We start from the raw sequence: 115343 nt of genomic DNA on the forward strand, positions 1-115343 counted from the left end.
GCGCACGACTCGAAATCGTGTGAGCCGTTAGCAGCGGCTCCGTGGGTTCGAATCCCACTCTCTCCGCCATTAAAAACAAGAAGCTCTGTCTTAAAAGGCAGAGCTTTTAACATGTACCCACGTCGCCCGGCTCCGGGGTTGCGAATACCCCTGCGGGGCACGCGTCCCACTCTCTCCGCCATTAAAAACAAGAAGCTCTATCTTAAAAGGCAGAGCTTTTAACATGTACCCGCGTTTTTATTTGCCTATCTTATCGATGATGGCCATGATTTCCTCCAGCTTTTCATCCGCGTCCCCGGCCATAATAGCGTATTTAACACAGTGCTGCAGATGGGCCTGGAGAATTTCTTTATTGACATTATGCAGGATGGCCTGAGTGGCCATAAGCTGGTTGGAGATATCTATGCAATAGCGGTCTTCCTCCACCATTTTAAGAATCCCGTCGAGCTGTCCCCGGGCGGTTTTTAACAGCCGGGTGACCCGGGTTTTATCTGCTTTCATGCGGCGCCTCCGAAAAATATATTTATTAACGCAATACTTCTTATCCGGCTTCGAAATACCCGGAAAATTCCCTGCAGAGCGCCTGACACAATCGACTGCGATGGCGCTGTACATAAAGTGCTTATTAAGCGGGGTTTTGCAAAACAACAAACAGATTCGCTTCTATCAACTCGCTGACATCTATTTAACTTCATACCCGGCTTGTTCTACAGCATCCTTGATCTGTTCGATTTTGACCTGATCCTGGTTAAAAACCACACTTACTTTTTTATCTGCAAGGTCTACATCCACATTGCCAACGCCATTCAAGGCAGACAGGGCCGATTTAACCGCGTGGACGCAGTGCATGCAGGACATGCCTTCGACATTCAGAACCGCTTTAGATTCACTGGCCATACATATTTACCCCCTTTCGCGATCAAATATCCCTGTAACTAAATGTTTTGATTCGGATTAAAGCGCCGCAGGCTTAACGAATTGGTGACCACGGATACTGAACTGAAGGCCATAGCTCCTCCGGCGATAATAGGATTCAGCATACCCAGGGCGGCAAAGGGAATACCGATAATATTATAGATAAAAGCCCAGAACAGGTTTTGCTTGATTTTCTTCATTGTCTGGCGGGACAAGCGAATAGAAGCGGGAATAGTCCTCAAATCGCCCCGCATTAAGGTTATATCGGCTGCTTCCATAGCCATATCGGAGCCGGTGCCCATGGCCATGCCGATGTCAGCCGCAGCCAGGCCGGGGCGTCATTAATGCCGTCTCCCACCATAGCTACGGTTTTCCCCATGGCCTGGAGTTTCATAACCTCCTCAGCCTTTTTTTCCGGCAGCACTTCGGCCAGCACCTTATTGATACCGGCTTGACGAGCTATGGCGGAGGCGGTGCGCTGGTTGTCGCCGGTTATCATGTATACTTCTATACCCATTTTCTGTAGTTCAGAAACAGCCTGGCGGGAACTTTCTTTAATAATGTCAGCCACGGCGATAATCGACTCCAGGTTACCGTTTACCGCCATAATCATAGCGGTTTTCCCTTCGTTTTCCAGGGCGGCCAGGCGCGGCTCGGCTGTTTCAGTATCAAACCCCTTCTCCAGCATCAGTTGTCTGGTGCCAATATATACCGTTTGTCCGTCTATTACCGCCCTGACTCCCCGGCCGGGAATGGCGGCAAAATCAGAGGGGCTGTCCAGGGCAGGCATTTTTGCCCGGCCTTTTTCATAGATAGCAACGCCCAGCGGATGCTCCGAACCCTTTTCCGCTATGCGGCTATACGCATAATAGCCTGCCGGTCTAATTGTCCCAGGCTGATTACATCGGTTACTTCCGGCTGACCCCGGGTAATGGTGCCGGTTTTATCCAGTACTACCGTATCTATTTTATAAGCGGTTTCCAGATGTTCACCGCCTTTAATCAGGATGCCGTTTTCCGCGCCCTTTCCCGTTCCGACCATAATAGCCGTGGGGGTAGCCAGGCCCATGGCGCAGGGACAAGCTATGACCAGCACCGCCACCGCGTTGGTCAAAGCCCGGTTGACTTCACTGCCGGTGAAATACCAGGCTAAAAAGGTGACTGCCGCAATCAGCAGGACCACCGGGACAAACACACCCGCCGCCAGGTCAGCTATCTTTTGAATAGGCGCTTTGGAGCCTGAGCATCCTCGACCATTTTGATGATCCGGGCCAGAGCGGTATCTTTACCTACCCGGGTAGCTTCGAATTTGAAAGCGCCGAACTTATTTATGGTAGCGCCATAGACCAGGTCGCCGGCTTTTTTATCAACGGGCAGGCTTTCCCCGGTCAACATGGATTCATCAAGTGAAGAGACGCCGTCTATAATTTTGCCGTCTACAGGTATCTTTTCACCCGGTCTTACTACGACCAGGTCTCCCGGTACGACTTTTTCAATAGGGATATCTTCTTCCCGGCCCTGCCTTTCGACTCTGGCGGTGCGAGGCTGAAGCTCAGCCAGTTTTTTAATGGCTTCCGAGGTTTTGCCTTTCGCCACGGCCTCTAAATATTTGCCTAAAAGGATTAATGTTATAATGGTACCCGAAGCCTCAAAATGCAGGCCGGTCATGGTTATCCCCGCGGCAGCCGGTTCAAACACAACCTTATACAGGCTATAGAAAAAAGCCGCCGAAGTTCCCAGGACGATCAGCACATCCATATTAGCCCCGCCTGATCGAACCGCATAATATGCGTTTTTATAAAACCGGGCCCCGATTATAAATTGAATGGGCGCAGCAGCAACAGTTGAAAATAGGGGTTATATATGATGTTTAAGGCATTGATACGCACCATGAATATACTGAAAAACATCGCTAAAATTAACGGAAAAGCTAGAATAGCAGAGGCGATAAACAAGGAACGCAGGGTTTTGATTTCCAGGTCGTCTTCCTCGTTTTTTCGGTAATTGCTGTTCTCTTTTATCAGGGCAGCATCATAGCCTAATCCCTGCACAGCTTTTATAAGGTCATCAGCTTTAATCTTTACCGGATCATATAAGACGGCAGCCTTTTGCGCGGCCAAATTAACCGCAGCCGAATTGACTCCGTCAAGGGAATTTAGTTTCTTCTCTATACGCGCGGAGCAAGCCGCACAGCTCATGCCCGAAAGCTTGAAGGATTCTTGACGCAGCATGGCCACAGCTCCTTTACACAGGTTTTGGTTTGATAATAAATTTGCCCCTAATCTTCTGGTTTTAATATGATTTATTAAAAAGGCCGCTCGCATACCCCCCCACCCCTGGGGGGTATTGTAATATTTGTACCGCCTTAACGAACTGCTGTCAACCAAAAATTTAGAAAAGTATCTGGTTCGCATGTTCCTGATGGGTTAACCACCGGCATCAGAACAGCGAATTATAAACATACGAATATATGCAAGATCAACAACTGTTTTTAAGCAGTCGTTTTTGTTTTTTATAGGCAATTTTATAGCAAATACAGGTCTAAATTTTGAGAAAAACAAAAAATAATACAGGAAAAATAGAGAAAATGTAGAAATTATTATAACAGATAATTTAAGGGGGTAATAATGTATGCGGGATATAGAGAAAAAATATCGCGGCAAGCTCGTTACACCGCAAGAGGCTGTAAAAGCAGTTAAGTCGTATGACATGGTGCAATATAATTCATATAACGGCGTGCCGCCAACCCTTGACCGGTGTCTGGCGGCCAGACGTGATGAACTGGAAGGAGTAATAATAAACACCAGTATAGCGCTTTTCCCGCTATATACAATAAGTTCAGACCCCAGCCAGAAGCATTTCCTTTATGATAACTGGCATGCTTCCAGCGCAGATCGCAAGCTTGCCGATGCCGGGAATTATTACTATGTGCCCTTCCTTTACTATGAAATGCCTGCCTTTTTAGAACGGGAAAAACCGATGGACATTGCCATGGTTCACGTTTCGCCCATGGACGAACGGGGAAATTTCAATTTTGGTCCCAATGTAGGACATGCCAAGGCTATAGTTGACAACGCCAAAACGGTAATTGTCGAGGTCAACCAAAACATGCCTGTGGTCTGCGGCGAAACCGGCCATGAAGTCAATATCGATGAGGTGGATATGGTGGTGGAAGGGGACAACTCGCCTTTATTTACTGTTTTGCCCGCTAAAGCCGATGAAACTGACCGGCAGATTGCCGATCTGGTTATGGAGCAGATTGAGGATGGGGCGTGTTTGCAGTTGGGCATCGGCGCAATGCCCAATACAGTTGGCGAATTGATTGCGGAATCCGACCTGAAGAATCTGGGTGTGCACACTGAAATGCTGGCTGATGCTTATGTAAGGATGGCAGAAGCCGGTCGCATTACGGGAATGAACAAGGTTACTGACCGGGGGAAAATGACGTTTACTTTTGCCATGGGGTCTCAACTTCTCTACGATTTTATTAACCAAAATCCTCAATGCATTTCACGGCCGGTATTAGAGGTAAACACCCCGCATCTCATCGCCCGCAATCCCAAGGTTATCGCCATTAACAACGCCATCGAAATTGATTTGTTTTCACAAATCAATTCTGAATCAGCAGGGACAAGACAGATATCGGGAACAGGCGGCCAGGTAGATTTTATGCTGGGAGCTTTTATGTCGCCGGGAGGTAAAGGCATTATCTGCATGACATCCACTTACAAGAACAAACAGGGCCAGGTTATTTCACGTATTCGTCCCACTTTATCCCCGGGGACCATTGTAACCGTTCCTCGCACCATTGCCTACTGGGTGATTACCGAATATGGAGCCGTCAACCTTAAAGGGCGCTCCACCTGGCAGCGGGCCGAGGCTCTTATCAGCATAGCTCACCCTGATTTCCGCGATGATTTGATTAAAGAGGCACAGAAGATGAACATCTGGCGTCGCAGCAGCCGGACAGTGTAATAAAAACCGGTATTCACCGCAGCAGCATTAGTTGAAACTTAAAATAAAATTATGCTGTAAAATGGTCAAACATGGTAAAATATATGGAAGATTCGACAGAATAGGTCGATGTTTTACCGGGTTGGACGCGAGGTTTACAGAATATGCTCGAAGTACAACGGTTTTTATACTTAATATTTCCTTATGTTTTCTGCACTACTATTTCAGCCTTAATCATCTGGAATGAAGATTGGCGGAAGAACGGCAAGCAGCTTCTGATATATTCGGTTTTAGCGGGAATAACCCAGACAATGAGTTACCAGATAAATAATGAAGCCATCCGTTTTCCCCTGGAGATAGTAAGCGGATTCCTTTGGATGTGGATTGTTTTTCGCCGTTCGTTTCCCTGGGTGGCCAAAATATTCACGACCTCCTATGTAACGGGCATACCAATGGTAATCTTATCTCTGATATTTTGCTCTTATATTTTGGGTTTGACCCCGAGTGAAGTCATTAATAACAGCAGGATGTGGCTGGGCGTTACCCTTCCGATTTTTGTTCTGGGAACTATATGCATTGCTCTGGTTAAAAGGCTGTGGGCACGGAAATGGAATATGACGTCTTTTGAGAATATTCAGGGCTGGGCTGTAGTGGCATCAGCTGCTTCTTCAATTGGCGGTCAGCATGGGCTTAATCTGGTCCCTGTCAGCGGTCAGGGAAAACAACTACTGGTTTATCATGGCCAGTATCGGCACCATCGTCATATTTACTATAAGCCTTCTCATTATGGTGACTTATATGAAATCTCTGCGCAAACAAGCTATAATCTCCACTCACGATGCTGTATCGGAAAATGTTTTGGAACTGTTGAACACGCTTAAGGCGCAGCAGCATGATTATATTAACCATCTTCAGGTACTCAGCGGATTGTCGCAGATGCGAAACCTGGAGGGACTCCAGGAATATCTTAATCAATTGATATTTGAAGTTCGAAGCCTGGATGAAACCACGCCAATTCGAAACCCGATTCTGAATGCCCTGGTTAATGCGAAAATTTCACAGGCGGAAGCTCGCGGCATCAAGTTGAACCTGGATATCCAGTCAGGGTTTGAGGGTATTGAATACGCGGCAATTGATTTGAGCCGGATTTTAGGCAACCTTATTAATAATGCCATGGATGCTGTAGAGGGCAGGCCCTACCGGCAGGAAGTTGACATTAATATGAGGGATAAGGGAAATGATTTCGTTTGCGAAGTGCAGAATCCATGGACAGGTGATTTCCCCGGGCAAAACAAACTTTTTTCTCCGGGTTTCAGTACCAAACAGGGTGAACACAGCGGGCTGGGTTTGTATATCTGCATGCAGCTGGCATACCGGCTGCGTGGTGAACTGGACTGCAGATACAATCCGCAGGAAGGCGTGGTGTTTACCATCAGCATTCCCCGGCTGGCGGATGCTGGGGCCGCAGAAAAAGAGCTGTAATAGACAGAAGTCTGGAATCCGCTGTGGTATAATAATTAACGATAAAAAGAGAAATGCAGCCAGGTTGGTTTGAACAAGCGGCTGCATTATTTTATGCGAGGTATTTATTATGAAGTCGCTGGTACTGGCTGAAAAACCCAGTGTGGGCCGGGAAATAGCCCGGGTATTGCAATGTAATCAAAAGGGTAAGGGTTATATGGAAGGACCGCGTTATGTGGTTACCTGGGCCCTGGGCCATCTGGTAACCCTGGCCGAGCCTGATGATTATGATCAGAGGTTAAAACAGTGGCGCATGGAGGATTTGCCCATGCTGCCGCCTAAAATGAAGCTCAAGGTTATCCGCCAGACTTCACAGCAATACCAGGTAGTCAAATCATTAATGAAACGTGACGATATTAAGGATTTGGTCATAGCCACCGATGCCGGGCGCGAAGGAGAACTGGTAGCCCGCTGGATCATGGAGATGGTCCGCTGGCAAAAGCCTTTTTATCGCCTGTGGATTTCCTCTCAGACTGATGACGCTATCCGCGAAGGATTTGCTCACCTGCAGCCTGGAACCAATTATAACAACCTTTATGACGCGGCTGTCTGCCGGGCCGAGGCCGACTGGTTAATCGGGCTCAATGTTACCCGCACCCTGACCTGCAAATATAATGCCCAGTTAAACGCGGGCCGGGTGCAGACCCCTACCCTGGCCATGATAGTACAGCGGGAAAATGAAATCAACAAGTTTGTGCCGGTCGACTACTGGACCCTGCGGGCAGATTTCGGCGATTATTCCGGGGACTGGCGGGGCAAGGACGGGGCGCGTCTCTACCAGCTGGCTCAGGCTGAGGAAATAATAGCCAGAGTTAAAAACCAGGCCGGAGTAATTAAGAATATTAAGACCGAGGCCAAAAGCGAACCCCCGCCCCTGGCTTATGATCTTACCGAACTGCAAAGGGACGCCAACCGCCGCTACAACTGGCCGGCGCAAAAGACCCTGGCGGTTTTGCAGGATCTCTATGAACGGCACAAACTGGTTACCTACCCCCGCACTGATTCGCGATATATAAGCCAAGATATTGTGCCGACATTACCACTGCGCTTAAAGAGAATGGGGGTTGGACCCTATGCGGCTCTGGTGAAGCCATTGCTTAATAAGCCTTTGCATCCGGGCAAACGTTTTGTTGATGACAGCAAAGTAAGCGATCACCATGCTATTATCCCCACGGAACAGGCGCTTAATTTGGCCGCGCTGGATGAAGACGAGAAACGCCTTTATGACCTGGTGGCGCGCCGTTTTATAGCGGTGCTTTACCCGCCTACCGGTACGAGCAGACAACTATTATTACCGAAGTTAATGGCGAGAACTTCCATTCCCGGGGGAAAATCGTTGCGGACCCGGGATGGCGGGTCATCCAGGCCGCGATGCCGGACAAGGATGATAAGGATGAGGATGAACTGCCCGAACAGACCCTGCGCCGCCGCGAAAAAGGCGAAAAGGTGCAGGTAAAAGCATGCAAAAGCAGCAAACATAAAACCAAACCGCCTTCTCGTTATAATGAAGCCACCTTATTGACCGCCATGGAGAACTGCGGCAAGATGGTGGAAGACGAGGAACTGCGCGAAGCCATCAAGGCAGCGGGCTGGGGACCCCGGCGACCCGCGCCGAGATTATAGAAAAACTCATCCATACCAGTTATATCGAACGCAACGGTAAGGAACTGGTTCCCACCTCAAAAGGGATGCAGCTAATCGGCCTGGTACCCCCGGCTCTGAGGTCTCCCGAGCTAACTGCCCAATGGGAACAGCGGCTGGCGGATATTGCCAAAGGGCAGGGCAAGAAGAACGCTTTCATGACTGATATCCGCAAAGATGCCGCTGATATGGTGCAGACTGTGCGTCAGGGAGAGGCGGTATATAAGGCTGACAATGTTTCCAAGACCAAATGCCCTATGTGCGGGCGGTATATGCTGATTGTAAGCGGCAAGAAAGGCCGGATGCTGTCCTGCCCTGAACGCTCCTGCGGCTATCGTCAGCCGGAGAAGGGCGATGATTTTGGACGTCCCGGCAGCCGCGCTACCCAGCGGCTGATTGCCCAGTACAGCGATAATGAAGAGATCGGCACCAATGTAGGCGAACTGCTCAAGGCCGCGCTGGAAAAAAAGCATGCTTCAGAAGGGGATAAAGGCAAATCCGGGAAATAGAACATACTTAATGCGCATCCAGTATTCAGTCAGTCCAGAATGAAACAGTAATGGAAGAATGGAAGGTGAGCGGTCAAAGTAAACGCAACGCTTTCCTGCTGGCAGGGCCGCGTTTGCTTTGTCTGCTGAGGCCCAGTAATGGAAAAACATGAAAAGACGTCAGGGGACTTGCGGCAAAATCAATTTACGGGTAAAATATAAAAGCTGTGGTATGCAGAATGTTACAGCGACAGCCGGGAGTTCGGCTCCAATTTAATAGGTTAACACGGAGAGGTGGCTGAGTTTGGCTGAAGGCGCTCGATTGGAAATCGAGTAAGGGGTCAAAAGCTCCTTCGCGGGTTCGAATCCCGCCCTCTCCGCCATTTAAGAATTATCAAGGGGTTTCGGAATCGTATCCGAAACCCCTTTTCATATTTTTTACAATCGGGAGGACGGCCCGTCTTCATATAAATCCTCTATTTCTTCAACTATGCGCTTCATTTCAGCCTCTACATCAAAATTGGAGCGACCCAGGCTGAGAACGGGGCATTGGAGGTTATAATCCAATATTTTTTTTTGAAATCTCCTCTAAGCGATCCCGGATTTCGTTGCAGAACTCTTTCTTTTTTCGTTCATAACGGTTTATGGTCCAGCTGCCGGGTTTCTCACTAAGGACAACCTGGGTATACTTTTTGAAATATTCAACTTCTTTATTCAAATTGGCTCTTAATGTATCGATTTCCTTATATAATTGGATCCAGTACGGTACATAACCGGCGTCTTTAAGGATTTTATTAGCCATGTGCAAGTCACCCTGTTCAAAGGGGTTTATATCCAGATCAAGCGGCTTGCCGGCCCCCTCCAGATGGTCAAACTCTCCCTGTTCCACAGCTTTTTTCATTAATGATCCTACCAGGTCGTGCTGCCCAATCAAACGAAGGGTTCTTTGCATTTCAAAGGGGAAATCCTCCCTCCAGCTTTTATCAGATATCTTTTCGGCTATATTCTGTTTTCTTGAATTATTTTCATGCCAATCTTTGTTCATAGCTTGCTCCTTTCATATCTTAATGAGCAGATCACCATATCAGCGGAATCAAGCGGTAGGGTGTTTTGCGCAAATAGTCCTTATACCCCGGCAGGTCTTGTGCCAACAAACGCTCTTCTTTTATGATCCGGAAAATATTGACGGGAATAAACAAACAGGCGAAAATTAATGCCCAATACGAACCCAGGGCCAGAGGGGTAGACAATTCCATGATCAAAAGCCCCAGATACATGGGATGGCGGACAATGGCGTAGGGTCCGGTGGTAATAACCGGTTGTTCATGCTCAACCTGTATAATAGTCGAGGCATAGCTGTTTTCCTTAAATACTGCGATAATCAAAACATACCCCAGAAAAACCAGGATATTAGCTGCTATCACCAGCCAAACCGGAACGGCAGACCAGTGAAATCGAAAATCAAAACCGGGGATTAAATACGTCAGCATGGCCAAAAGCGATATAAATTTTATGATGACTGGCTGCGGTTCCTTTTCTTTGATATTCATTCGTCTTGATAACAGGCCGGGGTCTTTTTTCAGGAAATAGGCGGCAACAAAGAGGGTCAGTACAGCAAATATCGACCACCAGATCCATCCTTGCCAAAACCTTAACGAACCGGCGGGAAGAAACAGGACGAGTCCCAGGCCTATCATTATAATTAATGGCACCAGATAAGCCTTGGATAATGATACCTGTTCATTATCTGCCATTGGAATTACCTCCTCATTTAAAATATAAGCCTCACTATTATTCGTCGGATTGGAGAAATTTTTTAAAAAGCTCCTGGTACCTTAATTGAGCCGGCGACAAGACATTGGCCACCAGTTCTTGATAAAGGCCTCCCTGCGGTTTTTTTATGCCGGGATTAGTATACATCTCTTTTACCAGAGGCATGCTTTTAACGAGATCGGCCGACTCGCGAGCGAAGGCTTCAATGCGGGGATCATCCTCGCTGACCTGAAAAAGCTCTTCCCAGCGAGATCCGAATTGCAAAGCCAGTTGATAATGTTCCGGATGGGTTTTAAAATACTCGGCCAGTATGCGGGCACTCTCCTGATAATCCTCACCCCATTTTAAATCGTCCAGGATACCTGACAATTTACGGTGTTGGTCATATATTTCCGGGCAAGTCTGCGCATACCGCTCGGTTTGATCCTCTCCCAGTGTCCCGGTGATCATTTGGAACGATGGAGAATTGAATATATTCTCATCCAACAACAGATCATCATTGGCCAAAAGAGCATCTATTCGGGCCAGCCGTTCTTCCAGGATTTGTTTTTCCTTGACCGCTTCATGACGCAGGGACGATAAGACTTCCCTGCCCGAGGCAGGCTGGGGCAGATTGCCTAATATTTCTTTTATCTGATGGAGATTCAGCCCCAGGGATTTTAGGTGTTTGATAACACGCATGCGGTTCAATTCAGCTGCCCCGTATAAACGATACCCCCCGGCAGAACGCTCCGGTTCAGGCAGCAAGCCTATTTTATGATAATAATTTACGGTTTTTAACGTACTTCCGGTTAGTTTAATAAAATCACCGCTCTTAATCTTGTTCATGACGGATCACCTCACTGTCAGTATAAACCCGACCCCAAGGGTCGGGTCAACCATATTTATTATGGATAAGAGAAGGCCTTTGCTGGCTGAAAATAAAGGCGGCGGGGTTTTATTGAAGGCCATGCAGGAAATATTGACAGAAAAATAACCGGTCATTATAATAAATGCAATATGCAAAATGACGATGACAGGGAATAGTAGGCTGATCCTCGGGTTATAGAGAACCGCTGTCTGGTGCAAAGCGGTCGAAGAGGCAAGCAGAACTCACCCTGGAGCCGCCGACCGAAATCATTTTGAAAGTAGGCTCGGACGGAGCTTCCGCCGTTAAAAGGAAGGGGATATCGGATCAAACGATCCCGTATTCTGTCGGAGTGAACGGCAATTGCCGTTAATTTGAGTGGTACCGCGAAGCAAAGCCCTTCGTCTCATATATTGAGCGAAGGGTTTATTTTTCTATAAGCCCTTTAAAAATTAACAAGGAGTGAGCAGTTTGTTGTCGTACGCGGACGAATATCGTTCCAAATTGGTTAGTGCCGAAGAAGCCGTAAAGGTGGTGAAAAGCGGAGATTGGATAGATTGGGGGCAGATTCTTTCCAATCCCTATGCTTTGGACGCAGCCTTGGCAGCGCGTAAGGATGAACTTGACGATATCAAGATTCGTCTGGTTATGAGCGCCAAAACGCATGAAATATGGAAAGCGGATCCGGAAGGTGAAGTCTTCCATATGAATAACTGGCATTTCGGCGGAGCTGACCGGGCCCAGCATGACAGGGGCAATGCTTATCATATTCCTAATCTTTATCGCAATCATCCCCTTTTTTATAGGAAGAGTCTATATGACGATGTTGACGTAGCCATGCTTCGAGTCCCGCCTATGAACAAACACGGTTATTTTAATTTCAGCTGCAGTGTAGCCGTTCTGCGCGGCATATGCGATGTGGCCAAGAAAATCATTGTGGAGGTCTGTCCGGGACTGCCCTGGGCATGCGGAGGATTTGACGAATTACTGCATATTTCCGAAGTGGATTATATTGTGGAGGCTGATTCGCCGGTAGTGGAGATACCGCCTGCTCCGCCTACGGAGACCGATAAGAAAATCGCTGAGCATGTAATGAAAGAGATGGTCGATGGGGCTTGTATTCAGCTGGGTATTGGGGGGATGCCCAATGTGGTCGGTACGCTCCTGGCTGAATCTGATCTTAAGGATCTGGGCTGCCACAGCGAAATGTTGTGTGATGCCTATTATCATTTATTTGAAGCCGGAAAATTAACCAACAAACGCAAAACGCTCGACAGGGGCAAGACCACGTACGCTTTTGCCGCCGGCAGTAAATTTCTCTATGAATGGATAGACAATAATCCTGGATTGGCAGCCTATCCGACTATCTATACCAACGATCCTCATAATATAGCTATGAATGATAACGTGGTGTCGATAAACAACTGCATAGAGGTTGATCTATACGGGCAGATCTGCTCAGAGTCGTCGGGAACTCGTCATATCAGCGGCACAGGAGGGCAGCTGGATTTTGTTACCGGCGCGTATAGTTCCAGAGGCGGCAAAGCCATCATCTGCTGTACTTCCAGCTACAAGGATAAGCAGGGCGGCCTGCACTCGCGTATTGTACCCATGCTGCCTATGGGATCAGTGGTCAGCGTTCCCCGTACCCAGGCGCATATAATCATTACCGAATACGGCAAATGCGACCTCGCCGGCCGCAGCACCTGGGAACGCGCAGAGCGGATTATCAATATCGCCCATCCCGACCTGAGAGATGAACTGGTTAAGGCAGCGCAAGAAATGAAGATTTGGAGCAAGAGCAATAAGATATAGTGTTAATTGCCGCAGTGGCGGATAGTTGAACAAAGATAGGCTTTAAAAGTCCTGGCATGGCGATAGCGGCGGAAAGAAGCAGAAACACCGCTGCTCGCGCCTGCCGGCGGATCAGCTAATACCGGTACCTTCTGAGGGCGCGTCTTTTTTTCCGTTTGCGCCGAAGGTTTATGAGCCTGATTGAATACAGGATTAAGAAAATAACCAGAAATGCCTTGAGGATAAATTTTATTACCGCCAGGCAAGCCAGTTTCAAACGCGTGAGAAGGGGAGCCTTCCGCCCTACGGAGTTACAGGCGCGAAGGCTGACCTGACCCGCCTCGCGTCCGGCTATTATTATCTGGCACTTCCCGAGGATTTGATTTTTTTTCACCGGAGCCGCAACTTGATCCTTTGGACATATTTTATAGGAAACCCGTCCCGCCTCATGATCCGTAACCGCCATGACCAGATCTGTCTCAGGCCTGGCCTTGACTTTATCAGCCAGTCCGTTTATAACGGGGACTTCAACAGATAATTGCTGAGCCGGTTTAATTAATTTCTTGTGGTAGTTGTCAAAACCATAGTCAAACATCTGCGCCATGTCCTGGTAGGTAGAAGATGAATCCAGGGTTACCGCAATCAGCGTAAAGTCGCCTTTTTGTGCGGCCCCTACCAGACAGTTGCCCGATTTTGTAGTGTAACCGGTCTTAATTCCTATAGCGTAGTCATACTTCCAAAGCAGCTTATTGTGATTGATCAGCAGGCGATCATAATCATTGCCCGCCCAGGGTATATTGTAGGTCTTGGTGGAAACCACCTGGCGAAAAAGGCTGTTCTGCATGGCCTTGCGGCTAAGCACGCCCAGGTCATACGCCGATGTATAATGACCGCTGGCATCCAGACCGTGCGGGTTAATAAAATTGCTGTCTTTCATCCCCAGCTGCCCCGCCCGCCGGTTCATAAGCTTTACAAAATTATCTACACTGCCGGCCGTACTTTCGGCTAATGCCACTGCGGCATCATTGCCGGAATTCAGCATCAAAGCGTAGAGCAGCTGGAGGCGGGTCAGCTTTTCCCCCGCCTCCAGCCAGATCGAACTCTCGGGGGTGCCTGCAGCATTAGAACTTATCTTTACATTCTGGTTCAGGCTGCCTTTTTCAATCACCAGCAAAGCAGTCATGATCTTGGTAATACTAGCCGGAGGCAGATGATTGTGAATGTTTTTTCCATAGAGAACCCGCCCGGAAGAAGCGTCTATTAAGATGACCGCTTTCCCGGTGGTTTGAGGATATGCTCCAGGGTTGACTGTGTTTGCATTTCCCTGATCAGCGTACACAGGGATAATATGGCTCAAAAAAATTATCAGAAACAAGCAGCCTGATACGTATCTGCGATAAAGCATTAATTAGCTCCAGTAAATAGTACTTATAATCGAAAATCGATACCCCCCTAATCATACTTATTTTTTGGCCCTGAACCAATAGGTTATCGGAAAATATTTATATGATCTGATATGGCTGAGAAAACCTGGCAGGACTGTTTCGTTGCCCTCGCAAAGACATAATGCAGAACAATCTTTGCAACAACGATGCCGTCATGGCTGAGAATTTATGACCAGCCCTGTCGCATCTATAGAAACCCGTGAATTATGTTATAATCAATTACACGGCGGTACTTCTCCATTACAAGCCGTGCGGGCAGTCAGCTGAGCAAAACCGCGTAAAAACATATCTGTATAAACAGGAGTTAGATATCAGGGGGGCGGACCAGATTAACAATACATTCAAGGAATCATTACAGGACAAAAACACTTTTTCGGTTACATGGGAACTGGTTCCCGGCCGGGGGGCGCGAGAAAAGGCGCAGGAAGAGGTTATAGCTTTGGCCGAACAGGCCGCCCAGGATGGCAGGATACATGCCCTGACCATTACCGATAATCCCGGCGGGAGGCCGGCTATTTCCGCGACCAGCCTGGGGATGGAAATATTTAAGCTGGGGATTGAACCCCTGGTTCACTTTACCTGCAAAGATAAAAACCGCAACCAGATCGAAGCCGAGCTTTATGCTATGGATCGCAACCAGGTCAGGAACCTTTTGGTGATGACCGGCGATTATCCTGTCAGTGGTTTTAAGGGTCGTCCTAAACCGGTTTTTGATCTCGACCCGGTACATGTTCTAGAGCTGATAAGCGGTATGAATCAAGGCCTGGAAAACCATAAGCCGGGCGATTTCTTTGCCGGTGCGGTAGTGTCGCCCTTTAAAGCCGCCGAAGCCGAACTCATGGCGCAGTATTACAAGCTCAAGAAAAAGATCGACAAAGGCGCTAATTTTATTGTGACCCAGTTAGGGTATGACGCGCGTAAATTCCATGAGGTGCTGCAGTTTATTAAGAATTATAATCCCGAGGTATCTGTAATAGGGAATATTTACATCCTGCCGTTTGGCGCGGGAAAAATGATGAATTCCAACCAGCTGCCGGGCTGTGTGGTTACCGATAAACTGCTGGCCGAGCTGGACCACGAAAGGACGGCTGAAGATAAAGGCAAAGGAGCGCGTTTGCTGCGCGCCGCTAAAATGTATGCCTTTATGAAGGGCATGGGTTTTGATGGCGTTCACCTGGGGGGGCATAATATCAAATACGAAGATGTCAAATATATAATCGAAAAAGGGGAAGAACTCAGCGATGACTGGAGGCGGTTTATACCCGAATTTGATTATGCGCAGCCTGATGGGTTCTATTATTACGAAAAGGACTTGAACACGGGTCTAAATACCGGCAAGCCGGTTAACCGGACCAGTCTGCCGCCTGATTATCCCGTGGATTTCAATTACCGCCTGATGCGTTTTTTCCACGAAATATTTTTTACACCTGGCAAAAACCTGTATCCGGTGATGCAAAACATTTATTCCGGGGTAAAAGACCCGAGAAAGCACGGATTTGAGCACTTCCTCAAGGTTATAGGCAATGACTGCAAGGATTGCGGCGACTGCGCCCTGCTCGATCTGGCTTACCTGTGTCCCATGTCCCAATGCCCGAAAAACCAACGCAATGGCCCCTGCGGCGGGAGTTATGACGGCTGGTGTGAAGTCCGCCCCGGTGAAAAGAAATGCTTTTGGGTCAAGGTTTATGCAATGCTAAAAGCCTATAACGAGGAGAATCGGCTGGAGGACTTATATATTCCTCCGGTAAACTGGGATTTATATCAAACCTCGGCCTGGTACAATTACTACACCGGACGCGATCACTCGGCGGCCCAAAAACAAACCATTTAGAAAAGGTAAAACAAACGTTGGCGGGATACTTTAGTAAAACAGAAAAGGATATGATAAAAAATGCCTCCGAGGCAATCGGAGGTTATTTTTTATCCTGATGTCTATTAAAATCCCCTGGTGCAAATATTAAAACCATGCCAACCAGAGGTTATGTCGGTTTGCGTTTTTGGTTTATAGTATGAGAGAGCAAGTGTTAAAATAGATGTTAATTTAATTTTAAGCGGAGCAGTGAATTATGGATAAAGTTGAATTGATTGCTACCAGCAGTTTTGGGTTGGAAGCTATTGTAGCCCGGGAAGTCAAAAAATTAGGATATGAAGATGTGAAGGTTGAGAATGCCAGGGTCAGCTTTACGGCGGACCTTTCAGCCATATGCCGGGGTAATCTGTGGCTGCGCAGTGCCGACCGGCTTTTGATAAAGATGGGTGAATTTGAGGCCCGCTCATTTACGGAGCTGTTTGATAAAACCCGCGACCTGCCCTGGGCGGACTGGCTGCCCGTAAATGCTAATTTCCCGGTACAGGGCAAATCGATACGTTCGCAATTATTCAGTGTGCCCGACTGCCAGGCTATAGTTAAAAAAGCGGTAGTGGAGAGCTTGAAGGGCCGCTATCATAAACAATGGTTTGAGGAAAACGGTCCCCGTTACACCATTGAGGTAGGGATTCTCAAAGATGTGGCAACTATAACCCTGGACACCAGCGGAGCCGGGCTGCATAAGCGCGGTTACCGCAAGCTGTCAAGCGCCGCTCCTTTGAAGGAAACCCTGGCGGCGGCCATGATCGATCTCAGCCGCTGGCATCCTGACCGGTTATTGCTCGATCCCTTCTGCGGTTCGGGTACTATTCCCATTGAAGCGGCCATGACAGCCCTGAATCAAGCCCCGGGACTGAATCGGGAATTTGCGGCCGAAAACTGGCCGGTTATACCTAAAAAGTATTGGCTTGACGCGCGGACCGAGGCTAATGACCTCCTGAACCGCGAAATGCGGCTGAAAATCCGGGGCACAGACATAAACCCCGAGGCGCTGAGCCTGGCCCGTTATCACGCCCGCCAGGCCGGGTTGGAAAAACAGATTCATTTTCAGCAGATGCCGGTTGCACAGGTTCAAACCAAAGAAAAGTTCGGGTTTTTGATAACTAATCCCCCGTATGGGCAAAGGCTTCAAGACTTGCCATCGGTGGAAAAGCTCTACCGGGAGATGAGCGGTATTTTTAAGAAGAATCTGTCTACCTGGTCTTTTTATATAATAACCGCCCACAAGGAATTGGAAACCTTCTTCGGCCGCCGGGCTGATAAAAAACGCAAGTTATACAACGGCCGCATCGAGTGTCATTTCTACCAGTCTACGGCCCCAAGCCGCCGCGGCGGGAACAGAAAACGGAAATTAATAACGCAGACCTATAATCGGGCTATTCCAGGGCCAATCTGAGTTGGCCGGGATTTAATTCATTCATGTTAAAACGCACCATGAAGGTAGTCCCAGGCGAATTGTTTACCGGTTCAATAGATGCCTTATGCCGGGCGCAATACTGTAACATATTGCCAGACCCAGACCGGTGCCGTTGTCTTTGGTGGTTAAAAAGGGCGTACCCAGTTTTTGCAGGAGTTCAGGATCAATACCCCTGCCGTCATCACTAACGGCCAGCACGATTGTTTCAGCATCCTCCTGAAAGGTTCTGATAGTTACCCTGCCTTTGGCTCTGGTAGCTTCCAGACCGTTGCGGACCAGGTTAAGCAGCAGCTGGCGGATTTCCTTTTCGTCCAGCATCAGATCAGGAATTTCCTGCAATTCCAGGTAGACATGCTTGTCGGTTAATATGGCGTCAGCCACCAGCAGGGGATAAAGAGCGGTAATTATGGCATTCAGATTATGCGCCTCCAGGTCGACCCGTTTGTTTTTAGCCAGAGCCAGGAACTCGCTGATAATTTCATTAGCCCGCTCCAGTTCTTCCAGCATAATGTTAAAATAGGGCTGGTGATCCTTAAAATCATCGTGCAGCTTCATGATCTGCAGAAAACCTTTGACCGTTGTCATAGGATTTCTTATTTCATGCCCTATTCCAGCGGCCATTTCGCCGATGGTATGGAGTTGGCTCAGCCGGGCCATTTCCCGTTCCAGTTTGCGATGTTCGGATATGTCTTCCAGCAAAAGCATGACTCCGGTAATACTGCCATTTTCCATTATTGGCGAACTTTTTATCCGTACCAGGGCTTCGGTGCCGTTTTTGGTTAAAACCATGGTTTCGAAGGTTCCTGCCTCGCCTTCCAGCCGATTCTGTATTTGCAGGGTCATGGGACCATTTTCCGAATCTGCCAGGAATTCCATAATGTTGCGGCCGATTATTTCCTGAGGTTCATAACCCAGTACATTTTTGACGGAGCCGTTTACAAAGGCTATAGATTTCGTAAGATCATATATTATAAAGACCTCATTCATATTTTCTATAAGGTAATTGCGATAGTCGAGTTCCTTTTTTAAGGCCAGTTCAGCCAGTTTCTTCTCGGTAATATCCCGGGTGACCAAGAGCCCATCCCCGGCGTATTCATCATAATCAATGATTTTGCCGATCGTTTCCAGCCATATATAGGAGCCGTCTTTGGCGCGCCATCTGTATTGGGCGCTGGCGTGGCCGGTTTTTATGCCTGCATAGAGTTTATCCAGGAGCGGGTCAAGATCCTCCGGGTGAATATACTGAAAACCACTCTTTCCCAGTAATTCCTCTGCCGTATACCCGACTACTCTTTCGTACGAAGGGCTGAGGTATTTGTAAACAAAATTTTGCAGGTCAAGGAGGGCAATCATATCATAGGCGTTTTCAGCTATCAAACGGTATTTGGCTTCCGATTTTCTTAAGGCCTCTTCGGCAGCCGCCTGGGAGGTAATATCGGTAATTGAGCCGTAATAGAATTCTATATTGCCGGCCTCATCATACTTTATAAATATAGCCAAATCTAAAACGAGTTTTTTGCCTTCTTTGGTCATGAATTCTCCCGCAAACCGCTGATAACCTCCGCCATGGTTTATAGCTGCCGAAATTTTTTGGAAATAATAGTCCCATTCCGGCATTATTTGCCGCAAATTATGCAGCTCATCCCGGGAGAGGTGCATTAAATCACACAAAGCATCATTACAGCTTAGCAGTGAACCGTCAGGGCTGACGGCTAACATGGGCTGTACGGAGTTTTCCACCGTGTGTTTTAATAAAATGAAGTTTTCTCTTTCCCGGTTTTCTCTTTCAATAATCCGCAGCCAGTGTTCTGCCTCCCACCGGTCGGTATTCTTGGCTAGAAAAAGCTCATCCGGCATTATGGAAAAATTCTCGTAGAAGATACCGTTCTTAATAATAACCGGGTGGCTGATTATGGCATATTTCAAAAGGGTGGGATCGGTTTTCCAGCGATCATATTGACAAAGAGAGATAACCGGATAATGGGGAAATATTAAAGCATTTGAGCGGGAATTTGCTTCAACCAGGTTCCAGGCCGGTTCTATACCGGTTATAGAATATAGAGCTTCATTGGTCAGACGAACTGCCGGGTAGCCTTCCGCCAAACAGTATTTGATGAATTCAATGGCAAAGTCTTCGATTTGTTCAAGCCGGTCCTGGTTATTTGTTTCCGGCAAGTCCTCCGCGCTTAAAAATAATAACTGGCCGCTTGCTTCCAGGGAAACGGTGTCCTGGCCCGCATTCTGCAAGTAATCAATAATGGTCTGTTTGCGATGGTGATTTAAGGCATATATGCATTTATCCCCGCGTTGTAAGCCTTGAATCAGGAAAGGGATGACCGCTTCTTCCCATTCGGTTTCATTTTCATAGATTAAACAGGCGTGGTCATGAAGCTGCAGCCGATATACACTAAGGTTTTTCTTAGGGGCTTTCATTATGCAACAATCCTTTTAGCAGCTAATGGTTATTTTATGCAAAGTACTAATTCTACATAATGCAAACATTTCCTGCCTATGGGATTAATGGGTGAAAAATTTACTGTTGCAAAAGAAAAGGGTTCCGACCTGATCGGAACCCCGGGAGCCCAGGTAAAAACAGATTTTTATTATGCTTGAGATTGCAGAATAGTTCCCAGTTCGCCCACCGCGATGTAGGAGTTAATGTCAGCGGCGACACTATATAAGAAATTATCGGTAGCGGTATTTTGCACTATCCATTCTGTACCGTTAGTCGATATAGCCGCTTGACCCGGACTGCCAACAGCTATGAAAGTCCCCCGGCCATAGGTTACAGATTGCCACCACGGCGGGTATTCGCAGGTGCTGTGGTCTATCCAGCGTTTGGCATCGCTGGAGGTTAAAATAAGCCCCTGGTCGCCCACGGCCACATAGATGCCCTGGGCATAGGTGACCCCCTGGATCATATGCCAGCTTGAGCCTGCGTCTTGGCGAGTCCAGTTTATCCCGTCAGGAGATGTCAGATGGTGCTGTTGTCTCCAACGGCTGCGAACAAGCCCGCCCCAAACGTTACGCCAAAGAGGTCGCTGAAGACACCGGATTTCTGAATGGACCAATCTACGGCATCAGGAGAAGTCAGGATAATGCCTTTTTGTCCTACAGCCACAAATTGCCCTGCTCCATGGGTAACCGCAAAAAGGCGGTTGCTGGGCTCGATGTTTTGCTGGGTCCAGTTTACCTCATCAGGCGAGGTCAATATAACGCCGTTATCACCGACCGCCACAAAGGTTTTATTACCTAAGGCAATTCCCAGCAGGTTGGTTTCTATTCCCGAAACCCTCTGCACCCAGTCTCTGCCGTCCGGAGAACTGAGTATGGCGCCTGCTGCGCCCACGGTTATAAAGCCCTGGTTTCCACGGCCGCTAATGACCGACCGCAATTCATTGTAATACCCCTTCGAACGCATGGTCCAGACCCCAGCGTCAGGGGAAGTCATAATAATGCCCCCTTGGCCGATCGCAACGAACAGGCCGGGTCCAGCCAGGACTCCCAGCAGCAGTTTGTAATCTGCAGAAATATCTGCCGACCACTCCAGGCCATCCGGGGAAGTCAGCACCACTCCGGGATCCACATCATCGTGGCCTGCGGCCACGAAAAGTCCGTTGCCGTAAGTAACGCTTTCCAGACGGGCGAAGGTATTAGAATCACGGCTGGTCCAGTTCACCCCATCCGGTGAACTCAGGACGCTGCCTCCTGAACCTACAGCCACAAACAATCCATTACCATAGACTACGCTGTTTAAGCGGTATTGAATCTGAGCGCCTTGATCAACAATCCTTGGCATTGTCAGAGGTAAAAATATGACCGTCCGCCCCCACAGCCACAAACATGTTATTGCCGAAAGCCACACTGCTCAGCCAGTAGGCTTCTATACTGATATTACCCCAGTTTTCACCATCAGGAGAAACAAATATTTGACCATACTGTCCTACGGCCACAAACATGTCCTGACCATAACATATGCCGTCAATCCAGCATCGGTGCCGGAATCCTGCCGGGTCCAATTCTCACCATCGGCGGAAGTCAATATTGTGCCCAGCATGCCAACGGCGACGAACAGCCCCGCGCCAAAGGCTACCCCGGTAAGATAAATAGAAGTGCCGGAAAACTGTAGCGTCCAATTAATACCATCCAGGGAAGTCATAATAGTACCGTATTGTCCCACAGCCACATATTTTCCATTGCCATAGGCAGCTGAACGCAGGGTGTTTCCCTGCGGAAGAGGATTTCTCCATAGCCAGAGATCAAAGGGCATCACTTGACAAATCACCACTTTCCAATTATTTTCATTCAACCCCTGAAATGAGATGAGGGTTAAGCTGCTATTAATACACTTATGCAAAAGAGATGTATTTGTGAACATTTAATTGCTGCTTTCCGTAAAAATGTTTCACGTGAAACATTTCTGCTGGCTATGATGCAAATAATTTCAGTAAATGTGTTAACCTATGGTTAACTTTCTTAGGAGGCAGAGCGGTGCCGGATGGATGGCTGGTAACCAGTAAAGCTGATATGGAGAAACGCGGCTGGGATGATTTGGATGTCATCCTGGTAAGCGGGGATGCCTATGTGGACCATCCCGCTTTTGCTGCGGCTATTCTGGGGCGCTGGCTGGAACATAAGGGTTTTAGAGTTGGTGTTATCGCCCAACCCGGCTGGCAAAATACTGACGATATCTCAAGACTCGGCCGACCCCGGCTGATGTTTGCGGTTTCAGCCGGTAATATGGACAGTATGGTCAATCACTATACGTCTGAAAAGAAAAAACGCCGGCAAGACGCCTATTCTCCGGGAGGAAAGACCGGGCTTCGCCCCGACCGCGCCACGCTGGTGTATTGTAATTTGATACGCCAGGCATTTCCAGGGACGCCGCTGGTGATTGGCGGGGTGGAAGCCAGCCTGCGCCGGTTGGCCCATTATGATTACTGGAGTGATAAAGTAAGGCGTTCTATTCTGGTTGACAGCCGGGCTGATTTATTGGTGTATGGAATGGGGGAGGCCAACCTGGCGGCGATTGCCCATCGTATACAGGCTGGTCAGGATATAAGTTCTATCCGCGACCTGCGGGGAACCTGTTATATCAGCCGGGAAATACCTGGGGATGCCGCCCAATTGCCCGCTTATGAAGAAGCGGCTGCAGATAAACAGGCGTTTGCGTGTGCGACCCGTGTTATTTTGGAAGAAAACAACCCGTATAATGCGCGGGTACTGGCGCAAAAACACGCCCAACGCTGGGTGGTCCAGAACCCTCCGTGCCTGCCCCTGACATCCGATGAACTCGACGCTTATTATGAGCTGCCCTATATGCGCAGGTCACATCCGGATTATGACCAGGCTGGAGGAGTCCCGGCCCTGGAAACGGTAAAATTTTCACTGGTAACCCATCGCGGCTGTTTTGGGGGCTGTTCGTTTTGCGCTCTCAGTCTGCACCAGGGAAGATTTATCCAGTCCCGCAGCATAGAAAGCCTGGTGAAGGAAGCGCAGAGCCTTACCCGCCACCCTGACTTTCGCGGAACGATCAGTGATGTGGGCGGTCCGTCAGCTAATATGTACGGGTTTGATACCTGTAGTGAAAACTGCCGGGGCTGTAAACGTAATACCTGTTTGCATCCACGATTATGCAAGCAAAAAGGGGCGGATCACAGCCCCTCCCTTAAACTTTGGGAAGCATTGCGTCAGGTGCCGGGGGTTAAGCACCTGTTTGTAGCCTCCGGCCTGCGTTATGATCTGCTGCTTAAGGATTCCAGCGGGCGTTATATGGAGGAACTCTGCCGCTGCCATGTCAGCGGCCAACTGAAGGTGGCGCCTGAGCATGCAGCCGCGGAGGTGACTCGTTTAATGCGTAAGAGCGGGAAGGAAGATTATTTGCGGTTTTCGCAGCTTTATAAAGATCTGAACCAACGGCTGGGGCGCAAGCAGTATCTGGTACCCTATTTTATGATTGGCCATCCCGGCTGCGGGTTGCAAGAAAGCATTGAAATGGCTGAATTTGTACGCGATCATATGGAGCACTATCCCCGGCAGGTGCAGAATTTCATGCCTACGCCCATGACCTTATCCACATGTATGTACTATACCGGGCGGGATCCCTTCAGCGGCAAAGAAGTGTACGTTCCCCGTTCCGAGCAGGAACGATCTTGGCAGCGAGCCTTACTGCAATACAATCAGCCTGCCAATTGGCCTGCTGTCCGCGATGCCTTGCAGGCTGCCGGGCGCTCTGATTTGATAGGGAATAAACCCGGCTGCCTAGCGCCTCCCGTAAACAAGGGGCGTAAAAAATAAATATATCAGCACGGACCGGTGTGTTTGACCTGTTTCATCAAAGCGATGCGCCTTTGGGCCGCATCAGCACAATTCCGTTGTTCTTCGGTTTCTATTAACAATGGGGGGATTTCTGTGGGCCGTCCGTTGCGATCCAGGGCTACCATGAAAAAGTAGCCTTCGGAAACATGTTTGATAAGACCGCGCGTAAGGTCCTCGGCATCTACCCACACATGGACTTCCATCGAGGTCCTGCCGGTGTAATTCAATTCCGCATTACAAATAACCAGATCGCCGACAAAGATAGGTTCAATAAATGAGAGCTGCGTTACACTGGCTGTAACCACATTTTGCAGACAATGCCTAGCTGCGACCACACCTGCCGCCGAGTCCATAAGCTTCATTACTTCACCGCCGTGCATGTTCCCGGCTACGTTAGCGTGATAGGGAAGCACAATCTGGGTCATGGTAATTTTCGATTCCTGGCGAGATTTCGGGACCATAGCCTTCAACTCCTCATACAGTTATAAATCCTGTCCATAGCTTAACATAGATGTCAAGTGTCAAGGGGAGTGTCAAGGAGTGTCAAGGGGAGTGTCAAGGGGACGGTTCTCTTGACACTCTTGACGCCAATAGCTTGTGAATGTGGCGCCGGTAAACCACAATCCGGCAATGATGGCGGTTAAAGGAGCTACCATAATCAAGCCCAGACTGCCTACCATAGTATGCAGGATCTCTGCTGACACATATTTAAGATTAAGTATATTGATTACCGGAGTGCCTTGAGCCATAAAAACCATCAACAGAGCCATATATCCGCCCGAATAGGCTAAAAGCAAGGTGGTGGAAAACGATACGATTCCATACAATGCTTTAACCGGACGGCAGCGGCTACACGTTTTCATTTTTGCTTCCAGTCTATAACGGGATTGTAAAAATGCGTTAGCGAGTATTTAAATGCGGGGTTAAAAGTATTTAAAGGATGTTCTCGGGCAGAATCTAGAATTGCCTTCGCATCAAAACCAGCTACAATAATTTCCCGTAATTCATAATTCTTAAGAAATTATTAATAAATTTGTCTGCTTGTTATTAAGAACTTGCCCTTAGAGTGATACGAAAGGATTACAAATAAGGACTGCGTCAGGGGATGTATCCGGGAGGGATAATGTGCGAAAAGGATGGATGACAACTGAGCAATGGGCCGGAATATTCTTTACCGCTCCCAGCCTGACCGGGTTTTCCGTCTTTTTTCTCATTCCCTTCTTGTTTGTCATCTATTACAGCCTCATTAACAACCAATCTGCGGGCTGTTTTGTGGGCCTGGCCAATTATGTAAACTTACTGCGCAATCCCGTTTTTTTGAAAGCTGGGTTTAATACCCTGGTATTTGCGGTCGTCTCTGTCCCTTTAATCATGGCTGTGGCCCTGGGTTTGGCCCTCCTGCTAGACCGCCGACTGCCGGGGCGGGATTATTACCGGGCAGCTTTTATGCTGCCTTTAATAGTGCCGACAGCTTCGGTAGTCTTAATCTGGCAGGTGATATTCAATTTCCATGGTTCTTTAAATAATGTGGTAACCATGTTGGGATTAAATCCGGTCAACTGGATGAACAGCGGCTGGTCGCGGGTAATCGTGGTTTGTTTTTACTTATGGAAAACGCCGGTTTTAATATGATACTATTTTTGGCCGCATTACAAAACGTACCCAGGGAATTATACGAAGCCGCCTATATCGATGGGGCCGGTCCGGGACAGCGGTTTATCAATGTGACTCTGGTGCATATTGTTCCCACCGCGTTTTTTGTGTTTATCATTTCTATTATCAATTCGTTCAAGGTTTTCCGTGAGGTTTATTTAATTTCCGGCAGCTACCCCCATGAAAGCATTTATATGCTGCAGCACTATATGAACAACATGTTTATGGCTCTGGACTATCAGAAGCTGTCTGCTGCCGCAGTAATTACGGCTCTGGTTATAGCCTGATTGCCGGGCTGTTTTTTAACCTGGACAAAAATCTGCGAAAGGTTATGGAATGATGGGCAGGAGTTTGATAATCACCCGGGCAGGAATTTATCATACGGTTTTTTTAAGTGCGGCACTGGCTTTGCTTTTCGTTCTGCCGCTGCTTTTAACTGTCAGTAACTCTTTTATGTCCGAAGGAGAGATTAAAAATAATTACGGGGCCATTTTATCGGGAGCAGAAAGCCCCGGAGCTGCCGTTGATAGATATGCAAATCTCAAGTTTATTCCGGATATGGTGACGATAAAACAGTATTACCGTGTTTTGATTAAGGAATCACAATACCTGTTAATGTTTTGGAATTCAGTTTTTATGGTGGCAACTATCATGGCCGGGCAGATTCTGATAGCCAGCATGGCATCATTTGCCTTTGCCAAAATAGATTTCCCCTGGCGGGAGCAGCTTTTTTTCGTGTATATCCTGGTAATGCTGATGCCCTTTCAAGTAACCCTGGTGCCCAACTACCTGGTGGCCGACTGGCTGCAGCTCATCGATAAAGCGGGAAGCATTATATTTCCCGGTATATTCAGCGCCTTCGGGGTATTCCTTTTGCGGCAGTTCATGGTTTCCATACCCAACCAATATATTGAAGCGGCTCGCATTGACGGAGCCGGTTATTTCACAATATTCTGGCGCATCATTATGCCTATGTCCAAAAACGCCATAGCTGCACTAGCCATTCTGGTCTTCATGGACAACTGGAATATGGTGGAACAGCCGCTCATATTCTTGCAGACCGCTTCCAAGCAGCCCCTGTCCTTATTCTTATCCCAGGTCAATCTTATGGATATGGCATAGCCTTTGCGGCGGCGGCCATATATATGATCCCGGCCTTGTTGATCTTCTTTTATGCCGAGAATTACTTTGTGGAAGGCATACAACATTCCGGGTTAAAACAGTAAAGGGATGAGGAGAGAACCGATGAACACCAGTATCGACAGTGAACTGCAAAGCGGGGAACAAAAAAAGACCTTGAGTAAAAAGCTATTGATTATCTTCTTTGGGATCATGATATTGCTGACCTTCTTTTCCAATACCATTAACAACTTCACCCTGCCGCGGGTTAAGGTCGAGTATCCTTCCAGCGGCGCACTGGTGAAAGAGGTTTTCGCTTCCGGGGAGATCATACCCAAGGCCAGCCAGTCGGAATATACCGCCTTAAACACCGCGGTGGAAAAGGTGTATGTAAAGGCCGGCGAGACGGTAAAAAAAGGACAGTTGGTTATGAGTCTGGACAAAACCTCCGCTATGACTACTTACCGCCAGGAAGAGCTGAATCTGCAAAAGTTGAAACTGGACATGGAAACGGTTGGCGAGGCGGGCAGCGAGACAGGAAATCACAGCCTGGCGTTTAAGCGTGACGAAGCTCAACAAAAATATGATATGGCCTGCCATGATTTTGAACGGACCAAGGGCTTATTTGAGGCTGGGGCCGAATCGAGGCTGAACTATGAAAAGGCGGAAAACCAGATGAAAACCACTGCCAGAGAATATAAGCAGGCCTGTGAGGATTACAGCAAGGGAGTCAAAAAAGCCGCTTGTGATGTCATGGCTCAAGAGCTAAAAGTTGCGGGACTTAAACGGGAACTTGACACCAAATACGAACTGCATGCCCAATACGACGGTTTGGTTAAGGAAGTTAATTTTACCGAAGGGAGCCTTGCTAATAGTTCTAAGGCCCTGTTTGTGATTGCGGATCAGAGCCAGGGTTATGAATTCAAGATGAGCGTTGATGATGAACAGGCGTCATACCTGGCGCGGGGGGATGAGTTCACCGTCAGTTTGAAATCCATGCGCCGCAGTTTGAAAGGCGTTGTCTCCAGGATGGTAACCGGCACCCAGGGTAAAAAGACGTCTTTTGGATGTAGAAGCACAAGGTTTGGCGGGGGGAGAGGCCGGCCAGGCTTTTATAAGTAAAGATATTGGATTTTATGATTGCCTGGTGTCCAACAGCGCGGTGAACAAGAGTGAGGGAAGCGATTGCGTATGGCTTATCCAGGAAAAGCAGGGGGCTTTTAAAAACGAACTCTATGTAAAGAAGTTGAATGTTACTGTACTTAACTCTGACATCAATAAAAGCGCTCTGCAAAGAAGCGGTCTGGATCAGGATTCCAGGATTGTCTGTAAGGTCGACGGCGATCGCGGTCTGACTGACGGCGGCAGGGTACTCTTATGGGAATAGATCTAAATCGCAGGGGATGAGGAATTTGAACAATAAGACCTGGCGGGTTTTGCTGATAGGATGGGCAATTATGATACTATCCATCTGCCTGGAAGACGATGTTCTAATGCAGCTTAAGCGTGTCAACGGCCCTGGCGGGCTGGAGAAAACTGTTTTTACGGCCAGGCTGGGGTTAAACAGTGACAAGACTGGCAGCCTTGATATAGACGATATTGATTATCTGCGTAAAAAGCTGCCGGGAATAAACCTCTCCTATCTGGCCCGCCAGGAGGGCATGGCAGAGGGAAACCACAAAACGGCCGGGGTTAAAGTGTTGGGTATCAACTACCTGTGGCCGAGGTTCTATGCTCTTAATATAACCGCCGGCAGCATGTGGACGCCGCAGGCGGAGAACGAAGGCCAGCGGGTGGCGGTGATCAGTTCCGAACTGGCCATCAGGTTATATGGAACTATGGAAGTAATAAACACACAGATTAAGGTTCTGGGCAAGGATTACCTGATTGCAGGTATATATACACCGTCAGCCGGTATTTTAAAACACTTAACCGATGACGGGATACCGGAGGTTTATATACCGGGGGCGGCGTTTTTTGAAACAGTTCAGAACCCGTTTATACGGGAACTGCAGATAGATTCCGCCCCGGCAGGCAGCCTGGATTCAGCAAAAATGATACCGGCCCTTTTGCATCTGAGGGGCAAAGACATGACTGCATATACCGCAATCGACTATCATATGGCCCGGGTATTGATGGAGCAAGTACCGCAAATACAGGTTTTTATCATGGGTATTCTGCCTATACTGGTCATACTTAAGTTCTGGCTGAGCCGTATCCGCAATATAGCATGGGCGCTGCGCCGAGACAGCCGGGAAGATGATTTCAGAATAATTATGAAAAAGCGCAGGCGGGAAATCAGAAATTTCCTAGGGCTGACGGCTGGCCTGCTGGCCGTAATAGTTTTCATATGGAGCAGGATACATTTTAGCCCGTATATCCCGCCCCGCTTAATACCGGATGATCTTATAGATATTTCACATTATGCGGAGGTGGTTAAACAGGATATTAGCACCGGGCAGATAATGGCGGAGTACTGCAGGCCCGAAACGGAGGTTCAGCTGGGGGTATGCAAAATCATCAATCGTTTTCTCTACTACATTGCCTGGCCCCTGGGACTGGGACGGGCCTTATATGCCTGGTCCCAATATAAAAGGAAAGCGGGAGAGTGTAATGAGTAAAAAATGTCTGAGTATGTTTATAATTTGTATCCTGTTGGCTGCGGGTTTATTAGGCTGCGGGGGAAAAGAAAGCCCGGTATCATCTGAGCAGGGGAGTAAACAAGGCCCGTCGAAAACGTATCGCGAAAGTGAAATCAAACTGGACAAACTGCAGATGGTCATGAACCTGGCCCTGGATTCCCAGGATCGCCTGGTTATGTATGATGACGAAGACCGCGATTCCAAGTTTGTTATTCTGGATAAACAAGGCCGGGAGATAAAGCAAATACCTGTCCGGGAGATGCTCACCAAAACAGTTATAATAACGGTCGTATATTCGCACTGGACAGCAGAGGCAGAATATACCAGCTGCAGCAAATCAGCGTATATGATAAACCCCAATCGGAGGAACCCCGCGAATTAATAAAACGATTGCAGATATATAGTCCCGGAGGTCAAATAGAAAAGACGATCGAACTGGGGAGTATGACAGGCGAAAACAGCTTGAACCAGATGGACCGGGCTGTGGCCGTCGATGCAAAGGGAAGGATCTACATACTGCACCAGGATGGCAAAATTGAGGTTATAGAAGAAAACGGCCAGTCCCTGAAAACCATTCGCGGTGACAAATATTATGAAATGGATATAGATAAACAAGGCAACTTGATGGTGACAGGAAGAGACACAGAGGGGAATTTCCTGGCTGAGATCAGTACTTCGGGCAAGGTCATATGGAAACGGACGCTGGAAAATATTAAGATGGCGGTCTTGAGCTATAAATATAATATTCATGACGAATGTTCTTATATCGCTGATTATTCCGGGATAAAGAAATATGATCCCCGGGGCAATTTTGTGGAAGAGGTCTTAAATTATCGTGATACCAGTATTTTCGTCTCCGACGCTTTTGTCAACAGTATCGCTTTTGACGCCCAGAGTAATATATACATCAGCATAATGTATAATGGCGCTTCAGAATCCGGCCGGCAGTTCAGTGTGTATAAATATATCCCGGATAAAGCTGCAGCCAAGCCTCAGGGACCGCAAAAGACACTGAGCATTGCCGTGGCCAGCGGTGATCCTTTGATGATGGAGAAAGCGGCGCGATTGTTTGGAAAGAAACATCCCGGTGTCGTGGTTGAGGTCAAGGATTATTCAGGCCGGTCGCACCACGGCGACAGAGACGATTATGAAGACTATATAAAAAACATAAATACGGAAATACTCAGCGGCAAAGGCCCGGATATTATTTCGACTGAAGGGCTTCCGTACCGCAAGTATGCGGAAAAGGATGTTTTCCTAGATTTAAAAAGCTTGATGAACCAGGATAAAAGTTTCAAACGCCAGGATTATTATGCTAATATCCTGAAATCCTGTGAATCCCAAGGCAAGCTCTATGCCATGCCGGTAAGTTTTTGGATACCGGTGATGGTTGCTGATGGAGCCATGCTGCAAAAAGCCGGTGTTTCCATAGATGATTCCCGCTGGGTATGGTCTGATTTTTACGATGCCGCCAAAAAGATTTGCCAGGATAGCAATAACGATGGGAAACTCGAAACCTATGTGCTGCCCAAACTTCGCAATGACAGAATGCTTGATTACATGCTGGCCAGCGAGTACCGCAATTTTGTTAATGAAGATAAGAAAAAGGCGCATCTCGATTCCCCCGCTTTCATACGATTTTTAAATACTTATAAGGATTTGACCGGCAAATATACGAACAACAAAGTTGATGAAGAGGAATTGATTTTTTCGGGAAACCGGAGCAGTATCGCCTTCTTCCCCTATGATTCTTTTGGCGGGGATTTGACCATGGAAAGAAGCGCCATGGGGTCCCAGACCCGAATCCTGGCCATGCCGCACGGCAGCGGCCTGGGGGACCGGCCTTTCGATGCGGAAATGTATGCAATAAACAGCAATTCCAAGCTGAGAAAAGAAGCCTGGGAATTTCTCAAGTTTATAACCAGCAAAGAACAGCAGATATCTTTAAACTTCTATGGGGTGCACATAAACCGGCTGGCCCAGGACCATTTCTTTGCCGAAGCCGCTAAGCAAAAATCGTCCTGCGTGACGTTTGGCAATGAGGAACATGTTAAAACTGTTGACGTAGAGCCTTTGACACCTGAGCAGATCAAACAAAACCGGCAGTTAATAGCCGCCTTAAACCATTGCCATACCATAGACCCACAGATCAAAAAAATAATGGGAACGGAAATAGCTGTGTTTGTCAGAGGCGAAAGGTCAGCGGCACAAACCGCTAAGATTCTGCAGAATAAGGTTACACTCTACCTCAATGAATAAGGTGTCAAGGGGTGTCAAGGGGACGGTTCTCTTGACACCAAGTCCTAAAAACTAACTGGGTGTCAAGAGAACCGTCCCCTTGACGCTTGTCCCCTTGACGCTTGACACCCTGAAATGGCGGGAGAAGAATTATGGCGGGAATAGTCCTGGATGGAGTAAATAAAATCTACCCTAACGGTTTTCATGCCGTAAAAGATGCGGACTTTACATGCGCTGACCACGAATTCGTAATTCTGCTCGGCCCTTCGGGCTGCGGCAAAACCAGTATTCTCAGAATGATTGCCGGTTTGGAGGAAATCAGTTCAGGTCAAGTGTATATCGGGGAACGTCTGGTTAATGAGGTTGAAGCCAGGGACCGCGATGTAGCCATGGTGTTTCAGAATTATGCCCTGTACCCGCATATGACGGTTTTTGACAACCTGGCCTTCGCCTTGAAGCTGCGTAAAATGAGCAAACCCGATATAAAAATGAGGGTGCATGAGGCTGCCCGCATGCTTGATATAGAAGGACTCCTGCCCCTTAGGCCCCGGCAGCTATCCGGCGGGCAGATGCAGCGGGTGGCGCTGGGGCGGGCGATGGTCAGGCAGCCGCAGGTGTTTTTATTGGATGAACCTCTGTCTAACCTGGACATGCAGCTAAGGGTGCAGATGCGGTCCGAATTGATCCGCATGCATAAGCAACTGGGAACCACTTTTATATACGTTACCCATGACCAGATGGAGGCTATGACCATGGGCAGCATTATTGTAGTAATGAAAGACGGGGTATTGCAGCAAGCCGGATCGCCGCTCGATGTTTATGACAAACCCGTTAATATGTTTGTCGCTGGTTTCGTGGGCAGCCCGGCTATGAACTTCCTGCAAGGATGCCTGGGCGTAAATGGAGGCCAGGTAAGTATTAAAGGTACGGGTTTTTGTTTCCAAATACCAGAACACAAAATTACCGCCAGCCTGAAAGCCCATACAGGAAAACCTGTAATAATAGGTATCCGCCCCGAAGATATATGGTGTACAGATGTATACGGGGAAGAATCTGGCCCCGCCTCTCCTGTTGTCCAGGTTGATATTATTGAGCAGGTAGGGTACGAATACTATCTGCATTTGGACCTGGAAAAGCAGAGGTTGGTGGCCAGGACTTCACGAAGCTTATCCGCGCGGCCTGGAGACAGAATAAGAATAAGCCTTGATCTTAAACGATTACACCTTTTTGACTATGATAGTCAGGAGGCGCTTATATAACATGGGGTCCAGAGTTTATTAAGCCTTAAGATAGCCGCTATAATTCGGGATCGGACAGTTTAACCACCTGCTGCGGAGAGCGCAGGCCGTTGTTCGCAGCCGCAGCCACCGCCAGGGTCTTCACATCCAGGGATTCCACAATATCGCTGGGTACCACGATCAGAGTGTTCTGTTCGTTCTTCAGGGCCTCATACATTATCGTCATGGCTCCTAAACGTTTGTCAAGGGGACGGTTCTCTTGACACCAAGCCCTAAAAACCAACCAGGTGTCAAGAGAACCGTCCCCTTGACACCCTTGACACCTTGACACCTTTAATTAGCATTTGCCGTAATCTCCTGTTATAATTAAGCCGTATTTTTCCTCTTTATAAGGGCGATGCAGTTTAAGGAGTGAAAAAGCCATTGAAATACCGTATTATATCGATTGGCAAGATACGGGAGCCTTTTTTTCAGCAGGGGATTCAGGAATACCTAAAACGGCTGCAGCCCTATGCCAGCATTGAACTGGTTGATGGTCTGGAGGAAAAACTCAGTCCCCGCGCCGGGGATAAGGATATAGAAAAAGCCCTGCAGCGTGAGGGCGAACGCATCCTGGCGTTGATAAATGACAACGAATTGCTGATTGCTTTGGATATAAAAGGCCGGATGCTGTCCTCTGAAGCCCTGGCTCATACTATGGAAGCATGGAACCAATCCGGCAAATCGCGGGTAAACTTTGTCATTGGCTCCTCCTTTGGGCTCTCCCCAGCGGTGAAAACCCGTGCCGATCTGCGCCTCTGCCTGTCCCCCATGACCTTCCTGCACCAGATGTCGGGCTTAATCCTTGCCGAGCAGATTTACCGGGGGTTCAGGATAATCAAAGGTGAACCATACCATAAGTGAACGGGCATAATTCAGGGCATAGTACGAATTAAAGGCCAAAAGGCCGGAGAGGGAGTTATCATGTATTCAAATAATCAGACCTCACCCGGTAAAGTAAGATTCATAATCCTGGGCATCCTGTTTATTACGCTGATGATTGCCTATATCGACAGGGTGAACATATCCATCTTGATTGCCGACCCCGGTTTTATATCCGATATGAATCTTCAGGCTCAGGCTGCCCGGCAGGGGATGTTAATGACCTTATTTCTCATAGCCTACGCATTGGGGAATGTTATCCTCGGATATTTTGGGGATCGGCTGGGACCCCGTAAAGCGGTGTCTGTATCTATTGTGGTCTGGTCTTTCTGCCTCTTTGTTGCAGCTAAGGCCGGCAATCTGGTTACATTGCTCGGCGCCCGCGTTTTTATGGGTTTCGGTGAGGGTTTCCACTGGCCTATGCAGAGTACATATGTTAAGAACTGGTTTCCGCTGCACGAGCGGGCCAGAGCCAACTCGATCTGGGCGGTGGGACTGATGGTGGGGCCAGCTATTGCCGTGCCTTTGTGTTCAGCATTGTTGCAAAATGGGGTTGGTCCAGCTCTTTTTTAATTCTTGGCTTGACGGCTTTGGTAGTGCCTTTGCCTTTAATATGGTTTTTTACGGCGGACCATCCGCGGGAACATCGCTTTATCAGTGATGCAGAAGCTGGTTATATAGAACACGGGCAGGCGGATGAACAATCCGCCCTGGCCAAGGTTCAATCCGGGTCCTATCTGCAACTGCTGCGTTCCGGCAGCTTCTGGCTGGTAACCATAGGCTATATGGCAACAGCTTCAATCTGGTGGGGAACAATTACCTGGCTGCCCCAATATCTCAAGGTAGCCCGGCATTTTTCCTGGGCACAGATGGGTTTCTTTGCTTCACTGCCCTATATATTGGGAGCGATTTCCGTTTTAGGGGTAGCTTATCTCTCGGATAAACTGGGACGTCGAGGGATTTTCTACACGTTGGGCTTACTTGGTTCGGTGGTGTTTATTTATCTGGGTTCGACAACGGCCTCCAATTTAAACAGCGCGATTTATATCGCAGTCTCGATCTTCTTTTTGGGCTGGGTTACACCGGTAGCCTGGACCCTGCTGCAAGGCCTGGTAGCGCCGAATCTAGTCGGAGCGGCCGCCGGGCTGATGAACGGTATTTCCAACGGGTTTGCCGCCCTGGCGCCGCTGATTATGGGCTATCTTATCGGGCTAACCGGCAGTTACCTGGCGGGAATGTTCTATTTAATTGTGGTGGGCTTAATCGGCTCCGCTTGTACAGCTGTATTCGCTATCAGGAAATATTAAGGGCCAGGAGACGGTTCTATTGTTTTTAAATATTTACTTGGCGTTCTAATGTGCAATAGGATAGACTTATAGCAACCGTATAGAAAATTAAGGAAGCAGGGGGTGTGGCTAATGGCTCATGTATTACCGGATTTACCTTATGACTACAACGCATTGGAACCTTTTTGTGATGAGGCGACAGTAAGATTGCACCATGATATGCACCATAAAGCCTATGTGGATGGCCTGAACAATGCGGAGAGCAAGCTGGCCGAAGCTATCGAAAAGGGCGATTTTGCTTTGATCAAACATATCGAGCGGGAGTTGGCGTTCCATGGCGCAGGACACATTCTGCACACGATATTCTGGGAGAACATGAAACCGGGAGGCGGCGGCCCGGCAAATGGCGCGGTTGCCGCACTAATTGACCGTGACTTCGGGTCCTTTGATAACTTTAAGAAACTGTTCTCTGCTGCGGCTGCAGCCGTAGAAGGATCAGGATGGGCGATACTGGCCTGCAACCCGGTCTTTGAAAAACTGGTGGTCTTGCAGGCGGAAAAACACCAGGATCTGACTCAGTGGGGCGCGGTTCCGCTGCTGATAGTGGACGTATGGGAACATGCCTATTATCTCAAATACCAGAACAAACGCGCGGCCTGGATCGAAGCTTGGTGGAACCTGGTCAACTGGGATGATGTCAATCGACGGGTAGCATTGATGCAAAACCGTTAATCAAAGTGGGTCCGCATTCTAAGTATCTTAACTAAGAGGAGTGATAAAATGAATGCTGCCAAAAAGGTGTTGGATACCATGAAAAAGGAAGGCAAGCCTATGAGCGCCGGACAGATTGCGGAAGCGACAGGCCTGGATAAGAAGGAAGTGGACAAGGCCATGAAGCAGCTGAAACAGGAAGAGAAGATTGTTTCTCCCAAAAGATGCTACTGGGAACCCAAGTAAAGATAATATCAGATGTAAAAATGCCAGGACTTTAACCATTAAGGGTTACGTCCTGGCATTTTGTTTTGTATGGTTCATCAATCTTACATCCCGGCCATTAGATTGCATATGGCGTTGGAGAAGGATACCGGGTCCTCAATGGCCATGCCTTCTATCAGCAGGGCCTGGTTATACAAGAGCTCGCTGAAGGTCTTGAGCCTCTCTTTATCGTTTTCATATAAGCGGGAAAGCGAAGAGAACAAAGGATGATTGGCGTTTATTTCCAATATCCTGTCGGCTTTAATCTGGTGCTGGTGTTCTGACGGCATCGCATTCAATATTTTTTCCATTTCCAATGACAACGGCCCTTCTGTGCTCAGGCATACGGGATGGGTTTTTAAGCGGGACGAAAGGCGGACTTCTTTGACTCTGCCGGATAAGGACTCTTTCATGAAGCTGAACAGGTCTTTATAGTCCTCAGCTTGTTTCTCTGCGGTCTTCTTTTCTTCCTCGCTTTCTAACTCCAAATCGCCGCTGGAAACCGATTTAAACTCCTTGCCGTCATATTCCATCATAACCTGCAGGGTAAATTCATCCACATCATCAGTTAAATACAGGATTTCATAGCCTTTATCTTTAACCAGTTCGGTTTGCGGCAGGCGGTCGATCCTCTCGATGCTTTCGCCGCTGGCATAATAAATATACTTTTGGCCTTCCTGCATGCGTTCGATATATTCGGCAATAGTAACCAGTTTCTTTTCGTGGGAGGAATAAAACAGTATGAGATCTTTCAAGAGGTCCTTATGGGCCCCGAAATCAGCATAGGCTCCGAATTTTATCTGCAGGCCGAAGCTTTTGAAGAATTTTTCATATACTTCGCGTTCATTGTTTAACATGTCCATGAGTTCACTCTTGATCTTTTTCTCCAGGTTTTTAGCGATTAGTTTTAACTGGCGGTCATGCTGCAGCATTTCGCGGGATATATTAAGGGATAGATCCTGCGAATCCACCAGGCCGCGCACAAAGCTAAAATGATCGGGCAGGAGGTCGGCGCATTTTTCCATGATTAATACCCCGTTGGAATATAGCTGCAACCCCTTTTCATACTCTCTGGTGTAGTAGTTGTAAGGTGTGCGGGCCGGAATAAACAATAGGGCGTTATAGGTCGCTTTGCCTTCCGTGCTGCTGTGAATGACCCGCAGGGGATTTTCAAAATCAAAGAACTTGTCCTTATAAAAATAGAAATAGTCTTCATCGCTTAATTCATTCTTATTCTTGCGCTAGATGGGAATCATGCTGTTCAGGGTCTCGGTTTCCGCATAGCTTTCGTATTCGTTATCGCTGCCTTCCTTGGGACGCTGTTTCTGCATGTCCATTTTAATGGGATAACGGATATAATCAGAGTATTTCTTTACCAGGGAGCGGATTCTATACTCGCTCAGATACTCGTCATAGTTTTCCTCATCGCCATTGTCTTTCAAGGTAAGAATAACGTCGGTCCCCACTGTTTCCCTGCTTGCAGGGGTTATTAAATAACCATCCAATCCTTCAGATTCCCATTGGAAGGCCTTATCAGAACCGTAGGCCCTGGTAACTACGGTTAGTTTTTTACACACCATAAATGCCGAATAAAAGCCTACCCCAAAGCGGCCTATTATGTCAATGTCCTCCAGACCCTCGTTTTCTTTCATAAAGGCCAGCGAACCGCTGTTGGCGATAGTTCCCAGGTTGTTTTCTAATTCTTCTTCAGTCATGCCGATACCGGTATCCGATATGGTAAGTATGCGATTTCCCTTATCAACTGAGATTTTAATAAAGAAATCGTCTCGTTTCATGTCTACGTTCTGGTCGGTTAAAGAGCGGAAATAAAGCTTGTCAATAGCATCACTGGCATTGGAAATCAATTCCCGCAAAAAGATTTCCCGGTTGGTGTAAACAGAATTGATCATCAGGTCCAATAAACGCTTTGATTCAGTCTTGAATTGGATCTTTTCCACTACTCTCTCACCTCAGCACAAATATTTTCCTGATACTCCAGCCAGAGTATCAAAATAATATATAGCTCAATTCATTTTAAATTTCAAGGGGTTGTTGACTGAACCAGGGCCGGGCGTTTTTCGCCGAATAAAACGAACACGCTGGGGGGCTGTTTATAAATGGCTCCTTGACGCGGATGTGACTTGAACCCGCCTTTACCATTTAATGACAAGCTGTTGCGGCTGTGTTATTATATATAAAAAATCGGAGGTTGATTAAATGATAACTACAACTACGCCCAATATTGAAGGCCGGGTTATTACTGACTATCTGGGCCTGGTAACCGGAGAAGCGATCATGGGCGCCAACGTGGTGCGTGACATTTTTGCCAGCATCACGGATATTGTAGGCGGAAGATCAGGAGTATATGAGAGCAAACTTGGGGATGCGCGCCGCATAGCTATTGGGGAAATGGTAGAGAAGGCATCCAAGCTGGGTGCTGATGCGGTAGTGGGCATTGACCTCGATTACGAGGTTATCCGGGAAGGGATGCTGATGGTAGCCGCCAGCGGAACCGCGGTTAAACTGGGCTAAGAAGCCTTAAAATCTGGTTTAGCCAGGTAATATTTTAATAGTTTCACCTCATATTCATAGACTGTGCCGTTATGTTTATAAGATACTGCGCTTAAACCTATTGTGGGTATGAATTCGTGCTGTAATTTATAACCGACACCCCCATCGGTAACTGAATAAACAGGCAGGTCAGAAGGTATTTTTATGTTTATCCGGGAGTGTTCTTGACGGCTTACCAGCGAAATATACAGATCATCTTCACGGATGGCGGATAGAACGCCGAATCTTTGCCCAGCAAAGAGAGGAAATTCAAACAGCATTTCCATATTGCTGCACTCGATATAAAATTCCTTTTCCCGGGTAGCTTTGATAAAACGGGTCCTTTGTTCAGGCGGGATATAATAAAGCTTATTTGAATACAACAGCAGACAGTAGCGGTTTTGGGGGTCCAGATGAAAAGGGTCCCCTTGCATATCTGCCAGTATGTAGTTTGGACGGCGATATAATTTTTTCACCTGCATATGTATTTTAAAATCTTTATTATCAACTTCATTTGGTCCGACCGCTTCTTTTAATGAACAGTCATAATCCCAGTAACTGCCTGCATTCAGAGGGTAGTATTCGATTGCGTTAAATTTATCCAGGGGGTCTGTTTTAACAGGTTCAGTCTTTTGGTTGTAATGTTTAGGGATAACAATAAAAACTGAAACCAAGGTTAAAGCTAAAGCTAATCCCATGGCTCCAGTTATATATACCCATCGTTTGCCTGCCCAATTCAATTCCAATACCGCCTTAAGGTAATTTTCCTGTCAAATATACGCGCAATGGGTTTAATACTTACAGCCAGACAGGAATATTATAGAATATTTATATGCCTGAAACAGTAATACTTATCCTGGAGGCAGAGTTTGTTGTTTGTGCCATAAAGTGATTTAACAGGACGTCAAAAAGGGAGTAATCAATTGGCTAACGGCAAAACCTTATTTAAAGCGGCGGGATTTATGATGCTGGCCACCCTTCTGGCGCGGTTGCTGGGTATGGCCCGGGATATGGTGCTCTATACATTCTTTGGACCGGGAACGGTTACCGATGCTTACAATGCAGCCTTCTCGCTGCCCGATCTCATCTATATGCTTCTGGTGGGGGGAGCCCTCAGTTCTGCCTTTATTCCCGTTTTCGGCAGCTACCTGGCCCGGCAGGAAGAGGAGGAAGCCTGGAAAGTAGCCAGTATTGTTTTAAATACCCTCCTGGTATTGTTAATAGTCCTTATTATTGTGGCGGAAATATATACCCGGCCGTTGATGCTGCTGCTGGTGCCAGATCTTTCCCCGCAGGGAATCGATCTGGCGGTAACCCTGAGCCGGGTCATGTTTATCCAGACCTTTTTTATGGCTTTAAACGGCATTGCCTGGGTATTCTGAATTCCAAACAGCATTTCATTTCTCCCTCCATAGTCTATCCTGTACAATGTCGGAATAATCGGCGTAGGTGTGCTAATGGGGCGTGTATGGGGCATCATGGCTTTTTCTGTTGGCGTAGTAGCCGGATCGATTCTGAGTTTCGCTGTACAGGTGCCCAGCCTGGCAAAAGTAGGTTTCCGGTACTACCCCACGCTTAACCTGCGTCATCCCGGCTTCAAACGGATAATAGTTTTAACCCTGCCGGTAGTGATAGGTCTGTCCGTTACCCAGTTAAACCTCCTGGTCAACCAGTACCTGGCTTCGGGCCTGGCGGCAGGTTCAATCTCCACCTTACGCGTGGCACAGCGGATTATGCAGCTGCCGGTGGGGATATTCGGCGTAGCCATCGCTACAGCGGTCTTTCCCACTATGAACATACAAGCGGAGAAAAGAGAACTTAAAGACTTCAGGAGGACTTTTTCGCTGGGCATGCGGGCTATATTCCTGATTACGGTTCCTGCGGGCCTGGGGCTTATCGCTTTGCGCGAACCCATAATCCGATTGCTTTTTGAACAGGGCAGCTTTACAGCCACAGATACCATGTATACCGCGGGGGCGCTTCTGTTCTATTCCCTGGGGCTTTTTGCCTACAGCGGCTTGCAGCTTATGAACCGGGTTTTCTATTCCCTGAAGGATACCTTTACTCCCGTTATTATTGGAGTTGTTACCGTGGGAATAAACATAGTTTTTTCCATGTTATTGCTTCCCTATATGCAGGATAGGGGACTGGCCCTGGCCTATTCACTGGCCGGAGCCGTCAATCTGCTGCTCTTGCTCATAGTCCTCAAAAGGCGGCTGCGTACTGTAGACGGGTTTAAGATAATGAAAACCTTGATGATAGCGACGGCGGCTTCCGGCCTGATGTATGCTGCGGTCCGGTTTGCTGCCGGTTACCTGGCTGTGGCGCTGCATTTTGTTCCTAAAATTAACGAACTGATAATAGTATCTGCGGGAATAGCCCTTGGTATGGCGGTTTATGCGGGGATTGTAATGTTGTTCCGCCTGGAGGAGACCAAATTGATCCTGGGGATGATGCGGAATCGCCTGCCTTTTCTGAGATTTTTAGGTTAAGGAAGGCCAGGATAATTCGAGTCCCAGGATTGAAAACGTTTCCCGAAATGTTTCCCTCTAATTATAAAAACCATGCCATTTTCAGCTGCCGTTAAGTACCCGTAAGGATGTTTTATTATCCTTACGGGTTTGCAAACCGGCATAATCTATGTCAAAGGCGGGAGTGTGAGAATATAGCTGATACGGAATCAGGTTCCGGGTTCAGCCTTCTTATCGGTGCCTGGTCCTGGCGGAGGTCCCCCTGGGCCTCCCTGCCCTTGCCCTCCTGAAGGCATGGTCATGACCCGAACTTGTTCAACCTTGTTATCACCCGTGCTGCTGAAGGTTATTTCCACCATGTCGCCGGTCTTTATATCACTTAAAGCGATTTCTTTAGTGCTGTCTCTGAAACCGGAAAGGATTTTTGCAGTGCTGGGAATACTAATGGATTTGGTTTCGCTTGTAACTTGAGGAGAGCCTGGCTGCCCGGGATCTAATGTAGAATTTTTACCCTGATCCTGGGGCGGTTTCTGGTTGACAGAACCGGGCAAAGATGCGGCCTCTCCTCTTTGCGGCCTTTGGGCAACAGCCAGGGTTAGAGTGCTGTCGTTTATACTCAAAACCTTACCCATAAGGCGGGAACCATTGTTTTCTTTTCCTGTCGGAGGAACGTTTTTGCTGGCAGGAGTCTGTCCCTGTTTTTTGCTGGCAACATCTTGCTTAACATTAGCCGCAGATTTGGATGCGGATGCTTTGGTTTTTGTCTGAGCAAGGGCTTCTTTAGTTGTTTTGCTGCTGTTGTTGGTACAACCAGCGGCCGTTACTAAAAGGAATGTACATAACAAAATACTCACCAGGTTTTTTTTCCGCAAAATTAATCAACCCCCTATTTTAAATTTAGCACCATACTTTTAATGGAATTAATTAGACCAACACTCACCTCCCCCGCGAAAAGACCGATTTGCGCTAAGCATTTCCGGACTGTAAAAATATTAGCTGATTATTATTCAAAACGCAGGGCTTCAATGGGATCGGAGCTGGCTGCTTTGCGTGCCGGATAATAGCCGAAAAACAAACCTATCATCAGAGCAAAACCCATGGAAACAGCTATCAGCCATGGCGCAACCTTCATCTTCAAATCTGTCCAAATACTAAGTAATTGCGCGGTGCCGCACCCCAGGATTACGCCGATGGCACCCCCGATGAAACAGAGCAATAATGCTTCAATTAAGAACTGGGTTAGTATAGCCCGGGTCGTAGCGCCGATGGCCATACGAATTCCTATTTCCCTGGTGCGTTCCGTAACTGAAACCAGCATAATGTTCATAATGCCGATACCACCCACCAGCAGCGACACCGCTGCGATGCCGCCTAATAGGAAGCTCATCATTTTGGTCGTATCTTCGATGCTGGATAAAATTTCTTCCATGTCACGAATCTGAAAATCATCGTCAGCGGTGTCTGCCAACCGGTGGCGCTGGCGCAAAAGGGTGGTTATAAAATCCTGTAATGTGCTCAAGGCTTTTTGGCTGGTGGCCTGCACATTGATGCTGCGTACAGTTTGCGAACCTAACAGTTTTTGTTGGGCGGTTGTAATGGGTACGTAAATGATGTCATCCTGGTCTGACCCCGCGCTGTCGCCTTTTTCCTCCAGCACACCCACTACGGTGAAGTTTAAACCATTTATGCCGATGGTTTGGCCCAGCGGATTGGACCCATTAAACAGATTGGTTACTACGGTCTGTCCCAAAACCGCTACCGGTTTTAAGTTATTGACATCTTCCTGCGTAAAAAAGGAACCCTGGACAGCAGGCCAGTTCTTAATGGTTTGCAGTTCAGGCACCGTACCGTCTACGGTTGTACTCCAGGTATTACTGCCCAGAGTGATGGTGCAATTATTTGTGCTGGCTTCCGCAGCCACGTATTTTACCAGGGGCAGATCCTTTATGGCTTCTACGTCTCCCATAGTCAAAGTAGAACCGCCTGCGCCTCTCATAGTTCCGCTGAACCGGGCTGAGGAAATGGTCAGCAGATTTGCTCCCATGCTGGATAATCTGTCGGTAATCCCTGAGGCGGTTCCCTGGCTCAAAGACACCATTACGATTACGGCCCCGACGCCGATAATTACCCCCAGCATAGTAAGAAAAGACCGCATCTTATTAGCTAACAAGCTTTGCCAGGCCATTTTAAGACTTGACAGGATATCCATGAATTATCCCCCTTTATTGACTATACGGCTTGTATTTGGGCTTGGAGAGGTTTTAAAACCTGTTCTTCGGCCACGACCAAACCGTCACTTAATCGAATAATCCGCTGGCAGTGCTGAGCAATATCTGGTTCGTGTGTGACAATCACTACGGACAGACCCTGTTCGCGATGCAGATACTGTAATAAAGCCATAATTTCTTCGCTGGTCGCAGTATCCAGGGCCCCGGTGGGCTCGTCAGCCAGCAACAGTCCAGGTTGATTGATTAAAGCCCTTGCTATGGCTACTCGCTGCTGCTGTCCTCCGGATAGCTGCCGGGGCAGGTGATGCTCTCGGCCCTCCAGCCCCACCAGGCTCAGCATTTTGCGGCCTCGTTTATCCCTTTCCCGGGCAGAAACACCGGCATATACCAGGGGCAGACAAACATTATCTATGGCATTCAGCCGACCCAGCAGGTTGAAATTTTGAAATACGAATCCTATCAGTATATTGCGCAAGCGTGCCAACTGGATTTTGTCCAGGGACATAACGTCCTGCCCGGCAAATATATAACTGCCGGCGTCGGGTTTATCCAGGCATCCCAGGAGGTTCATCAGGGTGGATTTGCCAGAGCCGGAGGAACCCATGACAGCCAGCATTTCGCCGCTCTGCACATTTAAAGATACGGAACGCAGAGCATGAACCGGTTCACCGGCGCCGTAATAGGTTTTCTTAATGTTTTGCAAAGTGATTAGATTCTTGCTCATAACAAAATCCCCCGTTTAATACCAGAATAGATATACCTGTATTAATCCATTAAAATCCGCGTGCATTTTCGTTATAGGCTTTAGAAGCCTGGAGGCGGGCCTCCCATGCCCCCGCCGGGCCCGTTGTTATTGTTACGGGTGCGGCTATTTGATTTGGTGTTATTAGAAGACGCAGAACTGCTGGTATTACTGCTCTGGCTGACACCCACTACTACTTTGTCACCTTCACTTAAACCCTTGATAACTTCATAATTCGAGTTGTCACTTATACCCAATACTACAAAAACAGCTTCTGGCTTCTGGTTTTTTAATACCAATACCTTGGCTGGCCTGATGTTTTGTCCGCTGGAAACTGGTTGCCTCGCTGCGGACCTTTTAGTCCAGGATTTCTGGCTTGAAGATGATGCAAAACCAGGTTGGGTCTTTGTATTGGCAGCCTGGCTTTTCAGGTAGGTCTGAGCATACGTAACTGCCATCATAGGAACGGTTAAGACGTTGGTTTTTCTGGCCAGAATGATTTGGGCTGTAACTGTCATGCCGGAATGAAGCCGCTGCTGCGGGTCCTTACAGGATATGCGGACAGGATAATATTGTACATTGTTGACCGTTGAGGCTTCTGGAGTAATTCGCTCCACCTGGCCCTGAAATGTCTGACCGGGGTAAGCGCTGCTGGTAAACTCTACTTCCTGGCCGATTTTAATGCGCCCGATATCAGCCTCGTTGACCAGGGCATTGAGCTGCAGTTCTTCACTCATTACGGTTAATAGAGTGCTGGTGCTGCTGTTGATTCCGTTTATCTGACCTACCTGCCCGTTTACCGCCCCGATGATGCCGTCAAAGGGAGCGATTAAGGTTGCTTCGGTCAGGTCTGCTCGGGCCTGCTGCAGTTTGCTCTGGTCAGCAGCCAGCTTGGCTCGGGCGGCAGCCACATCCAATTCGCTTTTACGCAGGTCATCTTTGGCGGTGTCCATATCTGTTTGCGCCAGAGCTCCTGCTTCCAGCAGCTTCTTCTGCTGGGCAAAGGTGCGCTGTTTGGTTTCGTAGCTGAGAATCGAGCTCTGCAGATTTATTTCATCCTGGGCAGCAGTATTTTCGGCCTGCTCCAGGGCTGTTTTTAATGAGTTGGCGTCCTGTTCCGCCAGAATTTGGCCTTTAACCACTTTGTCACCGGGGTTAACATTAATGGATACAATATTGCCGTCATTTTTAAAGCCCATTTCTGATTTCCTGACCGGTTCAAGGGTTCCGGTAGCTTCAACCGAATTGGTGATGGTAGCCTTGCTAACGGTCATGGTCAGGCAGGAATTGTCCTGCTCGGCAATAAGGTATTTATACGCACCAAAAGCAGCTAACCCTAGCATTATAAGTACCGTGAATATGCCAAGCAGTTTTTTGGGCCTGGACGTGCCATTGATGCGGTTTTTGAGAACGGCTTCAACATTGCGATCATTCAGAAAGGTAAAATCAGGGCGCTCTGGAAAGGTCTCATTTACAGCTTCGAGGTTAGGGTTTTCCGGCATAAGCATACACTCCCGCATAACATTTTTATTTCCTTTAATGGCTGCTGCTAATATACACTGCATTTATTATCCAGGCAGAGGCTTAAACTACGCTGAATAAAAGCTGAATAAATAATAAAAATCTGCGGGACGGTTCCAAAGCTGTTTTCAAGCATGATTTCTTAAAACACTTTATAAATTTTCAGGTTTAATTCAGCCACTGTTCAGTTAAATAGGAGATAATATACTCAAAAATATGCAGGTGGTGAATCCTGGCATGCAATGGTTAAAGGGAATTAAGATATTGATAGTGGATGATGAACCGAATATAGTGCAGTTTCTGGAGTTAGGCCTGCAAAATGAAGGCTTTGATGTACAGACCGCTGCGGATGGGATGGCGGCTATGAATATCCTGCAGCAGTTTCATCCGCATATAGTTATACTGGATGTTATGATGCCGGGTATGGATGGGTTTGAAGTATGCCGAATGTTAAAACGGTCCGATAACGTAGCCGTTATTATGCTCACCGCCCGGGATGAAGTCGATGACCGGGTAAAAGGGTTAAACCTTGGAGCAGACGATTATATGGTCAAGCCTTTCAGTTTTGAAGAGCTTCTGGCGCGAATTAATGCCAGACTGCGCAATCAATTCCCCCATTTATTCGGGGAGGTCGTGATTGGACCTTTTGGCATAGATGACCGGCGTAAAGAAATCAAATACAATGATCGGGTCCTGGAACTTTCGCCGACTGAGTTTGAACTGTTAAAATTTATGGTTCTGAATCATGGTCTGGTCTTAAGCAAGGATTTGATCCTTGACAGGGTATGGGGTTATGATTTCTGCGGAGAAAAAAACATAGTCGAGGTTTATATTCGTTCGCTGCGAGACAAATTGAACGACAAGGAACATACTCTAATACGCACCCTGCGCGGAGCAGGGTACAGGGTTGATGTGTCATGATAAACCAGATTAAAACACGGCTCGGGTATTATCTATACCCCAATTCCCTGCGCATGCAATTATTGTCACGCCTATTGATAATTCTGGCTCTTTTGCTGGTGCTTATCGGGCTTTTTCAATACATCTTTATGCGTGATGTCGTATACAGAAACAAAGCCGCCAGTCTGCAAAGCCAGGTTATGTCCATTCCGCCCCCTGCCTGGGAGTTTTTTAATAATGACCAGGAAATGGTTTCGCCCGATCGGCCGCTGGTTTTTGTCCATGAAGCCGCGCTGGCTTTCATTGATGCAAACGGTCAATATTCATTATTATTAAGGGGAAGGGATGGGGTTAAACCTCCGCAATTGCAGCCCTATGAATATAAGGCTGCGCTCAATGAACAACCTGCTCCGCATTACCACGTGACAAGTACGGGCGGGGTTGAACAACTGGTGGTCTTGCGCCCGGTGCGTTCATTCACCGGAGAGGCTGCCGGTGTAATTGAAATCAGCACCCCGACTGGTCCCCTCAAGGAACTGCTGATTCATCAATTGCTGACCTTTTTATTCCTGGCCTTAAGCGCATGATATTTGGTTTACTGTGTTTTTTGCCGGTAATAAACAAAACCCTGGCGCCTTTATCGAGGATGGTAGATACTGCCGAACAGATTGACGCCGGTAATTTAGACCGTCGGTTTCCCACCCGACAGGGACAGGTGGAGATAGACAGCCTGGCGGATTCGTGCAACGGCATGCTGGAACGCTTGGAAGCGTCTTTTGCCGCCGAAATAGAAACCAAAGAGCAGATGCGGCGGTTTATTGCGGATGCCTCGCATGAACTCCGTACCCCATTAACATCGATTAATGGGTTCCTGGAAATCCTGCTGCGGGGGGCTGTAAACCAACCTGAACAACTGGATAAATCTCTGAAAAGCATGTACAGCGAATCGCAGCGTCTTACAAAATTGGTGCATGACCTGCTGCTTTTAACCAGGTTGGATCGCCAGCCTCATCCGGTATTAACCGAAGCAGCTCTTGACCGGGTTCTAAAAGATATGGAAGAGCAGCTTCGTATTTTGGCGGGAAAAAGAAAACTTGACCTGACAGTAGAAGAAAACGTGGCGGCTAAGATAGACACTGATCAAATAAAACAGGTCGTACTTAATTTATTCCAGAATGCGGTGCAGCATACGGACGCTTTCCAGGGGGAAATACAGGTATCTCTGGTTAAAAAAGACCAGGGAGCTGAATTGGCTGTAAGAGACAACGGGCCTGGCATTAGCGAGACCAACCTTCCGCATATATTCGAACGTTTTTATCGCAGCGATTCTTCCCGCACGCGCAAATATGGAGGCGCAGGTTTGGGGTTATCCATCACCAAATCGATTGTCGATTTACATGGGGGGCATATCTGGGTTGACAGCCGAGAGGGAGCCGGGAGTACTTTCCATGTCTGGCTGCCTGCCTGTTCGAAACGTTTAAATCCAGAATCAGGCACAAATATTGAATAGTGTATTGCTAAACGATAGATAGATATGGAGTAAAATACTACAAATAAAAACTTTGCCAACAGGGGTCTGGCCTCGTTTGAAGCCAGGCCCTTTTGCGCATATTGACAGATAATATATACCATATTTGCTTTTATCCATGGTTCATCAAACCAAAGGGAAGCTGTTTGAAATGTCCCTTCTTTCATTTTTTTTCAGCCTGCTTTCAGTCCCTGCTTCGAAAACCTTCAGTAAATTTTAAGAGATAATTCAGGATACGGGTTTACTATTGGATAGATATTCCTGCAAGGAGGAAGGGAATTGAAGCTGCTTTTAATCGCCCCGCTCAATAAAGAGAATAACCGTATGGTTAAAGCCCTCAAACAAAACCACTACAGCCTGGACTGGGCCGGCAGTGTTGTAAATGGTTTAGAAGCACTGGAGATAAACCGGTACGATGTAGTTATTTTAGAGTGGGATCTGGGAGGAGAAGACTGCCTAAGCGTTTTAACAGGTCTTCGCCAGCAAGGAAACACCAGCGATCCTTGTCCTCTCGCAGCGGGGGGATGTGCAAAGTCGGGTGCAAGCCCTGGACAACGGGGCTGATGATTACATGCCCAAACCGGTCGAAAACGAAGAACTAATGGCGCGTATAAGGGCTTTATATAGAAGAAATCCGGAGGTTTACAATACAAGTGAATTTATAATAGGTGCATTATCGTTCTATCCTGAGCAATGTCTTATTAAACAAGGCGGCAACCAGGTGGCGCTAACCTTAAAAGAATCCATGATTCTTGAACTGCTGACCAAAAATATAAACCAGGTGGTTACTAAAGAACAATTGCTGCAGCGAGTGTGGGGGTTTAACCATGATGTTGAAATTAATAATATTGAGGTTTATATATCTCACCTGAGAAAGAAGCTGAAGGCTTTTCAAGCGGATGGCTGCATTCAGACTGTCCGGGGAGTGGGGTATTGTTGCCTGGATATAAAGAACTGAAAATCATTTCTGGACCGGTAATAATCCCAAACTGAAAATTTACTGAATATGGCAAGTATTTAAGCTTGGTTTAAGTTTAATTCTCGATAGAATCTTCAAACCGGGAATGGCGATAGCAATGCTGTCCAACCTGCGGAGGTGATGCAACCCAATATTTTATGAAATGTTAGGCATTTCATCGTTAATTTATAATTATTAGTTCACAATTAATTGCTCGTGTTGATTATTTTAAGCAAATGCCTATTGCCATGACCCAATACCTATAGAAAGGAGTATAAGGTGATGAATACGATTAGCAGTTACCTATCAAGTATCAGTTGGTATTCACAAATGGGCAGCCTGTCTAACAGATTGGGACAGCAGGCAGCCTGCAGTCAGAAGCAACAGAGCGGCGACAGCGTGCAGATTTCAGCTCCAGCCCTGGCCATGAATAAATTTAATCAGTCGTCACTGTTGGACAAAGTCACCAGCATATTGGATAACCTGGTTAGTGACGGTACTATCAGCGAGGAGCAGGAGAGCGCGGTTTTAGAGGCTTTTCAAACGGCCATGACCGAAGCTGCGGGGAAGGAAACTGAGGAACCCAATCCAGCCAGCGATCCCCTGGCCGGGTTAGTAGCTGACAAAACCATAACCAGCGCTCAGCAAGAGGCCATTAAAAGCGCCTTTGAAGCTGTTATGGGTCCGCCGCCTCCCCCACAAATGAACGCGGCCCCTGGTCAATCTGTTGATCCGCTGGACAGCCTGGTAAATGATAAGACGATAACTCAGGCCCAACAGGAAGCCATTAAAAAGGCCTTTGAATCAGCCATCGCTTTAAGGCAGAACCGCAGCGCCGCGGAAACGGTAGATCCGCTGGACAGCCTGGTGAAAGATGGAACCATTACCGAGGAGCAGAAGAACGCAGTCAAAGGGGCGTTGCAATCATCCCGTCCCGCACCGCCCCCGCCGCCTGTAAAGGATGATGAAGACGAGGATCTGCTGGACAGCCTGGTTGCTAATGGAACCATAACTGCAGACCAGGAAACTGCAATAAAAAAGGCCTTTGAGGAAGCTATAAAAAGTTATAGCCTGGCCATGAATTACAACTTGATATAAATAATCTTTATTAAGGGTAAAAACAGCCTTTGTACATGGGATGACCAGGTATAGGGGCTGTTTTTTTAATTTTTCAGCGATTATTCAGCTTTCGTTTTGTTGTTGTTCAGTTATGCTTAAGGCGCAATTCAGATAGGGCGTTTATGATGAGATTACTGAGTATTTTCAGGGGTATTTAACCCACCACGATAGACGAAAAGCGTTAGGCTGGGAAAGATTGCCGCGTCGCTTAGCTCCTCGCAACGACAAATACGCAGTCTTCATAAAAATGATTAATACAGATTATAACACCGCTCAGGTTTATATGGCTGCAGGACCTATTTGCGGCGGTGATTTAAGAGGATGGCTGTGACAAAATACTGACGGGAGGAAAAAACAAATGAGAAAGCCCACACGACATTATGACGCAGTCTTGATTTGCATCGCAATTCTTTCAGCCTTTTTGAATAGCTTCTATATCTGGAAAAATACCTATGCCAATGCGTACTATACCGCGGCTGTAACCAGCATGCTGCAGAGCTGGCATAACTTTTTCTATGCTTCGCTGGACCCGGGCGGTTTTATAACGGTCGATAAACCCCCGGTGGCTTTTTGGATTCAGAGTGCTTTTGCTTATGTTTGCGGCGTTCATGGCTGGAGCGTGATCCTGCCGCAGGCCCTGGCCGGAGTGGGTTCGGTCCTGCTGCTGTATTATTTGGTTAAGCCAAAATTCGGGAAAACGGCGGCCCGTTTAGCCAGTCTGGTCATGGCATGTTCACCGATTGCCGTTGCGGTGAGCCGTACCAATAATATTGACAGTATGCTGGTTTTCACTCTCCTCCTGGCGGTATGGCTGCTGTTTTTGGGGGTGCGCAGGCAAAAAACGTCCTGTATTATTGGCGCCTTTGCCATGATCGGATTGGGCTTCAATATGAAAATGCTGCAGGCCTATATGGTGGTGCCGGCCTTTTACCTTTTCTGCCTTTTAGCCGGCAAGAGCGGCTGGAAAAAGAAACTGGCCGTCCTTGCGGGGGCTACGGCCGTTTTGCTCCTGGTGTCTCTATCCTGGGCAATCGTTGTTGACTCCATTCCCGAAGAAAACCGCCCCTACATCGGCAGCAGCCGGACAAATTCCGTCCTGGAGCTGGCTCTGGGCTATAACGGCCTGCAGCGATTAACCGGAATGAATCCAGGCGGAAACGTTCCGGGAAGAAATGATAATAAAATGTCTCCAGGGCAGCCGACGCAGCCTAAAAATAATACCCAGGACAATAGTGCCGACAGCGGTGCAAACGCAACTAAAAATAACAGCGAAAAAAACAATACTGCACAAATACAAGATTTCCCTCCTTTTAACCAGCCGCCCGCTAACTTTGCTCCCAATGGACCGCCGCCGCAGGGTTTTAATCCTGGCCCAAGCGGAGACGGGGGAGAGAAGTGGGTTCCTGGCGGCGATGATGGACCTCATCCAGGCGGAGGCGGTAATTTCGGTACCGGCCAGGCAGGTCCGTGGCGGTTGTTTCAAAGTGAGCTTTCATCACAGATCAGCTGGTTTTTGCCCTGGGCAGCTCTGGCGGCTATAGCTTTGCTGAGCGGGCTGCGCCGCCGCAAACCGCTCACCGACCAGGAAAATGAAACCCTGTTCTGGCTGGCCTGGCTGGTTCCGGGGATGGTGTTTTTCAGCATGGCAGGATTCTTCCATCATTATTATCTGATAATGCTGGCACCTCCTATTGCGGCTTTGACCGGAGCAGGTTTTGTGAAAATGTGGCGGCTGTACCGCCGGCAGGAAGGGTGGCTGCGGTGGCTGCTGCCCCTGGCGATAACCGCCACCACAGCCTTTGAGTTATATATCCTGCAGCCTTATGCAGAACAAATCGGGTTGTATTGCCTGATTGCCCTGGGGACGGCAGGGGCTGTTTCCGCTTTGGCCTTAATGTTTACGGCCCGCAGAGAGAAACTGGCTTCAATCGCGGCCACGGCAGCAGTCCTGGTATTGCTGGCAGCACCATTATATTGGGCGGCCACGCCCATTTTATACGGTGACAACTGTATGCTTCCGCAGGCCGGACTGCGCCAGGCTGGTTTCAGCGGAGGGCTGCGGCAGCCCGGCGCTGAAAATAGCAAAGCCATACCTGACCACCGGCAAAACAAACAGAACAATCCTCGACCGGGAGGCCCGGGCGCAACGCAATCCGGGGTAAATAAGAAGTTGGTAGAGTATCTAAGCAAAAACAACCGCGGCACAAAGTATTTGTTTGCCACTACGGAGACATCTGCGGCTGAATCATACATCATCAGCGGTTATACGGTAATGCCTATGGGAGGTTTCAGCGGCAGCGACCCGGCGCTCACCGTAACCAAGCTGCAAAAAATGATTAAAAATAATGAGGTTAAGTATTTCTTAATTTCATCGGGAGGCAGAGGCGGCAGCAATGAAGTATTAAGCTGGATACGTGAGAACAGCAGCGAGGTTCCCGCTTCAGAATGGCAGGATGAGGCTGATCTCAATAAAACCAGGGATGCATTTGGAGCCCGGGGCTGGGATGGCCAGGCCACTTTGTACAAGATAAACGAATAGGCCCGGAGGTGATAAGATGAGCCTTTATAGTGTTATTATTCCAGTCTATAACGAAGAAGCGGTAATACGCGAAAGCTATCGGCGCTTAAAAGCGGTTATGGATACCCTGGCCGAGCCTTATGAATTGATTTTCATCAACGATGGCAGCCAGGATAAGACGGCCCAGATTATAGAAGCATTGGCCCGGAAGGACCAGTCGATACGCCTGCTGAGTTTTTCCAGGAATTTTGGGCATCAAATCGCTATAACCGCTGGTATGGATTATGCTCGCGGTCAGGCCGTCATTATAATCGATGCTGATTTGCAGGACCCGCCGGAAATCATTCCTGCCATGATTGCTAAATGGCGGGAAGGTTATGAAGTCGTTTATGGAAGACGTTTGCAGCGTAAAGGAGAAACCCGTTTTAAGAAATGGAGCGCCAGGGTTTTTTATCGCACCCTGCGGGCCTTGACCGAGGTGGACATTCCCCTTGATACCGGCGACTTTCGCCTCATGGACCAAAAGGTCGTGGAAGCTATGCGCACCATGCGGGAGAAAAACCGCTTTGTGCGCGGGCTGGTGAGCTGGGTGGGGTTCAGACAAACGGCGGTTGATTATGTCAGGGAGGAGCGTTTCGCCGGAGAAAGCAAGTATCCTTTGAAGAAAATGCTGTGCCTTTCCATAGACGGGATTACGTCGTTTTCATATAAACCATTGAAACTGGCTGCCTATTTGGGCTTTATTGTGTCCTGCGCCAGTTTCATCTACCTGTTAATTTCCCTGGCGCAGAAAATATTTACCGACAGCGCCGCAGCCGGGTGGACATCATTGATAGCCTGCATCCTGCTGCTCAATGGAGTAATACTGCTTATGCTGGGGATTATCGGCGAATATATCGGCCGGATATTTGAGGAAAGCAAAAACCGTCCCCTGTATATTTTACGCCAGCAGCCCGAACTTGAGCCGGGTACAAACGAGGAGGCGCGATGGAATGTCTCATAAGAAACAAAGCCGGCAATTTTTGCGTTTCTGTACCGTTGGCGCCGGCAATACCCTGGTGGACCTCAGTTTATTCTTCCTGCTGACCCTGGGGCCAGTGCCTTACCTGTTGGCACAGGTACTGGCTTACAGCGCCGGGGTTGTCAACAGTTTCATCTTTAATCGTTATTGGACCTTTCGGGTCAAGGGGAGAAGCAGCCTGGCAGAGATAACAAGGTTTATAATTGTAAACGGGATTTCCCTGGCTTTTACTTCTGGATTGCTGGTTATACTCTGTGAGGCAGGCCATACCGCTCTCTGGCTGGCTAAAACAACAGCTACCGGTGCGGGCATTATATTAAATTTTATCGGCAGCAGGTGGGTGTTTGCCGATAAAGGTATAATTCAGCGTCACCCTGCGGACTGTAATTTTTAGGGAGGAATCTGTATGCAGCCGGTTTTGGTTACCGGAGGGGCTGGGTATATCGGCAGCCATACCGTACAAGCACTGGCGCGATCACAAATCCCGGTAATTGTATTGGATAATTTAAGCAGCGGCCACCGGGAAGCGGTTTGTGTTCCGCATTTTTACCAGGGTGATATTGCCGATTCAAGGCTAGTGGAACATATTATCAAGGAGCACGGGATTAGATCGGTTATCCATTTTGCCGCCCGCAGCCTGGTAGGCGAATCATTTGTCAAACCAGAATATTATTTCCGGGAAAATACCATCAAATCATTTGCGTTTTTTGATACGGCCATAAAAAACGGGGTAAAAAATGTGGTTTTTTCTTCTACCGCCGCTGTTTATGGGGCGCCTGGCTACCAGCCCATTGTTGAGGAAACGGTTCTCTCTCCGATCAATCCGTACGGAGCCTCCAAACGCATGATAGAGGAATACCTGGAGTGGCAGGGCAGGACCCATGACGTCAGGTGGGTGACCCTGCGTTATTTCAATGCGGCCGGGGCGTCCCTGGATTGCAGCCTGGGAGAAGATCATCATCCCGAAACCCACTTGATTCCGCTGGTTATGCAAACCCTGCTGGGCATGAGAGATAAAATAGCGCTATACGGCAGTGATTATCCTACCATTGACGGGAGCTGCATTCGTGATTACGTCCACGTTGTCGATTTGGCCGAGGCGCATGTGGCGGCTTTAAACGCCCTGGAAAACGGCTTGGAAAAAGGGGTGTTCAATGTTGGTACGGGAAAGGGCTTATCGGTACTGGAGATTATAAAGAAATCATCCGGTGTTGCCGGGCGAAGGCTGAAAATCGATTATGAAGACCGCCGGCAGGGAGATCCGCCGGTACTTATAGCTGACAGCACTTCGATCCAGAAAACCCTGGGCTGGAAGCCCCAGTACAGCGATTTGGAGACGATTCTCGTAAGCGCGTGGAATTGGCACAGTTCTCATCCCTCTGGTTTTTGACTTGTTCAAAAACGGCAATTCCCTGTATGATATAAGATATGATCAAAAAGTAATACTAAGGAAAGCGCCATGGAAATAAATTTTATAACCCTGTGGGATATTTTCATTCATGTTGACAAGTATCTTACATATCTGATTCAAAATTACGGAATAGCCACCTATCTGATTATATTCCTGATTATTTTCTGTGAAACGGGTCTGGTAGTAACTCCTTTTCTGCCGGGAGACTCCCTGATATTTGTGCTGGGAGCCCTGGCTGCCAGTGGGGAGATAAATGCCCTGGCTATTGGCGGGGTGTTAATGCTGGCATCGATAATAGGGAATATCTGCAACTACGAAATAGGGAAGTTTATTGGACCGCGGGCTTTCGAAAATGAAAACCCGCGCCTGTTCAAAAAGGAATACCTGGTTCGGACCCATGAGTTCTTCGAAAAACATGGCGGCAAGACTATTGTCATCGCCAGGTTTATGCCTATAATTCGCACCTTTGCTCCTTTTGTAGCCGGAATCGGACAGATGAATTATAAACGCTTTTTATTTTATAACCTAGTTGGTTGTGTGGCTTGGGTTTTAACCTTCATGATCGGCGGATATTCCTTCGGCAATATACCGGCTGTGGAGAGGAACTTTACCCTGGTCATTTTCGGCATTATTCTGATTTCGCTTTTACCCGCCGTCATTGCCTCCATACGTCAATCAAAAGCCTCATAATAATTAGGGTTAGAACCTCAAACAAATAAGTCATGAAAATAAATATTTGGATAACTTTAGTTTTTTCAGGAGGCCAATCTGAAATAATATATAAAAAAGACCAAAAGCATCTGTTTGGAGGGTTGGCATGGAAAAAGCAGTGGTAAGGCAGCTTGTGCGGGATACGAAACGATATGCCGGGCAGGAAGTGGAAGTCAGCGGGTGGATAAGGACCAACCGCGATCAGAAATCATTCGGTTTCATAACCTTGAATGACGGCAGTCACTTTAACAGCGTACAGATTGTCTATGAAAAGGACACCCTGGATAATTACGATGATACAGCCAGGTACAGGTTGGCACGGCTATAACCGTAAGGGGTCAGCTGGTTGAAACCCCACAGGCCAAACAGCCTTTTGAAATAAAAGCGCGGCAAGTTGTTCTGGAAGGCGATGCCCCGGAGGACTATCCCATTCAGCCCAAGCGCCACACCCGCGAGTTCTTGCGAGAAGTGGCCCATTTGCGGCCGCGTACCAATCTATTCGCAGCGGTTTTTAGGGTGCGTTCTCTGCTGGCCTACGCTATTCATCAGTTCTTCCAGGAGAGGGGTTTTGTATATGTGCATTCCCCGATAATAACCGCCAGTGACGCCGAAGGGGCGGGAGAAATGTTTCGCATCACCACCCTGGACTCAGGAAAACCCCCGCTGACTGATACTGGGGAGGTGGATTTTTCCCAGGATTTTTTTGCCCGCAGGACCAACCTTACCGTCAGCGGGCAGTTGGAAGCCGAGGCCTTTGCCCTGGCGTTAAGAGACGTTTATACCTTTGGGCCGACATTTCGCGCTGAGAATTCCAATACTGCCCGTCATGCCGCTGAATTCTGGATGATTGAACCCGAAATCGCTTTTGCCGATTTGCAAGATGATATGCGGCTGGCGGAAGATATGGTTAAATATCTTATCCAATATATTTTGCGAAACGCTCCGGAGGAAATGAACTTTTTTAATGAATTCGTGGATAAAGGATTGGCAGACCGGCTGCAAAAGATTATAAACGCTGAATTTGCGCGAGTAAGTTATACTGAGGCCATTAAAATCCTGGCAGAATCAGGGGAAGAGTTCGAATATCCCGCGGTCTGGGGCCATGACCTGCAGACCGAACATGAAAGGTATTTGACCGAAAAGGTCTTTCAAAAGCCTGTGTTTGTAACCGATTACCCCAAGGATATCAAGGCTTTTTATATGCGGCTAAACGATGATGGCAAAACCGTGGCGGCCATGGATTTGCTGGTCCCGGGGGTGGGGGAACTGATCGGCGGCAGCCAGAGGGAAGAGCGGCTTGAACTCCTGGAACAGAGAATGGAAGAATTGAATATGCAGCACAAGGAATTGTGGTGGTACCTGGAACTGAGAAAATACGGGGGGGTAAAACACGCCGGATTCGGGCTGGGCTTCGAGAGGCTGGTCATGTATGTGACTGGAATGAGCAATATCAGGGACGTAATCCCTTTTCCGCGGACGGTGAAGTCATGCGAGTTCTAGGTTAATGGGGCCGGAAACCCGGCCCCATAAGACAAATGAATTAATCTGCGCTGACTGGCGTTTCCAGAGTGACCTCCTGCATGCGTTGGGCGAGCAGCGGTTTGTCGCGAAAATCCCTGTCAACATTAACTATGCGGTCAACCTCCTCCATACCTTCGAGCACCTGGCCAAAGGCCGCATAATCCCCGTCCAGGTGCGGTGCTTTTGCTACCATGATAAAAAACTGTGAACCCGCTGAATTGGGATTAGAGCTGCGGGCCATGGAGATGACGCCCCGTTCGTGTTTCAGCGGGTTTTTAAACCCGTTGGAAGCGAATTCACCTTTTATGCCATAGCCGGGGCCTCCGGTGCCGGTACCCTGGGGACAGCCCCCCTGGATCATAAATCCGGGGATTACGCGATGAAAAGTAAGTCCGTCATAAAAGCCCTGTTCCACCAGTTTTACAAAATTAGCCGTTGTCTCCGGTGCGGCTTCAGGCTGCAGCGCGATTCTTATCAAGGCTCCATTTTCCATAGTAATCTTAACTATGGGGTTTTCACTCATAATAGTTCTCCTTTCTGATTTGGCAATATTAATATTATAGCAATATATAGCAGAATAAACCGGCCCATATTACCGCTATTTACGTTTCGCAACGAAAATTGAGCGGTTAAGCGCGAGGCAAGTTCGTTAATAATCGCGGATTTTACTCCCCCAGGGTCAGCTTTTTTTGCCCATCTTTTTCCCAGCTTTATGATAGAACCATATAAATAGTGCTATAATATTTAACGATATATGTATAAGGTTTTGCAAAAAAATGCAGCCACACTAATTTGCCGTCAAGGAGGAAGCAAAATGACCGCTGACAATTATGCAGAAGCTGGCAAACCTGCAGGCGATGAAACGGGTATCGAAGGATCAGGTTCAGGGCGGCCCGTTAACTTCGTTCAAAATATAATTACGGATGATCTTAAACAAGGAAAGAACCAGGGCCGGGTGCACACCCGTTTCCCCCCGGAGCCGAACGGCTACCTGCACATAGGACATGCCAAGTCAATCTGCCTTAATTTTGGTCTGGCCGCAGCCAACGGAGGTTTATGCAACCTGCGTTTCGATGATACCAACCCCAGTAAAGAAGAAGTGGAGTTTGTGGAATCCATTCAGGAAGATGTACGCTGGCTGGGCTTTGACTGGGAAGAACGTCTATTCTACGCTTCAGATTATTTTGAGAAGTTGTACGAGTATGCGGTACAGCTGATAAATAAAGGGAGGGCCTATGTATGTGACCTCACCGCGCAGGAAATTAAAGACTACCGGGGAACCTTGACTGAGCCGGGTAAGGAAAGCCCTTACCGCAACCGCAGCGTGGAGGAAAACCTGGATCTTTTCACCCGGATGCGCAATGGCGAATTTCCGGATGGGTCAAGGGTGCTGCGGGCCAAGATCGATATGCTTCGCCCAATTTAAACATGCGTGACCCGGTAATATACCGCATTCTGCGTTCCACGCATCATCGTACCGGAGATGACTGGTGCATCTATCCTATGTATGATTATGCCCACCCGTTATCTGACGCCCTGGAGGAAATAACTCATTCAGTCTGCACCCTGGAGTTTGCCGATCACCGGCCTCTTTATGACTGGTGCCTTGACTATGTGGATTACTCTGCTGAAGCCCAGGGCCGCCCGCAGCAGATTGAGTTTGCGCGCTTAAATCTCAGCCATACGGTTATGAGCAAACGCAAGCTCAGGGAATTGGTTGAGCAAAAATATGTCAGAGGATGGGATGATCCCCGTATGCCAACCATTTCTGGACTCAGAAGGCGCGGCTATACCCCGGAGTCGATACGCGATTTTTGCGAACGTATCGGAGTGGCTAAACGCAACAGCATGGTGGACATTGCCCTCCTGGAGCATTGTATCCGCGAAGACCTTAACCTGCGTGCTTCCCGGGTCATGGCTGTATTAAAACCGCTCCGGGTAATAATAGACAACTATCCCGAAGGACAGGTAGAATGGCTGGAAACTGAAAACAACCCCGAAAATCCTGCTATGGGAACGCGCAAGATACCCTTTTCCAGGGAAATATTCATTGAACAAGAAGACTTTATGGAAAACCCGCCCAAGAAATATTTCCGTTTGCAGCCTCACGGGGAAATCCGTTTGAAAAGCGCGTATATTATTAAATGTGAACGGGTGGTTAAGGATGCAAACGGAGAAATCCTGGAGGTGCACTGCAGTTATGATCCCGAGTCCAAAAGCGGAGGAGCCACCGCTGGGCGCAAGGTAAAAGGGACTTCACACTGGGTGTCCGCCAGCCATGCCATTAAGGCGGAGGTCAGATTGTATGAACATCTATTTCTGGCGGAGAATCCTGATGAAGCAGAAGGGGATTACAGAAGCCTCTTAAATCCTGATTCGCTTCAGATACTGGAAGGATGCCTGGTGGAACCGGGGCTGGCCGAAGCAGAAGTATTCAGCAAATTCCAGTTTCTCCGGCAGGGTTATTTTAATGTTGATCCCGATTCAACCCGGGAGCGGCCGGTGTTTAACCGCATCGTTTCCTTGCGGGACAGCTGGGTCAAAGTGAAAAACAACGCCTAACATCATTGAGCCGGCGAAAACCTGATTTAGGGCGGATATATTTAGCTGTCAACCATTACATTTTTTATGGCCTGCAGGAGTTTTTCTTCAGTTACAGGTTTTATAATGTACTGTTTGGCTCCGTTTTTTAATGCCTGCAGGATCATCTTTTTCTCATCCAGGGCGCTTATTACTATGATCCTGGCTTCCGGGTAAGAGGTTAGTATTCTCGTTATAGCGTCATTGCCATCCATAACCGGCATGCTTATATCCATTGTGACAATATCGGGATGTTCCTTGCCGTACAGCAGAAAAGCCTGTTCACCGTTGGCGGCTTCGCCTACCACTGTATGTCCGGCCCGTGACAGCAGCATATTTAGGCTTCTTCTCATTACACTTGAATCATCAGCAATAAGTATTCTTGCCATCTTCATTTTCCTCCCCGGACGGGTGGTTTATTAAAGCAAAACTCAGTGTCATGCGGTAGTCTTCAGCTTCCAGTTTGTTGCTGGATATCTGGGAAAGGGGATGACGAATAACAACCCCCTTATCACAGAATATAACCGGACTGACCATAGAAATCAAATCCTGGTACTTGCCCCAGTTTTTCATGGAATTGCCCAGAATAATATTCGCGCATTCCACCAGCATATCCGGATAAAGCTGTTCCTTTTCTTCAGGGTTTACAGCATCGGCTACGAAAATACTTAATAATTTATCACTTAAAGCGTCACTAAAAGATATTATGGCAATAGCCTGGTAAACGCCATGAATAGCCAGAAGCACACTTGTATCAGGCATTACCATGTTTTCGTTTTGATATCCCGCGTCGACTTCATTAAGAACCAGCCCTAGCTGTTCCAGGAGAAAAGCCGAAGCGCTTTCAGTTAGCGAAGCTATAATTGTGGGCAGATCAATGCTCAACCTGTATTCCTCTGCCAATAGCGGCAAATCAAACACGAATTGACATCCCTGCCCGGGCAGATTTATGATGCGAACCTTTCCTCCTATCTTTTCAGTCTCTGTTCTTACCGCAGCCAGACCTACGCCTCTGCCTGACAAAAGGGTGCTTTTTTCATGGGTGGAAAACTCATCAACAAAAATAAGTTCAATGAGCTGATCATCGGAGAGGGAAGGTGCTTCTTCAGAACTGATTAAACCCTTTTGTACAGCTTTTTCACGGATCTTTTCAAGGTTTAGGCCGCGTCCGTCGTCAGCAATGCTCAATATTATACGCTGTTCCCACTGCATAACATGGCAGCTAATGCTTCCGGGCGGGTTTTTGCCCAGGGCCAACCGTTCCTCTATATCCTCAATCCCATGGTCTATAGAGTTGCGGAAAATGTGCACCAGGGACTTGGTAAAATCCCGGAAGTAGTCGCTATCGACCAGAATATCGTCACCTTCAATATTAAAGGGGAATATCTGTTTCCCTTGCCGGCTGGCCAGTCTTTCGGCATATTCCGGATATGATTTTATCAGTTCTTTAAACGATTTATATTTTAATTTTTTCAGGCTGTGCAGAAGCTCGTCATATTGTGAAGAGGAGAGAATTTTTGACATATAATCTTCCAGTTCTATAAGCCGGTCTTCACTGATGACAAAGTTTCCTTTCCGCTGCAGGACATCCTGGCCGGTCATGCTGCGTACTATCTTAAGATCTTCGTCAAGATGGGCAAAAAGATCAAAATTCTGCAGCAGGCTGATGATTTCAGCTATATTGGCGTTCATTTTGCGTTTTTCAATAATGGCCGTTTCCAGCTTATGCAGGGCTTCTACCACGGTGGATACGTCGAATTGGCTGAAGTTTCCTTTAAAAGTATGAATATTTCTTAAAGTATCGGTAACAATCACGTCAAAATACTTATTTTCCTTCAGTAACTGCGGGAGCTCACAATCGATGAAATACTGAAAGTCTTCAATGCATTTTAACAGATCCTGCTGGTTGACAATGGTTTTTACAACCATGCTGAACATGTTCTTTTCCTCTTCCAGTTGTCTCTGCAATTCGCGTTTTTCGGTGATGTCGGTGAGAATCACGATAATTAAGTGATTCTCATCCAGGCGATAGCCGGGCGCCTTCTTATATTCGATACTGATGCAGCGGCCATGCAGATAGATTTCTTCCGGCAAAAGACTGAGGTATAAATCATATTTATCCGGATCGCTTTCCTGCAGGACTTTAGCAAAGACCTCCTGCATAAAATCACGCTGTTCCTCGTCGCCGGCGTATAAAAGGTCTGCCAAACGGAATCCCGCCGGGTTCTGCCCCAGAATTTGACGGCATTCCAGGCTGTTTTCATTTAAAATCAGCTGGTCCTCGCCAAAGGACAAAAAGCCCTGGCCCACGTTATTGAACAGGTTTTCCAACTGCCGGTTCTTTTCTTCCAGAATATGATTGCCTTCAGCCAGGCTTTGGGTCATGGCTTCAAGTTCCGCATTCTGAAACTCAAGCTTATCGTTTTGCTCCTGCAGGGTTACAGACCACTCTTTAAGCTGTAAATTGCTTTTGCACAGAGCTTCCTCGGCGCGAACGCGTTCGCGGATTTCATTCTGCAAGGCCAGGGTGGGCCTTAGATCTTGAGCGACAAGGACATAGCACAAAAGGTCGCCGAAATCATCTCTGACCGCCGAAGCGGTTAGCTTGACCGGTATTAGCAAACCGTTGCTGCATTTTAATTCTGTTTCCACCTGATAATGGATAGCAGCGTCTCGCTGTAATTCTTCCTGAATGGCAGCCATTTCACCGGTATGAGCGGTAATAATCTTCAGCTCTTCATTCAGCAGGACATCTTCCTGATAATTAAGCAGTTTGTTAACCGCCTGGTTCACGTTAATTATTTTGCCTGAGGGATTAATTAGAATGGCCAGATCGGAAATGCTGTCGATAATGGCGTTGGCAGCTATCGAAGGACTTAAAACCATGAGCCGGTATTTGGTTATAGAAACCCACAAGCCATAGGCCCAGACCAGCCAGAGAACTACAGGCATTTTAGGCACGGAGGTATAACCGAGAGCCGGCCCCAGGGTTTCACTGGCAAAGGCCAGGAGAGTCCCCATGAAGGTACACCATCCCACCAGCCAGGCCTGCTTCTTTTCTCGCATCAAAACCGCTTTTTTGCCCCAACGGTAGACAATGACAATGCTTATAATAATGCAGAATACATAGAAAAGGGCATAAGACCAGTAAAGCGGCGAATTAACCGCGTTGAGCGGGCTCCAGCCGAAATCTTCATAAATGAGGGTTGTAGCGGTTACCCCCCGGGTCATTCCCAGGAACATAAAAACAACCGCTGGTATGTATATAAGGAAAAGCAGGAAACGATTTTTCGGCTGTTTTAATTTGCCGGTGAGGACCAGATTAAAATGCAGCAACAGCGCAGGTCCCAGGCACCAGCCCGGAGCGGAATATCTGAACCATAGCCAGGCGGTTTCCTGGTTAGGTGCCGGAAACATGAAGGCAATACAAAAAGCCCAGATAGCGCATGACATGCAGAGCGCGAAAAAAATCCAGCTTAAATTAGTGCGGGGTTTTAAACGCAGAACATAGACGCCCAGATAAACATAAACGACAAACGCCAGAAAGGTTATTAATGAAACCAGGAACACCCAGTAAGCCTCCTGTACCCTGACACCATTCTTAACAGATAAATGAGAACGCAAGGCTCCCTGCAGCGGATAATGTTTTCAGGGTCAAAATTTAGCAATTCCTGCTATGCCAGATAATATTAATTAATTCATTAATTGAGATCTGAATTCCTGCAAAGATGAAGCCAAAACCTCAAGTTTTAAAAAGTTCGCGCCTGGCTTCGGGAGAATATACAGATATGCGGTATACCCGCCGCATGAGATTATTTGGGGGTCGATTCAGCTGGGCCTTCATGGCTGCGAAAATTTCCGGGGAATCATCGCTTTCGATAGGATTGCCATGAGCCAACAGCAGAGTCGAAGCATGCAAAGCCGCCAGGCGGTCGTATGAATAAGCCATCTTATCTGGAAATAGTATCGGCATAGGCAGCAGCTTCTTGCCCTTAATATTACAAATAAGATCAGCCAGATAGAGAACCCGTTTCTCATGGTGGTAAAAAACCAGATCATGCAAGGTGTGGCCGGGTACGTACATAGCCTGCCAATCACTGAACCCGGGCAGCCTTTGACCATCATCCAGGAGAAAATCTGGTTTAATAACGCGATCAAAAAGCATTTTTTCACACTTGCGCCGGTTATGCCGCGCAACGTTGCGGGCCATGTAACAATCAAATTTATGCTGCAGGGACCCTCCAATACCTGAATACCAAAGGTCAACATCCCGGTGGGCAGCGACCGGGATGTTGTATTTTTCACGCAGAACCTTAGCTCCTCCGCAGTGATCAGGATGCATGTGTGAAACGGCGATGAGCTTTATATCAGAAGGTGACAGGCCGTTCCTGCGGCAGTATTCTTCAATACGGCGCACATCGTTAATACAGCCGCTGTCAAAAAGCAATAAGCCATTATCGTATTGAAACAGATAAATATTTGCAATATATCCTTCAATTTTGTGGATGGTGAAGCTGGATGAATCCACGTATTCATACCTTTCTTTATGAATCAATCGTGAGTTATGTGGAAGATGAGGTTAACATTGGAATTGTTCATATACAAAATATTATCATAGATTTTTATCTTATATGCAATTAAGACTTAAGATGATCACTTTAGGGGTAGACATAATCTCTAATATAGACTAAATTAAACATATGAATAATTGTTCATATGTATGATCAGGGAGGCTAATTAAATGCGCGACAATGAATGCTGCGAAGAGAAATACGTTCATGAAGATCTGGTTGAGGCGGTTCGTCAGGAAATGCCGGGTTACTATACCATACTGGCTTTAGCGGAAATATTTAAAACCCTGGGTGACCCTACCCGCATAAAACTGCTGTTTGCATTAATGAACCAGGAACTGTGCGTGTGTGATCTGGCTGCTTTGATAGAAATGTCCGAGTCGGCTGTATCACACCAGCTTCGGGTATTACGCAGTCAAAAACTGGTTAAGTATCGCCGGGAGGGTAAGAATTTATTCTACAGCCTGGATGATGAACATGTGAATAATTTATTTGCTCAGGGACTGGAGCATGTACGTGAATGAAAATAGGGAGATGGAGACAATAATATGGCTGGTTTAATTATAAACCCTGAGGATTTGCTGAAAATAACCGGGGAGAACGAACAGGCGGCGGCAAAGGACAGTGAGGCCGCCACGATAAGCGTGGTTTTGTTACAAGATCTTGATTGCGCTGATTGCGCAGCCAAACTGGAAAAACGGGTTCAAGCTATGCCCGGAGTAAAATCGGCGCGGATTAATTTTGCCATGGGCAAACTTTATCTGGAACACCAGGTACCTATAGCTGAAGTATTAAGGGTAGTCAAGAATATGGGTTATCGGGGCCATCTGGAAGGTTACCCCGATCTTGTCGAGGATAATCTGCCTTTTTGGCGCTCTAATAATTATGCCATAGCAGCTCTTATATCCGCGGTATTTTTAAGCCTGGCCCTGGGGCTGGATTTTCTGGCGGCTCCTCATTTTTATCAGGCAGCGGCTTATATACTGGCTATAGGGCTGGGGGCTTACCATCCTGCGCGAACCGGGCTCTCGGTATTAATAACCGCCCGGGAACTGGATATGAATATCCTGATGACACTGGCTGCCGTAGGAGCGGCAGCCATAGGGCAATACCAGGAAGGCGCGGTAGTTGTATTTCTCTTTGCCCTGGGTAATGCCCTCCAGGCTTACAGCCTGGACCGCACCCGCAATTCCATACGTACGCTCATGGAATTGGCGCCAGCGCAGGCTCTTATCCGGCGAAATGGCGTTGAGGTTTTGCTCAATGTCGAAGACGTAGAAATTGGTGACATTATGCTGGTTAAACCCGGAGAGAAAATATCTATGGACGGGCAGGTTGTCGCTGGCGCTTCTGCGGTAAATCAAGCCGCCATCACCGGTGAATCCATGCCCGCAGCCAAACAGAGGGGGGATCAGGTTTTTGCCGGTACCCTGAACCAGTTAGGGGCTTTGGAGGTTAAAGTAACCCGCCTGGCAAAAGACAACACGGTAGCCCGCATTATCCATCTTGTGGAGGAGGCGCAGGGGCAGAAGGCCCCCTCGCAACAATTCATCGACCGTTTTGCTCATTATTACACCCCCGCTGTTATTCTGGGTGCGGTTTTAGTGGCGGTTTTGCCGCCGCTGGTTGGGGGTTATTCCTGGAGCCGCTGGTTCTATGAGGCCCTGGCTATGCTGCTGGTAGCCTGCCCCTGTGCTCTGGTTATTTCTACTCCGGTAAGCATTGTATCTGCCATAGGCAATGCTGCCCGGCAGGGTATTATGATAAAGGGCGGAGCTTACCTGGAACAGGCGGGAGACGTCAGGGCTATAGCCATGGATAAAACCGGTACTCTTACCAGCGGACAGCCGGAGCTGACTGATATTATATTAAAGGGTGATTGGGATGAAGCGCGGGTTTTGGGGGCGGCAGCCGCTATAGAAAAACGCTCCGAACACCCCTTGGCCCAGGCTATTTTAAATTCAGCCCAAGAACGGGATATTTTGCTTCCTGATTTACAGGGTTTTGCGTCTGTACCGGGAAAAGGCGCGCGGGGCATTATTTCCGGTGAAGAATGCCTGATAGGGAGTCCGGCGTTTTTGGCCGAAAACGGCATATCTATTGATAGGGCTGCTGAACAGATAAATGACCTTAACGCACAAGGACGGACTACCGTACTGCTAGGGGCTGAGGGCAAGGTGCAGGCCTTGCTGGCCGCCGCCGACCGGCTGCGGGAAAACAGCCCGCGGGCGGTACGGGATTTGCACGCAGCCGGGATAAGCAATGTTATCATGCTTACCGGGGATAATTATGCGGCCGCCCGGAGGACGGCTGACCTGACGGGAGTCGATCATTTTCGGGCTGAACTTATGCCGGAAGATAAATTGCAGGTCATAAGGGAGCTTCAAGAAGAATATGGCGCGGTGGCTATGGTGGGAGACGGGGTTAATGATGCTCCGGCTTTAGCGGCGGCAAGCCTTGGCATCGCCATGGGGGTGGCGGGCAGTGACGCGGCCATTGATACCGCCGATATTGCCTTAATGGGCGATGATCTTTCCAAACTGGCGTATTTGATAGCGCTGAGCCGCAAGACCTTGAGAATTATAAAACAGAATATCGGTTTCTCGCTGCTGTTCAAAGGAATGATACTGCTCCTGGTGGTCCCGGGTTGGCTAACCCTCTGGCTGGCAGTTGCGGCCGATATGGGCACTACCCTGCTGGTGACGATGAATGGCTTAAGACTTTTGCGCTTTCGCACTCAATGAGTGATTTCACGCGGAGCATCTTCCTTTCTTAGCCTTAAAATCGCGTTTATTTCGCCACCCAGCAGGATTATGATACTGCTGATATATAACCACAGCAAGAGTACGATAATTCCGCCCAGACTGCCATAGGTGCGGGAGTAGTTGGCGAAGTTGTTGACATAAAAAGAGAAGGCCCAGGAAATAGCAACCCACCCCAGGGTGGAAAAAATGGCGCCGGGCAGCACCTCGGCAAAGTTTATTTTGCGGTTAGGGGCAACCCGGTAAAAGAAGGCGAATACGAGCAGCATTACTATTAAAGGCAGCGTGTAACGAAATACCCCCCAACTGGTGGTGAAAAAGCTGCTGAACCCCAGGTAGTTAAAAAACATCAAACCCAGGAGTTTACCCAGTACCAGCAAGGTTAAGGAGAGAATAATTATAATAACCAGCCCGATGGTAAATAAAAGTGAAATTCCGGTAATCATCCAGAAAGGACGGGTTTCAGGCTCGTCATAGGCTTTATTTATGCCTCGGATTATGGCATTCACACCGCTGGAGGCTGACCAGAGCGTAAAAATGAAACCAAATGAAAGCAAGGTGTGACGTTTGGCAGCCAGGGTCTGTTCTACCACGTCTTCGATTATTTCATAGGAACTGCGGGGGATCAAACGGGACAGGTCAGCCAGCGCCAAATCTCCGGTGATAGGTGTAAAACTCAATAATATGAGGAGAAAAATCAGAAAAGGGAAAAAGGCCAGTATAAGATAATAGCTCATCTGGGCTCCCAAAGCTGGCACCTCGTGAGCTTGAAAACGCCGGTAGAAATCCATTCCAACCTCAAACCAGTTTTTCAGCACCAGACAGCGTCCTCCGTTAAAATTTACCTTATACATTTATATTATATTTGCACATAAGCATGCAAGCCAAAACTCTGCCTGAAGTCAACTGCGCAAGCTGAGTTATAGATTATTATGGCAGGGATCATTTATTGGGGGAGACAAAAAAGCAGTAGTCAATAGCTGGCTTAACTGGTGAGCGGTATCCGTGAAGCTCAGGTTATTCTCTAAAATGAAATCAGGATTCAGAACAGCTTGAATTGCCGCTGTGACAACGACGCCCAAGATACGAGGGTCAATAGCTGTAGGCGTTTTTTGCCGTTCATTTATGGCATTTATGATTGAACGTATGCGTTCCAGACGGAAAGCGTCAATTTTTTGCCATAGATGAGGATAATATTTACGCAGGTCATCCAGGCTCATACTATTTGTAATAAACTGGGCACGGGTAAAAAGAAAGTTCAACATGTGGTTGACAAGTTCCCGCGGAGGTTTGTTACTGCATATTATGATATCGGCTTCGGTCTGGATATCCTGCATGAATTTATCCAGGGCAGCTTCAATTACTTCCTCTTTGCTGTGAAAATAACGGTAGAGGGTGCGTTTGCTGATACCGGCGCCGCGGGCCAGGTCGTCTACGGTCAAACGCTGAAAACCCCTTGTGCGGGCTAATTCCTGACAGGTATTTATAATCCGGCTGCGAATAGAATCATTCATTTTCATACCCCCGTCTCAGGCGATGTTTTTCTTAAATTTTAATACGCTTATTCCCAGCATTAATACGGAAAAAACGAGCAAAGCTGTAACCTGACCCACTAAATAGGGAAAGCCTATGCCCTTTAAAACAATGCCTCTGATTATATCCAGGTAATAGGTCAAAGGTATAACAAAAGTCAGGTAATAAATGATTTTGGGCATAGCCGCCCGGGGAAACATAAATCCAGACAGCAGTATACTGGGCAGCATAACAAAAAAGGAAAGCTGAAAGGCCTGCATCTGGTTCTGGGCCAGATTGGAAATCATAAGTCCCAATCCCAGTGACGCGGTGATAAAGAATAAAGTCAGGAGATAAAGCTGTACAAGACTGCCCCGGATAGGGACATGAAACACTAAAACTCCCACCAACAAAGCCACTGTAATCTGCAGGTAACCCAGGACTATATAAGGCACGATTTTCCCGATCATTAATTCGTAAGGTTTAAGCGGGCTAACCAGAAGCTGTTCCAAGGTCCCGCGTTCTCTTTCTCTGACTATGGCCACGGCGGTAATGATTACCATGGTCATGGTAACAACGATTCCCAAAATAGCCGGAACCATATAATAGGCGGTAACTCCGTCCGGATTATACCAGGGACGCACCCGGATATCATAAGGTGCCTGGCTCAGGCCCACCTTTTTGAAAATCATCTGCTGCGATTTTAACAGACCAATGGCATTGGCAGTAGCAATGGCCTGGTTGGCTACCATGCTGTCACTGGCGTCAACAATAACCTGAACGCTGGCCGGGACTCCTCTTTTGACATTACGGGTAAAATCTGGAGGCAGAATTATTCCCACCCGCGCCTGACCGCTGTCAATATAGCGATTCACTTTGCTGAAGCTGTCTGAAGTATACGCGATATCGAAATATCCGGAAGCAGAGAACGATTCCAGAAGGTCGCGGCTTTCCGGGGAAAGCGACTGGTCAAAAACGACCGTAGGAATGTGCTTTACTTCCGTTTGGATGGCGAAACCGAACAGCAAAAGCTGCACCAGGGGTATCATAAAGATTAAAGCCAGGGTCATGCGATCTCGTTTCATCTGGATATATTCTTTATTGATGACAGCCATAATACGGTTCATCATATCACCTGCTTTCGCGTTTACGGGCCAGGGCTACGAAGACATCTTCCAGACCGGGAGTTATAATCCGGGTTTTTGTTTTTATATTGCTTTCCAGAGCGTTTGGGTCGTATTCTGCATCTGCCAGTATGTGCAGAAATCTGCCGTGAACACTACATTCTTTAACTCCGGGCAGTGTTTGTATAGCAGGAATCATACTTAACGGGTTTTCAAATTCCGCCTCCAGCAATATGCCTTCCAGCACACTCTGCTTAAGATGGGTCGGGCTGTCCAGAGCCAGGAGTTTCCCCTGGTTGAAGAAAGCGATGCGGTCGCATCTCTCCGCTTCATCCATGAAATGAGTGCTGACGATCACAGTAGTCCCCTCTAAAGAGAGTTCCCGGATCAAATCAAAAAAGGCCCGGCGGCTGCTGGGACTAACCCCGCTGGTGGGTTCATCCAGAAAAATCAAAGCTGGACGGGAAATTATCGCACATGCCAGAGCCAGCCGCTGCCTGTAGCCACGGCTGAGCTGATTTACCAGGCAGGCTTCTCTCCCTTCCAAACCGCTTAACGTAATCATTTCCTGGCATCGGTGTTTCTTATCTTTACCCCGCAGGTTGTAGAGCCCGGCATAAAAGTCAAGGTTTTCGGCCACGCTTAATTCTTCATAGAGGCTGAATTTTTGCGACATATAACCAATGCGGTTTTTAATCCTATCACTGTCACGCTTAAGGTCTAACCCCAATACCGCGGCTGAACCGGAATCTATAGCCAGTATACCGCACAGCATGCGAATGGTCGTGGTCTTTCCCGCCCCATTCGGACCCAGAAAAGCACAAACCTCTCCGGTTTCTATTTCAAGGTTAAGTCTGTCAACCGCGACAAAATCGCCGAAGTGTTTACTCAGTTCCCTGGTTTTGACAGCTAAACTCATAAAACCACCCGCTTTTGTGAACTCGACAGAAACCGCCTCATAACAACCGACCACAGATACACACGGATTTTTCACAACATTTTAAATATCAGAGTTGAGTCTGTGGTTTAAATCTTTGCTCTGCATCTATCTTCCTGATTCGGCCAGGAATACAAAAACATCCTCCATGGAAGCTTCGATTTCGCTTATAGATATCAGTTCCAGCTCTTGCTGAGCAAGGCAGGTTGTTATTTCGTCCACAGCCTGCTTCTGGTCTTCGACCAGGAGATGATAACGGTCCCCGAAGAAGGAAGAATCAATAACCCCCGGTATTTGAGCGAATAAGCGCGGTTGTTTGGCAGAGGTCCTAACCTCCAGCAAACGTCCCTGCAGATTTTGCTTCAGTCCGTTGGGGGAATCAAGCGCCGCCAGTTCTCCCTGGTTTAGCAAAGCCACCTGGTGGCATAGTTCAGCTTCATCCATATATGGCGTGGATACCATTATAGTCACGCCCTGCTGATTAAGCGTATAGAGCAGCTGCCAGAATTCCTGGCGTGACTCAGGGTCTACACCGTAAGTAGGTTCATCCAGCAGCAAAACGTCAGGTTCAGTAATCAAGGCCGAAGCCAGGGCCAGTTTTTGCTTCATTCCTCCGGAAAGCTGAGCAGCCAGCCTATCCTGAAAAGGATCCAACCGCGTAAATGCCAAAAGCTCCAGGGCGCGTTGGCGGGCTGTTTTCCAGTCAATACCATACAGTGACGAGAAAAAACGCAGGTTTTCCATTACCGACAGGTCGCCATACAGGCTGAAATTCTGCGGCATATATCCGATGTGATCCCGCTGTACATTTGCCGCATCCCGGCCCATAATTGTTATATGGCCTGAATCCGGCACAAGCAGATTGCAGACAGCCCGGAACAAGGTGGTTTTACCTGCCCCATCCGGTCCCACTACCCCGAAGATGCTGCCTTTGTCTACCTGGAACGAAACCTGCTTTAACGCTTCTATATCAGCAAATCTTTTGCTCAAATTTTCACATTGAATCATAAAATATCACCTGTCGGAAAATCAGTGTCAATCTATGGCTGTTTTTTATTCTTCAAAGATTACATCGGCGGGCATACCAGGTTTCAAAACTGAACCCGGATTGCTAAGGGATATCTTGACGGCGAAAACCACGTTGCTTCTTTCCTTGCGGGTTTGAATAGTTTTGGGCGTATATTCACCCCGAGAAGCGATTTTGGTTACCTTGCCATAAAACGTTTGGTCACTGCCGCTGACGCTGACCTTGACCTCCTGGTTTAAGTGAATACGGGGCAGATCATCAGTGGGAATATATACCTTGAGCCAGAGGTCGTTCAGATCAGCCAGGGTAGCCAGTGAAGCCCCCAGGGGAATATATTCGCCTGGCTCATAATTCTGGCTGATAATCGTGCCTGATGCGGGGGCGTAGATTTTCAGGTCAGCCAGCATACTCTCACTGGCCTTCAGAACCGCTTTGCTGCGTTCTAGTTCCGCCTGGGCGCCGCTAATAACCCCGGGTCGGCTGCCTGATTCCAACAGCTGCAGGCGTGCCCGATATATTTCTAATTGACGATCCAGGTTTTCTTTATCAAGTTTGATTTTTTCCCATTCCTGCTGAGAGATAGCCCCGGAGTTTCTTAATTCGGTGGCCCGGTTTAGATCTTGTTCAGCCTTGCTGCTTTTATCCTCCGCCATCTCTACATTCAGAAGGGCTTCCTGCAGTTCTTGCGAACGCGCCCCGGAAACAAGATCATCCAACTTGCTCTGGGCGACCATAACTCCCAGGGCATCTCGTTCCTTCTGCGCTTCCAGATCGGAGCGGGTAAGCTCAGCCACCAGCTGGTTTTTCTTGACCCGAGCTCCTTCTTCTATAGTCAAAGTTTTAATGACGCCATTCAGGCGGGCATTTAATTCGTAGGTAGTAGCTTCGATAGTGCCGGCAGCCTGAAGCGCATCATCCCTGGAGCAGATAGATATTATATAAGTAATAACAACCTGCAGCCATGAACAAAAGCAGAATTAATATGATAGGTTTTTTATTTTGCATTATTGCCGACCCCCATAAGTAAACTATAAACAACAAAATAGTTTACCAAGTTTACTAAAATAATATACTGGTTAATTGTGGTTGTCAAGATTGTTAATGAAGGGATAATACGCAGTGAAAGCTACAGAACAAACATTCTGTTTTTGTTAAATAAAAGCAGGAAAATGATAATCGTTGGCGAAATGTATGCAATAGAGGTGATATTAATTGTTAACCACAATAAAAATAGACCGTGTTTCAGAAATAATTCCCGCTGATTCTCTTTTAGTCGAAGGGGATGCTTTCACGGTTCTTCAACGTCTTCCTTCCAATTATGTACAGTGCATTGTTACTTCACCTCCGTACTGGGGGCTGCGAGATTATGGGATACCAGGGCAAATGGGACTGGAATCGGAATTACAACAATACATAAATAATCTAGTAAGGGTTTTGGCTGAGGCCCGTCGAATTCTACGTGATGACGGCATCCTCTGGTTAAATATTGGGGACGGTTACACATCAGGTAATCGCGGTTACAGAGCTACCGACAAAAAAATCCAGCCCGGGCCATGGCAACCAGACCAGATACACCGGTTGGACTGAAACCTAAAGATTTGCTGGGTATACCCTGGAGACTGGCGCTCGCTCTTCAAGCAGATGGTTGGTTTTTACGCGCGGATATTATTTGGCATAAACCCAATGCCCAACCGGAGAGCGTAAAAGATAGACCTACCCGTGATCACGAATATGTTTTTATGTTAACTAAATCGGAAAAGTATTACTATGATCGGGCTGCAATATTAGAGGCTAATGGGCGTAACAAAAGAACGGTTTGGAGTATAAATACGCGTTCTTTTCCCGAAGCTCATTTTGCGACTTTTCCGCCGCAACTAGTGGAACCCTGCATCCTATCGTCCACTAAACCTGGAGAATTCATATTGGATCCCTTTTTCGGTTCAGGAACTGTAGGAGTAGTATGTCAGGAATATAATCGTAAGTTTATTGGTATTGAGCTTAATCCTGATTATGTGAATATTGCGGTGAAACGACTTCAGGAACAACATGCACAAAATATTTTCTATATTAAGGAGACGCCTGATGAGCATCAATATTCCGCCTCCCAGTCTGCAAATTGATTTCCATCTCATTTTGCAGCAATTTAGGAATACAAACCTGCAGGATGCTTTGAAAAAGACTGTTCGTCATATGGATATTTCGTGCATTGATCAAGATATGGCCAGGTTAGTTCCCAAAAACTACTTGGCTTTGGTAGCTGGGTATGGTTTACGCGGAGAATTGCTATTTTCCGTTCCATGTATTCTTGGAAAAAATCCTTTTTTACTGGGTTATTACCGTTTACTGCTGGGTTTTAGCAAAAAGGCCTTTTATACATCGGAATTTGGCTGTACCAGTTTTATTAAAATGGAGGAAGAAGGAAAACTATCACCCGCTAATGAAGTAAAATTGGAAGAACTATGCAAAGCCTTGATTAATAGTGCTTGTTTTTTACTTGATGGAGTAAATCAAAAAGTAACGGCTTCTGAGTTGGATGATCTTACTCTGCTAACATTGGGAGCTCAGTTGCGGGGCAGCCAAAATACACGAAAAGGTAAAGCGGGCATGGTGGCGGTATTTCAAATAATAAGGGAAATAGTAGATGGTGCAACCATTAACGCTAATAACAAGCGGATTCAAATTCTTAATGCTGCCAAAAGGAAAGTATTAATTGAGTTTTCTGCAGATCCAGATATTATTATCCGCGAAGAAATGCCAAATGCTATGTACAGAAATATTATTGCTATTGAAGTTAAAGGCGGAGAGGATTTTTCCAACATTCATAATCGCATTGGCGAAGCGGAAAAAAGTCACCAGAAGGCTAAATTGGATGGTTATGTGGAATGTTGGACAATTGTTAATGTGGACCGGATTAATATGTCTACAGCCAGAAAAGAATCACCTTCAACCAATCAAATTTTTAGATTATCGGATTTAGTATCAAGAAGCGGAAATGAATATGTTGATTTTCAATCAAGGATAAAAGCACTTACTGGAATAGAATAATAATGTTTTAATAAACTCAATTAAACAAAAAGAGCCACCACAGTTGTGGTGGCTCTTGCTGAAGCAGTTTATTTTCCGGTGGGGTGATAATGAGTGTGCAGGAGTTCGTGGGATTTGTGTCCCAGGGGCTCATGCAGGAAATCATCATACAGAGCCTTAACTTCCGGATTCTCATGTGATTTGCGCAGGGGCAGTCCGGCGTCTTCATCATAGATGGCATGAATTCTTTCCACTTTCTTGGCGATAGTAGAAGGAATGGTCTGGCCGCCGCCGCCTATGCAGCCGCCGGGACAGCACATGACCTCAATGAAATGATAAGGAGAAGTACCAGCTTTTACTTCATCCATTATCTTGCGCGCCGCACCCAGAGAGTTGGCGACCGCAACTTTTACCACGGTGCCGTCCAGGTCAACGGATGCTTCTTTAATGCTTTCGAAACCGCGTACGCCGGTGAAGTTTACATCAGCCAGGGTCTTGCCGGTTACTACTTCATATACGGTTCTGAGGGCCGCTTCCATAACTCCGCCGGAGGCTCCGAATATAACGGCCGCACCAGTGTAGGCGCCCATTAAAGAATCAAACTGCGAGGGCTCCATCTTGTCCCAAATGGGACCGCCGATACGGAAGAGCTTGCCCACTTCACGGGTGGTCAGAACCAGGTCTACATCCCGGTATCCGCTGGAATTCATCTCCGGCCTGGCGGCCTCGAATTTCTTAGCGGTACAGGGCATGATTGATACCGAATAAATCTTGGACGGATCTACGCCCATTTTCTGTGCCCAGTAGGTTTTGACCAAGGAACCAAACATCTGCTGGGGTGATTTACAGGTGGACAGGTGGTCCAGCTGGTCCGGATAGAATGTTTCACAGAAGTTGATCCAACCTGGGCTGCAGGATGTCAGCATAGGCAGAGTGCCGCCTTCTTTGAGGCGTTTCAGCAATTCATTGCCTTCTTCCAGGATGGTCAGGTCGGCAGTGAAATTGGTGTGGAATACATAATCAAAGCCCAGGCTCTTAAGCCGGCTACAAAATTAAGCATATCCAAAGAACCGGTAGGAAGGCCCAGTTCTTCAGCAACGGCAACACGAACAGCCGGGGCAATTTGGGTTACGACAATCTTATCCGGGTCGGCTACCGCGGCCAGGAATTTATCCATTTCTTCATTTTCGACAATTGCGCCCACCGGACAGACCAGTGCACATTGCCCGCACATTACGCACTTGGTTTCAATCAGAGGCTTACCGTCCACGGTGCGAACTACGCCATCCTTAATTTCCAGGGCTCCGACGGTCTGAATATCGTTGCATACTTCTACGCAGCGTCCGCACAGGGTGCATTTGGAAGGATCGCGCAGCAGGGATGGAGTAGAGGTGTCCTTGGCAAGTTTCAAGGGCTTGGGCTCTACATCGCGGATAATAAGCGTTTCAGCCAGGGTTTGCAGTTCGCAATTTTGATTGCGAGGGCAGTTCAGGCAGTCTTGCGGGTGTACCTGCAGGATTTTCTTAAGATTGGCTTTTTTGGCTTCAATAACGGCCGGAGTGAAGGTTTTAACTACCATACCCGGAGATACCACTTCCGAACAGGCGGTTTTCAACTCTCCATTGATGTCAACCACACAAACCTTACAGTTGTCCTTTACCTTCAGGTCTGGATGGCTGCACAGTGACGGCAGCTGGAATCCAGCCGCAGCAGCGGCCTGCATTACCGTGGTGCCGTCGGGAACCGTTACCTGGATGCCGTTTACAATGACATAAACCATACAATTCCCCTCTCCCTTTTTATTCGAGCTCTTTCTTCAATCAGTTTATTTTTTGCAAAATTGAGTGTCAAGAAGAAACTATAGGATGAAAAAAGGAATTTTGAAACCGGGCATCATTATGACCAGCTCAGAAGTATTCGATTTGGGAGATATTTATAATTCCATGGGTCTCGTCTATTTGGTAGCTGATACTGGAAACGTTCTCACTATTAAACAGCATATTTTTTATATTACGATAGTCTTCCGGGTTAAACTTGATGATTTTCATGTCCAGACAGGGAGCTTTGTTCTGCAGAGTATTATGTAAATAATCCGTAAATGCAGCGAAATCTGCCGCATATTTATGATTATATATATAGTAGTTGAATTGGTCTGATATACAATTCGGATAGAGGTTGCCTTGCCAGGAATGGTCTTTTTGCATTTCTTTATCATTGAGATTAAAGTACGTGTATAAAAGGTGATCGGTACCATCTTCATCAACCGGGTCATCCCAGGTCACATCCAGATGATAATAGCCGCCGTTTATTTTGATTAAATTCCAGGCATGGGATTCCAGGCTGCCGTTATTATATGCGCTGCCTGAAATCATTATCGTTTCCAAACCGGCTTTGCGAGCCAAGATATTCATGGCTTCTGCGTAACCCTGGCAAACCCCGCTCCCCTTTAACAGCACTCCGTAGGCGGTATAGGAATCAGGCGGTAAGGTGTTGTTTACTAGATTTTGATAATCGTAGCGGCTGTGTTCAATAATGTAATCATGTAAAACCTTTTCTTTATCATAATCACTCATACTGGCTTTTATATAACCGGATATTATACGATCACGCTCACTTTTAAGCTGGTTTAACTGCGAGGCTGAATAGCGATAGGTTAATTTAACGGTTACAGCCGAATCTGTCCCGCGATATTGCCAGCTTTTTAAGAGGTTGCACAATCCGGTGCTTTTTTCAATCGCATTTAGGGCTTTGTTTACAGCATCCTCGAAATTATCCAGAGCGTCAGGGTAGTCCAATTTTATTTGTACAGCGGTCTGTAATGTTGATATAGAATCTTGCAGGATTTGGGTTAATTCACTTTGATTGCTGGCTTTATAGGCAATAGTTGTTGCCGTTGCAGCTGGAACCGGCCAGGAATCATTTTCAACGATTGCTTTGGGATACAATCCGCTCGCTTCTGCTATCTGCTGCGGGATAACCTTATCGTCAACCAATTTTTGCAGCAGGGTTTGATTTCGATCTTTTATTTTTGTTTGCAAAGCCAGATATGATATTAATACCATATCATCCCGGCAGAAAAGGGGCTGGTTTTTCAGCTGCTGCCAGGTGTTTTTGTCCAGCAAGCCAATGTTATAAGCTTTTTCAAGCGAAAGATTCCAATTAAAATCGCCCTGCCGGTCGTCATAACCCAGGGCCCGCAGAACAAAGGCAGTATACTGGCTGGCGGATAAAGGTCTGCGGGTTGTATTGATGGGGTGAAATCCCCTGACTCAATTTGTACCGGTACATATAACCTACATAGGGGTCGGCCCAGGAAGGAACGTCCCCAAAAGGATGCGTATAATTGCTGCTGCGGGCGTTAGCTTCCTGGCCTAACAGCCTTACCAGCATTACTGCTCCCTGGGCGCGATCAGGCGTTTTCTCCAGTTCGAAGCCTGGGGAGTCCCCAGAAGCAATCCCAGGGAATTAAGCACCTGCGCCATATCTTGGTGCTGGGGAGGATTTGCTGCCTGCACAGCAGGTCCGGGAATTAAAAATGGCAGCACAGCCAACAACGATAATATGGAAACAATTTTTCTAAATGACTTCATATGTATACCTGAACCTTTCATAATTTTGGTTTGAGATAGCATACATGCTGTATAATCGATATTAAGCGAAAGAATAAATACACACAACCGCCTGCGGGTGATCTGAAAGGTTATGAAGGTCAGAGTTCAGAACATCCTTCTATTTATTATTCTAGAAAGGTTAGTCATTATGCAAATACATATTTTGGCCAGCGGCAGTACGGGTAACTGCATCCTGCTGCAGATGGGAGCGACCAGACTGCTGGTGGATGCCGGAATAAGCACCCGGCGTATTGAGAAGGGCCTGGCGGAGTTAGGGATAAAAACGGGTGAACTGGACGGAATTCTGGTAACGCATGAACATAGCGATCATGTTAAAGGACTCCCCTTGCTGGCTAAGAAATACGACATTCCCGTATATACCAGGGGAGCTACATGGGAAATGCTGCCGGGGCGGGAGAAAATACCTGATCAATGTTTTAAGATGATTGGCCAGTCTTTTTCCGTAGGGCAGATAGATATAGAAGCCTTTGCCATCTCTCATGACGCAGCTGATCCGGTAGGTTTTTGTTTTTATTACCGCCGCAAAAAGTGGGTGGTAGCTACAGATCTGGGCAAGGTTACTCCGGAGGTGGTACAGGCCCTTAGTTATGCTGATGTGGCCGTACTGGAGTCAAATCATGATATTAATATGTTAAAAAACGGTTCTTACCCGGCATTTCTTAAACAACGCATTCTAGGGCAAAGGGGGCATCTTTCCAATCTTGAGGCTGCCCAACTTCTATGTACTATACCGCGCCAGGAGAGAATGAAGGTCTTTCTGGCCCACCTCAGCCAGCAGAACAATCACCCGGCTGTAGCCGAAAGAACGGTGGCTTCACTGTTAAAAGCCAATGGCTGCAAACTGGGGCAAGATGTAACCATATTATCGACATATCCTGATTCCAGGGCCAGCCTGGTGTTTTAATAGGCGAGAGGCTGCTTTGCCTCCTGGCTTGGATAAAGCGTTATGTTTTCCTTAATTAAAGAGTGAAGTTGAGTAATTAATGGTGATAGATAGGATTTTTAGTTGCGGTAAGAGAAATAATCATATAATAAATACTTGTTAAGGTGAGATAAAAATAGTGAACGCAAAATTTAGTATTTTAGCGGGTTTTGTTTTTACGGCTCTGATAACTTCCCTGATAACCTGGGAATTGCTGCCCCCGCTTGCGGTGGCCTGTCTGTTCTTCGTTACAGCCCTTGCTTTATGTTACTATATGGCGGCAAACTGGTCACGGGGAAGGCATATAGAAGATTTGCTGACTTACCAGCGTGCTTTTCTCAAATTGTTCGCAGCGGAGGACAGATCAAAATTACGGCAGCTAAACTTTTGGGTGCCGAGGATTTATCCTGCCGAATACTCATTTATATGGATTGAGGGGATAGGGATTTGCCCGGATGAAATATGTAAGGAATATCCCGGCTGGCTGGACATTGCACATAAAACCCGTAATATGGACAAAGCTGAAATAATAACCCGTGCCAGCAAAGACTATGAGTTTGAGTCTTTGCCCGCAAAAATTAATTCATTCATAATACTGCCGCTGGCCGCACCTGCCGATCGAAAGGCCTCCCTGTTTATAGTTGAGCCTCATGACGGTATGTCCCGATTCGAAGCCAAAAGAGAACTTCTGTTAAATTTATGCAGGATGGGATTTGCCGCACTGCATCTCCAGGAAGAAGTAAATAAAAAGGAAAGAGAAACCCTGGCTTTGATAGAAATACTGCTGAAAGCAGTTGAATCATCCGCCCCTGAATTTAATGGTCATGCCATGCGGGTCAGGAAGATGTCATTAGAACTGGGCAGGAAGCTGGGCTTGGATGAATCAGAATTAGAAGCCCTCAATTATGCTGCTTTATTGCATGATATTGGCAAAATAGTCCCGAACTCTATGCCTGAAGCAGGAGAGCCGCCAGGGACTGAACTGGACCATGCTTCGCTGGGGGCTGGTTTGATACCGGAAGACGCTTTTTGGACTGAGGTAAAATTGGCTGTTCTTCATCATCATGAGCGTTATGACGGCAGCGGGTTTCCTGCAGGTTTAAAACATAACCAAATACCATTTTTAGCGCGTATAATAGCTGTAGCTGATGTATTTGACGCTTTAACCTGCATTAGCGCTGAAGAGGAACGATTAGATCATAAACAGGCGGTAGAGGTAATAAAACATGCCACCGGCATGAACTTTGATCCCCTGGTGGTAGTGGTTCTGGAGGAATTGGAGACACCCAGGGACACAATATCAGATTAAAGGCAGATGTTAAGGAATGCATCGGAAAGTACATAAGATATACATGGCGGCTATTGTTGTCGGGGTTGCTTTTGCGGCGGGACTTATATACTATGTGTATTTTGCGCACAGTCCCAGCCTAGCCCGAACCGAAAAGCCGCAGCATATTATACAAAAATTTCCCGATCCCCGCCAAACTACGTATTGTATGGGCCTCTACCTTGACATGATGCAGCGGGTTCTGTATGGCAGCACAGTTTTGGAAACGGTAAACACTACAAAAGGACCCATAAATGAATTATGGTTTACGGTCTATCCGGACGCTTTTCGTGATGCCAGCACCAGTCCGGCTCCTGTTGATGCATATTATGACGGATTTGACCCGGGGTGGATAAAGATTAAAAAATTCAAGGTCAATGGCCGGATTAACGAGTATGAAATTCGGGGGGTATCGGTAAAGATACCATTATCAGGAGAAATTCTCCCCGGGAAAAAGATGAAAATCGAAATCAATTGGGAGTGCAAAATCCCTAAATTGGCCTATGGTTATGGGAGCAAGGACGGAGTCTTCATGTTAGAAAATTTTTATCCGGCCATGAACATTATGGATGAAAAATCCTGGCAGCATAGCGAACAAGCACCGCAAAACCGCCTTGGTTTCCAAAGCGCTAATTATATAGTCAGACTGAATATTCCTGATGGCTACAGCTTCATATCGCCGGGAAGGGTCAGCGATTCTCTGGCTGAGGATAATGGACGTCAAACCTTTATGATTGACGGGCAAAATATCCGTGACTTTTGCCTGTTGGTAATGTATGATTACAAAGAAATCAAGGCAGAGGTAAAGGGCAGAACGCTTAAAGCCTTCGTACCGTCATCTCAGGCGGGGATTGAAAGGTCCATACTCAAGAACAGCGGAGAGATTTTGGATTATTATTCCCGGGCGCTGGGAGAATATCCGGATGAGGAGCTTGCGCTGGCAATTGTACCGGTGAAGACATCTCATGGAATGGAACATACCGGGCTGATACTTTTAGGCCAGGATGTTCTGGCCGGTAAGGCCGAGTGCAAAAAGATTCTGGCTGATAGTATGGCTCATCTGTGGTGGCATAACCTGGTAGGCAGCGATTCATTGAACGAACCGTGGCTTGAGGAGGGTCTGGCCTGGTGGTCAGCACAACAGTATTTGCAATCGTCCCGTATCGAGGCCGCAGAACCAGAACTTCCCGCACAATATAAAGATAAAGCTGATTTTTGTTTTGTTTTAGAGAAAAAACTTGACCGTGACGATATGTTTAGAATATTGCAGCGCCTGATCCGGGAGTTTCGTTATGGTATGGCTACCGGCTATGATCTTAACAAGATCATTGAGGACGAAACCAATCAGGATATAAAGAGCTGCCTGTAATTAATAAAGTTTTAGCGCCGAATCTATATTTCATTCCAGGAGGATAAAAATGAATCCTATTCAAGATATTCAGGAGTACCTGAAAGATATCCTGGTACAAGCGGCAAAAAAGGCACAAAGCCAGGGACAGCTTAATTTTCAGGTTCTGCCTGACTTTGTTATTGAAGTACCCAGAGAAAAAGGACACGGTGATTTCGCTTGTAATATAGCCATGCTTCTGGCACGTGAAGCCAGGCTGGCTCCCCGCAAAATAGCCGAGCTTATTCTGGCTAATATAAAAACGGACGAACTTGGGGAAATACAGAAAATAGAAACCGCCGGCCCGGGATTTATAAACATATTTCTCAGCCAGGATTGGTTGTACAGACTTCCGGCTGCAGTTTACCAAATGGGTGACAGGTATGGTTTTCATGAAAGCCGCCATATGAAAGTGCAGGTGGAGTTTGTCAGCGCCAACCCCACGGGGAACCTGCATATGGGGAACGCCAGGGGCGGGGCCATAGGAGATACCATGGCCAATATACTTGAGCGGGCCGGTTATGATGTGGAAAGGGAATTTTATATCAATGACGCCGGGAATCAGATTGAAATATTTGCTGATTCATTGGAAGCCCGGTATTTACAATTAACCGGACATGATGTGCCTTTCCCCGAAAACGGGTACGCGGGACGCGACGTGATGGAAACCGTAAAAACCATTATATCCAGCCACGGGCCTGAGCTGCTTAAGATGGAGCCTGGTGAACGCAGGCTGTTTATAGTAAAGTGTGCCCTGGAAGAGAAAATAAACTATATTAAAGAAACCCTGGAGCGCTTTGGAATAGAATATGATCATTGGTTCAGCGAATTAACCCTGCATCAAAGCGGGCAGATTGAAGAAGTAATGGCATATCTGCGAGAACGCGGATATTTGTACGAAGAGGAGGGGGCCTGGTGGTTCAAGTCCACCGCTTTTGGCGATGAAAAAGACGAAGTTGTAATTCGCGCCAATGGGCTGCCCACTTACTTCGCCGCTGATATAGCCTATCATAAAAATAAATTCGAACGGGGTTTTGACTGGGTTATAAATGTATGGGGCGCAGATCATCACGGACATGTAGCCCGCATGAAAGGAGCTATGCAAGCTCTGGGCTATGACCCCGACCGCCTGGATATCCTGCTCATGCAGCTGGTACGGCTTTACCGCGGCAAAAACCTGATTCGCATGTCAAAACGCACAGGCACTACCGTATCTCTTGATGAATTAATTGATGAAGTAGGTAAAGACGCGGCCCGGTTCTCATTTGTCATGCGCAGTCCCGACAGCCATCTTGATTTTGACCTTGAACTGGCCAAGCAGGAGAGCCAGGAAAACCCAGTTTATTACGTGCAATATTCTCATGCGCGGATTTGCAGTATTTTTCGGCAGGCTGAAGCTGCGGGAATAAGTTTGCCTGATATAGCTGTTATCGATACCACCCTTTTACAAGAGGAAGAAGAACTGGCCCTGCTGAGAAAAATAGCTGATTTCCCCGAAGAAATTCTGATTGCGGCCCGCACCCTGGCGCCGCATCGTATTGCCAGATATGTTCTGGACCTGGCCGGACTCTTTCACAGCTTCTATAATCACCACCGGGTGCTGAATGATGATCCTGCACTCCAGGCGGCGCGTTTATTATTAACAGAAATTACGAGAATAACAATAAAGAACGCTCTGGATGTACTGGGAGTGAGTTCCCCCCAGAGAATGTAGGAGGGTTTTTATGCAGAGAAAACGCAGTGAGGCAGATTGGGCGGTAAAGATTTTATCTGAGAAAAAAGAAGCTATGTATTACCGGGATTTGTTGGACGCAATCATGGAACAGATGGGCAAAAAAAAAGAGACGGCGGCTTATACCTCGGTTTATACCCGTTTAAATCTTGACAACCGCCTGATTTATCAAGGCGAAGGCTACTGGTACTATGACATAAACCGCATAAGGAAAGAAGTGTAAGCTTTTGCAGATAAGATGGTTAGGGCATGCGTCTTTTTTAATAACCGCAGGAGATATTAGGATTATTACCGACCCCTTTCATCCCCGCGTTGGATATGGTCTGTATGACGGTCCGGCAGATATAGTCACCGTAAGCCATGAACACTACGACCATAACGCGGTTGAATATCTGAAAAACAAACCCCAGGTAATAAACAAACCTGGCAGCTATGATATAAAGGGCGTTCACATCAAAGGCATCCCCAGTTTTCATGATAAAAACCAGGGACAGGAACGGGGCCCAAACACCATATTTAAAATGGAGATAGAGAACCTTAACCTAATTCACCTGGGCGATCTGGGGCATATTCTTGATGACAGACAGGTGCAGGCGGCAGGCAAGGTCGATATTTTATTGATTCCGGTTGGCGGCAGGTATACCATAAACGCGGCCGAGGCTTTTTCTGTGGCTGAAATATTGCGTCCGCCAATAATAATACCAATGCATTTCAGGACACCGCATTGTACGATTCAACTGGACCCGCTGGAGCAATTCACGGCCCGGTTTGATAAATATGTTAAATTGCCTTATTTGGAAATTGATGAACAAAGCCTAGCAAATAAATCCGGGGTAATCGTGTTGGATTATCCGGTGCCATAATCAACCAATTCATCGAGGTTTGCGAAAGGAGAGGGAACCTAATGACCAGGTATGTATTCATCACCGGCGGGGTGGTGTCATCCTTGGGGAAGGGGATAACGGCAGCTTCTTTGGGGCGGCTTTTAAAAAGCCGGGGCGTGAAAGTCGCTTTGCAGAAGTTTGACCCGTATATTAATGTTGACCCTGGTACCATGAGTCCCTACCAGCATGGGGAGGTATATGTTACTGAGGACGGGGCTGAAACCGATCTGGATGTCGGTCATTATGAGCGGTTTGTGGACGAGAACCTTACCAAATACGCTAACTGCACCACAGGCAGGATATACCAGGCGGTCCTGGACAAAGAACGCAAAGGTGATTACCTGGGCAGACGGTGCAGGTAATCCCGCATATAACCAATGAAATTAAGGATCGGGTTACCCTGATCGAAAAGGAACTGCATCCGGAAGTAGTTATTACTGAAATCGGCGGAACTGTAGGCGACATCGAATCCCTGCCCTTCCTGGAAGCCATTCGCCAATTAAAGTTTGAATTAGGCCGTGATCGCGTTTTATATATTCATGTAACCCTGGTGCCGTATATCAGGGCCGCGGGCGAACTGAAAACCAAACCTACCCAGCACAGCGTGAAAGAACTTCGAAGCATAGGTATTCAGCCTGATATCCTGGTCTGCAGGACCGAAAAGGACCTGTCTGAAGACCTCAAGGCTAAAATGGCCCTATTTTGTGATGTGGAACGGGAGGCGGTTATCCAACTGAAAGATGCCTCATCCATCTACGAGGTGCCTTTAATGTTGGCTAGAGAGGGTCTGGATCGGGAAGTAATAAAACGGTTGGGTCTAAATAGCGCCGTTGAAGCCGATTTAAACGAGTGGCAGGAAATCATTAAAAAGCTGAATCACCTGGAACGAAAGGTACGGGTAGGTTTGGTGGGCAAGTATGTCGAACTTCCCGATGCTTATTTAAGTATTGCGGAATCTTTAAAACATGCCGGATTTCAGTACAACTGTGAAATCGATCTGAAATATATCTATGCTGAACAGATTGAAAAGGACGGGGCCGAAGAACTGCTGGCTGATGTGGATGCCATATTGGTTCCGGGGGGGTTTGGCGAAAGGGGTATAGAAGGGAAAATAGCCACCGCCAGGTTCGCCCGGGAAAAGGGTGTGCCTTTCCTGGGCATATGTTTGGGCATGCAGTGTGCCGTTATTGAGTATGCCCGTAATGTATGCGGTTATAAAGGCGCCAATAGTTCTGAATTTGCTCTGGATACTCCTCATCCGGTGGTGCATCTGATGCCGGACCAGGAAAACGTTGATAAAAAGGGCGGAACTATGCGCCTGGGAGCTACCCGTGCGAAATTATGCCGGGCAGCCGGGTTCACCAGGTATATGGCAGCTTAAAAATAACTGAACGTCACCGGCACCGCTATGAAATAAACAATGAATACCGTGAGGACCTGGAGAAAAACGGATTGAAAATCAGCGGACTATCACCGGACGGAAGGCTGGTGGAGATGGTGGAAATAAGCGAACACCCTTGGTTTGCAGCCTGCCAGTTTCATCCCGAATTTAAATCGCGGCCTAACCGACCGCATCCCTTATTCATGGGTCTTATTGCAGGCGCTTTGGAATACCGCCGCAGCAAGTGAGGCCAGGGAAGAAATAAAAGCGCCCCCGGTCGGCGATTACGGCCAGGGGCGCTTTTGTAGTTTTTATTAGAAAGGAATGCGGTTGGTTTTGGACCAGATTTTCATTTCTTTGGCTTGCTGAACCAGCTCATCACGGAACTGGGGATGAGCCAGGCTGATGATAGCTTCAGCTTTGCCCCAGATGGAGAGCGCTTTCATGTTTACTTTGCCGTATTCTGTAACCACATACTGCACTACCGTACGGGGTACAGTTACTACTCCGCCTGGCGTCAGCATAGGTTTAATACGGGAATGAAGATTGCCCTCTTTATCCTTGTAGGTGGAACTAAAGGCCAGGTAGGCTTTGCCGCCTTTGGAGTGGAAAGCGCCTATAACAAAGTCAAGCTGTCCTCCGGTGCCGGATATCTGACGCAGCCCGGAACTCTCTGAGCAGACCTGGGTCAACAGATCGATTTCCAGGATATTGTTAATTGCAATCATATTATCCTGTCTGGCTATATTAGACGGGTCATTGGTATATTGCACGGTGCAGGAACCGCACAGGGGGTTGTCATCCAAAAAGTCATAGGTTTCCTTGGTACCCAGCGAAAAGGAATAGGTGCTCTTATTTATATCGTAATTTTTACGGGCATTGGTTATCTTGCCCTTTTCATACATATTTACAAATGCATCGCAGAACATTTCACTCTGGACACCCAGATCCTTCAGATCGGAATCAGCCAGCATAGTGCCTAAAAGGTTAGGCATAGCGCCAATTCCCAGTTGTATACAGGCCCCGTTAGGAATATCCTCCATAATGTAAGCGGCGATTTTTGATTCTTCCGGGGTGGGAGCGGCTGCGGGCGGAACCGTAAATATGGGAGTGTTGGAACCTTCTATTATATAATCAATCTCGCTGATATGAACGTATTCGTCATTACCTCCCAGGCAGCGCGGCATGTTTTCATTTACTTCTACAATAGCCAACCGTTTGCTTCCCAGGCTACTCCTCGGTTATGGGAGTTGCCCAGGCCGAAGTTAAAACAACCGTGTTTATCCATGGGCGTGGTCTGAGCTACCCAGACATCTGGCCATAGTTTGTAAAAATCCTGGCTGTAGGCCAGAATAGTGGCTTCGTGGTAATTGAAGGGATTATGACAGCAAAGTCCGAAATCTCCCGCTTTGCGGTCAAGCGCAGTGAAAAACCAGCTAAAATATTGGAAAGATTTCTGTTCAGGGTCACTTTTTATGACTTCAGGAATGGGCAATACCCCGCCGGTACCGCGAATAGACACATTCTCCAGGCCCGGTTCCCCGGCTCTTTTCCCCAGGGCCACATCGAAATCAACGGGTTTGGTGGCAAACATACCGTACTCGATAATGTCGTTGGACTGGATCAATCTGGCGGCTTGTTCAGCAGTGATTAATTTACGTTTGTATTCCTCTAAAAAAGTATTCAATTCAGCTACCCCCCAAAAATATTTTTCTCTATAGCTTGCAGTTGTACTGCATTAAGCCCAAACCTTTATACGGCTTGACTCAAAAAACAAAATATTCCGAAAAAAGCTCCCATACCCCCCTCTGGAATTCTATATCTCCTTAACTATTCTATGTATACATTTCTTATTCTTTTTTTGTAATCCTTCTAATAAATACGGAAGAATAAAATTTTTTTTCTCAACAGCAGGTATTACATGGGAAATAGATCACAAAAAGGATGAAATTTAGTCGAAATGTATCGAAGAACTAGAATAATTGGCCCGAATTAATAAAATGCATAAAAAATTAGTGATTTGGAAATTTGAACACAAGATACCCGACAGACCTTGGGACTGGAAGAAAAAATTGAAGTATGTGATAATTTAATGAAAAATTCGTACATAAATTATAGAAAATAAATATTCATATTGCGAGAATTTATTCTGAATTGCCAGGCAAATAAATCAGGCAAGAGGATACCAGGCTGTTATAAGGAGGAGCTGTATTTGAAAAAGAAATTGCTGGTTGGAATCTTGACGGTATTTTTATTAAGCATGGGGGCTTTAGCGTTTAATAACAGCAGCAGCTACGACAGTGCCGGAACGTTAAAAGGGGCACAAACCCTTGCGGTTATTGAAATAAACGGGTTTTTAGGTGAAACCGGATCGGCTCCCATGCTGGAAGCCAATACTGCCAGCGCGGAAAAAATTATGGAAGCCATCAGAACAGCCCGGGACCGCAAGGATATAAAGGCTGTGGTGCTGCGGATTAACAGCCCGGGCGGCACTTCGGTGGCAGCTCAGGAAGTTGGGGTAGAACTTGACCGCTTGCGTAAAAGCGGCAAACCGGTAGTAACATCTATGGGTGATGTTTGTGCATCGGGAGGATACTGGGTAGCCTGCAGCAGCGACCAGATTGTTGCCAATCCGGCCTCTCTTACCGGTAGTATCGGAGTAATCATGGAATTCAGCAATTTGCAAGGTTTATATGAGAAACTGGGTATTCGCCAGGAGGTTATTAAGAGCGGGAGCTACAAGGATATAGGATCGTCTGCGCGGCCGTTGACTCCTGAAGAACGCAAATTCTTACAGGAGATTGTGGGGGATTCATATGAGCAGTTTTTAAATCAGGTGGAAAAGGGACGTAAGGGTAAAATTACCCGCAGCGAACTTATAAAAATTGCTGACGGCAGGATTTTTAGCGGGAAAATGGCTCTTAAACTCGGTTTGGTTGATAAACTGGGTAACTATTATGATGCCCTGGACCTGGCCAGAAAAATGGCTGGTTTAAAAAAGGACAGTACGGTCGAGGTATTGAATGCAAATAGCTTCTGGAATGATTTGTTAAGCAATGTTCTGGCCCCCTCACTTTTACCTCATGAGGGATTTGTGAGAATGAGATACTAATTTGAGGGAGGATTGCGATGTGTTAAGCGATATTATATATGGGCTTATATTTGCGCCGTCTGCAACTTTTAAGAAAATAGGGGAGGATAAGCCTGTGGTCCTCTCTCTCCTCGTATTTCTGGTTATTTCGGTTATAAACCTTCCGCTTTATCGCGGTATTTTGCTGCATCAAAACACTGTTTCAATTATGCATAAAGCACAATGGTTCTGGATTATAGGATGGATGGGGATATTTTTTTCTTTTCTGGTGCTTTTCTTCCTGGCAGGATTGTATTCGCTGCTGAGCGAAATAATATTCAAGAAAGGAAACGCCGTGGGGATACTGGCTTGTTTTTGCTTTGCGGCTTTTCCAGGAGTTATAGGTTCGGCCTGCCAGTACGGCGCCTTTTGCTTGACTTTACAACCGTCGGGTTTTTATGTTCATTTTTGGCTATATTATGGATGATATCATTGCAAATACTTGCTTTGCGGGAAGCGCTTGATATACAAAGCGGGCAAGCTATACTCTTATTCCTGTCACCCGGCTTTCTATTATTAATATTTCTTTTCCTGATTCTTTGGGTATCATATGCAGCTGTATCATTAATAAAATAAATTACATTTATCAGCAGGAGAATTTATCTAAGTGAAGAAATTAATGGTAGATAAGTTTGGGAGGGACCTGCATGAGACGGATATTAATAGTAGATGACCAGAAGGGTGTAAGACGCTTGCTGCAAGAGCTTTTTAAGAAAGACGGATGGGAGGTATCAATAGCCAATGATGGACGCGAGGCCGTAGAATGTGCGGGTAATCTTAAACCGGACATAATATTAATGGATATGAAAATGCCAAGTATGAATGGTTTAGATGCTTCCAGGCAAATACTTGCCCAGGATTCTGAACTTATGATAATTATGATGACCGCTTATGGTGAAATGGATATAGTCAGGGAAGCCCTGGAAGTAGGAGTGAGGAAATGCATAACCAAACCATTTGACATTATTCATTTACGGGATATGGTTAATCAATTATATGAACAAAAGGCATCCTAAATTAACAGTGAGGTGACTTACGAATGGCACTGGTTGCAGTACATGAACTATTAGCCAAAGCAGAACAAAAAGGATATGCGGTGGGAGCTTTCAATGCCAACAATATGGAGATAATCCAAGCCATTGTTAAAGCGGCGGAACTGGAAAATGCTCCGGTTATAATGCAGGCCAGCCAAGGCGCCATATCTTATGCGGGGTTACACTATATAACGGGTATGGTTAAAATTGCCGCTGAAAATACAGCTATTCCTATTGCGCTGCATTTAGACCACGGTACGGATTTCGAACAGGTAGTAAAATGCATACGCAGCGGATTTAGTTCAGTCATGTTCGATGGTTCCAAACTTCCTCTGGAAGAAAACATTAAGATTACTAATAAAGTATTAGAGATAGCTCGTCCTGTAGGGGTATCAGTAGAAGGGGAACTGGGCAAAATAGGCGGGACTGAAGATCATGTTACCGTCAGTGACCAGGAAGCTATGTTTACTGATCCCGAAGAAGCTCGTTATTTTGCGGAAAAAGCTCCTGTAGACAGTCTGGCTGTCGCTATTGGGACTGCTCACGGGCAATACAAAGGCGAACCGAAACTCGACTTTGCCCGTTTGGAGACAATTCGTTCCCTGACCGGTTTGCCCATTGTCCTGCACGGTTCTTCCGGGGTGCCGGACGAAGCGGTAAGCCGCGCTATAAGCCTCGGCGTACGCAAGGTGAATATTGATACTAATATTCGCGAAGCTTTTGTATGGGCTATGCGCAAGGCCATGCAAGATAAACCGGAAGAAATTGATCCTCGCAAAATATTAGGGCCTGGACGGGAAGCGGCTGTAGAACTGATTCGGGAAAAGATCAAGCTTTTTGGCAGTTCCGGCCAGGCGTAACGGGTTTTTTGACGCAGGTTTTGCGCAGATTCTTTTTTATGATTTGTTATTAACGACAATCTGCGAAGTTTTGTCCGTTCCGGGATTCTGTTTTAAAGTCGCGATGTGGCTTCAGGAATACAGTTTTTATCGGTATGGCAAGGGTTAAAAGTAACGTCTGTCATAGGTTTTAAACTCAGGTCATAATAATTCAGCGTCTATTTTCGTATTGAATAAAAGGGGGATTTTTTTGCGCATTTTTATTGATTCTGCTAATATAGAGGAGATCAAAGAAGCAGCTGATATGGGTTTTATAGCTGGCGTGACCACCAATCCGAGCCTGGTAGCAAAGGAGCACCGTGATTATCACCAGGTATTAAAAGAAATATGCGCTCTGGTTGACGGCCCCATCAGTGCCGAGGTAATCGGTTTGGACTACGAATCCATGATTCGTGAAGCGCAAGAACTGGCAGCGATTCATCCCAATGTGGTCATTAAGATTCCTGTCACCGAGAACGGTCTGCGGGCTATCCACACCCTGAATCTCAAGGGGATTAAGACCAATGCCACCCTTGTTTTTTCTGCCAACCAAGCCTTGCTGGCAGCCAGGTCAGGCGCCAGTTTTGTAAGTCCCTTTATAGGTCGAGTGGACGACAATGGTAATGATGGCCTTGCATTGCTGCATGATATCGTAACCATTTTTGATCAGTATTTACTGGATACCGAAGTAATTGCTGCCAGCATTCGTCATCCCATGCATGCGGTAGAAGCGGCGCGTATGGGCTCTCATATAGCCACCATACCGTTTTCGGTCATAAAGCTGATGATTAAACATCCCTTAACGGATGCAGGCATAGAGAAATTCCTGCAAGATTGGAAGAATAAATAAAATAATTGGCCCTAGGAGGACACAGATCATATTTTATTTTTTTAATTTCTATTGGTCATGATTTTCAATCTGTGTCAATCAGGGCGGAAGCGTTTGTTTGGAGGGTTTGAATTTTGGAACGGGAATTGGCCTTGGAATTTGCCAGGGTTACGGAAGCGGCTGCTCTGGCTTCGGCGCGCTGTAGGCAAAGGCAACAAAGACGCTGCAGATGATGCTGCAGTGACAGCCATGAGGGTAATGTTTGATACGGTCTCGGTTGATGGCCTGGTAGTAATAGGCGAGGGCGAGATGGATGAAGCGCCCATGCTGTATATCGGAGAAAAAGTAGGCATAGGAGCGGCTCCGGCTGTTGATATTGCGGTTGATCCTTTGGAGGGAACCAGTATAGTAGCCAAGGGTTTAACTGGAGCTATTTCCGTACTGGCGGTTGCTCCCCGCTCTTCTTTATTACATGCGCCTGATATGTATATGGATAAGATTGCTGTTGGTCCTGAATGCAGGGGCAGGGTTCACCTGGAAGCTACCGTAAAGGAAAATTTGAAGGAAGTGGCCCGGGCCCTGGACAAACTGATGAGCGAGGTTACAGTGGTAATCTTGGACCGTCCGCGCCATCGGGAGATTATTGAAGAAGTCCGCCGGGCGGGAGCCCGGATAAAGCTCATTACTGACGGCGATGTATCTCCAGGGGTAGCTGCTGCTTATGAAGACTCTGGAGTTGATATACTTATGGGAATAGGCGGGGCTCCTGAAGGAGTAATAACCGCCGCGGCCTTAAAATGCCTGGGGGGCGATTTTCAAGGACGTCTGTGCCCGGAGGGTGACGAAGCTCCGGAGGAAATCCGCCGCTGCCACGAAATGGGAATCAGCGATGTTAACAAGGTTTTTTCTCTTGATGAACTGGTAAAGTCAGATGATGTTATATTTGTAGCTACAGGCATTACCGATTCATTTTTGTTAAAGGGCGTACGCTACCATAAACGCCGGGGTATAACCCAAACGCTGGTTATGCGCAGTACCTCCGGTACCATTAGACACATTGAGGCATACCATCATTTAGATAAAAAGCCCTTATTCAAAGATCAACGTATTAAAATCATTATGGAGTGATATTTGATAAAAAGTTTATGGGCAGGTTATTTTTTTTGTTTTTCTAAGGTATAATAAATACAGGAATATTCAATATTTCCTTCAGGTGACACTTCGAGCAGCGCTTCCGTACTTTCATGTCCTATGGAACCGGCGTTTAAGTTTCGGTATTGTTTGAGATTACGGCGCTAACCAGATTTTCAGGCAGATTTTGCGTGTTAAAAGCGATTATGCTCATCCTGTTCAGGATTAAGTTTTATTAGACGGGACAACGTTTCCAATCTCTTACTCTTTTTCCTAATGATTTTACCGGAAACAATTAATTTGGAAATAAATAATACGAAAGGAGGCAATCATTGGGTATCAACATTTCAGAACTGGATAACAAGACCATGGTCGAGTTATACCAGATAGCCAGAGAATTAAACTTAATCGGTTATTCAAAACTGCGCAAGAAAGAGCTGGTTTTCGAAATAACCAAGGCGCTCACGCATTCGGACGAACTCCTGGAGGCCCAGGGAGTGCTGGAAATTATGCCGGACGGGTATGGATTTCTGCGGCCGTTTGCTTACCTGCCCAGCCAGGAAGATATTTATGTTTCCCCTTCGCAAATCAGGAAGTTTGAGCTGCGCACGGGAGACCGCGTAGGGGGGCAGGTGCGTTCGCCCAAAGATAACGAGAGATTCTTTGCCCTGCTGAAGGTAATGAATGTCAACAGCTTTCCCCCGGAAGATTCTGTTAAACGTATTCACTTCGATGCGCTTACACCCTTATACCCCAGGGAAAAATTAAAATTGGAGACAGAACCGCAGGAATTTCCCGCCCGGATTATTGATCTCATTTCACCTATCGGCAAGGGCCAACGCGGCCTAATTGTTGCGCCGCCCAAGGCCGGAAAAACTATTTTGCTGCAGAAGATAGCACGGGGTATAACCGTTAATCATCCTGAGGTGGAACTGATTATCCTGCTGGTGGACGAACGACCGGAAGAAGTTACTGATATGCAGCGTTCCACCCAGGCTGAAGTGGTGGCATCTACTTTTGATGAACCACCTGAAAATCATGTAAAAGTGACGGATATGGTGCTGGAACGTGCCAAGAGGCTGGTCGAACATAAGAAAGATGTAGTAATTTTAATGGATAGCCTTACCCGCCTGGCCCGGGCGCATAACCTGGTAGTGCCGCCCAGCGGGCGTACTTTGTCTGGCGGTATTGATCCGGCTTCACTGGATAAACCCAAGCGTTTCTTTGGATCCGCACGTAATATAGAAGAGGGAGGCAGCCTGACCATAATTGCTACCGCCCTGGTAGAAACGGGATCACGTATGGATGAGGTTATTTTCGAAGAATTCAAAGGACGCGGTAATATGGAACTGGTTTTGGATCGTAAGCTGGCGGAAAGACGGATTTTCCCGGCTATTGATATCAAACGTTCCGGTACCCGCAAAGAAGAGTTATTGCTCAGCACCGAGGAATTGGAGCTGAGCTGGATAATGCGCAATACTATTAGTGAACTAAACCCGGTTGATACTATGCAGGTCATTTTAAAAACATTAAAAGATACCAGATCCAATCAGGACTTGTTGCGGGCTGCCCCTCTGGTATTCGGCGATAAACGTGAATATCAGCGTAATGGCAGCTACAGATATGAATCCTGAATTAAGATGCCAAGGAATAATTGAATAAAGCAGGTAAAATGAGAGAAAAATAAAGGGCAGAGAGCCCTTTATTTTTTGGGCTGCTGGAAATGAGGTGGATGTTCATCAGGAATAAGGTAGTAAGCGTGCTGTTGGTTTGTATAAGCGCGGTTGCGGTGATGGCAAACCCGGCGGGGGCAGCTTTAAGCCACGGGAAGTTTTCCCCTTTGTTCAGGAGCGCTTCGGCTATAAGACAACAGATGGCAATCAGCTATCAAATTAAGGATGGGGATACCCTGTGGGATATTGCCCGAAAATATGATGTAGATCTTACGACTCTGCTGAATCTGAACGGTTTAAATGACAACAGCATTCTGCATATAGGCCAAAGTATTAAAATACCCAGCCAGCATTCACCCCTGCACATTATAAGCTCTGGAGAGACCCTGTGGGATATAGCTGCGCTATACAATTGTTCGGTAGCAGAATTACAATCCTTAAACCCGGCTGTGGATGCCGAATGTTTAAAAATTGGTGACAGCTTAATTTTACCGCGCGGAAAGCAGCCTGTTCTGGCCATGAAGAATGTATCACGAGGGATTGGCTTCAGTTCATTTATTAGTTGGCCAATTATGGGGACCATAACATCTTATTTTGGGTGGCGCAGCCTGGGCTATCATTTTGGTGTGGATATCGCTGCCAGTCTGGGCGATCCGGTTCAGGCCGCTGCAGACGGGGTAGTATCATTTGCCGGCTGGAAAGGCAATTACGGCAAGGTTATATTTATTGACCATTCTGGAGGCCGCCGGACCGTCTATGGCCACTTGAGCAAAATCCTGGTACAAAACGGGCAAAGGATAAGCCGGGGCCAGGTAATAGGTAAAATAGGAGTTACCGGCCGAACTACCGGACCGCATTTGCATTTTGAGGTCAGGGAAAAAGGCCGATGTATGAACCCTCTGAGGTATTTGAAATCTTAAAACCCCCCTCAGGGGGTTTTTTATGCCTGTGGATGGTATAGTCTTATATAGGGAGTTCAAGGCATAATTACGGGGGTTTTAAAGATAAGATGTACTTTACAATGTACGCTAATTCGCGTGGTGAAGTAATAGAACATCCGGGACTGGAGATGCTGGGCCGCAGCGGCGGCCAGTGGATTTCACCTGCCCCGGATGAAATGATACCTTTGCCGCGCGGAGCATCCCTGGTAAGTTTGCCCGGTTTCTTGCCGGTAGGAATTTCTGTTAAACAAAACACAGAATGTCTGGAAACAGAACCGGTCAGCGGAGAGCCAGTTTTGGCGGTGGCGGCTTTGCTGCCGCAGGGTTTTACCCGGACCCTGCTGCCGGCCTGTGTCAGTCCCAACCAGAACAAGATGCCGTTGTTAGGTTATGCAGCTATAGGATTTAAAAACGGCAAGATATACGTAGCCGCTGTGCAAAGCGATGAACACAAAAAATGGCATCCGGTAAATTATAATACCGAGGGTTTGCCCGCCCGGGTACAAAAGCTGCTCAAAAGGTACCCGGATAACCGCATTTACAGGCAATTGGCTCACTGTTCCCTGCATTATGGATGTTTTACCGCCCAGAATATTTTCTACCAGCGCTGGGAAGGCGGAATCCCTACTATGAAAAACTGTAATGCGAATTGCCTGGGTTGTATATCTGAAAACCATGTTGGTAACGATTCTCCCCAGCAGCGCTTGCGGATATCACCTACGGTCCAGGAAATAACTCAGGTCGGCAGAGAGCATCTTGCTCGGGCTGCAGACGGAATTATCAGTTTTGGTCAGGGGTGTGAAGGTGAACCGGCCTTAAACGCAGACAAGCTTGCGGCAGCCATTAGGGGTATTCGCAAGGATTGTGACCAGGGGAGCATCAACATTAATACCAATGCGGGTTTCACCAGAGGAATTCGCCGGGTGTGTGATGCCGGGCTTGATTCGATGAGGGTAACCATATTTTCCTGTGTAAAAGATCATTATAATGAATACCACCGCCCGCGCAGCTATTCTCTAGAAAACGTACAGGAATCGATCAGCTATGCTAAAGACAAGGGTTTATATGTGTCAGTAAACCTCCTGGTATTTCCCGGTTTTACTGACCGTCCTGAAGAGATAGATGCTTTGCTGGAGTTTGCGCGTTCTAACCGGGTCGATATGATTCAACTGCGCAACCTTAATTTTGATCCGGATATATTGCTAAATCATTTTCCTCCAGGTGGCAACCCGGTAGGGATAACTGAATTCCTGGCTATTCTGCAGCAAGAACTGCCGGAGGTTAGAACGGGTTCATACAGTCTTCCGTATAGCCGGGTTTAAAATAACTGAACTGACGGGGAGAGTTTTTAATGTCTAATAAAGGACCTTATAGTGTAGCCGAATTAAAGACCCTGGCCAATGGCAGCCAGGCTGGGGCAAATACCTGCTCCTGGAAAAAAACCAGCGTAAACTTAAAGACGGACGGGAGGTTATCAACCTGAAGGTCGGCGATGCTTCAGGTGAAATCGATGTGGTCTGTTGGGATAACTGCCAGATTTCAGGACAGCTTGAAAATGGTTATGTGGTCGGCGTCCTGGGAGACATGGGGACATATAATAACCGCTCCCAGTTGACCGCCAGGAGAATTAAAATCCTGGAGGATGATCCCGCGCCGTATATGAGGGGTCCGGGAGTTCCTGTGCAGAACTTGCATTATGAGTTTAAGCTTTTGCTTAACAGTATTGACAATAGTTTTATGAAGACCCTCCTGGAACGAATTTTTAATGAAGCCACGGAAAAAATGTTTGTGAATGCCCCGGCGGCGCGAAAAATACATCATCACTATACGGGCGGGCTTTTAGAGCATACATTGAATGTAGCCCGTTCCTGTAAGCATGCTGCCGAAAGCTATCCCGAACTTAACCGTGATCTATTAATTACCGGCGCCCTTCTTCATGATATTGGTAAGATATGGGAGTATGAAATTAAAGCCGCTCCCCAATATACCGCCGCAGGCAGGCTGATGGGCCATATAGTCCTGGGAAGCGAACTGCTGAATGAAAAGATCAAGGAACTTCGCCAGGAAGGCATGGACTTTCCCGATAAACTGGAATGGATGCTCAAGCATATGATACTAAGCCACCACGGCAGTCTGGAATTCGGGTCTCCGGTAGTGCCTTTATTCCCGGAAGCCTTTGTTCTTTACATGATGGATAATCTGGACGCCAAGCTGTTTGTCTACAAAGAAAAGATTAATGAAAATGCCGGGCAGGACGAGCTGTTTACTTCTTATGACAGCTTCTTTGGGCAGTATTTTTTCACCTACCGCTTACCTTCTGAAAATAACGGAGGCCAGGATGAGTAAATACGAAACCGAAGTAGACATTGTGGTGGTAGGCGCAGGAGTTATAGGCCTGGCCGCAGCTGTGGAATTAGCGCATAGAAATCCCGCCGCCCAGATTCTTTTAATAGAGAAAAACCGCGGTTACGGTCAGGAAGTTTCCAGCCGCAGCAGCGAGGTTATTCATGCCGGGCTCTACTACCCGCCGGGCAGCCTTAAAGCCAGGTTCTGCGCGGAAGGGAACCGCCTCCTGTATGAATTCTGTACTCAATATAGGATACCGCATCGCTGCACCGGTAAGCTCGTAACCGCAACCGTTGCAGAAGAGGCGGTTGATCTGCAAAAACTATACCAAAAAGCGATTAGCAATGGGGTAGAAGTTGATTACCTGGAAGCCGGGCAGGTTAAGATAATGGAGCCGCACGTACAGGCTGTGGCAGCTTTATTTTCGCCTACAACCGGCATAATTGACAGCCACCGGTTTATGTACGCCCTCTTTTATAAGGCACGTCAAAACGGGGTAACTGTCTTATTCAATTCACCATTGCATAATATTGAAGTGCTTGCCAACAGTTACATCTTGGTTTTCGCCCGGGAGAGAATCAAAAGCAGGGTAGTCATAAACTGTGCAGGATTACACAGTGATGTTGTAGCCGCGATGGCGGGATTAGATATTGATGAAACCGGGTATCGCCTGCATTACTGTCGGGGAGAATATTACCGCCTGCGCAGGCGATATGAGTTTGCCCACCTGGTTTATCCCCTGCCAGAGAAAAACGGCTTGGGAATACACCTGACCCTCGATTTGCAGGGCGGACAGAGATTAGGACCTGACACTAGGTACGTTGACACGATTGATTACAGCATCGATGATAGTTATAAAGAAAAGTTCTATTTTGCCGCTCGCCGCTATCTGCCCTGGCTGGAAATGGAGGATTTACAGCCGGACTATGCCGGAATACGCCCCAAGCTGCAAACCGAAGGCGGGGAGTTCAGGGATTTTGTAATAAACGAGGAGTCTTGCCATGGCTTGCCCGGCTTTATTAACCTTATAGGGATCGAATCCCCGGGGCTTACCGCCGCTCTGGCTATTGCCCGTTACGCAGCCAAACTGGTGGAGAATATGTTCAATTAGCCACCGAGTAACACTGATTATCACGAAGGTATTGGTGCAGTTAATTCCTTTTGCCTTCGCTATGGCTGAAGGGCTTAACAATGATTATTTAAGAGAATAGCTTTCCAGGGCAGATGTGACGGCCTCTTGGTCCGCTAGAAACTCGCGTTTTATCAAGCCGACATCTTGCTGATAATATTCATACACCACGTAGTCAGGACCGCTGATTTTAACCTGCAGGCAGTTTTTGAATTCACCTGCCGGAGTGCTGACTTGCGCTTTAAGGCTGACTATTTTACGCTGGTTGCGGTCGTCAGATTTCCAACTGTTGCCGACTTTTATGGGAGTCTGAAGAAAGATTGTATTGTCATTGGGAGTGAAGCCGCCGGCTAAAATATTTTGGGAATCATAGTTTTCGCCCTGAAAATAGACGCGGGTAAGCGCGCTTTTATCAAAAGTGTACACAGAAATACTGGTAGTGCCGCCGTTTGCTTCCCTTACCTGTGCAAAATTGCCTTTTGTGAATAGCACTTCGCGGGTAAATGAGGCAAACTCGTTGCCGCTGCCCTGGTAAGACCATTTGGCTCCTTTATTTAACGGAAAATAATCAACTGGCATAACCGCCGGATTTTTTTCCGAAACTGGCTTGGGAGTGGTTTTAATTTGATCGTTTTTACCGGCCTGCTGTTCACATCCTCCCGTTGCCATTAACAATAAAAGCATTATAATTAATACAAAAGGCTTGTTTCGCTGCAAACCATTACCCCCTGCGGAAAGAATCTTATTAAATTTTAACCAATATGGGGGTTTTTTACCCATAGGAAGGCAAAATTGAAGCGGAGGGAAAAATATGTCCAGGGGAAATCGGGTTTTAAACGGGGTAACTCTGATTGTAGTAATTGCATTTTTTATTTCGGCTTTGTTTTGGCGATTTAACTGGGGCGGATACTTATTTCCGGTTATGGTTTTGGCGGGGATCTGTTTCTTATCTGGTTATCTATTAGCAGACTGGAAAAAACTAAGCCGCAGCGAAAAATGGGCGATTATGCTAAGTATAATTGCCTGGGCGGCAGTAGCTTGCAGCGTAGTGCCTAACTGGGGTTTATTTGCCCGCCTGTTCTAAAAACAATTGTGCATCGTCAGGTTTTACCAGGCCCTTTTCCGTGATAATCCCGGTTAAATACATACCGGGTATTATATCAAAGCCTTCTTCCGGAACCAGAGTATTATTTGAGGAAAATTTAATGGTTTCACCCAGGACATAAACGGGGATGTTTATTTCAAAACCGGCTTTGGCTGCGGCAAGGCTGGGATAGCCGTTTACCAGAGAACCATCTGACAGAACAGCATCCGCTCCCAACAGAACCATATCGGCCTTAGTTATGATATCAGGAATTGAGGTGTCGGGAAACACCTGACAGGGGATGTTGTCCGGCGCAAGTTGTTGGGCAATAAGTTCCCCATATGCTATGTTCTGAAAAGAAGAACAGGACTCTGCCGCCAGCAGGGAATAATATTTCCCCTCTCGCCAGGCTCGCAAAAGACAGGCCGCTATGGCCGAACTATAGCTGCAGGTCAGTATAATCATGTTGGCTGAAATTAGGTTAGCTCCTTGTTCTATAACCTTCAGCCGAGCCTGTTCCATTTCATTTATGCAATCATCGCAAAGATGGACGGCGGTCTGTTGCAAGACAGGCAAGTTGTCAAAAGAGGCAACTTGCTGCAATAGATGGTTGATATAGATGTTCATCGCGTTGCTGATGGATGCCATACTGGGCCGGCAAAGACTCAGTTCGCGCGCAGCTTGAACCATATAAGCCAGGAGTTCTGCCGTACTGCCGGAACAGTTTTGCTGAGCTAGTTGCCGCAGTAACTCCAGGGCTTGGCAGGTAAGCTGAAAGGCCCCATGCTGCCGGTCATTTTTTATTTTTTCAATTCCTGCCGCAAGATTCATTTTACCCTCTCCCAGGCCTCATAGAGACCGGGTACGGTTTGAAAAGTCTTTATTTCTTCCGGTTCTATCCACTTACATTCACTGTGTTCCCAGTCTATTTTTATCTTCCCCGGATGTTTCACGTGAAACCTAAACGGGTGTACTACCCACTTTTTTCCCAGGGTTGCATCTATTACTTCAAAAGGCAGGCCTTCCTTAAGCAGACGTACCTCTGGCTGCGAGAGCCCGGCCTCTTCTTGGATTTCTTGTAAAGCCTGTGTTAAAGGGCTGTGTCCTGGTTCAATGTAGCCGCTGATCCCGGCCCATCTTTGGGTATAAGAGCCCACCTGCCCGCTGCGGCGAAGCAGCAATATTTTACCCTGGTTTTCGAGAAAACACGTTGCCACATGCGTTTCTTCCATTAATGCGATCTCCATTCTATGTTTGCATATCGTAGCTGATGTCGGGCAGCAGCTACTAATCAGTTCGCTCTTTTATATCTGTATATAATCTCCTGGTTTCTTCAGGTTGCTGAAATTTATAATTATCATTTCTCTGCCATCTTTGAAAGTAATATTGAGAAAAGGCGGGGTGGATGAACGCAGGAACAGGGTTACAGCACCACCTTCTTTTAACTTAAAATGACCTTTGGCTATAGGGCCAGTTGCCATACCGTTGGTGCGCATGGAAATAGCGGGCAGCTTTTCCAGAAGCTCAAGCTTTTCTATTTCAGAATATTTTATGGTCAAACCGTAAGCCCCGCTGATTTTAAAACTGTCCTCGCCCAGGCTTATACGCGGCGGCAGTGCTGTCCGGATGATACCACCAAATACGATTACCACGATAAGCAAGCCTATAAGCGTACTGATGCGCGCCGAACGTGAGAGCCCACCGGGAGGGTTAAAGCGCCGGGCTTGAATGGGCATGATAATTAATACAATGATAATGAATACTGCCCAGGAGATTTCTGCTGCCCAGGGCACTCCGGCTTTTTGCAGCAAGAATCCTGCCAGAATAACAGCACTTAACAGGTACAGGTAGTTGCCGATAAATTTCCCGATACCTTTTTGGCGGGCATATTTCTGTTCTTCTGCGGAGGCGGTATTGTATCCTGAGATTAAGCCTTCTCCGCCGAAATACTTGATTAAAGTTCCCAGGCCAATTAGCAGGAATACTATAAACAACGTAACAAACAAATCAACCATTAATCGCAACCTCCTGGAAATAATTATAAATCCCATCTGACAGCGTGTAAAATGTTTCCGATGAAATGAATTACTTGTTAAAATCTGTATAGCTTATGCCAAATAAATTTTATTGGCCTCATTTCTTGTTTTTTCTTCTGGTTATTGCTATAATCGTTGTTGCAGTCTGTAAAAGGACTGATTTTTGATTTATCATGGACCCGGAGAGAGGTGAAAAATTGAAAGAGAAGATACATCCCAAGTACGCTAAGACTCATGCACGCTGTGCTTGCGGCAACGAATTCGAGGTTGGCTCCACCCGTGAGAATATCAAGGTTGAAGTGTGCTCCAAATGCCATCCCTTTTATACTGGTTCTAAAGGCAAAATGGTAGATACTACCGGCCGGGTGGAAAGGTTTAAGAAAAAATACGGTTTACAGTAGGAAAACTAGCAGGGTGCAAGCTCTGCTATTTTTTTCTGATCTATTAAGGAATGGTTTGTATGAGTGACAGAGTGCAATACGGGGGCATGGCGGTAATAGAGGGCGTTATGATGCGGGGAACGGAAAAGGCGGCCCTGGCGGTAAGAAAAACCGATGGCTCCATAGCCCTGGAAGCAGAGCCGCTCAGTCCGTTGCCCCGCCGTTATGCGTTTTTAAAATGGCCCTTTATCAGAGGCACCTATGTGCTCATCAACAGCATGGTGCTGGGAGTACGCATGCTTAATAAATCGGCCAGCCTCTCTTTAGACGCAGAGGAGGAAGAACTCACACCTACGGAAATGTTTTTTACCACCTCGCTGGCCTTGCTGCTGGCTATAGTTCTTTTTATGGCTTTGCCCGCGGGGCTGGTTCATTTTACCAGCCGTTATTTAGGCGGAATCTTTACACAAAACCTGGTTGAGGGCATCATCCGCATCGCTTTCTTTCTGATCTATGTTTATGCTATTTCGCGTTTGCGAGAAATTGAACGGGTTTTTATGTATCATGGCGCCGAACATAAATCCATCTTTACCTATGAAGCGGGCGAGGAGCTAACGGTGGAAAACGCCCGCCGCCATTCCACCCTGCATCCCCGCTGCGGCACCAGCTTTCTTTTGATTGTTATGGTAATATCCATATTGGTTTTCGCTCTGCTGGGAGAAGGCAGCTTGTTTTACCGCCTGTGGACCCGCCTGGCTGTTTTGCCGGTAGTGGCCGGGTTAAGTTATGAATTTCTGAAATATAGCGGAAAATATCACCAAAAGGTCTGGACCAGGGCCCTGATAGCTCCCGGTCTCTATTTACAGAGACTCACCACCCGGGAACCGATGATGACCAGTTGGAGGTGGCCCTGGCCGCTTTAAAGGCTGTTATCCCTGAATGCGAAGGAAAGAAAAACCATCTAACAGAGGGTAAAGAATTTCTCGGTTGTGCCCCTGTTTAAATATTAGTTAGCTTGAAAAAGTCTGTGCAAGTCATAAACGTCTGTGAAGTTTGTGTCTATTTCCCAATAAAGAGGAGGAAGCCGCGTGCTGGAGAAGCTGGCCAGTATAGAAGCTAAATATGAAGAACTTACAGAACTTCTGGGTCAGCCGGAAGTTATAGCTGATCAGAGCAGGCTGCAGAAATATGCCAAAGCCCATTCTGATTTGAGTGAAATTGTCAGCAAATATCGTAATTATAAAGATACCCTGCAGCAGCTTGAAGATACCCGGACCATGCTGCGGGAGGAAACTGATGAAGAATTTCGGCAGATGCTGTTAGATGAGGAACGCAGCCTGCAGGACAAAAAGACCTCCCTGGAAAAGGAAATGCAGGTATTGCTTTTGCCCCGCGACCCTAACGATGATAAAAACGTCATTATGGAAATAAGGGCCGGAACGGGGGGAGAGGAAGCCGCCTTATTCGCCGGGGACTTGTTCCGTATGTACTGCCGTTATGCGGAAAATCAGGGTTGGAAAGTAGATGTAATGGATTCCAATGATACGGACATCGGGGGAATTAAAGAAGTAATCTTTGGAGTAGAAGGTCCGGGCGCTTATAGCAAATTGAAATTTGAATCGGGGGTTCACCGGGTACAGCGTATTCCCAGCACTGAATCCGGGGGGCGTATTCATACCTCGGCTGCCACGGTGGCAGTTTTGCCTGAAGCCGAGGAAGTGGAAATAGATATAGATGCCAACGATTTAAGGGTAGATGTATATTGTTCTAGCGGTCCCGGCGGGCAGTCTGTTAACACTACCCAATCGGCAGTGCGGATTACCCATATTCCCACTGGTTTAGTGGTAACCTGTCAGGATGAGAAATCTCAGCACAAAAATAAAGCCAAGGCTATGCGTGTTTTGAGATCCAGGCTTAAAGAAATCATGGAAGCCGAACAAAACGCTGAAATGGCTGGAACCCGGAAAAGCCAGGTAGGAAGCGGTGATCGCAGCGAACGAATCCGTACTTATAACTTTCCCCAGGGTCGCGTGAGTGACCACCGTATTAACCTGACCTTGCATAAACTGGACACTATACTGCAGGGCAATCTGGATGAAATTATTCAAGCCTTGATTGCCAATGATCAGGCGGAACGATTAAAAAAGGTGGATTAGTTTGACCGCGAATTGGACCATTAAGGAACTGGTGCTGTGGACCACGGCCTATTTTAGCGAAAAGGGCATAAAACAGCCCCGTTTGGAAGCCGAGGTTTTATTAGCCCATGTTTTAGGGTGTGACCGGGTTTATATATACGCGAATTACGATGCCCCGACCAGACAGAATGAACGTGATGTATTTCGCCATTACATTAAACGCAGAGTAAACGGGGAGCCTCTGGCCTATATAACCGGACATCGCGAGTTTATGTCACTGGACTTTACGGTTAATCCCGCTGTGCTTATTCCCCGTCCTGATACGGAAATACTGGTGGAATTCGTAATCAATATAGCACGGAACCAGGATGGAATTAGAATTATTGATGTGGGTACAGGCTCGGGAGCTATTGCTGTCAGTCTGGCCTATTACCTGCCCAGGGCGGAAATCCTGGCTACGGATATAAGCAAGGACGCTTTGGAAATTGCCGAATTCAATGCGAAAAAGCACGGTGTAACGGTGAATTTCCATCAAGGAGATCTGTTAGAACCGTTTAACCATGACGAATTATTTGAACCCTTTGATTATATAGTCGCGAATCTTCCCTATATTACACAAAGCGAATTCACGCAATTGGACAAGGATGTCAGAGATTTTGAACCGGGGCAGGCTTTAGTGGCTCCTGGAGACGGGTTGGATATTTACCGCCGTCTGCTGCAACAAGCTCCGGAATACTTGAAGCCGCAGGGCTGCTTGGCATTTGAAATAGGTGCGGGCCAGGGCGATGCGGCTCGTAAAATGTTTGCCGAAACATACCAGTTGGAACTGATCCCTGATTTAGCTGGCCGTGACCGGGTAATAATCGCCAGGAAGAAGGTTTGAATGCTGGAAACCCGATATATAAAACTTGATGCCCTAAACCCGCAACCAAAGCGGATAGATTTAGCGGCAAATATGCTTAAACAAGGTCAAGTCGTGGCTTTCCCTACTGAAACCGTATATGGCGTTGGGGCTGATGCCTGGTCTGAAAAGGCGGTATTGGAGGTATTTAAGGCCAAGCAGCGCCCAGTTTCCAATCCTTTGCTGGTGCATGTAAGCAATCTGCAGCAGGTCTTGAAGCTGGTTGAGGCTTAACCGAAGATGCCCGGAAATTGATAGATAAATTCTGGCCTGGTCCTCTATCGATTATACTGCCGGCGCGAACTGAACTTCCTGCCGCGGTAACCGGAGGACAGATTGGGGTGGGCCTGCGTATGCCTGATCATAGGGTGGCTCTGGCCTTAATCGAAGCCGCCGGTCCGCTTGCCGCCACCAGCGCCAATCTTTCGGGACGTCCCAGTCCTACTAACGCTCAGCATGTGCGCGAAGATTTAGATGGTAAGATTGCCGCGGTTTTAGATGCCGGACCTACAGGACTTGGTTTGGAATCCAGCATCATAGATCTTTGTAAGGTTCCATACCGTTGGCTGCGGCCGGGAGGGGTCTCGCGGGAACAGGTTCAGGAAGTGTTGGATTGTGAAATCCTGCCTGGCTTGAATGAAAGTGATGATTTGCCTCATTACCAGACTAAATGTCAGGTTATCCTGTCTGAAGATGAAGCTGATTTTCGCATACAGCAGCAGTACTATTTAAAAAAGGGCATGAAAATAATTCTGGTTTATAATAATTATTATCCGGAAAGTAATAAACTTGAAGGAAATATATCTCGTTTCCTGGATTTGAATGGCCGGGATTCAGATTTATATACCCTTTTACGAGATGCGGAAAGACAAGCTGATGTTTTAATTTTTGCTCCCCTGCCCCCCGAAAAAGGAAGTGCGACAGAAGCAGTGCTTGATCGTATCCGCAAGGCTGCCAGGGTTTAAGAAATATTACCAGGTCATTAATTGAGAAACTTGTGTCTTTAATTAACATAAGGAGTTAAGACATTGCAGGAACAATTATTAACCATTATTCTGGTGGCTCTGGTTTTAGGGTTGGATGCCTTTTCGCTGGCTACTGGTATGGGCCTTAAAGGGGTCAGCCGTCGTTTTGAGATGAAATTCTCCTCCACCGTAGGGGTCTTTCATGTTTTAATGCCGCTGGTGGGTTTGGAACTGGGCCTTACTGTAGGGCGCTTTATGGGAGTATGGGCTTCCCGCCTGGGAGCTGTTATCTTGCTCTGCCTGGCGGTGAGCTTTTTTATTAAAGGTTATAAAGAAAGCCGCCCGCAAAGGATAAGTTTCTCAGAATTACATCAGAACTGGAGCAAGGATAGAGAAAGTCCCGAGCAAAATTGGGGCAAAGTAATACTTTTGGCTTTATCTGTAAGCATGGATGCCTTGACAGTAGGTTTCAGTTTGGGTACTTTTAAAATGCCGATTTTAATTTCTGTTGTGATTATGGGCAGTACAGCTGCGCTGATGACAGCGCTTGGTTTTATCGCCGGAAAGTTGGCAAGTCGGCTTATAGGCAGTTATGCCCAAATGACCGGAGGCATTCTGCTCTTTTTATTGGCGATTAAACTGGCATTTTTTTAATTATTTAAGGAATGAGCCAGGATGAATATTCTGATCATATGCAGCGGCAACACCTGCCGCAGCCCTATGGCCCAGGCCCTGTTGACAGATATGCTGAAGAAACGACAGGCCGATATAAAACCAGGAAAAATTACGGTTGCCTCAGCGGGTTTATATGCTGTTGAAGGCGCGCCAGCCGCCAGGGAAGCCATGCAGGTAATGACGGAACAATCCCTGGATTTATCATGGCACAGGTCCCGGCAATTGTGTCAAGATATGCTTGATTGGGCAGACCTGGTGTTAACCATGAACGGTCGTCAGGCGCAGGAGATATATAAATGTTTTCCTGGCTTTAAGGGCATGATTTATACACTGGGCAACTTTGCAGGTCAAGATAATACAGAAGTTAAAGATCCCCTGGGTTGGGGGATATCAGCCTATCGGGAATGTGCGCAGCAATTGCGGGAATTGTTGGAATTAGCTGTGGAACGCATTATACAGGAGTTTGAAATATGAAAATTGCTATAGGCAGTGATCATGCTGGATTTCAATTAAAAGAGGAAATAATTCAGGTTTTACAGGCCGAAAAATACAGTGTTGTTGATTGCGGCTCTTTTTCAGCTGCACCGGTTGACTATCCCGATATTGCGGAACAAGTCGTACAGAAGGTTTTGTCCCAGCGTATTCCTGGGATTCTCATCTGTGGTACGGGCATAGGTATTTCCATTGCCGCCAATAAATTCGCCGGGATTAGAGCTGCATTGTGTCATGACACTTTTTCCGCCCGGCTGGCGCGGGAACATAATGATGCCAATATCTTAGCGATTGGGGCCAGGATCACCGGCCCTGGTTTGGCGGCGGAGATAGTTAAGACTTTTCTTGCAGCTGAGTTTGCCGGGGATCGACACCAAAAACGCTTGGACAAGATATCTCTTATAGAGAATAAGTATATGGAGAGGAGTTAGTAAGTTGGACTATATTGATCAGTACGTGCGAGCCATTGACCCAGAAGTAGCTGATATTATCAACCAGGAAGAATCGAGGCAAAACCATAAACTGGAGCTGATTGCCTCGGAGAATTTCGTATCCCGTGCGGTAATGGCAGCCCAGGGGTGTGTTATGACAAACAAATATGCGGAAGGCTATCCTGGGAAAAGATATTACGGGGGCTGCGAGCATGTAGATAAAGTTGAAGAACTGGCTTTGGAAAGGGCCAAAAAGATATTCGGCTGCGAACATGTCAATGTACAGCCTCATTCCGGCGCTCAGGCCAATACAGCGGTTTATTTTGCCGCGCTCCAGCCAGGGGATACGGTTCTGGGCATGAATCTTAACCACGGGGGACATCTAACCCATGGCAGCAAGGCAAACATATCCGGCAAATATTTTAAATTTGCTGAATATGGAGTCAGTGCCGATACCGAAACCATCGATTATGATGAGGTATTAAAAGCAGCTAAAGAAGTGCGCCCCAAAATGATAGTGGCCGGGGCCAGCGCTTATCCACGGGTAATTGATTTTAAAAAGTTCCGTGAGATAGCCGATGAAGTCGAGGCCTTGCTGTTTGTAGATATGGCTCATATTGCAGGTCTTGTAGCGGCAGGACTCCATCCCAGCCCGGTTCCCCATGCTGATTTTGTAACCACCACCACGCACAAAACTTTAAGAGGTCCGCGCGGGGGCATGATTATGTGCAGGCAAGAATGGGCGCAAAAGATAAACAGCGCTGTCTTTCCCGGGACGCAGGGAGGACCTTTGATGCATGTAATAGCCGCTAAAGCGGTATGTTTAAAGGAAGTCCTTACACCTGAATTTAAAACCTATCAGGAGCAAATAATAAGAAATGCAAGCACCCTGGCCGGGGAACTGGTGTCCAACGGGCTGCGCCTGGTGTCTGGAGGAACCGATAATCATCTCATGCTGGTAGATGTAAGGCCCAAAGGCTTAACCGGCAAAACGGCCGAGTCAGTTTTAGAAAGCGTTAATATTACCACCAATAAAAACACTATTCCTTTTGATCCTGAAAAACCTACCATAACCAGCGGTATTCGCCTGGGAAGTCCGGCTTTGACCAGCCGAGGCTTTAAGGAAGATGACATGAAAGAAGTAGCTCACGCTATTGCCATCGCATTGGACCATCCCGATAATGAAGAAAAACTTAACGATTCCCGGGCAATAGTAGCCAGACTCTGTGCTAAACACCCCCTGTACGGAATATAAGAGAATAGAAAAGCAGTGCAAGTTATATAAAAAGCCAGTAAGTCTGGGTTTATTTTACTAACGGCTGGGAGTAGATGCTCATGGAAATGAAAACCATATCACTGCCGCGTTTAAATCAATTAAACCCCACTTTAGAGTCAACTGCCCTTAAATTAATGGAAGAAGCCGGAGAGCTGGCGCAAGTTATTGGCAAGTACAGGGGTTTGAGCGGGGAAAAAGTGGAACTCGACCAAGAAATGGTTATAAGACAAATAGCTTGTGAGTTGTTGGATGTCGCTCAAACCGCAGTTACCATGATGTTTGTTATGGAGGAACAATTCGGCGTAAATATCGAAAGCGCCCTGCAAGAGCACCGCTCCAAACTCGAACGCAAGGGTTATATATCAGGATAAGCCTTATATTTAAACGAAAAAGCTAAGATTAACAAAGATTTATAGCGCTAAGACCCCTTTAACTACTGGTTGCGTTCTGTCAACCATTATGCGGCCTAAAAAATTATTATTATTAAAAGGATTTATGACCTATCCAATCGAATAAACTATACTTGTTGGGAAAAAACTATGCACATTAGACGATGATAACCTTAAAATCCTGGTTTTCGTGAATTTATTGGCGTATTGTAATTTTATATATACGAAAAAAGGATTTTGCCTGTTTATGACGAATAGAAAACAGGGGGTAAAACGCAGTCGAGCAACTGCGTATGATTATGGCAGAAAAAAAGAAGAAACATTGGGCAAAGGCCTTGGCTGACGCCACCAATATGGTTACTACCTTTGCAGCAGCGGTGGCGCTTTGTGGTTATGTCGGATACTGGCTCGACCAAAAACTTAACCACCAGGATTACTGGATGACCGTAATTGGAATATTACTAGGTCTGGCTACAGGAATTAAGAGTTTATGGGATAAGATGCAGCAATCCAAACCGACCATCACGAAAAATACCGATAATGAAAACAATTAATTTTGCGAAACCAACCAGAGCTGGCAGGGCGAGCTTTGGTTTGTATTTTTTAAAATCAGCCCGGTTAACGGAGCGGACAAACAGTACTTCAAAATCCACTCAGGAGGGGGGGAAAAAGACAAATGACTTTTGGCATGTGGGATGGTACACTATTTTATCTCGGTCCGATTCCGGTAGACCATCTAGTAGTTACGGAGTGGGTGTTGATTGCCCTGATCGGCATTATTTCTTTTAGTGCCACTCGTAATATGCAGGTGGTTCCACAGGGACTGCAAAACGCCTTTGAGGCCATAATTATCTGGACCTATGACTTTTTTACGCAGTTGATGGAAGAAGAACACGTTGCCAAGAAGTGGGCTCCCTTGCTCACCTCATATTTCCTGTTTATCCTATTCAGCAATTACAGCGGTTTAATCCCTGGTGCCGCGTCCATACAAGGTTTCCAACCACCCACCAGCAACTGGAACGTGACCATGACTCTGGCTTTGATCACGTTCTTTTCTGTTCATGTAGCTGGTTTCAGTGAACATGGAGGCCATTATCTCGGGCACTTTATTAGTCCAAGCCCATTAATGTTACCACTTAATTTGGTAGAAGAGGTGGCGCACCCGCTGTCCCTTACTTTCCGTCTATTTGGTAATATCTTTGGGGAGGAGACGGTTCTGGGCTTTTTGCTGTTCCTGGCGCCATTCTTGGTCCCAAGTGCCATTATGGGATTGAGTATACTTCTTGGTGCTATCCAGGCAATAGTGTTTACAATCCTGTCTGCAAGCTATATTGGCGCAGCAGCGGGAGCAGGTCATTAATAACCAAAATAATTTAAGCTCAAGGTATACACCATTTGAGCATGAAAGGAGGGAAAAGGATGGGCATCGCATTGGGCGCTGGTCTGGCTGTATCTATCGCTGGTATCGGTGGTGGTATAGGAATGGGTGTTGCCGGCGGCAAAGCTTTTGAAGCTATTGCACGGCAGCCTGAGGTTGGAGGAGATGTAAGAACCCTGCTCTTCATCACCCTGGCATTTATTGAAACCCTGACGATTTATGGTCTGGTTATTGCATTCATGCTGGTTGGTAAAGTAAAATAATTTACCTTATCCAAGATTTCGGGCGATAGAGCGGGTTTTATATACAAACTGAATATGCTCTATCGCCCCTTTTACTATTTGCACTTAGATTGGAGGTAGCAGATCCGTGACGAAAAACAAAAGGTTCTATATTGGGGTACTCCTTTTGACAATGGTCATGATCATGGGTTTTGCCACCTTCTGCATGGCTTCGGAAGGGCACGCTATGCCTTTGCATCAGCCCACAGGCGAGACTCCGCAATTTGGTAACTGGTTTGTAGTCGGTTGGACAGCGGTAAACTTCTTTGTTTTGCTTGCACTTATGTACAAGTTTGCTTATGGACCGATTAACGCCATGCTGGAACAGCGCAGCAATACCATTGAGAGTTCTCTGAAACATGCGGAAGAAGTAAAGACCGAAGTTGAACAGATGAGAAAGGAAACCCAAACCAACCTGGCAGAATCCCGCAAAGAAGCCCAGGAAATTGTGGCCCGGGCTACTAAAGCTGCTGACGATGCCAAGAACGAAATTATCAACAAAGCCAAGGAAGATGCCAGCAATATCAAAGCTAAAGCCGAAGCTGAAATCAAGGCTGCAACCGAACAGGCCAAGATGGAGCTGAAAGACACCGCAGCCTCTCTGGCTCTTATTGCGGCTGAAAGAGTTCTCGGTCGTGCTATTACCGAGGATGACCACAAGAATATGGTCAAGCAGTTTGTTAATGAGGCGGGCGATCTATTATGTTAAATAGAAGCGTCGCTAGGCGCTATGCGGAAGCTTTCTTCAGCATTGCCCGGGACAATAACAAAATAGATGAGTTCCAACAGGAACTGGAAAAGGTTGTTGCCACAATTAAGGAAGTTGATAACCTGGAAGATTACCTGTCGCACTTGCTGGTTCCGGCCAAGGAGAAAAAAGACGTAATTAACAAGGTATTTGCAGGTCACATCTCACCGCTAACCATGAATTTTATTATGATGGTTATCGATAAGCGCCGGGAGACCTATTTGGAAGTAATAACTGAAGAATACAAGGAAATGGCCGATGAATCCAGGAATATCACTAAAGCTGAATTAGTGGCCGCCAAGGAAGTGCCGGAGGAAGAAGTGAAGACTCTGGCCGAAAAACTTTCAGCATCTTCGGGCAAAACGGTTAAATTGCAGGTTAAAGTAGATCCAGCTCTTATTGGCGGGGTAAAGATACGCATGGGAGACCGGATCATCGACGGAAGTGTAGCCAAGAAGCTGGAAATGCTCAAAACACAGCTCAAACAAGCGAAGATAGGATAGGGGTGAAGAGATAAATGAGTATCAGACCGGAAGAGATTAGCGCCATTCTCAAACAGCAAATTGAGCGCTACCAATCCGAGGTCGAAGTCAGCAACGTAGGCTCAGTCATTTACGTAGGTGACGGTATCGCCCGCGTATATGGACTACAGGGTGCTATGCTGGTGAGCTTCTTGAATTTACAGGTGGAACCTTCGGTATGGTTCTCAACCTGGAAGAAGACAACGTAGGCGCCGTGCTCTTCGGTGAATACAGCCATATTAAAGAAGGTGACGTGGTTAAAGCGACCGGAAGAATCATGGAAGTCCCGACCGGAAGAGCTTTGCTGGGCCGTGTGGTTAACGCTCTGGGCCAGCCCATTGATGGCAAGGGACCTATAAACACCACTACCTTCAGACCGATAGAGAAAGTGGCCCATGGTGTTGTTACTCGTGAATCGGTTAATACGCCGATGCAGACCGGACTTAAATGTATTGACTCGATGGTTCCCATTGGACGGGGCCAGCGCGAGTTAATCATCGGCGACCGCCAGGTTGGTAAGACCGCTGTGGCTATCGACGCCATTATCAATCAGAGAGACAAAAAAGACATGATCTGTGTCTATGTCGCCATCGGACAGAAGCAGGCCGCTATAGCAGGCATCGCTGCCAAACTGGAAGAAATGGGCGCCATGGATTATACCATTATAGTTGCCGCTACCGCTTCCGAAGCCGCGCCATTGCTGTACATCGCGCCTTATGCCGGTGTTGCTATGGCTGAAGAGTTCATGGAAAGCGAAGGCGCTGATGTATTAATAATTTATGATGACCTCTCCAAACAGGCTGTTGCTTATCGCGAAATGTCGCTGCTGCTCCGCCGTCCTCCCGGACGTGAAGCCTATCCTGGCGACGTTTTCTATCTGCATTCCCGCCTGCTGGAAAGAGGCTGCAAACTCAACAAGAAGATGGGCGGAGGTTCAATAACCGCGCTGCCTATAATTGAAACCCAGGCCGGTGACGTTTCCGCGTACATTCCGACCAACGTTATTTCGATTACCGATGGCCAGATATACCTGGAAACCGACCTTTTCAATGCCGGTCAGCGCCCGGCCATCAACGCCGGTCTGTCAGTCAGCCGCGTGGGCGGCGCCGCTCAGACCAAAGCTATGAAATCCGTTGCTGGTCAGCTCCGCCTGGATCTGGCTCAGTATCGTGAACTGGCAGCTTTCGCACAGTTCGGCTCCGATTTGGACAAAGCTACCCTGGCCCGCCTGACTCGTGGTGAACGCGTTACTGAAATCCTCAAACAAGGCCAGTATGAACCCATGAAGATGGAAGAACAGGTAGTAGTTATTTACTCTGGTGTTAATGGATATCTTGATGACATCCCCAGAGAAAAAGTGAAGGAATTCGAAACCGATTTCCTGAAATTTATGCGCAGCGCTAATGCTGATGTATTAGCCGCAATCAGAGACACAGGCAAAATGGATGATGCTGTAGAGCAGAAGCTTATAAAGGCCATCAACGAATTTAAATCCACTTTCGCGGTTTAGGTGGTGAATTAGATGGCAGGAGCAGGTGTAAGAGAATACAAGCGTAGAATTCGCAGTGTTAAGAGTACACAGCAGATCACCAAAGCCATGAAAATGGTGGCGGCAGCCAAATTGCGCCGTGCTCAGGAACATGCGGAGGCCTCCAGACCCTATACTGAAACATTGCAAGGAACTCTGGCGCGCCTGGCAGCGGTATCGTTTGATGTGAGACATCCCCTGCTGGAAAAGCGGGAAGATGTACGCAAGGTTGGTTATATTGTAGTAACCTCCGACCGTGGGCTGTGCGGCGGTTATAATACCAATATTATCCGCACTGCCAATATGGCTATAGCTGAAGATGAGCGCAAGATTCCTGAAGGCATAATTGCAGTCGGGCGCAAAGCTCGTGATTTCTACCGCAAAAAGGGCAATGTCGACGCTGAGTTTGTAAATTTGGGTGACAATGTCAGCTACGCGGACGCCAGAGAAATTGCGCAATATGTAATGAATGCCTATGAAAACAGGAACTGGACGAGGTTTATTTGGTATATGCCAAGTTTATAAATGTTCTTCGGCAGGTGCCAACAGTGGTAAAAGTGCTGCCTTTGGAGACTCCAAAGGAGGAAGAAGCAGAAAAAGATTCCGAACGGGTTATTGACTATATCTATGAACCCAGTGCAGAAGAGATTTTGCTCACCCTGCTTCCTAAATATGTCGGCAGCCAGATTTACCATGCTATGCTGGAAGGAAAAGCCAGCGAATTTGGCGCCCGCATGACCGCCATGGGCAATGCGACTGAGAATGCTAAAGAGCTGATTAACAACCTGACTATGGTTATGAACAAAGTCAGACAGGCAGCTATTACCGATGAGATTCTCGATATCGTGGGCGGCGCCGAAGCGCTGAAGAAATAGTCCAGTCTTTTGAATGAGCCGAAGCTCTAAATAAAGGAGGAAAGTAGAGAATGGCGAACGTGACTTATGGAGAGGTAGTCCAGGTCATAGGCGCGGTTGTTGACA

General features: G+C 47.2%; 109 protein-coding genes, 1 tRNA gene, 15 pseudogenes and 1 other annotated feature (1 of these 126 running past the window's edge). Of the genes and pseudogenes, 83 read left to right on the top strand and 42 right to left on the bottom strand.

All coding sequences use genetic code 11. The features are described 5' to 3' along the window. Positions 1-237: 237 nt before the first annotated feature. The 3 genes and pseudogenes from JCM14374_RS03060 to JCM14374_RS15915 form a co-directional block, all read right to left on the bottom strand. The gene (locus JCM14374_RS03060; RefSeq protein ID WP_054693335.1) at positions 238-501 is read right to left on the bottom strand and encodes a metal-sensing transcriptional repressor; all 264 of its coding nucleotides are present in this window, start codon (positions 499-501) and stop codon (positions 238-240) included. Between the two features lie 180 nt (positions 502-681). Next, entirely contained in the window at positions 682-897 is a 216-nt protein-coding gene (locus tag JCM14374_RS03065) for a copper ion binding protein (RefSeq protein WP_054693337.1), read from the bottom strand. Positions 898-935: 38 nt separating this feature from the next. After that, positions 936-3124, bottom strand: a pseudogene (locus JCM14374_RS15915) (heavy metal translocating P-type ATPase); the annotation flags it as partial. Between the two features lie 421 nt (positions 3125-3545). Here JCM14374_RS15915 and JCM14374_RS03075 point away from each other — a divergent pair. The 6 genes and pseudogenes from JCM14374_RS03075 (at position 3546) to JCM14374_RS03095 (ending at position 8901) form a co-directional block, all read left to right on the top strand. After that, on the top strand, positions 3546-4889 hold the full coding sequence (locus JCM14374_RS03075) for an acetyl-CoA hydrolase/transferase family protein (RefSeq protein ID WP_054693340.1): 1344 nt from the start codon (positions 3546-3548) through the stop codon (positions 4887-4889). Positions 4890-5032: 143 nt separating this feature from the next. Further along, positions 5033-5749, top strand: coding sequence for a hypothetical protein (locus JCM14374_RS13965; protein ID WP_054693343.1), 717 nt, complete (start codon positions 5033-5035; stop codon positions 5747-5749). Then, positions 5736-6350 (top strand): sensor histidine kinase, encoded by a 615-nt coding sequence (locus JCM14374_RS03085; protein WP_207641574.1) that lies wholly within the window; start codon positions 5736-5738, stop codon positions 6348-6350. Before JCM14374_RS13965 ends, JCM14374_RS03085 begins: the two co-directional genes overlap by 14 nt. A gap of 109 nt (positions 6351-6459) precedes the next feature. Then, positions 6460-8012, top strand: a pseudogene (locus JCM14374_RS03090) (DNA topoisomerase 3). Positions 8013-8020: 8 nt separating this feature from the next. Further along, entirely contained in the window at positions 8021-8539 is a 519-nt protein-coding gene (locus tag JCM14374_RS15115; RefSeq protein WP_278279224.1) for a DNA topoisomerase, read from the top strand. A 267-nt stretch (positions 8540-8806) separates the two neighbouring features. Further along, a tRNA-Ser gene (locus JCM14374_RS03095) sits at positions 8807-8901 on the top strand. Between the two features lie 55 nt (positions 8902-8956). Here JCM14374_RS03095 and JCM14374_RS15120 read toward each other — a convergent pair. From JCM14374_RS15120 to JCM14374_RS03110, 4 genes are read right to left on the bottom strand one after another with little or no spacing between them, the layout of a single operon-like run. Beyond that, complete coding sequence (locus JCM14374_RS15120; protein ID WP_278279222.1) at positions 8957-9085, bottom strand: hypothetical protein; 129 nt, start codon at positions 9083-9085, stop codon at positions 8957-8959. Beyond that, positions 9075-9563: a DnaJ family domain-containing protein gene (locus JCM14374_RS03100; RefSeq protein ID WP_054693349.1), complete on the bottom strand. Its 489-nt coding sequence runs from the start codon at positions 9561-9563 to the stop codon at positions 9075-9077. The genes JCM14374_RS15120 and JCM14374_RS03100 overlap by 11 nt, the downstream gene beginning before the upstream one ends. A gap of 31 nt (positions 9564-9594) precedes the next feature. Then, complete coding sequence (locus JCM14374_RS03105; RefSeq protein WP_054693352.1) at positions 9595-10272, bottom strand: methyltransferase family protein; 678 nt, start codon at positions 10270-10272, stop codon at positions 9595-9597. 37 nt (positions 10273-10309) lie between these two features. Further along, complete coding sequence (locus JCM14374_RS03110; protein ID WP_054693355.1) at positions 10310-11119, bottom strand: helix-turn-helix domain-containing protein; 810 nt, start codon at positions 11117-11119, stop codon at positions 10310-10312. Here JCM14374_RS03110 and JCM14374_RS13355 point away from each other — a divergent pair. Together JCM14374_RS13355 and JCM14374_RS03115 are read left to right on the top strand one after the other, a co-directional pair. Continuing rightward, a complete protein-coding gene (locus JCM14374_RS13355) occupies positions 11118-11267 on the top strand; it encodes a hypothetical protein (protein WP_157048930.1) in 150 nt (49 codons plus the stop codon). The genes JCM14374_RS03110 and JCM14374_RS13355 overlap by 2 nt on opposite strands. A gap of 27 nt (positions 11268-11294) precedes the next feature. Next, positions 11295-11550: a binding site (T-box leader), on the top strand. 50 nt (positions 11551-11600) lie between these two features. Next, entirely contained in the window at positions 11601-12953 is a 1353-nt protein-coding gene (locus JCM14374_RS03115) for an acetyl-CoA hydrolase/transferase family protein (RefSeq protein WP_369397277.1), read from the top strand. Between the two features lie 115 nt (positions 12954-13068). Here the strand turns inward: JCM14374_RS03115 and JCM14374_RS03120 are convergent, their stop codons facing one another. Further along, entirely contained in the window at positions 13069-14289 is a 1221-nt protein-coding gene (locus tag JCM14374_RS03120; protein WP_172674135.1) for a D-alanyl-D-alanine carboxypeptidase family protein, read from the bottom strand. A 416-nt stretch (positions 14290-14705) separates the two neighbouring features. Between JCM14374_RS03120 and JCM14374_RS03125 the strand changes: the two genes are divergently transcribed. Both JCM14374_RS03125 and JCM14374_RS03130 read left to right on the top strand, forming a co-directional pair. Next, a complete protein-coding gene (locus JCM14374_RS03125) occupies positions 14706-16208 on the top strand; it encodes a methylenetetrahydrofolate reductase C-terminal domain-containing protein (protein ID WP_054693677.1) in 1503 nt (500 codons plus the stop codon). A 235-nt stretch (positions 16209-16443) separates the two neighbouring features. Then, the gene (locus JCM14374_RS03130; protein WP_439646057.1) at positions 16444-17640 is read left to right on the top strand and encodes a THUMP domain-containing class I SAM-dependent RNA methyltransferase; all 1197 of its coding nucleotides are present in this window, start codon (positions 16444-16446) and stop codon (positions 17638-17640) included. 63 nt (positions 17641-17703) lie between these two features. Here JCM14374_RS03130 and JCM14374_RS03135 read toward each other — a convergent pair whose 3' ends face one another. From JCM14374_RS03135 to JCM14374_RS03150, 5 genes are all read right to left on the bottom strand, one after another. After that, complete coding sequence (locus tag JCM14374_RS03135) at positions 17704-20094, bottom strand: PAS domain S-box protein (RefSeq protein WP_054693360.1); 2391 nt, start codon at positions 20092-20094, stop codon at positions 17704-17706. 170 nt (positions 20095-20264) lie between these two features. Next, a complete protein-coding gene (locus JCM14374_RS03140; RefSeq protein WP_054693363.1) occupies positions 20265-20582 on the bottom strand; it encodes a hypothetical protein in 318 nt (105 codons plus the stop codon). Positions 20583-20635: 53 nt separating this feature from the next. Beyond that, entirely contained in the window at positions 20636-21460 is an 825-nt protein-coding gene (locus tag JCM14374_RS03145) for a WD40/YVTN/BNR-like repeat-containing protein (protein WP_054693366.1), read from the bottom strand. Continuing rightward, a complete protein-coding gene (locus JCM14374_RS13360; RefSeq protein ID WP_172674136.1) occupies positions 21444-21614 on the bottom strand; it encodes a hypothetical protein in 171 nt (56 codons plus the stop codon). Before JCM14374_RS13360 ends, JCM14374_RS03145 begins: the two co-directional genes overlap by 17 nt. After that, positions 21605-21970 (bottom strand): WD40/YVTN/BNR-like repeat-containing protein, encoded by a 366-nt coding sequence (locus tag JCM14374_RS03150; RefSeq protein WP_207641575.1) that lies wholly within the window; start codon positions 21968-21970, stop codon positions 21605-21607. Before JCM14374_RS03150 ends, JCM14374_RS13360 begins: the two co-directional genes overlap by 10 nt. Positions 21971-22152: 182 nt before the next feature. Here JCM14374_RS03150 and JCM14374_RS03155 point away from each other — a divergent pair, with 182 nt between their 5' ends. Beyond that, on the top strand, positions 22153-23958 hold the full coding sequence (locus tag JCM14374_RS03155; protein ID WP_054693371.1) for a YgiQ family radical SAM protein: 1806 nt from the start codon (positions 22153-22155) through the stop codon (positions 23956-23958). 5 nt (positions 23959-23963) lie between these two features. Here JCM14374_RS03155 and JCM14374_RS03160 read toward each other — a convergent pair whose 3' ends face one another. Together JCM14374_RS03160 and JCM14374_RS03165 are read right to left on the bottom strand one after the other, a co-directional pair. Continuing rightward, complete coding sequence (locus tag JCM14374_RS03160; RefSeq protein ID WP_054693374.1) at positions 23964-24440, bottom strand: acyl-CoA thioesterase; 477 nt, start codon at positions 24438-24440, stop codon at positions 23964-23966. A gap of 72 nt (positions 24441-24512) precedes the next feature. Beyond that, positions 24513-24791 (bottom strand): annotated as a pseudogene (locus tag JCM14374_RS03165) (YibE/F family protein); the annotation flags it as partial. Positions 24792-25104: 313 nt separating this feature from the next. Here JCM14374_RS03165 and JCM14374_RS14395 point away from each other — a divergent pair. The 9 genes and pseudogenes from JCM14374_RS14395 (at position 25105) to JCM14374_RS03205 (ending at position 32890) form a co-directional block, all read left to right on the top strand. Next, positions 25105-25611, top strand: a complete 507-nt coding sequence (locus JCM14374_RS14395; protein ID WP_242848802.1) for a carbohydrate ABC transporter permease — start codon at positions 25105-25107, stop codon at positions 25609-25611. After that, positions 25608-25919, top strand: a complete 312-nt coding sequence (locus tag JCM14374_RS14400) for a carbohydrate ABC transporter permease (protein ID WP_242848803.1) — start codon at positions 25608-25610, stop codon at positions 25917-25919. The genes JCM14374_RS14395 and JCM14374_RS14400 overlap by 4 nt, the downstream gene beginning before the upstream one ends. A gap of 52 nt (positions 25920-25971) precedes the next feature. After that, positions 25972-26858 (top strand): annotated as a pseudogene (locus JCM14374_RS03175) (carbohydrate ABC transporter permease). 19 nt (positions 26859-26877) lie between these two features. Further along, positions 26878-27873 (top strand): HlyD family secretion protein, encoded by a 996-nt coding sequence (locus JCM14374_RS03180; protein ID WP_054693380.1) that lies wholly within the window; start codon positions 26878-26880, stop codon positions 27871-27873. Next, positions 27815-28138, top strand: a complete 324-nt coding sequence (locus JCM14374_RS03185; protein WP_157048933.1) for a hypothetical protein — start codon at positions 27815-27817, stop codon at positions 28136-28138. Before JCM14374_RS03180 ends, JCM14374_RS03185 begins: the two co-directional genes overlap by 59 nt. A gap of 25 nt (positions 28139-28163) precedes the next feature. Further along, positions 28164-29372, top strand: coding sequence for an ABC transporter permease (locus tag JCM14374_RS03190; protein ID WP_054693386.1), 1209 nt, complete (start codon positions 28164-28166; stop codon positions 29370-29372). 13 nt (positions 29373-29385) lie between these two features. Then, positions 29386-29775 carry a hypothetical protein gene (locus JCM14374_RS03195; RefSeq protein ID WP_157048934.1) on the top strand — a complete coding sequence of 130 codons (390 nt, stop codon included), beginning with the start codon at positions 29386-29388 and terminating at the stop codon, positions 29773-29775. A gap of 8 nt (positions 29776-29783) precedes the next feature. Then, complete coding sequence (locus tag JCM14374_RS03200; protein ID WP_054693390.1) at positions 29784-31652, top strand: extracellular solute-binding protein; 1869 nt, start codon at positions 29784-29786, stop codon at positions 31650-31652. Positions 31653-31783: 131 nt separating this feature from the next. Next, positions 31784-32890 carry an ABC transporter ATP-binding protein gene (locus JCM14374_RS03205; protein WP_054693393.1) on the top strand — a complete coding sequence of 369 codons (1107 nt, stop codon included), beginning with the start codon at positions 31784-31786 and terminating at the stop codon, positions 32888-32890. A gap of 37 nt (positions 32891-32927) precedes the next feature. Here JCM14374_RS03205 and JCM14374_RS13365 read toward each other — a convergent pair whose 3' ends face one another. Then, positions 32928-33152 (bottom strand): hypothetical protein, encoded by a 225-nt coding sequence (locus JCM14374_RS13365; protein ID WP_157048935.1) that lies wholly within the window; start codon positions 33150-33152, stop codon positions 32928-32930. A gap of 140 nt (positions 33153-33292) precedes the next feature. On the opposite strand from JCM14374_RS13365, the gene rlmH reads away from it, so the two are divergent. From rlmH to JCM14374_RS03230, 4 genes and pseudogenes are all read left to right on the top strand, one after another. Further along, positions 33293-33772, top strand: a complete 480-nt coding sequence (gene rlmH / locus JCM14374_RS03210) for a 23S rRNA (pseudouridine(1915)-N(3))-methyltransferase RlmH (protein WP_054693396.1) — start codon at positions 33293-33295, stop codon at positions 33770-33772. A 132-nt stretch (positions 33773-33904) separates the two neighbouring features. Further along, a pseudogene (locus JCM14374_RS03220) lies at positions 33905-35097 on the top strand (MFS transporter). A gap of 111 nt (positions 35098-35208) precedes the next feature. Then, entirely contained in the window at positions 35209-35808 is a 600-nt protein-coding gene (locus JCM14374_RS03225; RefSeq protein WP_054693405.1) for a superoxide dismutase, read from the top strand. A gap of 48 nt (positions 35809-35856) precedes the next feature. Beyond that, on the top strand, positions 35857-36033 hold the full coding sequence (locus tag JCM14374_RS03230; protein WP_054693408.1) for a helix-turn-helix domain-containing protein: 177 nt from the start codon (positions 35857-35859) through the stop codon (positions 36031-36033). 83 nt (positions 36034-36116) lie between these two features. Here JCM14374_RS03230 and htpG read toward each other — a convergent pair. Next, positions 36117-38009 (bottom strand): annotated as a pseudogene (gene htpG / locus JCM14374_RS03235) (molecular chaperone HtpG). Positions 38010-38268: 259 nt separating this feature from the next. Here htpG and JCM14374_RS03240 point away from each other — a divergent pair. Further along, complete coding sequence (locus JCM14374_RS03240; protein ID WP_054693411.1) at positions 38269-38583, top strand: YbjQ family protein; 315 nt, start codon at positions 38269-38271, stop codon at positions 38581-38583. Here the strand turns inward: JCM14374_RS03240 and JCM14374_RS03245 are convergent. After that, complete coding sequence (locus JCM14374_RS03245; protein ID WP_054693414.1) at positions 38580-39341, bottom strand: hypothetical protein; 762 nt, start codon at positions 39339-39341, stop codon at positions 38580-38582. The two genes, JCM14374_RS03240 and JCM14374_RS03245, sit on opposite strands and share 4 nt — an antisense overlap. 225 nt (positions 39342-39566) lie before the next feature. Between JCM14374_RS03245 and murJ the strand changes: the two are divergent. Then, positions 39567-41093 (top strand): annotated as a pseudogene (gene murJ / locus JCM14374_RS03255) (murein biosynthesis integral membrane protein MurJ). A 188-nt stretch (positions 41094-41281) separates the two neighbouring features. On the opposite strand, the gene JCM14374_RS03260 reads toward murJ, so the two are convergent. The 4 genes from JCM14374_RS03260 to JCM14374_RS03275 all read right to left on the bottom strand — a co-directional run bounded on the left by JCM14374_RS03260 (position 41282) and on the right by JCM14374_RS03275 (position 45607). Beyond that, entirely contained in the window at positions 41282-41944 is a 663-nt protein-coding gene (locus JCM14374_RS03260; protein ID WP_054693422.1) for a hypothetical protein, read from the bottom strand. 131 nt (positions 41945-42075) lie between these two features. Beyond that, a complete protein-coding gene (locus JCM14374_RS03265; protein WP_054693425.1) occupies positions 42076-43281 on the bottom strand; it encodes an ABC transporter permease in 1206 nt (401 codons plus the stop codon). 20 nt (positions 43282-43301) lie between these two features. Further along, positions 43302-44024 (bottom strand): ABC transporter ATP-binding protein, encoded by a 723-nt coding sequence (locus JCM14374_RS03270; RefSeq protein WP_054693428.1) that lies wholly within the window; start codon positions 44022-44024, stop codon positions 43302-43304. Positions 44025-44104: 80 nt separating this feature from the next. Beyond that, positions 44105-45607, bottom strand: coding sequence for an efflux RND transporter periplasmic adaptor subunit (locus JCM14374_RS03275; RefSeq protein ID WP_083453837.1), 1503 nt, complete (start codon positions 45605-45607; stop codon positions 44105-44107). A gap of 193 nt (positions 45608-45800) precedes the next feature. Here JCM14374_RS03275 and JCM14374_RS03280 point away from each other — a divergent pair, with 193 nt between their 5' ends. The 12 genes and pseudogenes from JCM14374_RS03280 (at position 45801) to asnS (ending at position 57229) form a co-directional block, all read left to right on the top strand. Continuing rightward, positions 45801-46484, top strand: coding sequence for a response regulator transcription factor (locus tag JCM14374_RS03280; protein ID WP_054693680.1), 684 nt, complete (start codon positions 45801-45803; stop codon positions 46482-46484). After that, positions 46481-47050 (top strand): hypothetical protein, encoded by a 570-nt coding sequence (locus JCM14374_RS15595; protein WP_369397279.1) that lies wholly within the window; start codon positions 46481-46483, stop codon positions 47048-47050. The genes JCM14374_RS03280 and JCM14374_RS15595 overlap by 4 nt, the downstream gene beginning before the upstream one ends. A 20-nt stretch (positions 47051-47070) precedes the next feature. After that, on the top strand, positions 47071-47973 hold the full coding sequence (locus JCM14374_RS15600; RefSeq protein WP_369397280.1) for a HAMP domain-containing sensor histidine kinase: 903 nt from the start codon (positions 47071-47073) through the stop codon (positions 47971-47973). Positions 47974-48270: 297 nt separating this feature from the next. Continuing rightward, positions 48271-48555: a response regulator gene (locus JCM14374_RS03290; RefSeq protein ID WP_054693434.1), complete on the top strand. Its 285-nt coding sequence runs from the start codon at positions 48271-48273 to the stop codon at positions 48553-48555. After that, the gene (locus tag JCM14374_RS03295; RefSeq protein WP_083453838.1) at positions 48518-48949 is read left to right on the top strand and encodes a response regulator transcription factor; all 432 of its coding nucleotides are present in this window, start codon (positions 48518-48520) and stop codon (positions 48947-48949) included. The genes JCM14374_RS03290 and JCM14374_RS03295 overlap by 38 nt, the downstream gene beginning before the upstream one ends. Positions 48950-49231: 282 nt before the next feature. Next, a complete protein-coding gene (locus JCM14374_RS03300) occupies positions 49232-50047 on the top strand; it encodes a transcription initiation factor IIA subunit 2 family protein (RefSeq protein WP_054693441.1) in 816 nt (271 codons plus the stop codon). Between the two features lie 379 nt (positions 50048-50426). Continuing rightward, complete coding sequence (locus JCM14374_RS03305; protein WP_054693445.1) at positions 50427-52607, top strand: glycosyltransferase family 39 protein; 2181 nt, start codon at positions 50427-50429, stop codon at positions 52605-52607. Between the two features lie 16 nt (positions 52608-52623). Beyond that, positions 52624-53589, top strand: a complete 966-nt coding sequence (locus JCM14374_RS03310) for a glycosyltransferase family 2 protein (RefSeq protein ID WP_054693448.1) — start codon at positions 52624-52626, stop codon at positions 53587-53589. Further along, on the top strand, positions 53579-54001 hold the full coding sequence (locus tag JCM14374_RS03315) for a GtrA family protein (RefSeq protein WP_054693451.1): 423 nt from the start codon (positions 53579-53581) through the stop codon (positions 53999-54001). The genes JCM14374_RS03310 and JCM14374_RS03315 overlap by 11 nt, the downstream gene beginning before the upstream one ends. Positions 54002-54013: 12 nt before the next feature. Continuing rightward, on the top strand, positions 54014-54997 hold the full coding sequence (gene galE / locus JCM14374_RS03320; RefSeq protein ID WP_054693455.1) for a UDP-glucose 4-epimerase GalE: 984 nt from the start codon (positions 54014-54016) through the stop codon (positions 54995-54997). Positions 54998-55072: 75 nt separating this feature from the next. Beyond that, a complete protein-coding gene (locus JCM14374_RS03325) occupies positions 55073-55708 on the top strand; it encodes a DedA family protein (RefSeq protein WP_054693681.1) in 636 nt (211 codons plus the stop codon). 127 nt (positions 55709-55835) lie between these two features. After that, positions 55836-57229, top strand: a pseudogene (gene asnS / locus JCM14374_RS03330) (asparagine--tRNA ligase). 40 nt (positions 57230-57269) lie between these two features. Here asnS and JCM14374_RS03335 read toward each other — a convergent pair. Further along, positions 57270-57773, bottom strand: a complete 504-nt coding sequence (locus JCM14374_RS03335; RefSeq protein ID WP_054693458.1) for a peptidylprolyl isomerase — start codon at positions 57771-57773, stop codon at positions 57270-57272. Positions 57774-58064: 291 nt separating this feature from the next. Here JCM14374_RS03335 and JCM14374_RS03340 point away from each other — a divergent pair. Continuing rightward, a pseudogene (locus tag JCM14374_RS03340) lies at positions 58065-59812 on the top strand (glutamine--tRNA ligase/YqeY domain fusion protein). Between the two features lie 41 nt (positions 59813-59853). On the opposite strand, the gene JCM14374_RS03345 reads toward JCM14374_RS03340, so the two are convergent. From JCM14374_RS03345 to JCM14374_RS03355, 3 genes are all read right to left on the bottom strand, one after another. Continuing rightward, the gene (locus JCM14374_RS03345; RefSeq protein ID WP_054693460.1) at positions 59854-60219 is read right to left on the bottom strand and encodes a response regulator; all 366 of its coding nucleotides are present in this window, start codon (positions 60217-60219) and stop codon (positions 59854-59856) included. Beyond that, a complete protein-coding gene (locus JCM14374_RS03350) occupies positions 60197-63400 on the bottom strand; it encodes an ATP-binding protein (RefSeq protein ID WP_054693462.1) in 3204 nt (1067 codons plus the stop codon). Before JCM14374_RS03350 ends, JCM14374_RS03345 begins: the two co-directional genes overlap by 23 nt. Before the next feature lie 172 nt (positions 63401-63572). After that, positions 63573-64358: an MBL fold metallo-hydrolase gene (locus JCM14374_RS03355; protein ID WP_054693465.1), complete on the bottom strand. Its 786-nt coding sequence runs from the start codon at positions 64356-64358 to the stop codon at positions 63573-63575. A 213-nt stretch (positions 64359-64571) separates the two neighbouring features. Between JCM14374_RS03355 and JCM14374_RS03360 the strand changes: the two genes are divergently transcribed. Continuing rightward, positions 64572-64925, top strand: coding sequence for an ArsR/SmtB family transcription factor (locus JCM14374_RS03360; protein WP_054693468.1), 354 nt, complete (start codon positions 64572-64574; stop codon positions 64923-64925). 24 nt (positions 64926-64949) lie between these two features. Beyond that, a complete protein-coding gene (locus JCM14374_RS03365) occupies positions 64950-67145 on the top strand; it encodes a heavy metal translocating P-type ATPase (protein WP_083453841.1) in 2196 nt (731 codons plus the stop codon). Here JCM14374_RS03365 and JCM14374_RS03370 read toward each other — a convergent pair. The 6 genes from JCM14374_RS03370 to JCM14374_RS03395 all read right to left on the bottom strand — a co-directional run bounded on the left by JCM14374_RS03370 (position 67139) and on the right by JCM14374_RS03395 (position 72599). Next, entirely contained in the window at positions 67139-67981 is an 843-nt protein-coding gene (locus JCM14374_RS03370; RefSeq protein ID WP_207641576.1) for a YihY/virulence factor BrkB family protein, read from the bottom strand. The genes JCM14374_RS03365 and JCM14374_RS03370 overlap by 7 nt on opposite strands. A 102-nt stretch (positions 67982-68083) precedes the next feature. Beyond that, positions 68084-68677 carry a TetR/AcrR family transcriptional regulator gene (locus JCM14374_RS03375; RefSeq protein ID WP_054693471.1) on the bottom strand — a complete coding sequence of 198 codons (594 nt, stop codon included), beginning with the start codon at positions 68675-68677 and terminating at the stop codon, positions 68084-68086. 15 nt (positions 68678-68692) lie between these two features. Further along, positions 68693-69802 (bottom strand): ABC transporter permease, encoded by a 1110-nt coding sequence (locus tag JCM14374_RS03380; RefSeq protein WP_054693475.1) that lies wholly within the window; start codon positions 69800-69802, stop codon positions 68693-68695. Positions 69803-69806: 4 nt separating this feature from the next. Further along, entirely contained in the window at positions 69807-70718 is a 912-nt protein-coding gene (locus JCM14374_RS03385) for an ABC transporter ATP-binding protein (RefSeq protein WP_054693478.1), read from the bottom strand. Between the two features lie 126 nt (positions 70719-70844). Further along, positions 70845-71726: an ABC transporter ATP-binding protein gene (locus JCM14374_RS03390; RefSeq protein WP_369397281.1), complete on the bottom strand. Its 882-nt coding sequence runs from the start codon at positions 71724-71726 to the stop codon at positions 70845-70847. Positions 71727-71789: 63 nt separating this feature from the next. Further along, complete coding sequence (locus JCM14374_RS03395) at positions 71790-72599, bottom strand: HlyD family secretion protein (RefSeq protein WP_500797386.1); 810 nt, start codon at positions 72597-72599, stop codon at positions 71790-71792. A gap of 376 nt (positions 72600-72975) precedes the next feature. On the opposite strand from JCM14374_RS03395, the gene JCM14374_RS15920 reads away from it, so the two are divergent. Genes JCM14374_RS15920 through JCM14374_RS03405 form a run of 3 tightly spaced genes read left to right on the top strand, consistent with a single transcriptional unit; the run spans position 72976 to position 74808 of the window. Continuing rightward, positions 72976-73350, top strand: coding sequence for a DNA methyltransferase (locus JCM14374_RS15920; RefSeq protein WP_439646058.1), 375 nt, complete (start codon positions 72976-72978; stop codon positions 73348-73350). After that, positions 73317-73883, top strand: a complete 567-nt coding sequence (locus tag JCM14374_RS03400) for a DNA-methyltransferase (RefSeq protein WP_439646059.1) — start codon at positions 73317-73319, stop codon at positions 73881-73883. The genes JCM14374_RS15920 and JCM14374_RS03400 overlap by 34 nt, the downstream gene beginning before the upstream one ends. Then, on the top strand, positions 73846-74808 hold the full coding sequence (locus JCM14374_RS03405; protein ID WP_054693483.1) for an XcyI family restriction endonuclease: 963 nt from the start codon (positions 73846-73848) through the stop codon (positions 74806-74808). Before JCM14374_RS03400 ends, JCM14374_RS03405 begins: the two co-directional genes overlap by 38 nt. A gap of 68 nt (positions 74809-74876) precedes the next feature. Here JCM14374_RS03405 and JCM14374_RS03410 read toward each other — a convergent pair. From JCM14374_RS03410 to JCM14374_RS03425, 4 genes and pseudogenes are all read right to left on the bottom strand, one after another. Then, positions 74877-76567, bottom strand: a pseudogene (locus tag JCM14374_RS03410) (NADH-dependent [FeFe] hydrogenase, group A6). A gap of 127 nt (positions 76568-76694) precedes the next feature. Continuing rightward, complete coding sequence (locus JCM14374_RS03415; protein WP_054693485.1) at positions 76695-77909, bottom strand: transglutaminase domain-containing protein; 1215 nt, start codon at positions 77907-77909, stop codon at positions 76695-76697. 58 nt (positions 77910-77967) lie between these two features. Further along, positions 77968-78177 carry a hypothetical protein gene (locus tag JCM14374_RS03420; RefSeq protein ID WP_054693488.1) on the bottom strand — a complete coding sequence of 70 codons (210 nt, stop codon included), beginning with the start codon at positions 78175-78177 and terminating at the stop codon, positions 77968-77970. Beyond that, the gene (locus JCM14374_RS03425; protein WP_157048937.1) at positions 78177-78377 is read right to left on the bottom strand and encodes a hypothetical protein; all 201 of its coding nucleotides are present in this window, start codon (positions 78375-78377) and stop codon (positions 78177-78179) included. The genes JCM14374_RS03420 and JCM14374_RS03425 overlap by 1 nt, the downstream gene beginning before the upstream one ends. A gap of 112 nt (positions 78378-78489) precedes the next feature. On the opposite strand from JCM14374_RS03425, the gene JCM14374_RS03430 reads away from it, so the two are divergent. The 7 genes and pseudogenes from JCM14374_RS03430 (at position 78490) to pyrG (ending at position 86300) form a co-directional block, all read left to right on the top strand. Further along, complete coding sequence (locus JCM14374_RS03430) at positions 78490-79323, top strand: MBL fold metallo-hydrolase (RefSeq protein ID WP_207641578.1); 834 nt, start codon at positions 78490-78492, stop codon at positions 79321-79323. Positions 79324-79480: 157 nt separating this feature from the next. Beyond that, entirely contained in the window at positions 79481-80650 is a 1170-nt protein-coding gene (locus JCM14374_RS03435) for an HD-GYP domain-containing protein (RefSeq protein WP_054693494.1), read from the top strand. A 16-nt stretch (positions 80651-80666) separates the two neighbouring features. Further along, on the top strand, positions 80667-82037 hold the full coding sequence (locus tag JCM14374_RS03440; protein ID WP_054693497.1) for a M1 family aminopeptidase: 1371 nt from the start codon (positions 80667-80669) through the stop codon (positions 82035-82037). A gap of 49 nt (positions 82038-82086) precedes the next feature. Continuing rightward, positions 82087-83769 (top strand): arginine--tRNA ligase, encoded by a 1683-nt coding sequence (argS, locus tag JCM14374_RS03445; RefSeq protein ID WP_054693500.1) that lies wholly within the window; start codon positions 82087-82089, stop codon positions 83767-83769. Positions 83770-83779: 10 nt separating this feature from the next. Continuing rightward, a complete protein-coding gene (rpoE, locus tag JCM14374_RS03450) occupies positions 83780-84010 on the top strand; it encodes a DNA-directed RNA polymerase subunit delta (RefSeq protein ID WP_054693503.1) in 231 nt (76 codons plus the stop codon). A gap of 4 nt (positions 84011-84014) precedes the next feature. Continuing rightward, a complete protein-coding gene (locus tag JCM14374_RS03455; RefSeq protein WP_054693506.1) occupies positions 84015-84650 on the top strand; it encodes an MBL fold metallo-hydrolase in 636 nt (211 codons plus the stop codon). 41 nt (positions 84651-84691) lie between these two features. Next, positions 84692-86300, top strand: a pseudogene (pyrG, locus tag JCM14374_RS03460) (CTP synthase). A 66-nt stretch (positions 86301-86366) separates the two neighbouring features. On the opposite strand, the gene JCM14374_RS03465 reads toward pyrG, so the two are convergent. Next, positions 86367-87266, bottom strand: coding sequence for an acetyl-CoA hydrolase/transferase family protein (locus JCM14374_RS03465; protein WP_369397282.1), 900 nt, complete (start codon positions 87264-87266; stop codon positions 86367-86369). After that, a complete protein-coding gene (locus JCM14374_RS15605; protein WP_369397283.1) occupies positions 87254-87739 on the bottom strand; it encodes a hypothetical protein in 486 nt (161 codons plus the stop codon). The genes JCM14374_RS03465 and JCM14374_RS15605 overlap by 13 nt, the downstream gene beginning before the upstream one ends. Positions 87740-88264: 525 nt before the next feature. Here JCM14374_RS15605 and sppA point away from each other — a divergent pair. From sppA to JCM14374_RS03520, 12 genes and pseudogenes are all read left to right on the top strand, one after another. Further along, on the top strand, positions 88265-89164 hold the full coding sequence (sppA, locus tag JCM14374_RS03470; protein ID WP_054693509.1) for a signal peptide peptidase SppA: 900 nt from the start codon (positions 88265-88267) through the stop codon (positions 89162-89164). Positions 89165-89183: 19 nt separating this feature from the next. Beyond that, positions 89184-89609: a YIP1 family protein gene (locus tag JCM14374_RS03475; protein ID WP_054693512.1), complete on the top strand. Its 426-nt coding sequence runs from the start codon at positions 89184-89186 to the stop codon at positions 89607-89609. 220 nt (positions 89610-89829) lie between these two features. Then, on the top strand, positions 89830-90198 hold the full coding sequence (locus JCM14374_RS03480) for a response regulator (protein ID WP_054693515.1): 369 nt from the start codon (positions 89830-89832) through the stop codon (positions 90196-90198). A gap of 23 nt (positions 90199-90221) precedes the next feature. Next, positions 90222-91076 carry a class II fructose-1,6-bisphosphate aldolase gene (locus tag JCM14374_RS03485; RefSeq protein ID WP_054693518.1) on the top strand — a complete coding sequence of 285 codons (855 nt, stop codon included), beginning with the start codon at positions 90222-90224 and terminating at the stop codon, positions 91074-91076. A gap of 229 nt (positions 91077-91305) precedes the next feature. Then, positions 91306-91944: a fructose-6-phosphate aldolase gene (fsa, locus tag JCM14374_RS03490; RefSeq protein ID WP_054693521.1), complete on the top strand. Its 639-nt coding sequence runs from the start codon at positions 91306-91308 to the stop codon at positions 91942-91944. Positions 91945-92057: 113 nt separating this feature from the next. Beyond that, positions 92058-93051, top strand: a pseudogene (glpX, locus tag JCM14374_RS03495) (class II fructose-bisphosphatase). A 341-nt stretch (positions 93052-93392) separates the two neighbouring features. Next, on the top strand, positions 93393-94688 hold the full coding sequence (rho, locus tag JCM14374_RS03500; protein WP_054693690.1) for a transcription termination factor Rho: 1296 nt from the start codon (positions 93393-93395) through the stop codon (positions 94686-94688). Positions 94689-94777: 89 nt separating this feature from the next. Beyond that, positions 94778-95647, top strand: coding sequence for a M23 family metallopeptidase (locus JCM14374_RS03505; protein ID WP_083453843.1), 870 nt, complete (start codon positions 94778-94780; stop codon positions 95645-95647). A gap of 89 nt (positions 95648-95736) precedes the next feature. Then, the gene (locus tag JCM14374_RS03510) at positions 95737-96990 is read left to right on the top strand and encodes a radical SAM family protein (RefSeq protein ID WP_054693527.1); all 1254 of its coding nucleotides are present in this window, start codon (positions 95737-95739) and stop codon (positions 96988-96990) included. Between the two features lie 29 nt (positions 96991-97019). Then, complete coding sequence (locus tag JCM14374_RS15125) at positions 97020-97151, top strand: hypothetical protein (RefSeq protein WP_278279223.1); 132 nt, start codon at positions 97020-97022, stop codon at positions 97149-97151. Positions 97152-97174: 23 nt separating this feature from the next. Next, entirely contained in the window at positions 97175-98014 is an 840-nt protein-coding gene (locus JCM14374_RS03515) for a 3'-5' exoribonuclease YhaM family protein (RefSeq protein ID WP_369397287.1), read from the top strand. Beyond that, complete coding sequence (locus JCM14374_RS03520) at positions 98007-99125, top strand: NAD(P)/FAD-dependent oxidoreductase (protein ID WP_054693533.1); 1119 nt, start codon at positions 98007-98009, stop codon at positions 99123-99125. The genes JCM14374_RS03515 and JCM14374_RS03520 overlap by 8 nt, the downstream gene beginning before the upstream one ends. 84 nt (positions 99126-99209) lie before the next feature. On the opposite strand, the gene JCM14374_RS03525 is transcribed toward JCM14374_RS03520, so the two are convergent. Beyond that, the gene (locus tag JCM14374_RS03525) at positions 99210-99860 is read right to left on the bottom strand and encodes a hypothetical protein (protein ID WP_054693535.1); all 651 of its coding nucleotides are present in this window, start codon (positions 99858-99860) and stop codon (positions 99210-99212) included. Between the two features lie 94 nt (positions 99861-99954). Here JCM14374_RS03525 and JCM14374_RS03530 point away from each other — a divergent pair, with 94 nt between their 5' ends. Continuing rightward, positions 99955-100227 carry a hypothetical protein gene (locus JCM14374_RS03530; RefSeq protein WP_054693538.1) on the top strand — a complete coding sequence of 91 codons (273 nt, stop codon included), beginning with the start codon at positions 99955-99957 and terminating at the stop codon, positions 100225-100227. Here JCM14374_RS03530 and JCM14374_RS03535 read toward each other — a convergent pair. Genes JCM14374_RS03535 through JCM14374_RS03545 form a run of 3 tightly spaced genes read right to left on the bottom strand, consistent with a single transcriptional unit; the run spans position 100207 to position 102242 of the window. Next, complete coding sequence (locus JCM14374_RS03535) at positions 100207-101058, bottom strand: eIF2B alpha/beta/delta subunit family protein (RefSeq protein WP_054693541.1); 852 nt, start codon at positions 101056-101058, stop codon at positions 100207-100209. The two genes, JCM14374_RS03530 and JCM14374_RS03535, sit on opposite strands and share 21 nt — an antisense overlap. Continuing rightward, a complete protein-coding gene (locus JCM14374_RS03540; RefSeq protein ID WP_242848804.1) occupies positions 101055-101474 on the bottom strand; it encodes an NUDIX domain-containing protein in 420 nt (139 codons plus the stop codon). Before JCM14374_RS03540 ends, JCM14374_RS03535 begins: the two co-directional genes overlap by 4 nt. A gap of 57 nt (positions 101475-101531) precedes the next feature. Beyond that, positions 101532-102242, bottom strand: coding sequence for a DUF3784 domain-containing protein (locus tag JCM14374_RS03545; protein ID WP_054693546.1), 711 nt, complete (start codon positions 102240-102242; stop codon positions 101532-101534). Between the two features lie 218 nt (positions 102243-102460). Between JCM14374_RS03545 and rpmE the strand changes: the two genes are divergently transcribed. The 19 genes and pseudogenes from rpmE to atpD form a co-directional block, all read left to right on the top strand. Beyond that, a complete protein-coding gene (gene rpmE, locus JCM14374_RS03550) occupies positions 102461-102664 on the top strand; it encodes a 50S ribosomal protein L31 (protein WP_054693549.1) in 204 nt (67 codons plus the stop codon). Between the two features lie 59 nt (positions 102665-102723). Beyond that, positions 102724-103566: a DUF1385 domain-containing protein gene (locus JCM14374_RS03555; RefSeq protein WP_369397284.1), complete on the top strand. Its 843-nt coding sequence runs from the start codon at positions 102724-102726 to the stop codon at positions 103564-103566. Positions 103567-103731: 165 nt separating this feature from the next. Continuing rightward, positions 103732-104799, top strand: a complete 1068-nt coding sequence (gene prfA, locus JCM14374_RS03560; protein WP_054693552.1) for a peptide chain release factor 1 — start codon at positions 103732-103734, stop codon at positions 104797-104799. A 1-nt stretch (position 104800) separates the two neighbouring features. Then, positions 104801-105661, top strand: coding sequence for a peptide chain release factor N(5)-glutamine methyltransferase (gene prmC / locus JCM14374_RS03565; RefSeq protein WP_054693555.1), 861 nt, complete (start codon positions 104801-104803; stop codon positions 105659-105661). Continuing rightward, positions 105662-105913: an L-threonylcarbamoyladenylate synthase gene (locus JCM14374_RS15130; protein ID WP_054693558.1), complete on the top strand. Its 252-nt coding sequence runs from the start codon at positions 105662-105664 to the stop codon at positions 105911-105913. 11 nt (positions 105914-105924) lie between these two features. Further along, positions 105925-106644: pseudogene (locus JCM14374_RS16035) on the top strand (L-threonylcarbamoyladenylate synthase); the annotation flags it as partial. Between the two features lie 63 nt (positions 106645-106707). Further along, positions 106708-107298, top strand: a complete 591-nt coding sequence (locus JCM14374_RS03580; protein ID WP_054693564.1) for a manganese efflux pump MntP — start codon at positions 106708-106710, stop codon at positions 107296-107298. Between the two features lie 21 nt (positions 107299-107319). Continuing rightward, the gene (locus JCM14374_RS03585) at positions 107320-107793 is read left to right on the top strand and encodes a low molecular weight protein arginine phosphatase (RefSeq protein WP_054693567.1); all 474 of its coding nucleotides are present in this window, start codon (positions 107320-107322) and stop codon (positions 107791-107793) included. Next, positions 107790-108242 (top strand): ribose 5-phosphate isomerase B, encoded by a 453-nt coding sequence (rpiB, locus tag JCM14374_RS03590; protein WP_054693570.1) that lies wholly within the window; start codon positions 107790-107792, stop codon positions 108240-108242. The genes JCM14374_RS03585 and rpiB overlap by 4 nt, the downstream gene beginning before the upstream one ends. Positions 108243-108246: 4 nt before the next feature. Further along, positions 108247-109497 (top strand): serine hydroxymethyltransferase, encoded by a 1251-nt coding sequence (gene glyA, locus JCM14374_RS03595; RefSeq protein ID WP_054693573.1) that lies wholly within the window; start codon positions 108247-108249, stop codon positions 109495-109497. Between the two features lie 80 nt (positions 109498-109577). Beyond that, positions 109578-109889, top strand: coding sequence for a MazG-like family protein (locus JCM14374_RS03600; protein WP_054693576.1), 312 nt, complete (start codon positions 109578-109580; stop codon positions 109887-109889). 317 nt (positions 109890-110206) lie between these two features. Then, positions 110207-110461, top strand: coding sequence for an AtpZ/AtpI family protein (locus tag JCM14374_RS03605; RefSeq protein WP_172674141.1), 255 nt, complete (start codon positions 110207-110209; stop codon positions 110459-110461). Between the two features lie 122 nt (positions 110462-110583). Beyond that, positions 110584-111267 (top strand): F0F1 ATP synthase subunit A, encoded by a 684-nt coding sequence (atpB, locus tag JCM14374_RS03610; protein ID WP_054693581.1) that lies wholly within the window; start codon positions 110584-110586, stop codon positions 111265-111267. 59 nt (positions 111268-111326) lie between these two features. Continuing rightward, positions 111327-111548 (top strand): ATP synthase F0 subunit C, encoded by a 222-nt coding sequence (gene atpE, locus JCM14374_RS03615; protein ID WP_157048938.1) that lies wholly within the window; start codon positions 111327-111329, stop codon positions 111546-111548. A 106-nt stretch (positions 111549-111654) separates the two neighbouring features. After that, complete coding sequence (atpF, locus tag JCM14374_RS03620) at positions 111655-112275, top strand: F0F1 ATP synthase subunit B (protein WP_242848805.1); 621 nt, start codon at positions 111655-111657, stop codon at positions 112273-112275. After that, positions 112269-112817, top strand: coding sequence for a F0F1 ATP synthase subunit delta (locus JCM14374_RS03625; protein ID WP_054693584.1), 549 nt, complete (start codon positions 112269-112271; stop codon positions 112815-112817). The genes atpF and JCM14374_RS03625 overlap by 7 nt, the downstream gene beginning before the upstream one ends. A gap of 14 nt (positions 112818-112831) precedes the next feature. After that, positions 112832-114345: pseudogene (atpA, locus tag JCM14374_RS03630) on the top strand (F0F1 ATP synthase subunit alpha). Positions 114346-114357: 12 nt separating this feature from the next. Beyond that, positions 114358-115238: pseudogene (gene atpG / locus JCM14374_RS03635) on the top strand (ATP synthase F1 subunit gamma). 50 nt (positions 115239-115288) lie between these two features. Further along, a protein-coding gene (gene atpD, locus JCM14374_RS03640; RefSeq protein WP_054693587.1) for a F0F1 ATP synthase subunit beta crosses the window boundary here: on the top strand, positions 115289-115343 show its 5' portion. The gene runs 1376 nt beyond the window's last position; the window shows 55 of its 1431 coding nt (coding positions 1-55); it begins with the start codon at positions 115289-115291; its stop codon lies off the right edge, out of view.

Origin of the sequence: Syntrophomonas palmitatica JCM 14374, from assembly GCF_001311885.1 — a bacterium.
Taxonomy (GTDB): domain Bacteria; phylum Bacillota; class Syntrophomonadia; order Syntrophomonadales; family Syntrophomonadaceae; genus Syntrophomonas_A; species Syntrophomonas_A palmitatica.

Excerpts from the sequence above, each read along its gene's own strand:
- JCM14374_RS03400 (WP_439646059.1), top strand. The coding sequence starts at position 73,317 with ATGGCAACCAGACCAGATACACCGGTTGGACTGAAACCTAAAGATTTG.
- galE (WP_054693455.1), top strand. The coding sequence starts at position 54,014 with ATGCAGCCGGTTTTGGTTACCGGAGGGGCTGGGTATATCGGCAGCCAT.
- JCM14374_RS03100 (WP_054693349.1), bottom strand. The coding sequence starts at position 9,563 with ATGAACAAAGATTGGCATGAAAATAATTCAAGAAAACAGAATATAGCC.
- JCM14374_RS03225 (WP_054693405.1), top strand. The coding sequence starts at position 35,209 with ATGGCTCATGTATTACCGGATTTACCTTATGACTACAACGCATTGGAA.
- JCM14374_RS03160 (WP_054693374.1), bottom strand. The coding sequence starts at position 24,440 with ATGGTCCCGAAATCTCGCCAGGAATCGAAAATTACCATGACCCAGATT.
- argS (WP_054693500.1), top strand. The coding sequence starts at position 82,087 with ATGAATCCTATTCAAGATATTCAGGAGTACCTGAAAGATATCCTGGTA.
- JCM14374_RS14400 (WP_242848803.1), top strand. The coding sequence starts at position 25,608 with ATGATACTATTTTTGGCCGCATTACAAAACGTACCCAGGGAATTATAC.
- JCM14374_RS03555 (WP_369397284.1), top strand. The coding sequence starts at position 102,724 with ATGAGTGACAGAGTGCAATACGGGGGCATGGCGGTAATAGAGGGCGTT.
- JCM14374_RS03300 (WP_054693441.1), top strand. The coding sequence starts at position 49,232 with ATGAATACGATTAGCAGTTACCTATCAAGTATCAGTTGGTATTCACAA.
- JCM14374_RS03130 (WP_439646057.1), top strand. The coding sequence starts at position 16,444 with ATGGATAAAGTTGAATTGATTGCTACCAGCAGTTTTGGGTTGGAAGCT.
- JCM14374_RS03305 (WP_054693445.1), top strand. The coding sequence starts at position 50,427 with ATGAGAAAGCCCACACGACATTATGACGCAGTCTTGATTTGCATCGCA.
- JCM14374_RS03075 (WP_054693340.1), top strand. The coding sequence starts at position 3,546 with ATGCGGGATATAGAGAAAAAATATCGCGGCAAGCTCGTTACACCGCAA.
- JCM14374_RS03545 (WP_054693546.1), bottom strand. The coding sequence starts at position 102,242 with ATGGTTGATTTGTTTGTTACGTTGTTTATAGTATTCCTGCTAATTGGC.
- JCM14374_RS03240 (WP_054693411.1), top strand. The coding sequence starts at position 38,269 with ATGATAACTACAACTACGCCCAATATTGAAGGCCGGGTTATTACTGAC.
- JCM14374_RS15125 (WP_278279223.1), top strand. The coding sequence starts at position 97,020 with ATGTCTAATAAAGGACCTTATAGTGTAGCCGAATTAAAGACCCTGGCC.
- JCM14374_RS03530 (WP_054693538.1), top strand. The coding sequence starts at position 99,955 with ATGTCCAGGGGAAATCGGGTTTTAAACGGGGTAACTCTGATTGTAGTA.
- JCM14374_RS03420 (WP_054693488.1), bottom strand. The coding sequence starts at position 78,177 with ATGCTGGTAAGGCTGTTAGGCCAGGAAGCTAACGCCCGCAGCAGCAAT.
- JCM14374_RS03310 (WP_054693448.1), top strand. The coding sequence starts at position 52,624 with ATGAGCCTTTATAGTGTTATTATTCCAGTCTATAACGAAGAAGCGGTA.
- JCM14374_RS03605 (WP_172674141.1), top strand. The coding sequence starts at position 110,207 with ATGGCAGAAAAAAAGAAGAAACATTGGGCAAAGGCCTTGGCTGACGCC.
- JCM14374_RS03485 (WP_054693518.1), top strand. The coding sequence starts at position 90,222 with ATGGCACTGGTTGCAGTACATGAACTATTAGCCAAAGCAGAACAAAAA.
- JCM14374_RS03060 (WP_054693335.1), bottom strand. The coding sequence starts at position 501 with ATGAAAGCAGATAAAACCCGGGTCACCCGGCTGTTAAAAACCGCCCGG.
- JCM14374_RS03205 (WP_054693393.1), top strand. The coding sequence starts at position 31,784 with ATGGCGGGAATAGTCCTGGATGGAGTAAATAAAATCTACCCTAACGGT.
- JCM14374_RS03510 (WP_054693527.1), top strand. The coding sequence starts at position 95,737 with ATGTACTTTACAATGTACGCTAATTCGCGTGGTGAAGTAATAGAACAT.
- rpoE (WP_054693503.1), top strand. The coding sequence starts at position 83,780 with ATGCAGAGAAAACGCAGTGAGGCAGATTGGGCGGTAAAGATTTTATCT.
- JCM14374_RS03065 (WP_054693337.1), bottom strand. The coding sequence starts at position 897 with ATGGCCAGTGAATCTAAAGCGGTTCTGAATGTCGAAGGCATGTCCTGC.
- JCM14374_RS03440 (WP_054693497.1), top strand. The coding sequence starts at position 80,667 with ATGCATCGGAAAGTACATAAGATATACATGGCGGCTATTGTTGTCGGG.
- JCM14374_RS03315 (WP_054693451.1), top strand. The coding sequence starts at position 53,579 with ATGTCTCATAAGAAACAAAGCCGGCAATTTTTGCGTTTCTGTACCGTT.
- JCM14374_RS03535 (WP_054693541.1), bottom strand. The coding sequence starts at position 101,058 with ATGAATCTTGCGGCAGGAATTGAAAAAATAAAAAATGACCGGCAGCAT.
- JCM14374_RS03375 (WP_054693471.1), bottom strand. The coding sequence starts at position 68,677 with ATGAATGATTCTATTCGCAGCCGGATTATAAATACCTGTCAGGAATTA.
- JCM14374_RS03365 (WP_083453841.1), top strand. The coding sequence starts at position 64,950 with ATGGCTGGTTTAATTATAAACCCTGAGGATTTGCTGAAAATAACCGGG.
- JCM14374_RS03135 (WP_054693360.1), bottom strand. The coding sequence starts at position 20,094 with ATGAAAGCCCCTAAGAAAAACCTTAGTGTATATCGGCTGCAGCTTCAT.
- JCM14374_RS03425 (WP_157048937.1), bottom strand. The coding sequence starts at position 78,377 with ATGAAGTCATTTAGAAAAATTGTTTCCATATTATCGTTGTTGGCTGTG.
- JCM14374_RS03430 (WP_207641578.1), top strand. The coding sequence starts at position 78,490 with ATGAAGGTCAGAGTTCAGAACATCCTTCTATTTATTATTCTAGAAAGG.
- JCM14374_RS03600 (WP_054693576.1), top strand. The coding sequence starts at position 109,578 with ATGGAAATGAAAACCATATCACTGCCGCGTTTAAATCAATTAAACCCC.
- JCM14374_RS03480 (WP_054693515.1), top strand. The coding sequence starts at position 89,830 with ATGAGACGGATATTAATAGTAGATGACCAGAAGGGTGTAAGACGCTTG.
- JCM14374_RS03380 (WP_054693475.1), bottom strand. The coding sequence starts at position 69,802 with ATGAACCGTATTATGGCTGTCATCAATAAAGAATATATCCAGATGAAA.
- JCM14374_RS13965 (WP_054693343.1), top strand. The coding sequence starts at position 5,033 with ATGCTCGAAGTACAACGGTTTTTATACTTAATATTTCCTTATGTTTTC.
- JCM14374_RS03140 (WP_054693363.1), bottom strand. The coding sequence starts at position 20,582 with ATGATCCAGGGGGTCACCTATGCCCAGGGCATCTATGTGGCCGTGGGC.
- JCM14374_RS03110 (WP_054693355.1), bottom strand. The coding sequence starts at position 11,119 with ATGAACAAGATTAAGAGCGGTGATTTTATTAAACTAACCGGAAGTACG.
- rpiB (WP_054693570.1), top strand. The coding sequence starts at position 107,790 with ATGAAAATTGCTATAGGCAGTGATCATGCTGGATTTCAATTAAAAGAG.
- JCM14374_RS03345 (WP_054693460.1), bottom strand. The coding sequence starts at position 60,219 with ATGGCAAGAATACTTATTGCTGATGATTCAAGTGTAATGAGAAGAAGC.
- JCM14374_RS03585 (WP_054693567.1), top strand. The coding sequence starts at position 107,320 with ATGAATATTCTGATCATATGCAGCGGCAACACCTGCCGCAGCCCTATG.
- JCM14374_RS03195 (WP_157048934.1), top strand. The coding sequence starts at position 29,386 with ATGTTTATAATTTGTATCCTGTTGGCTGCGGGTTTATTAGGCTGCGGG.
- JCM14374_RS15595 (WP_369397279.1), top strand. The coding sequence starts at position 46,481 with ATGATAAACCAGATTAAAACACGGCTCGGGTATTATCTATACCCCAAT.
- JCM14374_RS03335 (WP_054693458.1), bottom strand. The coding sequence starts at position 57,773 with ATGAGTGAAAACCCCATAGTTAAGATTACTATGGAAAATGGAGCCTTG.
- JCM14374_RS03105 (WP_054693352.1), bottom strand. The coding sequence starts at position 10,272 with ATGGCAGATAATGAACAGGTATCATTATCCAAGGCTTATCTGGTGCCA.
- JCM14374_RS13355 (WP_157048930.1), top strand. The coding sequence starts at position 11,118 with ATGACGGATCACCTCACTGTCAGTATAAACCCGACCCCAAGGGTCGGG.
- JCM14374_RS03275 (WP_083453837.1), bottom strand. The coding sequence starts at position 45,607 with ATGCAGTGTATATTAGCAGCAGCCATTAAAGGAAATAAAAATGTTATG.
- atpB (WP_054693581.1), top strand. The coding sequence starts at position 110,584 with ATGACTTTTGGCATGTGGGATGGTACACTATTTTATCTCGGTCCGATT.
- JCM14374_RS03280 (WP_054693680.1), top strand. The coding sequence starts at position 45,801 with ATGCAATGGTTAAAGGGAATTAAGATATTGATAGTGGATGATGAACCG.
- JCM14374_RS03385 (WP_054693478.1), bottom strand. The coding sequence starts at position 70,718 with ATGAGTTTAGCTGTCAAAACCAGGGAACTGAGTAAACACTTCGGCGAT.
- JCM14374_RS03625 (WP_054693584.1), top strand. The coding sequence starts at position 112,269 with ATGTTAAATAGAAGCGTCGCTAGGCGCTATGCGGAAGCTTTCTTCAGC.
- JCM14374_RS03265 (WP_054693425.1), bottom strand. The coding sequence starts at position 43,281 with ATGGATATCCTGTCAAGTCTTAAAATGGCCTGGCAAAGCTTGTTAGCT.
- JCM14374_RS03145 (WP_054693366.1), bottom strand. The coding sequence starts at position 21,460 with ATGCCAAGGATTGTTGATCAAGGCGCTCAGATTCAATACCGCTTAAAC.
- JCM14374_RS03405 (WP_054693483.1), top strand. The coding sequence starts at position 73,846 with ATGAGCATCAATATTCCGCCTCCCAGTCTGCAAATTGATTTCCATCTC.
- JCM14374_RS03180 (WP_054693380.1), top strand. The coding sequence starts at position 26,878 with ATGAACACCAGTATCGACAGTGAACTGCAAAGCGGGGAACAAAAAAAG.
- atpE (WP_157048938.1), top strand. The coding sequence starts at position 111,327 with ATGGGCATCGCATTGGGCGCTGGTCTGGCTGTATCTATCGCTGGTATC.
- JCM14374_RS03360 (WP_054693468.1), top strand. The coding sequence starts at position 64,572 with ATGCGCGACAATGAATGCTGCGAAGAGAAATACGTTCATGAAGATCTG.
- JCM14374_RS03540 (WP_242848804.1), bottom strand. The coding sequence starts at position 101,474 with ATGGAGATCGCATTAATGGAAGAAACGCATGTGGCAACGTGTTTTCTC.
- JCM14374_RS03230 (WP_054693408.1), top strand. The coding sequence starts at position 35,857 with ATGAATGCTGCCAAAAAGGTGTTGGATACCATGAAAAAGGAAGGCAAG.
- JCM14374_RS15130 (WP_054693558.1), top strand. The coding sequence starts at position 105,662 with ATGCTGGAAACCCGATATATAAAACTTGATGCCCTAAACCCGCAACCA.
- JCM14374_RS03505 (WP_083453843.1), top strand. The coding sequence starts at position 94,778 with ATGAGGTGGATGTTCATCAGGAATAAGGTAGTAAGCGTGCTGTTGGTT.
- JCM14374_RS03270 (WP_054693428.1), bottom strand. The coding sequence starts at position 44,024 with ATGAGCAAGAATCTAATCACTTTGCAAAACATTAAGAAAACCTATTAC.
- JCM14374_RS03520 (WP_054693533.1), top strand. The coding sequence starts at position 98,007 with ATGAGTAAATACGAAACCGAAGTAGACATTGTGGTGGTAGGCGCAGGA.